Origin of the sequence: Gulosibacter sp. 10 (genome assembly GCF_900163695.1) — a bacterium.
Taxonomy (GTDB): domain Bacteria; phylum Actinomycetota; class Actinomycetes; order Actinomycetales; family Microbacteriaceae; genus Gulosibacter.
In genome coordinates, this window is record NZ_FUIC01000033.1 from 1 (window position 1) to 101,383 (window position 101,383).

Annotated in this window: 91 protein-coding genes, 1 tRNA gene and 1 riboswitch; of the genes, 27 read left to right on the forward strand and 65 right to left on the reverse strand. The window is 70.9% G+C overall.

Annotation, left to right across the window (positions count from 1 at the left end; all coding sequences use genetic code 11):
- The first annotated feature begins 306 nt into the window (after positions 1-306).
- Positions 307-723, forward strand: coding sequence for a VOC family protein (locus FM112_RS12055; RefSeq protein ID WP_087007877.1), 417 nt, complete (start codon positions 307-309; stop codon positions 721-723).
- Positions 724-741: 18 nt separating this feature from the next.
- Here FM112_RS12055 and FM112_RS12060 read toward each other — a convergent pair whose 3' ends face one another.
- The 5 genes from FM112_RS12060 to FM112_RS12080 all read right to left on the reverse strand — a co-directional run bounded on the left by FM112_RS12060 (position 742) and on the right by FM112_RS12080 (position 5,747).
- Positions 742-1,485 (reverse strand): hypothetical protein, encoded by a 744-nt coding sequence (locus tag FM112_RS12060; protein WP_087007879.1) that lies wholly within the window; start codon positions 1,483-1,485, stop codon positions 742-744.
- The gene (locus FM112_RS12065; protein ID WP_140400675.1) at positions 1,478-2,590 is read right to left on the reverse strand and encodes a DUF1266 domain-containing protein; all 1,113 of its coding nucleotides are present in this window, start codon (positions 2,588-2,590) and stop codon (positions 1,478-1,480) included. Before FM112_RS12065 ends, FM112_RS12060 begins: the two co-directional genes overlap by 8 nt.
- Before the next feature lie 172 nt (positions 2,591-2,762).
- Positions 2,763-3,797, reverse strand: a complete 1,035-nt coding sequence (locus tag FM112_RS12070) for an NAD(P)-dependent alcohol dehydrogenase (RefSeq protein ID WP_087007884.1) — start codon at positions 3,795-3,797, stop codon at positions 2,763-2,765.
- A 363-nt stretch (positions 3,798-4,160) separates the two neighbouring features.
- Entirely contained in the window at positions 4,161-4,871 is a 711-nt protein-coding gene (locus FM112_RS12075) for a type 1 glutamine amidotransferase domain-containing protein (RefSeq protein ID WP_087007886.1), read from the reverse strand.
- A gap of 165 nt (positions 4,872-5,036) precedes the next feature.
- Positions 5,037-5,747 carry a hypothetical protein gene (locus FM112_RS12080; RefSeq protein ID WP_140400676.1) on the reverse strand — a complete coding sequence of 237 codons (711 nt, stop codon included), beginning with the start codon at positions 5,745-5,747 and terminating at the stop codon, positions 5,037-5,039.
- A 244-nt stretch (positions 5,748-5,991) separates the two neighbouring features.
- Between FM112_RS12080 and FM112_RS12085 the strand changes: the two genes are divergently transcribed.
- The 4 genes from FM112_RS12085 (at position 5,992) to FM112_RS12100 (ending at position 9,282) form a co-directional block, all read left to right on the forward strand.
- A complete protein-coding gene (locus FM112_RS12085; RefSeq protein WP_087007891.1) occupies positions 5,992-6,213 on the forward strand; it encodes a hypothetical protein in 222 nt (73 codons plus the stop codon).
- Between the two features lie 190 nt (positions 6,214-6,403).
- Entirely contained in the window at positions 6,404-7,066 is a 663-nt protein-coding gene (locus FM112_RS12090; RefSeq protein ID WP_087007893.1) for a hypothetical protein, read from the forward strand.
- A gap of 192 nt (positions 7,067-7,258) precedes the next feature.
- On the forward strand, positions 7,259-8,749 hold the full coding sequence (locus tag FM112_RS12095; protein WP_087007895.1) for a deoxyguanosinetriphosphate triphosphohydrolase family protein: 1,491 nt from the start codon (positions 7,259-7,261) through the stop codon (positions 8,747-8,749).
- Between the two features lie 59 nt (positions 8,750-8,808).
- Entirely contained in the window at positions 8,809-9,282 is a 474-nt protein-coding gene (locus FM112_RS12100; protein ID WP_087007897.1) for an ASCH domain-containing protein, read from the forward strand.
- A 78-nt stretch (positions 9,283-9,360) separates the two neighbouring features.
- Here FM112_RS12100 and FM112_RS12105 read toward each other — a convergent pair whose 3' ends face one another.
- Genes FM112_RS12105 through FM112_RS12125 form a run of 5 tightly spaced genes read right to left on the reverse strand, consistent with a single transcriptional unit; the run spans position 9,361 to position 13,122 of the window.
- Entirely contained in the window at positions 9,361-9,867 is a 507-nt protein-coding gene (locus tag FM112_RS12105; protein ID WP_087007900.1) for a hypothetical protein, read from the reverse strand.
- Positions 9,860-11,053, reverse strand: coding sequence for a hypothetical protein (locus FM112_RS12110; protein WP_087007902.1), 1,194 nt, complete (start codon positions 11,051-11,053; stop codon positions 9,860-9,862). Before FM112_RS12110 ends, FM112_RS12105 begins: the two co-directional genes overlap by 8 nt.
- Positions 11,054-11,062: 9 nt before the next feature.
- On the reverse strand, positions 11,063-11,494 hold the full coding sequence (locus FM112_RS12115; protein ID WP_087007904.1) for a hypothetical protein: 432 nt from the start codon (positions 11,492-11,494) through the stop codon (positions 11,063-11,065).
- Positions 11,491-12,738 carry an SPFH domain-containing protein gene (locus FM112_RS12120; protein ID WP_087007906.1) on the reverse strand — a complete coding sequence of 416 codons (1,248 nt, stop codon included), beginning with the start codon at positions 12,736-12,738 and terminating at the stop codon, positions 11,491-11,493. Before FM112_RS12120 ends, FM112_RS12115 begins: the two co-directional genes overlap by 4 nt.
- Before the next feature lie 12 nt (positions 12,739-12,750).
- A complete protein-coding gene (locus tag FM112_RS12125) occupies positions 12,751-13,122 on the reverse strand; it encodes a hypothetical protein (RefSeq protein ID WP_087007908.1) in 372 nt (123 codons plus the stop codon).
- A gap of 314 nt (positions 13,123-13,436) precedes the next feature.
- On the opposite strand from FM112_RS12125, the gene FM112_RS12130 reads away from it, so the two are divergent.
- Positions 13,437-14,489: a hypothetical protein gene (locus FM112_RS12130; RefSeq protein WP_087007910.1), complete on the forward strand. Its 1,053-nt coding sequence runs from the start codon at positions 13,437-13,439 to the stop codon at positions 14,487-14,489.
- Between the two features lie 144 nt (positions 14,490-14,633).
- Here the strand turns inward: FM112_RS12130 and FM112_RS12135 are convergent, their stop codons facing one another.
- The 6 genes from FM112_RS12135 to FM112_RS12160 all read right to left on the reverse strand — a co-directional run bounded on the left by FM112_RS12135 (position 14,634) and on the right by FM112_RS12160 (position 21,442).
- Positions 14,634-15,668, reverse strand: a complete 1,035-nt coding sequence (locus tag FM112_RS12135) for an LLM class flavin-dependent oxidoreductase (protein WP_217874551.1) — start codon at positions 15,666-15,668, stop codon at positions 14,634-14,636.
- A 138-nt stretch (positions 15,669-15,806) separates the two neighbouring features.
- On the reverse strand, positions 15,807-17,369 hold the full coding sequence (locus FM112_RS12140) for an amidohydrolase (RefSeq protein WP_087007914.1): 1,563 nt from the start codon (positions 17,367-17,369) through the stop codon (positions 15,807-15,809).
- A 26-nt stretch (positions 17,370-17,395) separates the two neighbouring features.
- The gene (locus tag FM112_RS12145; RefSeq protein WP_087007916.1) at positions 17,396-17,731 is read right to left on the reverse strand and encodes a cupin domain-containing protein; all 336 of its coding nucleotides are present in this window, start codon (positions 17,729-17,731) and stop codon (positions 17,396-17,398) included.
- 9 nt (positions 17,732-17,740) lie between these two features.
- Entirely contained in the window at positions 17,741-19,201 is a 1,461-nt protein-coding gene (locus FM112_RS12150) for an APC family permease (RefSeq protein WP_087007919.1), read from the reverse strand.
- A complete protein-coding gene (locus tag FM112_RS12155; protein ID WP_087007921.1) occupies positions 19,198-20,514 on the reverse strand; it encodes an NAD(P)/FAD-dependent oxidoreductase in 1,317 nt (438 codons plus the stop codon). The genes FM112_RS12150 and FM112_RS12155 overlap by 4 nt, the downstream gene beginning before the upstream one ends.
- A 127-nt stretch (positions 20,515-20,641) precedes the next feature.
- Positions 20,642-21,442, reverse strand: coding sequence for a MoaF C-terminal domain-containing protein (locus FM112_RS12160; RefSeq protein ID WP_140400677.1), 801 nt, complete (start codon positions 21,440-21,442; stop codon positions 20,642-20,644).
- 170 nt (positions 21,443-21,612) lie between these two features.
- On the opposite strand from FM112_RS12160, the gene FM112_RS12165 reads away from it, so the two are divergent.
- Positions 21,613-22,182 carry a TetR/AcrR family transcriptional regulator gene (locus FM112_RS12165; protein ID WP_254910481.1) on the forward strand — a complete coding sequence of 190 codons (570 nt, stop codon included), beginning with the start codon at positions 21,613-21,615 and terminating at the stop codon, positions 22,180-22,182.
- A 93-nt stretch (positions 22,183-22,275) separates the two neighbouring features.
- Here the strand turns inward: FM112_RS12165 and FM112_RS12170 are convergent, their stop codons facing one another.
- From FM112_RS12170 to FM112_RS12195, 6 genes are all read right to left on the reverse strand, one after another.
- A complete protein-coding gene (locus FM112_RS12170) occupies positions 22,276-22,656 on the reverse strand; it encodes a metal-sensitive transcriptional regulator (protein ID WP_303394036.1) in 381 nt (126 codons plus the stop codon).
- On the reverse strand, positions 22,656-24,233 hold the full coding sequence (locus FM112_RS12175) for a methyltransferase (protein WP_254910482.1): 1,578 nt from the start codon (positions 24,231-24,233) through the stop codon (positions 22,656-22,658). The genes FM112_RS12170 and FM112_RS12175 overlap by 1 nt, the downstream gene beginning before the upstream one ends.
- A 257-nt stretch (positions 24,234-24,490) precedes the next feature.
- Positions 24,491-25,864 carry an NAD-dependent succinate-semialdehyde dehydrogenase gene (locus FM112_RS12180; protein WP_087007928.1) on the reverse strand — a complete coding sequence of 458 codons (1,374 nt, stop codon included), beginning with the start codon at positions 25,862-25,864 and terminating at the stop codon, positions 24,491-24,493.
- A 28-nt stretch (positions 25,865-25,892) separates the two neighbouring features.
- Complete coding sequence (locus FM112_RS12185) at positions 25,893-27,128, reverse strand: M20 family metallo-hydrolase (protein ID WP_087007930.1); 1,236 nt, start codon at positions 27,126-27,128, stop codon at positions 25,893-25,895.
- Positions 27,129-27,163: 35 nt separating this feature from the next.
- Positions 27,164-28,816 (reverse strand): amidohydrolase, encoded by a 1,653-nt coding sequence (locus FM112_RS12190; RefSeq protein ID WP_087007932.1) that lies wholly within the window; start codon positions 28,814-28,816, stop codon positions 27,164-27,166.
- Positions 28,817-28,826: 10 nt separating this feature from the next.
- Complete coding sequence (locus FM112_RS12195) at positions 28,827-30,461, reverse strand: thiamine pyrophosphate-dependent enzyme (protein WP_087007934.1); 1,635 nt, start codon at positions 30,459-30,461, stop codon at positions 28,827-28,829.
- A gap of 168 nt (positions 30,462-30,629) precedes the next feature.
- Between FM112_RS12195 and FM112_RS12200 the strand changes: the two genes are divergently transcribed.
- Positions 30,630-31,811 carry a CdaR family transcriptional regulator gene (locus FM112_RS12200; protein WP_087007936.1) on the forward strand — a complete coding sequence of 394 codons (1,182 nt, stop codon included), beginning with the start codon at positions 30,630-30,632 and terminating at the stop codon, positions 31,809-31,811.
- Positions 31,812-31,886: 75 nt separating this feature from the next.
- Here the strand turns inward: FM112_RS12200 and FM112_RS12205 are convergent, their stop codons facing one another.
- Entirely contained in the window at positions 31,887-32,837 is a 951-nt protein-coding gene (locus tag FM112_RS12205; RefSeq protein ID WP_087007938.1) for a C-terminal binding protein, read from the reverse strand.
- A 282-nt stretch (positions 32,838-33,119) separates the two neighbouring features.
- Here FM112_RS12205 and FM112_RS12210 point away from each other — a divergent pair, with 282 nt between their 5' ends.
- Positions 33,120-34,409 carry an MFS transporter gene (locus FM112_RS12210; RefSeq protein ID WP_254910483.1) on the forward strand — a complete coding sequence of 430 codons (1,290 nt, stop codon included), beginning with the start codon at positions 33,120-33,122 and terminating at the stop codon, positions 34,407-34,409.
- Positions 34,410-34,665: 256 nt separating this feature from the next.
- Here FM112_RS12210 and FM112_RS12215 read toward each other — a convergent pair whose 3' ends face one another.
- On the reverse strand, positions 34,666-35,679 hold the full coding sequence (locus tag FM112_RS12215) for an LLM class flavin-dependent oxidoreductase (RefSeq protein WP_087007942.1): 1,014 nt from the start codon (positions 35,677-35,679) through the stop codon (positions 34,666-34,668).
- A 140-nt stretch (positions 35,680-35,819) separates the two neighbouring features.
- Between FM112_RS12215 and FM112_RS12220 the strand changes: the two genes are divergently transcribed.
- The 4 genes from FM112_RS12220 to FM112_RS12235 are packed head-to-tail and all read left to right on the forward strand — an operon-like array spanning position 35,820 to position 39,236.
- The gene (locus tag FM112_RS12220) at positions 35,820-36,908 is read left to right on the forward strand and encodes a serine protease (protein WP_140400678.1); all 1,089 of its coding nucleotides are present in this window, start codon (positions 35,820-35,822) and stop codon (positions 36,906-36,908) included.
- Complete coding sequence (locus FM112_RS12225) at positions 36,908-37,822, forward strand: hypothetical protein (RefSeq protein WP_087007947.1); 915 nt, start codon at positions 36,908-36,910, stop codon at positions 37,820-37,822. Before FM112_RS12220 ends, FM112_RS12225 begins: the two co-directional genes overlap by 1 nt.
- A 21-nt stretch (positions 37,823-37,843) precedes the next feature.
- A complete protein-coding gene (locus tag FM112_RS12230) occupies positions 37,844-38,929 on the forward strand; it encodes a DUF4333 domain-containing protein (protein WP_087007949.1) in 1,086 nt (361 codons plus the stop codon).
- Positions 38,930-38,945: 16 nt separating this feature from the next.
- A complete protein-coding gene (locus FM112_RS12235; RefSeq protein WP_087008060.1) occupies positions 38,946-39,236 on the forward strand; it encodes a cupin domain-containing protein in 291 nt (96 codons plus the stop codon).
- Positions 39,237-39,369: 133 nt separating this feature from the next.
- Here the strand turns inward: FM112_RS12235 and FM112_RS12240 are convergent, their stop codons facing one another.
- Positions 39,370-40,470: a VIT1/CCC1 transporter family protein gene (locus FM112_RS12240; RefSeq protein WP_087007952.1), complete on the reverse strand. Its 1,101-nt coding sequence runs from the start codon at positions 40,468-40,470 to the stop codon at positions 39,370-39,372.
- A gap of 258 nt (positions 40,471-40,728) precedes the next feature.
- On the opposite strand from FM112_RS12240, the gene FM112_RS12245 reads away from it, so the two are divergent.
- Positions 40,729-41,715 (forward strand): sugar phosphate isomerase/epimerase, encoded by a 987-nt coding sequence (locus FM112_RS12245; RefSeq protein WP_087007954.1) that lies wholly within the window; start codon positions 40,729-40,731, stop codon positions 41,713-41,715.
- On the opposite strand, the gene FM112_RS12250 is transcribed toward FM112_RS12245, so the two are convergent.
- Both FM112_RS12250 and dcd read right to left on the reverse strand, forming a co-directional pair.
- On the reverse strand, positions 41,712-42,773 hold the full coding sequence (locus FM112_RS12250) for a serine hydrolase (RefSeq protein WP_087007956.1): 1,062 nt from the start codon (positions 42,771-42,773) through the stop codon (positions 41,712-41,714). The genes FM112_RS12245 and FM112_RS12250 overlap by 4 nt on opposite strands.
- Before the next feature lie 42 nt (positions 42,774-42,815).
- The gene (gene dcd / locus FM112_RS12255) at positions 42,816-43,421 is read right to left on the reverse strand and encodes a dCTP deaminase (protein WP_087007958.1); all 606 of its coding nucleotides are present in this window, start codon (positions 43,419-43,421) and stop codon (positions 42,816-42,818) included.
- Positions 43,422-43,494: 73 nt separating this feature from the next.
- Between dcd and FM112_RS12260 the strand changes: the two genes are divergently transcribed.
- The 3 genes from FM112_RS12260 (at position 43,495) to FM112_RS12270 (ending at position 45,994) form a co-directional block, all read left to right on the forward strand.
- Positions 43,495-43,568 (forward strand) — tRNA-Gly (locus FM112_RS12260).
- 448 nt (positions 43,569-44,016) lie between these two features.
- On the forward strand, positions 44,017-44,952 hold the full coding sequence (locus tag FM112_RS12265) for an aldo/keto reductase (RefSeq protein WP_087007960.1): 936 nt from the start codon (positions 44,017-44,019) through the stop codon (positions 44,950-44,952).
- Positions 44,953-45,061: 109 nt separating this feature from the next.
- Complete coding sequence (locus FM112_RS12270; protein WP_087007962.1) at positions 45,062-45,994, forward strand: aldo/keto reductase; 933 nt, start codon at positions 45,062-45,064, stop codon at positions 45,992-45,994.
- Positions 45,995-46,082: 88 nt separating this feature from the next.
- On the opposite strand, the gene FM112_RS12275 is transcribed toward FM112_RS12270, so the two are convergent.
- Positions 46,083-46,919: a methylenetetrahydrofolate reductase gene (locus tag FM112_RS12275; protein ID WP_087007964.1), complete on the reverse strand. Its 837-nt coding sequence runs from the start codon at positions 46,917-46,919 to the stop codon at positions 46,083-46,085.
- Between the two features lie 265 nt (positions 46,920-47,184).
- Between FM112_RS12275 and FM112_RS12280 the strand changes: the two genes are divergently transcribed.
- Genes FM112_RS12280 through FM112_RS12290 form a run of 3 tightly spaced genes read left to right on the forward strand, consistent with a single transcriptional unit; the run spans position 47,185 to position 50,658 of the window.
- Positions 47,185-48,702, forward strand: coding sequence for a sugar ABC transporter ATP-binding protein (locus FM112_RS12280; protein WP_087007966.1), 1,518 nt, complete (start codon positions 47,185-47,187; stop codon positions 48,700-48,702).
- Positions 48,683-49,663, forward strand: coding sequence for an ABC transporter permease (locus FM112_RS12285; protein WP_087007968.1), 981 nt, complete (start codon positions 48,683-48,685; stop codon positions 49,661-49,663). Before FM112_RS12280 ends, FM112_RS12285 begins: the two co-directional genes overlap by 20 nt.
- A gap of 50 nt (positions 49,664-49,713) precedes the next feature.
- Positions 49,714-50,658, forward strand: coding sequence for a sugar ABC transporter substrate-binding protein (locus FM112_RS12290; protein ID WP_087007970.1), 945 nt, complete (start codon positions 49,714-49,716; stop codon positions 50,656-50,658).
- Between the two features lie 806 nt (positions 50,659-51,464).
- Here FM112_RS12290 and FM112_RS12295 read toward each other — a convergent pair.
- The 10 genes from FM112_RS12295 to FM112_RS12340 all read right to left on the reverse strand — a co-directional run bounded on the left by FM112_RS12295 (position 51,465) and on the right by FM112_RS12340 (position 63,726).
- The gene (locus tag FM112_RS12295; RefSeq protein WP_087007972.1) at positions 51,465-52,766 is read right to left on the reverse strand and encodes an LLM class flavin-dependent oxidoreductase; all 1,302 of its coding nucleotides are present in this window, start codon (positions 52,764-52,766) and stop codon (positions 51,465-51,467) included.
- Between the two features lie 5 nt (positions 52,767-52,771).
- Positions 52,772-53,572 carry a 3-oxoacyl-ACP reductase gene (locus FM112_RS12300; RefSeq protein ID WP_087007974.1) on the reverse strand — a complete coding sequence of 267 codons (801 nt, stop codon included), beginning with the start codon at positions 53,570-53,572 and terminating at the stop codon, positions 52,772-52,774.
- A gap of 58 nt (positions 53,573-53,630) precedes the next feature.
- Positions 53,631-53,727, reverse strand: a riboswitch (TPP riboswitch).
- Positions 53,728-54,577: 850 nt separating this feature from the next.
- Positions 54,578-55,582, reverse strand: coding sequence for a Gfo/Idh/MocA family oxidoreductase (locus FM112_RS12305; protein WP_087007976.1), 1,005 nt, complete (start codon positions 55,580-55,582; stop codon positions 54,578-54,580).
- Between the two features lie 239 nt (positions 55,583-55,821).
- The gene (locus tag FM112_RS12310) at positions 55,822-56,787 is read right to left on the reverse strand and encodes a sugar ABC transporter substrate-binding protein (RefSeq protein WP_087007978.1); all 966 of its coding nucleotides are present in this window, start codon (positions 56,785-56,787) and stop codon (positions 55,822-55,824) included.
- Between the two features lie 5 nt (positions 56,788-56,792).
- Positions 56,793-57,578 (reverse strand): ATP-binding cassette domain-containing protein, encoded by a 786-nt coding sequence (locus tag FM112_RS12315; RefSeq protein ID WP_087007980.1) that lies wholly within the window; start codon positions 57,576-57,578, stop codon positions 56,793-56,795.
- 1 nt (position 57,579) lies between these two features.
- Complete coding sequence (locus tag FM112_RS12320) at positions 57,580-58,641, reverse strand: ABC transporter permease (RefSeq protein WP_176386811.1); 1,062 nt, start codon at positions 58,639-58,641, stop codon at positions 57,580-57,582.
- Between the two features lie 561 nt (positions 58,642-59,202).
- A complete protein-coding gene (locus FM112_RS12325; protein WP_087007985.1) occupies positions 59,203-59,706 on the reverse strand; it encodes a ferritin in 504 nt (167 codons plus the stop codon).
- Positions 59,707-59,757: 51 nt separating this feature from the next.
- Positions 59,758-61,215, reverse strand: a complete 1,458-nt coding sequence (locus FM112_RS12330) for a sugar porter family MFS transporter (protein WP_087008062.1) — start codon at positions 61,213-61,215, stop codon at positions 59,758-59,760.
- A gap of 371 nt (positions 61,216-61,586) precedes the next feature.
- Positions 61,587-62,750: a Gfo/Idh/MocA family protein gene (locus tag FM112_RS12335; RefSeq protein ID WP_087007987.1), complete on the reverse strand. Its 1,164-nt coding sequence runs from the start codon at positions 62,748-62,750 to the stop codon at positions 61,587-61,589.
- A gap of 52 nt (positions 62,751-62,802) precedes the next feature.
- The gene (locus FM112_RS12340) at positions 62,803-63,726 is read right to left on the reverse strand and encodes a sugar phosphate isomerase/epimerase (protein ID WP_087007989.1); all 924 of its coding nucleotides are present in this window, start codon (positions 63,724-63,726) and stop codon (positions 62,803-62,805) included.
- 116 nt (positions 63,727-63,842) lie between these two features.
- Here FM112_RS12340 and FM112_RS12345 point away from each other — a divergent pair, with 116 nt between their 5' ends.
- On the forward strand, positions 63,843-64,850 hold the full coding sequence (locus tag FM112_RS12345) for a LacI family DNA-binding transcriptional regulator (protein WP_254910484.1): 1,008 nt from the start codon (positions 63,843-63,845) through the stop codon (positions 64,848-64,850).
- 474 nt (positions 64,851-65,324) lie between these two features.
- On the opposite strand, the gene FM112_RS12350 is transcribed toward FM112_RS12345, so the two are convergent.
- From FM112_RS12350 to FM112_RS12390, 9 genes are all read right to left on the reverse strand, one after another.
- Positions 65,325-66,410, reverse strand: coding sequence for an HTTM domain-containing protein (locus tag FM112_RS12350; protein ID WP_087007991.1), 1,086 nt, complete (start codon positions 66,408-66,410; stop codon positions 65,325-65,327).
- Positions 66,407-67,168: a DUF5819 family protein gene (locus tag FM112_RS12355; RefSeq protein ID WP_087007993.1), complete on the reverse strand. Its 762-nt coding sequence runs from the start codon at positions 67,166-67,168 to the stop codon at positions 66,407-66,409. The genes FM112_RS12350 and FM112_RS12355 overlap by 4 nt, the downstream gene beginning before the upstream one ends.
- A 124-nt stretch (positions 67,169-67,292) precedes the next feature.
- On the reverse strand, positions 67,293-70,712 hold the full coding sequence (locus FM112_RS12360) for a choice-of-anchor G family protein (RefSeq protein WP_254910485.1): 3,420 nt from the start codon (positions 70,710-70,712) through the stop codon (positions 67,293-67,295).
- Between the two features lie 435 nt (positions 70,713-71,147).
- Positions 71,148-72,605, reverse strand: coding sequence for an NAD(P)/FAD-dependent oxidoreductase (locus FM112_RS12365; RefSeq protein WP_087007998.1), 1,458 nt, complete (start codon positions 72,603-72,605; stop codon positions 71,148-71,150).
- 18 nt (positions 72,606-72,623) lie between these two features.
- Positions 72,624-73,313, reverse strand: a complete 690-nt coding sequence (locus FM112_RS12370) for a YitT family protein (RefSeq protein ID WP_087008000.1) — start codon at positions 73,311-73,313, stop codon at positions 72,624-72,626.
- Entirely contained in the window at positions 73,314-74,018 is a 705-nt protein-coding gene (locus FM112_RS12375) for a YitT family protein (RefSeq protein WP_087008002.1), read from the reverse strand.
- Complete coding sequence (locus FM112_RS12380) at positions 74,015-75,172, reverse strand: FAD-dependent oxidoreductase (RefSeq protein ID WP_087008004.1); 1,158 nt, start codon at positions 75,170-75,172, stop codon at positions 74,015-74,017. Before FM112_RS12380 ends, FM112_RS12375 begins: the two co-directional genes overlap by 4 nt.
- Positions 75,173-75,282: 110 nt before the next feature.
- On the reverse strand, positions 75,283-75,828 hold the full coding sequence (locus FM112_RS12385) for a YceI family protein (RefSeq protein WP_087008006.1): 546 nt from the start codon (positions 75,826-75,828) through the stop codon (positions 75,283-75,285).
- Between the two features lie 165 nt (positions 75,829-75,993).
- Positions 75,994-76,539, reverse strand: coding sequence for a YceI family protein (locus FM112_RS12390; RefSeq protein WP_087008008.1), 546 nt, complete (start codon positions 76,537-76,539; stop codon positions 75,994-75,996).
- A gap of 127 nt (positions 76,540-76,666) precedes the next feature.
- Here FM112_RS12390 and FM112_RS12395 point away from each other — a divergent pair, with 127 nt between their 5' ends.
- From FM112_RS12395 to FM112_RS12415, 5 genes are all read left to right on the forward strand, one after another.
- A complete protein-coding gene (locus FM112_RS12395) occupies positions 76,667-78,505 on the forward strand; it encodes an alpha/beta-hydrolase family protein (RefSeq protein ID WP_176386813.1) in 1,839 nt (612 codons plus the stop codon).
- Positions 78,506-78,612: 107 nt separating this feature from the next.
- A complete protein-coding gene (locus FM112_RS12400) occupies positions 78,613-79,653 on the forward strand; it encodes an iron chelate uptake ABC transporter family permease subunit (RefSeq protein ID WP_087008012.1) in 1,041 nt (346 codons plus the stop codon).
- Positions 79,650-80,708 (forward strand): iron chelate uptake ABC transporter family permease subunit, encoded by a 1,059-nt coding sequence (locus FM112_RS12405; protein ID WP_140400680.1) that lies wholly within the window; start codon positions 79,650-79,652, stop codon positions 80,706-80,708. The genes FM112_RS12400 and FM112_RS12405 overlap by 4 nt, the downstream gene beginning before the upstream one ends.
- Complete coding sequence (locus tag FM112_RS12410) at positions 80,705-81,502, forward strand: ABC transporter ATP-binding protein (protein WP_087008014.1); 798 nt, start codon at positions 80,705-80,707, stop codon at positions 81,500-81,502. Before FM112_RS12405 ends, FM112_RS12410 begins: the two co-directional genes overlap by 4 nt.
- A 22-nt stretch (positions 81,503-81,524) precedes the next feature.
- Positions 81,525-82,529, forward strand: a complete 1,005-nt coding sequence (locus FM112_RS12415) for an ABC transporter substrate-binding protein (protein WP_087008016.1) — start codon at positions 81,525-81,527, stop codon at positions 82,527-82,529.
- A gap of 230 nt (positions 82,530-82,759) precedes the next feature.
- Here FM112_RS12415 and FM112_RS17710 read toward each other — a convergent pair whose 3' ends face one another.
- The 18 genes from FM112_RS17710 to FM112_RS12505 form a co-directional block, all read right to left on the reverse strand.
- Complete coding sequence (locus FM112_RS17710) at positions 82,760-83,320, reverse strand: nucleotidyl transferase AbiEii/AbiGii toxin family protein (protein ID WP_369678172.1); 561 nt, start codon at positions 83,318-83,320, stop codon at positions 82,760-82,762.
- Between the two features lie 265 nt (positions 83,321-83,585).
- The gene (locus FM112_RS12425) at positions 83,586-84,128 is read right to left on the reverse strand and encodes a type IV toxin-antitoxin system AbiEi family antitoxin domain-containing protein (RefSeq protein WP_087008019.1); all 543 of its coding nucleotides are present in this window, start codon (positions 84,126-84,128) and stop codon (positions 83,586-83,588) included.
- Between the two features lie 260 nt (positions 84,129-84,388).
- Positions 84,389-84,919, reverse strand: a complete 531-nt coding sequence (locus FM112_RS12430; RefSeq protein WP_087008021.1) for a GNAT family N-acetyltransferase — start codon at positions 84,917-84,919, stop codon at positions 84,389-84,391.
- Positions 84,920-85,315: 396 nt separating this feature from the next.
- Positions 85,316-86,617 carry an ATP-dependent RecD-like DNA helicase gene (locus tag FM112_RS12435; RefSeq protein WP_087008023.1) on the reverse strand — a complete coding sequence of 434 codons (1,302 nt, stop codon included), beginning with the start codon at positions 86,615-86,617 and terminating at the stop codon, positions 85,316-85,318.
- Positions 86,614-88,863 carry a cytochrome c oxidase assembly protein gene (locus tag FM112_RS12440; RefSeq protein WP_087008025.1) on the reverse strand — a complete coding sequence of 750 codons (2,250 nt, stop codon included), beginning with the start codon at positions 88,861-88,863 and terminating at the stop codon, positions 86,614-86,616. The genes FM112_RS12435 and FM112_RS12440 overlap by 4 nt, the downstream gene beginning before the upstream one ends.
- Positions 88,864-88,944: 81 nt before the next feature.
- Entirely contained in the window at positions 88,945-89,235 is a 291-nt protein-coding gene (locus tag FM112_RS12445; protein ID WP_087008027.1) for an HU family DNA-binding protein, read from the reverse strand.
- Between the two features lie 1,274 nt (positions 89,236-90,509).
- Positions 90,510-90,815 carry a 30S ribosomal protein S14 gene (rpsN, locus tag FM112_RS12450; RefSeq protein ID WP_087008030.1) on the reverse strand — a complete coding sequence of 102 codons (306 nt, stop codon included), beginning with the start codon at positions 90,813-90,815 and terminating at the stop codon, positions 90,510-90,512.
- 3 nt (positions 90,816-90,818) lie between these two features.
- The gene (gene rpmG / locus FM112_RS12455) at positions 90,819-90,989 is read right to left on the reverse strand and encodes a 50S ribosomal protein L33 (RefSeq protein WP_026937797.1); all 171 of its coding nucleotides are present in this window, start codon (positions 90,987-90,989) and stop codon (positions 90,819-90,821) included.
- Positions 90,989-91,225, reverse strand: a complete 237-nt coding sequence (rpmB, locus tag FM112_RS12460; RefSeq protein WP_087008032.1) for a 50S ribosomal protein L28 — start codon at positions 91,223-91,225, stop codon at positions 90,989-90,991. Before rpmB ends, rpmG begins: the two co-directional genes overlap by 1 nt.
- Before the next feature lie 282 nt (positions 91,226-91,507).
- Entirely contained in the window at positions 91,508-91,918 is a 411-nt protein-coding gene (locus FM112_RS12465; protein WP_087008034.1) for a Fur family transcriptional regulator, read from the reverse strand.
- A 9-nt stretch (positions 91,919-91,927) separates the two neighbouring features.
- Positions 91,928-92,806 carry a metal ABC transporter permease gene (locus tag FM112_RS12470; protein WP_087008036.1) on the reverse strand — a complete coding sequence of 293 codons (879 nt, stop codon included), beginning with the start codon at positions 92,804-92,806 and terminating at the stop codon, positions 91,928-91,930.
- On the reverse strand, positions 92,803-93,840 hold the full coding sequence (locus FM112_RS12475; RefSeq protein WP_087008038.1) for a metal ABC transporter permease: 1,038 nt from the start codon (positions 93,838-93,840) through the stop codon (positions 92,803-92,805). The genes FM112_RS12470 and FM112_RS12475 overlap by 4 nt, the downstream gene beginning before the upstream one ends.
- Positions 93,837-94,679 (reverse strand): metal ABC transporter ATP-binding protein, encoded by an 843-nt coding sequence (locus tag FM112_RS12480; protein WP_087008040.1) that lies wholly within the window; start codon positions 94,677-94,679, stop codon positions 93,837-93,839. The genes FM112_RS12475 and FM112_RS12480 overlap by 4 nt, the downstream gene beginning before the upstream one ends.
- 3 nt (positions 94,680-94,682) lie before the next feature.
- Entirely contained in the window at positions 94,683-95,738 is a 1,056-nt protein-coding gene (locus FM112_RS12485; protein WP_087008042.1) for a metal ABC transporter substrate-binding protein, read from the reverse strand.
- A 365-nt stretch (positions 95,739-96,103) separates the two neighbouring features.
- Positions 96,104-97,504, reverse strand: coding sequence for a dihydrolipoamide acetyltransferase family protein (locus FM112_RS12490; RefSeq protein ID WP_087008044.1), 1,401 nt, complete (start codon positions 97,502-97,504; stop codon positions 96,104-96,106).
- 5 nt (positions 97,505-97,509) lie between these two features.
- On the reverse strand, positions 97,510-98,493 hold the full coding sequence (locus FM112_RS12495) for an alpha-ketoacid dehydrogenase subunit beta (RefSeq protein ID WP_087008046.1): 984 nt from the start codon (positions 98,491-98,493) through the stop codon (positions 97,510-97,512).
- Entirely contained in the window at positions 98,490-99,605 is a 1,116-nt protein-coding gene (locus tag FM112_RS12500; protein WP_087008048.1) for a thiamine pyrophosphate-dependent dehydrogenase E1 component subunit alpha, read from the reverse strand. The genes FM112_RS12495 and FM112_RS12500 overlap by 4 nt, the downstream gene beginning before the upstream one ends.
- Before the next feature lie 162 nt (positions 99,606-99,767).
- Complete coding sequence (locus FM112_RS12505; protein WP_087008050.1) at positions 99,768-100,865, reverse strand: histidinol-phosphate transaminase; 1,098 nt, start codon at positions 100,863-100,865, stop codon at positions 99,768-99,770.
- A 47-nt stretch (positions 100,866-100,912) separates the two neighbouring features.
- On the opposite strand from FM112_RS12505, the gene FM112_RS12510 reads away from it, so the two are divergent.
- Positions 100,913-101,320, forward strand: coding sequence for a phage holin family protein (locus FM112_RS12510; protein WP_087008052.1), 408 nt, complete (start codon positions 100,913-100,915; stop codon positions 101,318-101,320).
- Positions 101,321-101,383 lie beyond the last annotated feature (63 nt).

Consider the following 101,383-nt stretch of genomic DNA (forward strand, 5'->3'; position numbering starts at 1 on the left):
GGCGGGGCCGACGTGGGGCCGGCGTGGGGCCGGGGCGTGGCCTTCGGGGACAGGCTCGTCGGGCAGGGACGGGCTCGCGGGCGGAGGCGAGTGCGTCGAACGGGTACGAGTACGGGTGCGGCCGCACGAACACGGGTTCCGCGCCCCGGCGCGACGGCCCGTAGCCGGTCCGAGTGCACGGATGCGTCGAAGTTCGCGGTTATGGGCCGCGCATAACCGCGAACTTCGACGCATCCGTGCCGCGGCTCCCACGGCGCTTCCCGGCGCACCGGCTACGATCGCCGCATTCGGACCGAGAGGATCCCCATGACCGCATACACCGGCCCGGTGGTCGGCACCGTCGTCTGCCTGCCTGCGAAGGACCTCGACAGGGCGCTGGACTTCTACGCGAGCGTGTTCGCGCTGCCCGCGCTCGAGGCGGAGGGCGAAATGGTCGTCGTCGAGCTGCCGAACCTCTCGCTGTTCCTCATCGCGGAAGAGGAGTTCGCGTCCTACAGCGGCAGGGTCGGCCGCGGCGTGCAGTACCCCTCCGCCGGCACCGGCGTGATCCTCAGCTGCGCGGTCGAGTCGCGCGAGGCGCTCAACGCGATGCTCGACGCCGCTGCGGCGCACGGCGGCGCGGTTCCGAATCCACCCGCGGCGGACGAGGAGCTGAACCTCTACCTCGGCTACTTCTTCGACCCCGACGGGCATCACTGGGAGCTCGCGGTCTCCGAGCGGTAGGACCGCGGCGGTCCGCCCTCAGCGCCAGGTGCCCTCCTGCCAGGGCCATCCCGGTTCCGCAAGCAGCGAGAGTTCGCCCCGGAGACTGCCGAACTCGCATTGGAGCAGCGCCGCGTACTTCTGCCAGCTCCCGCACTCCGCCTCCCTCAACGGCTGAGCGGCCTGCTGCGTGAGCCTGCGCGCCTCGTTCTCCGACGCGTGCCCCGCCGCGCATCCCAGGCGGATCCAGAAAGCCAGCCGGGCGACCGCGGCGGCGAGCTCCTCCTCGCCCTCCGCCGCGGCGAGGTCCTCCCGCCCGTCCTCGAGGGCGCTGCGCCAAGCCGGCTCGCGCAGCGCGCCGAGGTCGCGGAGCAGCTGGTCGATCTTGCGATGCCAGCGGTCATCGGCGGTATCCGGCGCGAGCGCCCAGCGGCCGTGATCGAGGTGATGCCGCTCGACCTCCACCGCCGCAAGACCGAGCAGCCACGCGTCGGTTCGCTGACGGGGCCGGGACGGGCCCTCGAGGCCGCGCAGATCGGCCGGGGTGAATCCCGAGCCGCCCGTGCTCCGCACTCCGGCGCCGTTCCCGGCGCGCCCCGCTTCGGACGAGCCGGCCGCACGCTCAGACGAAGCGCCGGATGCCCCGCGCTTCCGGCGCCTGTCCATCCACACCGCCGCCCCGGCGATGACGAACACCACCGCCACGAGCCACCACGGCATGCCGTCGCTCTGCGTCCCCCGGCCGGGAATGAAGATGAACCCCGGGATCGGAGCCTCAACCACCGGCGGGCTCCGCCCTTCGGCGGCCCCAGAAGGATTCGGCCCGGCGCAGCAGCGGCGCTCCCGGCTCCAGGAGCTCCTCCGCCTCGAGCGCATCGCGGAAACGCCCCTGCGCGGGCGGCACCGGCATATCCCACGGCACGTCGTGCCAGGGCGACATGGCCAGCACCAGCGCCTGCTGCCTGGCCATGTCCAGCACATCCGTCTCGCGCTCCTGCTCGCCTCCGACCGAGTGCCAGTACCACCGGGCCACGCGGAAATGCTCGCCGACCTCGGGCCAGCTTCCGTAGCAGGCCCGCATCTCGTCGACCTGCTCGAGCAGGAAGTCCATCCCCTCCTCCACCGTGAGGTAGCCGGCCGCAGTGCCGGCGCGCACGAGCATCGCGAACCGGACGAGATCCCAGGCGGTGAAGTCCACGCGCATGATCCCCCGGTCGTCGGCCCTGGCGCGACGGAACCGCCACAGCCGCTCGGCGGCCTCCTCATCGCCGGCCCGCGCCTCGAGCATCGCCTCGACCGCGAAGGCTTCCCCCTCGTCGAGCGCCGCCGCGTTCTCGCGCTCGAGGTTGAACGGCACGCGATGCCCGGCGACATGGAGCCAGTGCAACTGCTCGAGGAGCGCGTGCCGGGTTCGGATGCCCCAGTCGCGGATCAGCATCCGCCGGGTCCAGTCGCCGTCGACGCCGGGGAGCCGATCCCAGATGGCCTGATGCCAGAACGCGAACGGCAGCGCGAGCGCCAGCGGCCAATGCCGCGGCTCGGCCTCGAAATCCTCCGGGCGATCCCAGCGCTCCTCCGGACGGTCCCAGCGGAACCTCCACGCGTCGTTGATGATCCGCCGCTCCTCGGGCGTCGCGATCTCCCACCAGTAGTCGGTCTCGACAAGCCCCTTCCCGAGCGCCATCTGCGCGTCGCGCTCCGCGTCGGAAGCCGCGGCTTCCGCGGCCTGCGCTTCGCGCCGCGCCTCCGCCTCCGCGCGCCCGACCGCCTCGGCTTCGGCGCGCTGCCGCCTCCGCCGCAATCGCGGCAGGTAGCCGTAGAGGAAGAACAGCAGCGCGAGGATGAGCACCCCGAACACCGCGAGCAGAGAGAACTCCTCCGGGCTCATGCCGAATATCACCGCGGTACCTCGCCGTCGTCACCCGCATTCCTGCGCCTCACCATAGCAATGGGGAGGGCGCCGGACGGAGGTGGGATTCGCGATGGGGCGGGGCTTTGAAGGCCCGGGCTCATGGAACGGGCCGCCGCGGGGCCGCGGCGGCCCGTTCACCGATCGAGTGCTACGGGGCGACGACCGCGCGGCCTCGCACCGTCCCCTCGTGCAGGCGGGCGTAGGCCTCGGGCGCCTCGTCGATGGAGTAGCGCTCGACGTGCACGCCGATGGAGCCGTTGCGGGCGAGGTCGAGCACCTCCATCAGCTCCGAGCGCGAGCCCCAGTACGGCGCGCGCACCGAGGCGCCGAAGGGGGTCGAGAAGAAGCCCGTGGCCAGGATGCCGCCGCCGATGCCGACGATCTGGATGTCCCCATCCACCGCGACGACCTGGCGCGCGATGTCGATCGTGGGCTGGACGCCGGCGAAGTCGAAGACCGCGTCGGCGCCCCGGCCGCCCGTCAGCTCGCGGATGCGCTCGACCGCGTGCTCGTCGGAGGCGACGACGTGGTGCGCGCCGACCTCCTTGGCGAGTTCGAGCTTCTCCTCGCTCACGTCGACGGCGATGACGGTCGCGCCCGAGACGGCGCGGATGATCTGCACGCCGACGTGGCCGAGGCCGCCCACGCCGATCACGACGGCGACGGCGCCCGCGTGCAGGTGCTCCTTCGCGGAGACGATGGCGTGGTACGGGGTGAGGCCCGCATCGGTGAGCGACACGACCTCGACCGGGTCGAGGTCGCCGAGCGGCACCAGGTGGCGCTTGTCGTCCACGATCACGTATTCGGCCATGGCGCCCGGCGCGCCGAGCCCCGGAGGGGTGATGCCGAGATCGGCCGCGTCCGGGCAGTAGTTCTCCTTGCCCTGCGCGCAGGCGTGGCAGACGCCGCACCCCCACGGCCCGTAGATGGCGTAGGAGCCGCCGAGCTCGATGCCCTCGACGCCCTCGCCGAGCTTGTCGACGACGCCGGCGCCCTCGTGGCCGAGGGTGAGGGGGAGTCCGTAGGTGTACTGCTCGGCGGGCAGGCCCATGACGAACCAGTCCGAGTGGCAGAGCCCCGCCGCCGTGACCTTGAGCCGGATCTGCCCGGGGCCGGGCTCCGGGGTGTCGACCTCGACGACCTCGGGCCCCTTGCCGATTTCGCGATACTGAACCGCCTTCATGATGCTCCCTTCGCAGAACTGTCCGCGCCGATGCGGCGCGCTCCCAGTCTCTCGCGCGCCGGGGCGTCGTTCGCGTGAAAGGCACGTGAATTCTCGGGCGGGATGCCGTTCCGGGGTCGCCGGTTCGAGAGCCGCCGATTCGGGAGCTGCCGGTTCGGGGTCGCCGGTTCGGGAGCCCCCGATTCGGGAGCCGCCGGTTCGGAGTCGCCGATTCGGGGCGGATAGCCGGGCCGAGGGATATCGCGGGGCCGCCCCGCTATCCGCCCCAGGCGCGTCCCCGGGGCGAGCACGCGGTGCCCGCGATCGGCGTCACCGCGATCGTCCGCCCCGGTCGCATCCCGGAGCGAGGCACCGGGGCGCGGGCTACGGCTCCCGTCGCGCGGGCATCGCGTCGAGCAGCGTGGCGACGCTCTCGGCGGTCGCCTTCGCGGAGCCGGGGTTCTGGCCGGTGATGAGGGTGCCGTCGACCACGACGTTCGAGACGAACGGGACCAACGCCTTCTCGTAGCGCGCGCCGCGCCGCTGCGCGTCGGCCTCCGCGTTGTAGGGCACGAGTCTATCGACGCCCGCCAGCCGCTCCTCCAGCCAAGAGAAGCCGGTCATCCGCCGCCCGTCGATGAGGAAGGAGCCGTCGGAGAGGCGGACGTCGAGCAGGCCGCAGTACCCGTGGCAGACGGAGGAGACGATGCGGCCGCCCTCGAACAGGTCGCGGGCGATGCGCTGCAGCCCCTCGCTCTCGCGGAAGTCGTACATGACGGCGTGGCCGCCCGTGAAGTAGACGGCGTCGAAGTCGGCCGCGTCGATCTCCTCGGGATGCAGGGTGCGCTCGAGCAGCGCCATCCTCGCGGGATCCGAGTGCCACGCCTTGGCGCTCGCGTCGTAGTTGGGGAACTTCAACGAGCGCGGTTCGAGCGGGGCGCCGCCGCCCTCGGGGCTGACGATGACCTGCTCGAAGCCGTGCTCCTCGAACACCTCCCACGCGTGGGTGAGCTCCGAGAGCCACAGCCCGGTGGGATGCTCGGAGTCGCCGTAGCGGTCGACATTGGTGACGACGTGCAGGATGCGCTTGGACATGCGAGCCTCTTCCTGATCGGGTGGGTGCTGACCGGCCGCTCGGAACCGTGCACCGCGGGTTGCGACCCGCGAGGCGCGCTCCGATGCCGATGGGCGGTACCGTACGCGTCGGTGCTGGATTTCCGGCGGCCGGCGGCTGTCGACTGGCTGTCCGGGGGCGCCCTGCTACGAAGCTCCCAAACCGGGATTGGCAGCCATGAGGGTTTCGATGGTGTCGGCGATCATTTCGTCCGACCCGTGGACGAGTGCGATCCACACGTTGTCGAGAAATGCATAAACGATGGTCGCGGTGTCGTGCACACCGCCGGGTACTTCGTACTCGAATACGGGAACGCCGTTCAGCGAGGTCTCTGTAAGACCGTCATCCCCACGCAAGCCGTTGATCAGTGCGTGCAGTCCCTCGTCGTCGAGTTCCACCACCCATTGCCACGTAACGAATTCCCAGCCGTATCCCCAGCTGCAGCCGTGCACGCTCTGAGCATCGTCCATCGCACTGCTCGCGACCGGCCCGGCAAGGTTGTAGAACACCTCTGTGTCCACCTCGGTCACGGATTCCTCGATCGTGAGTTCACCGTGACCGGGATAGTTCTCCACCCAGTCCTCTGCTGCTTGGTACAGACCGGGGTTCAGCTGCTCGCAGCCCGGCACGACCAAGGGCTCCGGCTCCCCTGAGCTTTCAGTCTCTACTGCCTCGACCTCCGACGGCGCCGTCTCCTCGGCATCCGAGCTGGAAGGCTCCTGTCCCGTGGCTGCCCCGGCGTCAGCCTGCCCGGCCGGCGGGTCCGCCGATCCCGGACCGCCGGCGCATCCTGCCAGTGCAAGCACCAGCGCCGCCGCGACGAACACGCCTCCGTACCGGTTCTTCCGAATACCCACCCGAATCAGCTCCTCGACGCAGTCTGAAAATCACGCTTCTGCGATTAGATCACGCCCGGGCATCCCTGCTTTGCATCAGATGCGTCGCAGTTCGTCGTCATGCCCGGTACATAACAGCGAACTGCGACGCATCTGCGAAAGCAGCTGCGCGAGTGAGGCCCAGTGCGCCGCAGTGCGCTCCCGCCCCGGGCTCAGCGGAGCGCACTACCCTTGGCGCGAAAATCGACGGCTGGAGGGGCTCCGCATGGCGACGCAGCGATCGAGACGACCACCCCGGCGCGGAATCGCGCCCGGACTGGCGCTGTTCATCGCCCTCGGGTTCACCGCGATCGCGATATGGGCTGCAGCCGCCGGCCAGCTGAAACTCTCCATCAGCCAGTTGATCCTGGCACTCGTGTGGTTCATATGGTTCTTCGTCGAGCTCCACCGCAAGCGGCAGGGGCCGGCGGATCCGCAGGCGCACTGACTCCGAGCAGGCGACGATCCCCGGAGCCTCGCGCGAGGGCACCGCTCGGGCGCACGATGCGGGGCTTCAGCCAGACCGTGCCCCTGTCGCATTCGTTCCACTCGACGCGAGCGATCTTGCCACCGGTTCGGGCCGACTGGAGCTTCCTCGTCCGTGAGGGTTCCGAGCTTGTCTCACTAGGGTGGCGGGCATGTTCTCGAACGGGAAGAGACGACGGCGCGCCAAGAAGGTCGGCCCCGGCGACGGGCATCCGCTCCAGCGGTTCCGCTGGTGGCAGCCGTTCTCCCGGTCGCTCCTCCACCTTCGGCTCGTCGAGGAGGACGGACGGCGGCGCATCTGGTCGGTCGACGTTCGGCACGGCGGAGATTCGGAGGGCAACGTCAAGGCGCAGCTCTACCGGGACGGCATCCACCACGCCACGTCGAAGCTCCCGGCGGCCTTCCCCGTCCCGGGCGGCACCATCGAGGTGGAGACGAGCAGCTACGGGCTCAAGCGCTGCCACTTCGTGACCGCAGACGGGGCCGAACATCAGCTCTCCCCGGACCGCGCCTCCGCCGAGGGACGGCGCGCGTGGCTCGACCGCGAGCACCGCGGCCTCAGCAGGCTCATCGGCGCCGTGTCCATCGCGATCCTCCTCGTCTCCCTCGTGCTCGGAATCCCGCAGATCGTGGAGCAGATCACCCGCATCCCCTGGGTCGCGGAGCACATCGGCACCTTCACCTCGCCCATCCACCTGCCCGCGGCGTTCAACGTCTCGCTCATCATCGCCTCCCTCCTCGCGAGCACCGAGCGGGCGCTCCGGCTGCGCAACAACTGGCTCCTCGACGGCGGTCTGTTCGACGGCGAGGAGTAGCTCCGGGGCAGGCGCGAGCCCGGACGCATCAGATGCGTCGCAATCTGCGGTTATGCGCGACTCATAACCGCGAACTGCGACGCATCTGTGCGGACCCGTAGCCCGGCAGCCGGGCCCGTGCGAGCGGCCACGCGGACGGCCCGGCCCGTCCGAAGCGCTCGCGCCCGCGCCCGATCTGCCACACTGATCCCCATGACTGCCGCCGACCCGCGCACCGCCCGCGTCGTCCCCGAGGCGCTCGACGAGTTCCAACAGGCCGAGCGCCATCCGGAGTACCGCGTCGACGTGGAGCGCATCCGCTTCTCCCCATACTTCTCGCGCCTGTCCTCCGTGACGCAGGTCATCTCGCCCACCGGCGCGGGCCTCGCCGTGCACAACCGGCTCACGCACAGCGTGAAGGTCGCGGCCGTCGCGCGCGCCATCGCCGTCCAGCTCGAGGCCGCGCAGGACGACTCGGGCCGGCTCGTCCGCGAGCTCGGCGGCTGCCACCCGGTCGTCGTACAGGCCGCCGCGAGCGCCCACGACCTCGGGCATCCCCCGTTCGGGCACCTCGGCGAGCAGACCCTCGACCGGGTCGCCCGCGAGCAGTTCGGCCTGGTGGACGGCTTCGAGGGCAACGCGCAGACGTTCCGCATCATGACGCGGCTCGACGAGCACGATAAGCCCGGCATCGGCCTCAACCTCACGGCCGCGGTGCGCGCCGCGGTGCTGAAGTACCCGTGGCTGCGCGGCGAGGGCGGCGGCCGGCGCGGCGGATCCCGCAAGTTCTCGGCGTACGCGATCGATCTCGACGCGATGCACGACGCGCTGGCCGCGTATCCGCGCATCGATCCCGGCCAGCAGACGGTCGAGTGCTCGGTGATGGACATCGCCGACGACATCGCCTATTCGATGCACGACCTCGACGACTTCTACCGGACCGGGCTGCTGGATCAGACGATCATCGCCGCGGAGTTCCACGCGTGGAAGCGGGACCTCGCCGACCTCCGCCGGGCGGACGAGGCCGAGCTCGCCGCGGGGCAGCGGACGCCGGGGCGCTCGCTCGAGCTGCTGTGGCGCCGCCTCGCCTCGCGGGATCCCTGGATCGCCGACGCGGATGCGTTCGCGCAGGCCGTGCAGAAGGTGGCCCGGGAGGTGATCGACGGCCTGCTCGCCGTGCCGTTCGACGGATCGCTCGCGGCGGAGCGCGGCCTCGCGTCGTTCACCTCCGAGTGGATCCGGCACCTGCAGCGCTCGATCGTCGTGCACGCGGAGCCGGAGCTGCGCTCGGGGCACGTGAGCCTCGACCGGCAGGCATGGCACGAGGTCGCCGTGCTGAAGTTCCTGCACGAGCGGTTCATCCTCGACCGTCCCGACCTCGCGGTGTATCAGCGCGGCCAGGCGAGCCTGCTCGAGCGGCTCGTGATGGGCTTCGCCGCGTGGCTGGAGGATCCGGACGACGCGCGGCGCGCCCCGCGCCGCCTCGTCGACTTCGTCGAGCTCGCGACGGAGGACTCGCTGCGGCTGCGGGAGGAGCATCCCGAGCTCGCGGGCGAGCGGGACGGCCCCGAGCTGCGCCGGCGGGCCGCGGGGCGGGGCATCATCGACTACGTCGCCGGGCTGAGCGACACGCAGGCGATCTCGCTCGACGCGCTGCTCTCGGGCCGCACGGAGCGGCTGTGGGATGCGGGGCAGGGGCTCTAGCGGCGGCTCGGCGCGCGGGCGGATTGCGCCCGCGGCCCGTCCCGCCGGAGAATCGTCGCATGGATGATCCCGCCCCGCTCGAGGACTTCTGGTGCCGGGCGCGCGCCGAGGCCCCGGACCTTCCCGAAGCCCTGCCCGAGGCGTGGGCGTTCGGCGCGACCCCGGAGCATGCGGATGCGCTGCTGGAGCTCGTGCTCGACGGCGTCAAGACGGGGACGGCGTCTTCGCTGCGGGACTACGAGGAGACCGGCGAGCCGCTGCCCGAGGCGGGCGAGCCGAGCATCATCCTCGACGGACGGGGCGCGCCGCGCGCGGTGATCGAGACGCAGGAGGTCCGCATCGTGCCCTTCGACGAGGTCGACGCCGAGCACGCCAGCGCGGAGGGCGAGGGCGACCGCTCGCCGGCCTACTGGCGCGAGTCGCACGAGCGCTTCTGGCGCCGGTACTCCGAGAGCCCGCGCGGCTTCGACTCCCGCATGCCTGTGATCTGCGAGCGGTTCCGGCTCGTCTATCCGCGGCCCGCCGAATCCTGAGCCGGAACCGGCTGGGGCCTCCGCAAGAGCCCCGGAGCGAGGCGGATGCGGAGCGCCTCGCACCGGTGCAGGCGCGCCTCAGCCGACGAACCGCTCCAGACGTCCGGCCTCATCGAGGTTTCCCGCCGCCGTGAGCTCTTCCCAGAGCGCGCGCTCCTGCGCCCAGCCGTGCCGGTCGTCGACATCGCAGCGGATCGGGAGGGCGTGCTCGACGTAGCTGATGTTGCCGCCGCACCGCGGGCAGGTGAACCGATGGGTGACCAGCGCGCGCCGCTTCCCCTCGACCTCGTCGACGGCCTCCTCGACACGCGCATCCGCCGCGCGCGCGAGATCGAGCGTCGCCGAGGCTCCGACGGCCGGACGCCGTGCCGCCACGGACCGGAAGCTCAGCAGCGCGAGCATCAGCAGCAGCGCGATCGGCACGCCGTAGACGATGACGCGCAGCACGTCGGCCGCGCCATCGCCGAAGAACAGCCTGGCGATCGCCGTGTCGCTCATCACGGGCACCAGCGCGAAGAAGATCACGAACCCGATGACGAGCACCACCGCGAGGGGGCCCGAGAGGTTCCGGAAGAGCTTAGACATGGACGGCCCTCACACTCATGCTCATATCGACGGGACGGCCGCAGGATTCGCAGTCGCGCGCCTCCTGCAGCTCGAGCACCGCCGGCGTCCCGCAGCTCTCGCACACCGCGAACGCGTGCGTGCCGTGCACGGCGCGCGCCAGGCGCTTCCGGAACAGGGCGTCGACCGCCTCATCGGCCCTCGCGTGCATCTGGTGCCGCACCACCGCGTAGTTCGACAGGGGGACGAGCACCGCGAGCGCCACCGCGATCCAGAGGAAGACGCCGAGATAGGGCAGCCACTGCGCCGCGAACACCCGCGAGCCGAAGAGGAACCCGATCACGACCGAGGCGACGTACCCGACCGCGCTCAGCACGACGGCGAAGACGACGAAGAGGAACATGTTCGTCTCGTTGCCGGCGGACTGCGCGTAGACCCGCTTCCAGCGGTCGTCCGGCATGTAGACCGCGACGATCGCGCCCAGCCCCACCAGCAGGGGCACGGCCCACCCGTCCGTGCTGAACGTCGCGAACCACGTCGCGGCGACCAGGAAGATGATGGTCCAGACCCGCCAGGCGAGCACGAGGGAGTCGCCGAGGCCGGGATGGCTGTAGTCCTCGTAATACGGCCGCCACCGCTCGTACAGGGACACCTTCTTCGTGAACCGCTCCGCCGAGCGCCGCATCGCGGCCGCGCTCCGCCCCGAGTGGCGGGCATCCCCGCGTCCCCCGGTCGCCTCGAGCGCGAGCACGTCCTGCGTGTACTCGACCCCGTCGGCGCCGGTCCCGATGCCCGCGCGGTCGAAGTCGCGGATGCCGAGGATCCGGCTGACGTAGACCGAATCGACCTCGCCGAGCTTGCGCCGGACCAGCTCCGCGATGCGCCAGCGCTCGAGCCCCCGGGCCGCGGCGTAGACGAGCACGGCCGTCGCCAGGGTTGCGAGCAGATACACGACCGTCGACGGCGTGGCACCCGCGGCGATCTGGACGATCGAGTCGAGCGCCGCCTCGCAGGCGGGATCGGACTCCGACGCGACGCAGGCGTCGAACACCGACCGGTCGAAGGACACGAATCCGAGGAACATCCCCGTCGCGCCGAGCAGACCCATGAAGTCGCCCCCGAGCAGGCTCAGGAACGCGAGCAGGACGAGGTACGCGGCCATGAGGACGATGACCGCCGCCGACCATATCCGCAGCAGGGTGTACATCGCGCCGCCCTACGCCTTCCCGCCCGAGGCCCTGAAGGGGGCCCGCGGATCCGCCGCCCGGGCCTCCTCCGCCAGCCGCGCCTGCTTCGTCTCCGCATGGTTCGCCGCGAGCGAGAGGAGCAGCAGCACGACCGCCGCGGCCCAGGCGAGGACGAGCAGGACGATCTGCCAGACCCCGAGCAGACCGCCGACGAGCAGCACGACGAGGCTGATGACGAGCGGCGCGACCGCGCCGAGCACCGCCGGGATGAAGTTGTTCGCGTCGCCCGTCCGGGTCTCCATGAAGACGAGCAGCAGCACGGCCGCGTAGATCTCCGCGATCACGAGTCCCGCGAGCGCGCCGATGAACGCGCCCGGGGCATCCGGGACGAGCAGGAGCGCGACCGCGACGGTCGCGCCGACGACGACCAGGGCGCAGGCGGCGAGCAGGACCTTCCTCACTGCGCACCTCCGCACATCGGGCAGAACCTCGCCGCCGCGACGATCTGCTCGCCGCAGTGCATGCAGAACTTCGGCGCCGCCGCGGGCTCCTCGTCATCGGCGCCCCGATCGGGTCGCGCCGGCTCCTCGGGCTCGGAGGTCCGCCCCGGCGCCGTCGCGGTCGCGCCGAGGTCGTTGGCCACGAAGAGCCCGGTGGTCGGCGGAGGCGGGACGTCGGGCTGCTGCTCCCGCGAGGCCTGCACGTCCTCGGCGCTCTGCACGAACATCCCGCCCATCACGTTGCCCATCTGCGATCCCATCGCCAGGCCCACGCCCGCGGACATGAAGTCGCCGCCCACGCCGGTGTTGCCGGCCCCGCTCTGCAGCACGTCGAACTGGCGCTCCTCCTGGAAGGTGAAGCCCTGCGCCTGCCTGCTCGCGGCGGTTCCGAACCCGGTCTGCTCGATGCCGAAGCGCTCCGCCTCGGCGGCGCGCAGCTTCTCGTACTTCTCGATGTCGGCCTCGGTCAGGCGGCCCCACCACGAGGCGAACTGCTCGACCGACCGCTCATCGCCCTCGAGGGCGCGGATCTGGAAGCTCCGCAGCTCCATGCCGTACCGGTCGAGCTCGGGGGCGATGTGGACGGCGAGGTACTCCGAGAGCTGCGGCAGCTGGGCGTAGTGGTCGCCGTAGTTCACCTGGCGCAGCACCTGCGCCAGCCCGCCCTGGATCCTCGTGAGCACCGAGTCGACCAGGAACCGCTGCATGCCGCGCTGGGTGACGCTCCGCTCATCCCCGTACTGCTCGCGCAGCTCCTGGATGAACTGCCAGAGCAGCTCGGTGCCGTCCTCGCCCTCCGCGTCGAGCTGCGGCGCCAGCTTCACCTGGACGTTGCCGTTCGCCGCGATGCGGGCGGTCGTCTTGAACGCGTCGAAGTAGTTGAGGTTGATGGAGATGCGATTGGGCGTGCCCCAGTTGAGGTTGCGCAGGCCGGTCGAGACGAACCAGATCTCGCCGCTCGACGGCACCTCGCCGCTGTGGAACCGCGAGACGACCCACGACAGGCCCTGCGTGTAGTTGCCGTCGATCCGGTGCTTGCCGGGCCCCATCGCCTTGACGATGACGCCGTTCGACACCCAGAACGCGATCTGGTTGGGGCCGACCACCACGGTGGTGTTCTTCTTGACGTTCGCGTTGTGATAGCGCCACGCGAAGGCATCGGACGAGCCCTCGAACTTCACCACCTCGAAGAGGTTGAACACCATGCGATTCCCTTTCTATTCCGGAGTCTCGTAGCCGAGCTCGACGAGCAGCTCCTGCACGTGCGGCTCGTCGAGGGCGATGTCGTTGCGCCATCCCTCGTCGAGTTCGCTCGCGACGATGTGCCGCAGCGCGAACTCCTCCTCGGTGACCTCGCGGGTCCAATCCGTTCCGCCCGTGGCCGTGCTCAGGTAGTAGGTGCCGTCGTCGCAGCTGGATCCCACGAACCGGATCTCGCCGCCCGGCCCCTCGACCCGCACCGGATCGCACGCCACGTCGGCGTCCTGCTTCGGATGCCAGCGCTCGGCGCCGACCAGGCTGAGGAAGCCGACCACCGAGAGCACGAGCAGCGCGATCGTGAACCCGGTTCTCATGAGCCAGAGGAGCATGCTGCCTTCGTGTCCTTCGCTGTCGTGGTGGTCGAGCCGCCGGGCATCGGCGCTGCGCCGAGCGCGACCGCCGGGATGCCGGCCCTCGCGATCGCGCGCCCGGTCGTGCTCGGCGGGGCTCCTGGGCGCGGACCCGGGCTTCGGCTTCAAACGTATGCATCGGCAGGCCGCCCGACCGCGGAAACGGCCAACTCTGAACGACTCTGAACGATCCGAACGGCCTTCGTATACTCTTGGATCCGCGCAATGACGGGCTTCTCGGTCGATTGACACCCGAGAGCCCCACGAGGATTCCGGGCACAGGAGGACGGCCGATGGAGGGCTTCGATACGGCATCGGAGGCGACGCGGGAGCCCCTGGATCGCTTCGCGCTGGACCTGCAGCGGCTCCGCGAGCTGCGGGGGGTCTCCTACACCGACCTCGCGGCCCGGGTATCCGAGCTGCGGACCGCGCGCGGCCTCCACGAGGCCGCGGCGCGCACGCCCCGATCCACGGTCTACAACTGCTTCCGCACCGGCCGTGCGCGCATCGACACGGGCCTCCTCCGAGACATCGCGCTCGCCCTGACCCGCGACGAGGCGGAGGCCGAAGGCTGGGTCGCCCGCTACCTCGAGGCCCGCGAGCAGTCCGAGGCGCTGCGGCGGACGGCCGCGAACGCAGCGCCGGCCGGGGCCCCGGCCGAGCCGGGCCCCGCGCCGGCGGCCTCCGATCAGCCGCGACCGGCGAGGCTCTCCTGGAGGGTCGTGGTGCTGACGATCCTCGCCGGCGTGCTCATCAACCGCCTCGGCATGGAGCTGAACACCCACTTCGGGTTCTCGCTGTTCCTCGACATGATCGGCACCTGCATCGCGGCCATCGTCCTCGGCCCCTGGCACGGCGTCGCCGTCGCCGTGCTCTACCAGGGCATCGCGCTCCTCGGCCACTTCGACGCGGGGGCGCTCTTCGGCCTCGTGAACATCACCGGCGCCCTCGTGTGGGGCTACGGCGTCCGCCGTTTCAAGATGGGCGGCGACTTCTCCCGCTTCGCACTCCTCGGCCTCGCCGCGGCCATCGCCTGCTCCGCCGTGGGAGTGCCCATCAACATGCTCCTCTCCGCCGGCGGGGCGTGGTCCGGGCTGGACGCCTCCGTCCAGTCCCTGGAGTCCATGGGCGTCTCCTTCACCGCGGCGATCCTCTCCGCGAACATCACCGCCTCCATCATCGACAAGCTCCTCGCGGGCTTCATCGCCCTGGTGGTCTTCGTCCTCCTCCACCGCCGCTACGGCTTCCCCGCCGCGCACATGCCCCTCGTGGAGCATCTGGGGATCCTGCGGGTCCCGGGAATGCCGTCGAGTCATCGGCCGAAGACCTTCCGACCGGCGTCCTGACGACCCGGGCGGCGCCGCCGCGGAGAAGGCCTGGCGGAAGCCCGTCGCGCGGTGGTGTGCGACGGGCTTCCGTCATCCGCCCGGCGTGCGTGGGCGGCGCGCCGGGAGCGCGAGACCAGTGACCGGTCTTTTCGACGGGAGCGCCTACTTCCACCCGAGCGCCGGGGCGACGTGGGTGAGGATCGCGTCGAGCACGTGGGCGTTGTAGTCCACGCCGAGCTGGTTCGGCACCGTGAGCAGCAGCGTGTCGGCGGCCTGGACGGCCTCGTCGCGGCGCAGCTGGGCGATCAGCTCCTCCGGCTCCGCGGCGTAGGAGCGCCCGAACACCGAGCGGGTGTCGTCGATGATGCCGAACTGGTCGGCGGCATCGCCGCTGCCGAGGAAGTAGCGGCGGTCCATATCGTTCACGATCGCGAAGATCGAGCGCGACACCGAGACGCGCGGCTCGAAGCCGTGGTCCTGCTCCGCCCACTCCTCGCGGAACGCCTCGATCTGCTTGCGCTGCTGCACGTGGAACGGCTCGCCGGACTCGTCGTCCTTGAGCGTCGAGGACATGAGGTTCATGCCCTGCTGGGCGGCCCAGCGCGCGGTCGCGTTCGACCCGGCGCCCCACCAGATCCGCTCGCGCAGCCCTTCCGAGTGCGGCTCGAGGCGGAGCAGCCCGGGCGGGTTGGGGAACATCGGCCGCGGATTCGGCTGCGCGAAGCCCGTGCCCTCGAGCAGCTCGAGAGCGACCTCGGTGTGCCTTCGGGCCATATCGGCCGGGGTCTCGCCCTCGGCCGGCTCGTAGCCGAAGTAGCGCCAGCCGTCGACGACCTGCTCGGGCGAGCCGCGGCTGATGCCGAGCTGCAGCCGCCCGCCCGAGATGAGGTCGGCCGCGCCCGCATCCTCGACGAAGCTCAGAGGATTGACGTAGCGCATGTCGATGACGCCCGTGCCGATCTCGATGCGGCTCGTGCGCGCACCCACCGCCGCGAGGAGCGGGAAGGGCGAGCCGAGCTGACGCGCGAAATGGTGCACGCGGAAGTAGGCGCCGTCCGCGCCGAGCTCCTCGGCCGCGACCGCGAGATCGATGCTCTGCTGCAGCACGTCGGCCGCCGTGCGCGTGGCGGAGGTGGGATGCGGCGACCAGTGGCCGAACGACAGGAAGCCGATGGATTTACTTGAATTCACATAGATCTCAACCGGTTGCGATGGGAGAGTATTCCTCGGACTCGGCGGTCGTGTCAGAAGTATGCCGGCTACCGCCGGTGCTGCACGCTCGGCGCGCAGCACCGGCGGTAGCCGGCATAGTTTTGGACGGCACGGCCGGGCAGGCTACGCCGAGTAGACCGTCCTGCCGCCGACCACCGTCTCGAGCACCTCGGTCGCCCCGATCTCGTCCTCCGCGACGGCGAACAGATCGCGATCGAGCACGACGAAGTCGGCCCGCTTCCCGGCTTCCAACGTGCCCCGCTCGTGCAGCCTTCCCACGGCCTCGGCCCCGACACGCGTCACCGCCTGCAGCGCCGCGTGGAGATCGATCGGATGCGTCGCGTGCTGCAGTGCGCCCTGGATGCCGGGGAACAGGTTCGGGTCGCTGGTGATGATCCAGTCCGAGCCGATGGTCATCCGCACGTCGTGATCGCGCATGGCTGCGAACCGGAAACCCGCCCCCAGGCCGTACTCCGGGATGTGCCACAGCGCGGGGGACATCTCCGCCGTCACGTCGAGCGAGGAGAACCGGCCGTAGTCGCGTTCGGAGACGAATCCCGCGTGAGCGACCTCATGCCTGACGCCCGGGCCGTTCTCCTCGCGGACCCTCTCCACTGCGTTCAGGCAGGTCCGCACGGCGCCCTCGCCCGCGCAGTGCACCTTCACCGTGAGCCCCTCGGCATCGAACCTGCCGATCGCCTCCGCGAGCTCGTCCTCGGCGACCAGCAGCCACGACCCGTCCACCTCCCGCCCGTCCTCCGAGAGCGTCGCGTGGGTGGGGACCGGCGGCAGCGGCGCCCCGTCGATCCAGATCTTCACGAACCGGGTGTCGACATGCTCGCTCGCCCAACGGTCCCGCTGCGCGATCGCCTCCTCGAGCTCATCCGGGCGCGCCATCCCGAATGCCTCGTTGCGCCAGACGAGATGCGCGGCCACGTTGAGATGCAACCGACCCGTCTCGTCCAGCGCCCGATAGGCCTCGAGCACGGGCCGGGCGGCCGAGGCCTCCTGAACCGAGGTGATGCCGTGGCTGTGGCACACGCCCACCGCCCATTCGAGGGCGTCCCGGTAGACCTGCGGCGGATAGTGGGGAATCGAGCGGAGCACGGGCCACGTCGCCTCCTCGATCAGCTCGCCGGTGAGCGCGCCCTCCTCATCCCTCCGGTACAGGCCGCCGTGGCCGTACTCGTCCCCCTCGTCGATGCCCGCGCGCTCGAGCGCCCTCGAGTTCACCACCCCGTGATGGATCGAGTAGTCGTAGAGGTAGACGGGGACGTCCGGGAAGGCCTCGTCCAGCTGCCTCCTCCCGAGCCGTTCCCGGCCCGGCGGCGCGGGGAACACCTCGCCGCCGACCACCCACTCGCAGCACCCGGCGCCCCGCCGTCCGGCGGCGTGCTCCTCGCGCAGTTCGCGCACGATCTCCGCGGCAGACGCACCGGGCGTCAGCCGCTGCTCGAACCGGTGCTTCACCCCGCTGGAGACCAGATGGGTATGCGCGTCGTGCAGCCCGGGCATCACCATGCGGCCCGCCAGGTCGATCGTCTCGGCGGATCCGCCGGCCCGCTCACGGGCTTCCGCCGAATCGCCGACGAATGCGATCCTGGCCCCGTCGATCACCATCGCCTCGGCGAAGGGCCGCGCGGGGTCCGCGGTGTAGATGGTGCCGTTCCTGTACAGCGTCGTCATCGCGCTCTCCTCAGCCGCAGCCGGGCTCAGCTGTACACGAAGAACTCGACGACGGGCTCGAGCACGGTCCACCGGGCGCGGGCGCCGTCGTTGAACGAGGCGCTGGATCCCGCCGTGAGCGTGAACGCCTCGCCGCCCTCCGGCTCGATGCGGATCGCTCCTTCGAGGATCAGCACGGTCTCGTCGCCGTGGGACACGAGGTCGAACGGCTCGGGCGCCTGGTCGGGCGTGACTTTCCAGAATCCGCAGCTCAGGCCCTCGCGGCCTCCGTCGCCCGGGCGGCGGATCCACTGCACCGTGCCGAGCTCGAACGGCTCGTGCTTCGCGTCGTCCCTCGAGCCGTGCGTGATGTATCCGGTCATGATCGTTCCTTACTGCTTCGTGATGGACTCGGACGAGTCCTGGACATGGATGGGATGGGTGTCGAAATCGATCCGACGGGATCGACGAGCGGCGATCGCCCCGAGCGCCGCGGCGATCGGCAGGCCGAGCAGCAGCCATTTGGCCGTTTCGCCGCCGCCGAGCAGCAGGGCGTCGTAGTTGGCGATCGAGAAGATGAGCATGACGACCACGAGCACCAGTGCGATCGCGGGGGCGACGATGGTCGCGAGCAGCCCGTCGCGATGCGTGCGCATCCGTCGCGCGAAGAACACCAGCACCGAGATCGAGGCGACCGCCATGATGAGGATGAAGCCGACCGTGCCGAGCGCCACGGACCAGGCGTAGACGTGCACCATGGGATCGGCGCCCAGCGCGAAGAACACGGCGATCAGGGCGGCGACGATGACGCCGTTGGCGAGCGCCGCGCGAGCGGGCGCCTGCCGCCTGGTCACCGCGGAGAGCGCGGTCGGCAGGATGCGCGCCCGGGCCAGGGCGAAGGCGTACCGCGCGAACATGTTCGACATGCCGAGCAGCATGGCGATGAAGCTCGTCACGACCATCACTTGCATCGCGAGGTCGAGCCAGGGGCCCACGTGCTCGGCGGCCAGTGCGAACATGATCCCCGACAGGTCGTCGGCCGCAGCCTGCTGCACCGCGTCCGGCCCGACCGCCATGCTGACGGCCCAGGTCGCGATCCCGTAGAACAGGGCGATGAATCCGATGACGAAGTACAGCGCCAGCGGGATGGTCCGACGCGGGTTCCTCGCCTCCTCGGCGAATACCGTGGTCGCCTCGAAGGTCGTGAAGCACGTCGCCACGAAGAGGATCGCGACCCCCATGCCCGGCTGCGCGAAGACCGTCGGGCTGAAGCTCTCGAACGACGGCGACTCCACGCCCCCGACGAGGATCCCGCCGACGAGCACCAGGACGATGAGCACCTCGAGCGAGAGGATGACGCCGAGGACGCGCAGGCTCATATCGACGCCGCGCATGGCGAGCACCGTAGTCGCCGCGATGAAGACGAGCGCCCAGGCCCAGACCGGGATGTCGACGCCCAGGTACGTCGCGGCGAGCTGATTCGCGAAGACGCCGAACTGCGCCCAGAATCCCACCTGCAGGGCGATATAGGTGAGGATCACGATCCCCGCCGTCGCCCCCGCCGACCGAGCGCCCAGACCGCGCTCGATATAGGCGACGAATCCTGCGGCGCTGTTCACATGCCGGCTCATCCGCAGATAGCCGACGGCGAATATCGCGACGACCGCCGCGACCAGCAGGTAGACGAGCGGGACTCCGGGGCCGATCAGCGAGAAGATGACGGGCCCCGCGCCCACGAACGCCGCCATCGGCGCCGCGGCCGCGAGTACGAAGAAGGCCACGCCGATCGGACCGAGGCTGCCCGCCTTGAGCCGGCCCGCATCCGCCGCGGCCCTATCCTCCGCGGCGCTCATGAGCGCGCCGTTTCGTTCAGGATTCGACGCGACTGCTGGGTCGCGCTCTCGATCGCGCCGTCGATGAAGCCTCCCCAGCCGAGCGCGTAATCCGCGCCGGCGAACCGCAGCCGCTCCGTCCCCTCCACGAAGGCCGGGAAGGATTCGGCGAAGTGGCCGGCGGCATGCATCGGCCAGGTCTCCCCCGCGAACTCGTCCGCGACCCAGTCATGGGCCGTCACCGCCTCCACCTCGGCGTCGGGAAGGATCCGCCGTACGGCGGCGGCGACATCGTCGGGGTCCGTCGCGTCCAGCGCCGCGGCGTCGGACCCGAATCCGATGACGACGATCCCGTCCTCGACCGGGTACTCCCCCTGCAGGAAGTTGAGCGGCCAGTCGGCCTCCCCGAGCGCCATGAACGGCTCGGACTCGCCCCTGATCTTGAACCAGACCTTCGTACCGAGGCCGACCTGGCCGCGCTCGATCGCCGCGGTCATCGGCTCGCCGAGCTCCGGGGAGAACCGGATGCCGCCCAGCACCTGCAACGGCGCGGTCACGAGCACCCGATCGGCTCGATGGGTTCCCGCATCGGTGCGGACGGACGCGCCCCGCTCGGTCGTGTCGATGCCGCGCACCCGCTCGCCGAAGCGGAACTCGGCGCCGCGCCCGACGGCATCCGCGTAGAGCGCGTCGGCGAGCGCCTTCGTGCCGCCGGCGATCTTGTACGTCGCGCAGGCCTCCCACATCACGGCCCAGTCGCCGTTCGTCGCGGCGAGCCAGCGCAACGCCTGCGTATACGCCGCCCGATCGGTCCTGCCGTTGAAGTTGAGCGTCCAGAACGTGCGCAAGAGCTCGCGCTGCGCGGGCGGCAGGTCGAGCTCCGCGATGCGGTCGTCCACCGTGAGGGCGTCGAGCTCCCTCGCCTCCGGGTTCGCGAACGGCTCGAACGCGCGCGGAAAATACCGACGCGTGTCGGCGGCGAATGCCGAGCACCCGGGATCCATCGCCCGGATCAGCGCGTCGAGATCGCCCTCGCGGCGTTCGCCGTCCTCGAACCAGATCGCGCGATCGAAGTCGGGGCTCTTGACCGTGCCGATGCCGTAATGGTTGAGCTCGCGCCACACGTAGGGCTGCGTCCAGTGCACCCACGTGCCGCCGAGCTCCAGCCCCAGGCCGAGCCGCTCCTCGTACCAGGTCCGCCCGCCGATCCGTTCGCGCCCCTCGACCACCAGGACGCGCTGTCCGCCGTCGGCGAGATCCCGCGCGGCCGTGAGCCCCGCGAATCCCGCGCCGACGATCACGGTGTCGAACTGTTCTTCCGTTGGTTCCTTCATTGGCTCTCTCCGTTGAGATCACGCCCGGCCTTCCCGAGCATTCCGATACGAATCGCCCTGACCAAAATTGAGCGATTGCTGAGTTTTATGCGGACAACAACCCGTTGCCCCGACGAGCCCGATGCCCCTACCGCTCCGGGTATCGGGTGTCGCCGAGGATCGTGAACTCGCTGTCGAACGGGATGTGCACCGCGTCGAGCGTGGGACCGTCCCAGCAGAACATGCGACCGACCGAACGTCCGGCCGCCAGATCGATCGCGACGATCGACTCGACCGGCATCACCGTTTCACTCCAATGCAGCAGGACCAGGTCGTCGGCGATCCGCCACACCCGCACCGGATCGGCATCGGCGAGCCCCGCCTCCGCACCGCGGATGCAGTGCCATACGAACGTCCCCCTGTTGAGATAGATGTGCTCGTAGTGCTCCGTCGGGCTGTAGCGGTAGTAGATCCGCTTGCCGACGAGCTCGTCCGTGCGCTCCCAGGGCTCGGCCGTCTCCGCCGCGGCGATTCGCCCCGACCGCGCACCCGTCCGCATCCGAACCGCGCCGTCGCGATCCGCGAACGCGGATTCGGCCTCGAAGACACGGTTTCCGTCGAAGTCCACGATGAGCGTGAAATCGACCGCCCGCACCGCCTCGCCCACGCGGAAGTCGACGAAGAAGATCCCGGGGCGCAGTGCTACCGCTCGATACGGCACGGCCCCGGCCGCATCATCCGATGCCGGTTCGCGTCGCACTTCACCCGCCCCGAATGCATAGCACACCACGTCGCCCTCGTACTCGATCTCGAGAGCCCTCCCCTCGAGCCTCGAGCTCGCAGCCAGGCTCGGCTCGCCGAACCCGGACAGCATCGCGGTCACATCCGGCCATTCCTCGACGGGCACGTACTCCTGCTCCGCCGGCGCTGGTGTCGATGGCTGATCCACCACAGCGCACCCCTCTCCACATCGAGACGTCAACGGCGCCGCGCCTCGCAACGATGCTGGAGCGACACCAAACTAAGCACTTGCTCAGTTCATGATCGACAGTAAGCACTCGTCGAGCCGGTGTCAAGAGCGATTGCGCGACCCGGCGAGACGGAACCTAGGATCGTCGTGTGAAGGACAGCACGAAGCGCCGCGACTACGGGACCGGCAAGGAAGCCCTGCTGCGCGCGACGGTGCACGTCGTGGCGGCCAAGGGACTGCGCGGCATGACGTTTCGCGCCGTGGCAGAAGAAGCCGGCGTGAACAATACGCTGATCGCCCACCATTTCGGCACCCGGGATAAATTGCTTGCCGCGGCACTCGAATGGAGCGGCCGGCAGTCGATCGCTGCGGCGGATCTCAGCGAATATGCAAGCGACAGCGATTCGTACATCCAGGCGCTGCTCGAGAACATCCTCACCACCCGGAGCTCCGAGATCTTCCAATACGAGATGATCCTCGAAGCCACTCGGCGGCCGGAGCTCCAACCCGCCGTCCAGGCGCTGTACCGCCGATACGTCGCCGCGCTCGTCCCAGGCCTCGCCCCGGCCGGACTCGTCACCGACAGCAGCCTCGGCCGCGCCGTGTTCGCCGCCCTCGACGGGCTGATGCTGCAGTACCTCAGTGCGGCGATCACCGCCGAGGAGCTGATCGACGCGCTTCGCTCGCTCCGAGCCGTGCTTCCGTCCGGGCCGAGATAATGCCGGCAGCCGCCTCGGCCGCGCACCCGGTGCGCGACAAGGGCGGCAGGCGGCTCAACGCCGGGCGGCTCCGCCGAAACCGGGGCTCGGCCGCTACTTCAGCATCCGACGCACGACGTCGGTGACCTCCTGGATCTTCGTGGCCGACACCTCGCTGTCGCCCGCCGCGGCCGCATCGGCCACGCAGTGGCCCAGGTGATCCTCGAGCAGGATGAGCGCCACCCGGTCCAGCGCGGCCTTCGCCGCGGAGATCTGCGTGATGACGTCGATGCAGTACGCGTCCTCGTCCACCATCCGCTCGAGGCCGCGCACCTGGCCCTCGATGCGCCGCAGCCGGTTCTTCAACGGCTGCACGTGCTCGCGATAGCCGTGCTGGTGGCAGGCCGCGCCCTCGGCCGAGCCGTCCTCGGGCTCGAGCGGCACGGGCTCGGCCCGGTCCTGCGGGGGCATCGGGAAATCGGGTTGCATCGTCATCACATCCACCTCGGAATAAGCACGCCGAACGACACGAGGTCGCGCACATCGCGCATCACGCTCGCGATGAGCGCCTCCTGCTCGACCTCGAGCAGCGCGGAGAGCGCCGCGATGATCTGCCGGCCGGTGAGTTCACCATCGCACACCGAGACGAAGGAGGCGAGCTCCGTGGTCTCGGGGAAGGTGCGGCGGAACCCGCCGCCCTGCCGCAGCAGCATCGCCTTGGGGTCGGGATCGCCGGGGATCGTCCAGCGCTCGTCGGTCACGTCGGGCGCCACCACGAAGGTCTCGTCGGCGAGGTCCTCGTCCGAGCGCTCGCGCAGCCAGTCGTCCGCGGTGAAGGCGTCGCGGATGCGCGCCCCGAGCGGCTGCTCGAGGTGGTGCTCGAGCAGCTCGAAGCGCCGCACCGGCTGCGCGCCCTCGGGCGCGCGGTGCAGGAAGAGCGTCCCCATGCCGACCGAGTCGACGCCCCGGCCCTCGAAATCGCGCAGGTACCGGCCGAACTGCTCGCGCCAGGACTCGAGCTCGCGGTTCTCCGCCGCGTCCTTGAGCCACATGTCCGCGTACTCGATGGGCGTCGCGCGCTCGCGCTGCACCACCCACAGGTCCGTGTCCGCCCCGGGCCAGGACTCGATCCGCGAGTGCCAGGTGTCGTCCCGCTCGTGGATCTCCCAGTTGCCGAGCATCACGGCGATGCCGTCCTCGGCGAGATGCGCGCCGAGCCCGCGCAGCAGCGCCTCGACGAGCTCGTCGCTCGGCCGCCCGCCGTCGCGATACGTGTACTGCTCGCTCGCGCCCTCGCCGTCGCGGCGCGGGGTGATCACGAACGGCGGATTCGAGACCACGAGGTCGAACCGCTCGCCCTCGACCGGCTCGAGCAGGTCGCCGATGCGCAGCGAGACGCGCTCCTCGGGATGCTCCGGGTCGACGCCGAGCGCCTCGGCGTTGAGCAGCAGGTTGAAGCGGGCGAAGGCGACGGCCCGCTCCGAGATGTCGGTGGCGACCACGTGCCCCACGTGGCGGAGCAGGTGCATGGTCTGCACGCCCATCCCCACGCCGAGGTCGAGCGCCCGCGCGGCCTCGTCGCGCGGCGTCAGCTGCGCCAGGTTCGTCGTCGCCGGGCCGATGCCCACGACGTGATCGCGGCGCAGCGGCCGGTCCGTCGGCACCTGCAGGCCGCCGAGATCGCTCGCGACCCACAGGTCGATCGTGCCGGACTCCTCCGCGATCGCGTAGGGGCGGATATCCACGCGGGCGCGGACCTCCCCGTCCCGGCTGCGCGGCTCCAGCAGGCCCGCCGCGATCTGCTCGTCGACCTCGGGCACGAGCGCCGCATCCACCGGCTCCGCGAGCAGGTAGACCCGGACGAGCGCCGCGAGCGGGCCGCTCTCGATCCGGTCGAGCACGAATTGCGCGGGCGCGAACAGGTCGCGGTGCAGCGCCTCGGCGGCCTCGGCCCCGAGCAGCCGCTCGACCCCGTCCACCGTGTAATCGGCGTCGGCGAGCGCGGCGCGGATGCGGCCGAGCCGCCGGGCGTCGGAGGAGTCGGGGGCGTCGTTCGGGTCGTCGAAAATCACGGCTCCATTCTCTCGCACGCGGGCCGCCTCGGGGAGGTTTCCGACGGAGGACGTCCTCGCGCGGGCCCGCATGCGACAGATACGTCGCAGTTCGCGGTTATGCACGGTGCATAACCGCAGACTGCGACGCATCTGCGCCAACGCCGTACCGGGCACAGCGCCAACCGCCGTGCAAGCACAGTGCCAACGCTGCGCCGGCGCAGGGCCGGCGCAGGGCCGGCGCGGGGCCGGACGCATCCGCGCGAGCGGACGCCCCGCTACCGGTCCTTCCAGCGGAGGAGCTTGAGGTTCGCGAACTCGAGGATGCCGAGCGGCCCGAGCTCGCGGCCGATGCCCGAGTTCTTGACCCCGCCGAAGGGGAGGTCGGGCTCGGAGGCGCCGTTCGTGTTGATGTAGACCATGCCGGCCTCGAGGCGGTCGGCCACGCGCTCCGCCTGCTCGGGATCGCTCGAGATCACCACCGAGCCGAGGCCGAAGGGCGTGTCGTTCGCCAGCCGCACCGCCTCGTCCTCGCCGGCCACCCGGTAGATCGAGGACACGGGCCCGAAGGCCTCCTCCCGGTACAGCCGCATCTCGGGCGTGATGCCCGCGAGCACCACGGGCGACATCCACGCCCCGGGGCGGTCCTCCGCGCCGCCCTCGACGAGGACCTCGGCGCCCTTGCCCACCGCGTCGTCGACGAGCGCGACGAGGTCGCCGACCGCGGCCTCCGAGGCGAGCGGGCCGACGGCGGTCCTCTCGTCCATCGGGTCGCCCATCGCGGCCTTCCGCACCCGCTCGGCGTAGCGCTCGACGAAGGCGTCGTAGAGCTCGTCGACCACGATGATGCGCTTGGCCGCGTTGCAGGCCTGGCCGACGTTCCCCATCCGCTGGATGAAGGCGATCTTCACGGCGCGGTCGAGGTCATCCGTGGAGAGCACGATGAGCGGGTCGGAGCCGCCGAGCTCGAGCACGCACTTCTTGAGGTGTCGGCCCGCCTGCTCCCCCACCACGCGTCCCGCGCGCTCGGAGCCCGTGAGCGAGACGCCCTGCACGCGCGGGTCGGCGATGATCGTCGACACCTGCTCGTTGCTCGCGAAGAGGTTGGCGTACGCGCCCGCGGGCAGCCCCGCCTCCGCGAACAGCTCGGCGATGGCGCGCGCCGAGCCCGGCGTGCTCGGGGCGTGCTTGAGCAGGATGGTGTTGCCCAGCAGCAGGTTCGGGGCCGCGAATCGGGCCACCTGGTAGAAGGGGTAGTTCCACGGCATGATGCCGAGGAGCGCGCCCACCGGGGCGGTGCGCACCACGGCGCGCCCGCCCGAGGCGACGTCGAGCGGCCGGTCCGCGAGCAGCGCGGCCGCGTTGTCAGCGTAGTACCGGTAGATGGCCGCCGAGATCGAGATCTCGCCCTCGGCCTCGCGCACGGGCTTGCCCATCTCGCGCGTGATGATCTCGGCGAGCTCGCGCCGGCGCGATTCGTACAGCTCGGCCGTGCGGCGCACCGCGGCGATGCGCTCCTCGAGCGGGGTGCGGCGCCATTCGCCGTAGGCGGCGTGGGCCGCGCCGATCGCCTCGGCCACCTCGGCGTCGGTCGCGGGCTCGAAGGTCTCGAGCACCTCGGCAGTCGCGGGGTTGGTGATTGCGTAGGTCATCCTCGTCCTTTCGTGCGGGTCGGCCGGGTCACTCGGCGTACGCGTATTCGCCCCGCACGACGCGGCGGAGCACCTCGGTGAGCAGGTCGACCCCGGCGGTCATGTCCTCGTCGCGCGTGAGCTCCCGCTCGTTGTGCGAGATGCCCTCCACGCTGGGGACGAACAGCATGATCGTAGGGACGACGTCCTTCATGTTCGTCGAGTCGTGGCCGGCGACGGTGCGCACGACCCGGCTGCTCAGCCCGAGCGACTCCGCGGCGGCCCGGGCGAGCTCCACGCCGCGCCCGTCGTACTCCTGCGCGGTCCAGGAGTGCTCGGCCCCGCGCTCGATCTCGACGCGCGCCCGGTCGGCGGCCTCGCGGATGCGCTCCTCGAACGCGGCGACCGCGGCCTCGAGCCGCTCGGCGCCGGTGGCCCGGATGTCGACGAGCATCCGCACCTCGCTCGCGACGACCACGGGGGAGTTCGGGTAGACGTATAGCTCGCCGCAGGAGGTGACGACGGTACCGGACTCGTCGGTGAAGCGGTCCGCGACGTCGCGGGCCGAGCTGATGAGCAGCGCGGCGCCGAGCATCGCGTCCCGGCGGTCGGCGATCATGGTCGAGCCGGTGTGCGCCTGCTCGCCCTTGACCGTGAACTCGTACTTGTGCGCGCCCCACGTGGACTCCACGAGGCCGATCTGCGCGCCCGAGTCCTCGAGCGAGCGCCCCTGCTCGACGTGGATCTCCACGTAGGCGGCCACCTCGAGTGCGAAGTCGCCGATGGTGCCGATGCCCTCGAGCGCCTCGCGCACCGAGACGCCGTCGGGGTCGGTGGTCTCGAGCACGGCCTCGGCGGCCAGCTTGCCGGTGAACACCGAGCTGCCCATCATCGAGGGCTTGAACCGCGAGCCCTCCTCGTTGAACCAGTTGATCACCGCGATGTTGTACTTGGCTCCCTCGAGCCCGGCGAGGCGGGCGGCGGCGTGCGCCCCCGCGAGCACGCCGTAGGCCCCGTCGAAGCGGCCGGCGGTCGGCTGCGAGTCGAGGTGGGAGCCCACGGCCACCCACGGCGCGCCGGGCGCGAGCTCGAGCAGGGCGAACTGGTTGCCCACCTCGTCGTAGCGGACCTCGAAGCCGTGCGACTCGACCACCCCGCGGAACCAGTGGCGGTTCTGCCCGTCGGCGACCGTCGCCGCCTGCCGGTCGACGCCGCCGCCCGCGGTCGCGCCGATCTCGCTCATCGAGCGGAAGTGCTCGAGAAATGCCTGTCCGTCCAAAGTCATGTGTCCGTCCTCAGTATCCGTGTGTCCGCGCGCGATCAGCCGCGCGCGTCGTAAGTCGCGTCGCCGCCCATGAAGGTCGCCTCGATGCGGAGCTCGCCGAGATGCTCCGCCTTGAGCGGCGACCGGTCGAGCACGACGAAGTCGGCCAGCTTGCCCGGCGAGAGGGTGCCCCGGTCGGCGAGCTGGCCGGTGGCCCGGGCGCCCCACTCGGTGTAGAGGCGCAGCGCCTCCTCGCGGGTGAAGCCCTCGCCCTCGCCGATCACGCTGCCGTCGTCCGCGATCCGCTCGACCGCGGCCTGCATGGCGTCGCGGACGTTGTTGTCCACGACCGGGCTGTCGCTCGAGCCGGCGACGACGACGCCGGCCTCCGCGAGCCGCTTCCCCCGGTAGAGCAGCGCGCGGCGCCCCTCGCCGACCCGCTCCACCATCCGCGAGCCGAAGGTGCGGATGAATCCGTGCTGCGGGGTCACGGCGATGCGGAGCCGCGCGGCCCGCTCGATCTGGTCGGGGCGGGCGATGCCGAAGTGCTCGACGCGGTTCGGCGCGTGCTCGCCCGCGACCGGCGTCGGCATGCCGTACGCCTCCTGGCACTCCTCGATGAGGTCGAGCGCGAGGTCGATCGCGGCGTCGCCGATCGCGTGCACGGCGATGCGCCATCCCGCGCGGTAGACGGCGCGGACCTGCTCGCGCAGCTCCTCGGGCGAGGCCTGCAGGTAGCCGAGGTTGTGCTCGTGCCCGCAGAAGGATTCGGTGACGGCCGCGGTGGCGCCCAGCAGCGAGCCGTCGGTGAACACCTTGACGGGGCCGAGCGAGAGCCGGGCGTCGCCGAATCCGGTCCGGACGCCCAGCGTGAAGCCCGCGCCGCTCCCCTCCCCCGCGAAGTCCTCCGCGTTGCCGGAGATCGGCTGCACCGCGTCGATCGCGGGCATGAGCTGGGCCCGCGCGTGCAGCCGCCCCTGCTCCTTCGCGGCCTGGTAGGCGGCGATCTCGACGGGCGAGTGCCCGATCCAGCCGCCGCCGACGCCCGCCTCCGCGAAGCTCGTGATGCCCTGCTCCGCGTACTTCGCGGTGGCGGTGTCGAGCGCGGCGACGATCCGCTCCTGCGAGTACGGCACGAGGAGCGCCTGCAGCAGCGACTGCGCGGTCTCCTCGACGAGGCCCGTGTACCGGCCGGCGGCGTCCCTGACGAGCGCGCCGCCCTCCGGATCGCGGTAGTCCTCCGCGAACGCCCCGATGCGGCGCAGCGTGGCCGTGTTCGTGAGCGCCGAGTGGCCGGACTCGTTGCGGATGTACATGGGCCGCGAGCCGGTGATCTCGTCCACCGTCGCGAGATCGGGGATCGCGCCGCCGTGATGGCGCTCGTTGAAGCCGATGCCGTAGACCCACTCGTCCTCGTCGAGCTTCGCGACCTCCGCGCGCAGCACGTCGTAGAACTCCTCGAGCCCGCGCGCCGCGGCGACCGGGGCGCCGTTGAGCCCCAGCCCCCACCAGGTGGTGTGGCAGTGGGCGTCGATGAAGCCGGGCACGATCGTGCGGCCCGGGAAGGATTCGGTGCTGCGCGCCTCGAGGCCGTCGACGTGCTCGTCGAAGCCGACGATGCGGCCGCCGAGCACGCCCATGCGCCGGGCCTCCGGACGCTCGGGGTCCAGGGTGAGGATGCGGTCGGCGGTGATGAGCAGGTCGAGCATGACCGCCTCCCTAGTAGCCGGCGCCGCTGGGCGACGGGGTGGCCGGGTCGATCACGAGGTGGAGCAGCGCCGGGCCGTCGAACTCGAGCAGCTCGGCGATCGTCTCGGCGATGCGCTCGTTCGAGTCGAGCCGGGCGCCGCGACCGCCGAAGGTCTCGACCCAGGCGGCGAAGTCGGGGTTCACGAGACCCGTGCCGGACGGCCGGCCCGGGTACCAGCGCTCCTGGTGCTCGACGATCGTGGCGAACTTCGCGTTGTCCACGACCACGAACAGGGCGCGACCTCCCTGCGCGACCAGCGTCGCGACCTCCTGGCCGTTCATGAAGAAGTCGCCGTCGCCGCAGATGGCCACCGCGCGGCGGTCGGGGAAGACGAGCGCGCCGGCCACGGCGGCGGGCACGGCCATGCCCATCGCGCCGTTGCGGGAGGCGACGAGGCTGTTGGGCCGGTTGTGGGTGAGCTGCCGGTGGCCCCAGATCGTGGCGTTGCCGGCGCCGTAGGTGACGACGCGGTCCTCGCCGAGCCGACGCTCGAGCTCGTCGAACACGAGCTCGAGGTCCACCCCCGTGCGCACCGGCTCGTGCTCCGAGACCGCCGCGAACCGCTCCTGGCTCGCGCGCAGCGCCTCGACGCGGTCGGCGCTGCGGGCGCCGCGGAGATCGCCGAGTCCCTCGAGCGCCTCGACGAGGTTCGCCGGGGTCGAGGCGATGTGCTGGTCCACACGGCCCGAGTGCTGCAGCAGCTGCGCGTCCGTGGAGACGAGCACGGTCTCGGCCCGCAGCCCGGCCGTGTAGCCCTCGCTCATGACGTCGCCGCGCACGGCGCCGACGCCGATGAACAGGTCGGCCTCCTCGAGCGCCGCCACGATGCTGTCGCGGCGGCCGTATCCGGGCCAGCCGATGTAGGCGGGGTGGTCGTTCGGCACCGCGTCGTAGTTGCGCCAGTCGGCGGCCACGGGGATGCGCTGCTCGAGCGCCCAGTCGGCCAGGCGCCGGCCGGCGCCGCCGAAGAACGCGTCGCCCCCGGCGAGCAGGAAGGGCCGCTCCGCGGCGAGGATGCGGCGCCGCAGGCCCTCGAGGTCGGCGCTGCTCGGCGCCGGGGCCGCCACGGCCCGCGGCGCGGGGGCGGGCGCCTCGCTGAGCTCGCGCAGCAGGTCCTCGGGCAGCCCCACCACGACGGGGCCGGGGCGGCCCGAGACCGCGATGTGCATCGCCTCGGCGACGATCTCGCCCGCCTGGTCGGCGGCCTCCACCGTGAGCACCCGCTTGGCCGTCGAGCCGAACCAGCTGTCGATGCTGAACTCCTGGAAGGACTCCCGGCGGCGGTCGTCCACGGGCACGAGCCCGACGAAGCACACGAGCGGCGTGGCGTCCTGGTAGGCGCAGTGCGCGGCGATGAAGAAGTTCGCGGCGCCGGGCCCGCGGGTCACCATCGCGATGCCTGGGCGGCCCGTGAGGCGGCCCTCCGCGAGCGCCATGAAGCCGGCGCCGCCCTCCTGGCGGCACACCACGTTCTCGATCGCCGAGTCGTACAGCCCGTCGAGCACGTCGAGGAAGCTCTCGCCGGGCACCGAGTACACCCGCGGCACGCCGTGCGCGGCGAGCGTCTCGACGATGAGGTGGCCGACCGAACGGGACTGGGGCATGGTGTCTTCCTCTCAACACGGCTTGGGGATCCCGGATGCGGGATCGGCCGGCTCCGGCGCCGGCACACTGCCACCTTGCCAGTTGAGTTTGCACAATGCACGGGGCATACGCCCCCGAAAATCGCTACGGTATTGGGTATCTGCACATCCTGATGCCGGAGGTCCGCCGTGCCCGATCTGCCCGACCCATCCGAGTCCGCCGCGGGGGCCGCGCTGTCGAGCCGGCCGCTGGACGGCGACCGCGAGCGCTGGCTCGCGCTGCTCGACCTCCTCGACCTCGAGCGCCTGCGCGACGACTTCCTCCGCCGGCTCGACGACGTCGAGGAGTACCGCGACGGCAAGGTCGAGCGCCGGGCGCTCGCCGAGGCCGCGGAGTCCTCCTTCCGCGGCCTCATCGGCCGGATGCGCGAGGACACGGCGGAGGCCCTGGAGTCGGCCGCCTTCGCCCTCGGCACCTCGCGCGCCCGCGCCGGGGTCTCGCGGGAGGCGCTCATGACGGCGATCCGGCTCGACTACCTCGTGCTGTGGAACGCACTCGTCTCGGTCGCGAGCGCCGACGACGCGCCGCTGCTGCTGCGGCACGCCGACTACGTGTGGCAGATCGTGGACGAGTACGCGCGCCGGGCCCAGGACGGCTATCTCGTCGAGCGCGAGATGCTCACCGACGAGCGACAGCTCACGCAGCGCGCGCTCATCTCCGAGCTCGTCGACGCCAGCCGGCCGAACCGCGAGCGCACGGTCGAGATCGCCGAGGCGCTCGGGATGCCGATGGACGCCCGCTACGTGATCCTCGCGGCGGAGGGCAAGGAGGCGACCACCCTGCGCCGCCTGCTGACCGGCAACAAGCGGGTCGGCGGGTCGGTGATCTCGTTCTACCGCGGCGGCACGCTGCTCGTGCTCACCACCGCGGCGACCTGGTACTCGCGACCCGCCCTGCAGGCGATCCGCGAGGGCACCTTCGGCGGGGCGGTGGCCGTGGACGGCTTCGCCGAGGTGTGGTCCGGCGCGCGCCTCGCGACGGAACTGGCGGGCCTGCCGCCCCGCGACGAGGTCAAGCGCCGGCGGTTCGACGACTGGCCGCGGCTCGTCCGCAAGTCCCTCTCCGACACGCATCTCGACCTCATCCTGAGCATCGAGGCGGGGCTGGCGGAGTGCACCCCGGCGGAGCGCGAGGCCCTCGAGCAGTCGATCCGCGCCTACCTCGACACCGGCAGCGTCCACGCGGCGGCCGCGCGCATGTTCTGCCACCGCAACACGATGACGAACCGGATGCGCCGGTTCACCGAGCTCACGGGCATCGACGTGACGGTGCCGGTCGCGGCCGCGCGCGTGGTGCTCGCCTGGGCGTAGGCCCGCGCGAGCGGCCGCGCCTCTATTTGGGCTTCTGCACAATTCCGACGGCAGGAGGGCGCGGCCCGCGGGCGCTCAGTTGACGAGCGTGTGCGGCCGCTCGCCCGCGAGCACGAGGCACACGTTCTCGGCGGGGATCAGGAAGTACTTGCGCACCGTGGTCGCGCTGCGGAACGCGGCGTGCGGCGTCACCATGGCCCGCGGATGCCGCACGAGCCGGTTGCCGGGCAGCGCAGGCTCGGTCTCGAGCACGTCGAGGAAGGCGCCGCGGACGCGGCCGGCGTCGAGCGCATCCGCGAGCGCGTCCTCGTCGATGAGCTCGCCGCGCGCGACGTTCGCCACGTAGGCGCCCTCGGGGAGCTTCGCGAGGTTCTCCCTGCCGAGGAAGCCGCGCGTCTGCTCGGTGAGCAGCGAGTGCAGGCTGAGCACGTCCGACTGCGCGAGCAGCGCGTCTGTGGAGTCGACGCGCTCGACGCCCTCCTGCCACGCGTCCTCCGGGACGAAGGGGTCGTAGGCGATCACGCGGCCGAAGAACGGCCGGGCGCGCTCGGCCACGGCGCGCGCGATGCGGCCGAAGCTGAACAGGCCGAGGGCGAGCTCGCTCACCCGCGGCGGCATGGGGAGCGCGGAGTAGTCCCAGCCGCCGGCCTCCACCTGCTCGGCGGAGGGGCGCAGCTCGCGCAGCATGCCGAGGATGCCCGCGACCGCGTGCGTGGAGACCTCCTCCGTGGCCTCGGGCGGCATGTTGCAGACGTCGATGCCGCGGCTGCGGGCGGCCTCGATGTCGATCTTGTTGTAGCCCACCGCGGCGGTCGCGATCACCCGGAGGTTCGGGAGCGCGGCCAGCGTCTCGGCGCTGAGCTCGATGAAGCTCGCGATGATCGCGTCGCACTCGGGCGTCCGCTCGACGATCCGCGCGGGATCGAGGGTGTCGAGCAGCACGACCTCGTGGCCCTGCCCCTCGAGATAGGCGACCGCCTCGGTCGGGTCGAGGGTTCCCCAATCGGTGATCGTGATCGCTGCCATACCGGCTCCTTCGCATTCGGCTGTCGGGTGGGATCCGCCGTTCGAGCCTCGCACAGCCTCCGGTGTGCATGTGCACACGGTTGCTCGAAAGGTGCGCGACAGTTGCCTAGTGCCTCGTGCCCGCCGAGCTGGGAGCCTCGATTACGGACATGCGCGACAGCTTGCGCAACGCGGAGCTCGACGACGAGCAGACTGAAGAAGGAGGCCGAACTCGATATGAGCTCGAAGCCACACGAGAATCCTCAGCCGAAAGGCTCTCAGGCGGACCTCGAAACCGCCACGGTGAATCAGATCACGCCTCGCGATGCGAAGCGCGCCGCCTACGGCGCCCTCGTCGGCAACGTGCTGGAGTGGTACGACTACTTCCTGTTCAACACCGCCGCCGCGCTGGTGTTCAACGTGCAGTACTTCGTGAGCGAGAACGCCGCGACCGCGTCGATGGCGGCGTTCGCCACCCTCGCGGTCGGCTTCCTCGTGCGGCCGCTCGGCGGCCTGTTCTTCGGCTGGCTGGGCGACAAGGTGGGCCGCAAGGCCGTCCTCATGATCACCGTCGTCGGCATCGGCGCGGCCACCGGCATCATCGGCGTCCTGCCCAACTACGCCTCGATCGGCATCTGGGCGCCGATCTTCCTCGTGGTGCTGCGCCTGTTCCAGGGCGTGTTCATCGGCGGCGAGTGGTCGGGCGCGATGACCCTCGCGGTCGAGAACGCGCCGCTGAAGATGCGCGCCCGCATGGCCGCGCTGCCGCAGCTCGGCTCGCCCATCGCGACGATCCTCTCCTCGGGCGGGTTCTTCCTGCTCGCCCTCTACCTCAGCACCGACAACTTCGACTCCTGGGGCTGGCGCATCCCGTTCCTCGCCGCCATCCCGCTGCTGCTCGTCGCGCTGTGGCTGCGGGCCAAGCTCAGCGAGTCGCCGGTGTTCACCGAGCTCAAGGAGAGCGGGGAGCAGGAGAAGGCGCCCCTCTCCGCGGTCTTCAAGACCTCGTGGCGCCAGCTGCTCATCGGCATCGGCGCGGCCCTGCTCGGCACCGCCGGGTTCTACATCGTCACCACCTTCGTCATGAACTACGGCACCCGCGTGCTCGGCATCGACCGCGACATGATCCTCATGGCCACGCTGATCGGCGCGGTCTTCCAGCTCGCCTCGGTGCTCCACGCCGGACGGCTCGCCTCGCGGTTCGGCGCCTCGCGCGTCATCATCTGGGCCGGCATCGCGACCGCCGTGGCCGCGTTCCCCTGCTTCCTGCTCATCCAGACCACGAGCATCCCGCTGGTGACGATCGGTGTCGTCATCGGCGTCTCGCTGCTCACCTACTCCTTCGCCGCCGCGGGGCCGATCCTCACGGGCCTCTTCCCCGCCTCGGTGCGGCTCTCGGGCGTCTCGGTCACCTACAACGGCACCCAGGTGATCGCGGGGCTCACCCCGCTCATCGCCACGGCGCTCGTGACGGCCTCGGGCGACGCCTGGTGGCCCGCCGCGGTCATGCTGATCCTGTTCGCCCTGATCAGCGTGCTCGGCGCCGTGCTGGCCCCGAAGCGGAGCCAGCAGTACGAGGGCTACACCCACTGATCCCGAGCCCGGCTCGACCGAGGCGTCGCGGCCTGCGGCGATGACCCGTGCATCGCCGCAGGCCGCGACGCGTCTATGGCCGGGCCGGGACCCTGTGGCGGGCGCGGCGCCGCAGATGCGTCGCAGTTCGCGGTTCTAGGCCGTGCATAACCGCGAACTGCGACGCATCTGCGAGGGGCGAACCGGTCGTCAGGGGCTCAGGGCCGGGTGGTCCCAGCATCCGGTCCCGGGCGGCAGTCGGCAGTCGGCAGTCGGCTCAGGAGAGCTCGAGCGCCTCCGCGATCTCCGTGATGGAGCGGATGCGGGTGGCGACGTCGTGCCCGTTCGCCTGCAGCATGATCTCGTCGGCGCCGGTCTGATCGCGCAGGGCCCGGATGCCGTTGGCCACGAGCTGGATGGGGCCGACGTGCTGGCTGCCGCTCGACCGGTGCCAGATCTCGGTGGCCTCGACGCGCTCGGCGAACTCGCGCGCCTCCTCCGGCGACTTCAGCCGCCCGAGCTTGCCCGCCATCAGCTCGTAGCGGTTCACCCGGGTCGGCAGGTCGAGGGCGCGGGCCTCCTCGAGGCTGTCGGCGACGAGCACCGTGGCCGACACCATCGCGCGCGGCTTGTCGAGCACCGGCGAGGGCGTGAAGTGCTCGCGGTAGTGCTGCAGCGCTCCCACCGCGTTCTGCCCCATCGCGAAGTGGTTCGCGTACGAGAACGGCAGGCCCAGCAGCCCGGCGAGCTCGGCCGAGTAGAGGCTCGAGCCGAGCAGCCAGATCTCGGGCCGGTGCTCGAGGTCCGCGGCGGCCTTGAGCTTCTCGAAGATCCCCGCATCCACCTGCTCGCGCACGTCGCCCAGGTACCCGGCGAGCTCGATCACGTCCGAGGGATAGCGGTCGACCGCCTCGCGCGACATGTCGCGGCGCAGCGCCCGGGCCGTGATCGGGTCGGTGCCCGGCGCGCGGCCGAGGCCGACGTCCACGCGGCCGGGGAACATGCCCTCGAGCAGCGCGAACTGCTCGGCCACGATGAGCGGCGAGTGGTTCGGCAGCATCACGCCGCCGGAGCCGAGGCGGATGCGCTCGGTGGCCGTGCCGAGGTTCGCGAGCACCACGGCGGGCGAGGTCGAGGCGATGGCCTCGGTGTTGTGATGCTCGGCCACCCAGTAGCGGTGGTAGCCGAGCCGGTCCGCGGCGGCGATGAACTCGCGGGCCGAGGCGAGCGCCTCGGGCACGCGCTGGTCCGACGCGACGGGGATGAGGTCGAGCACCGAAATCTTCGTCATGTCCCGGATCAACGGGCGGGCCCGGGGTTTCATTCCTGCCGCCCCGCGTGTCGCAGTGCGCCTCCGACCACCGGACGACGTCAAATGCAGGCAGAATACGAGAGACTTGAGGCACCTCGCACCTGCCCGAAGGGATCCCGATGCCACACCCACGCCACCGACTGCGCCGTTCGGGAGCGTTCCTCGCCACGGTGGCGGCGGCCGTCGCGCTCACCGGGTGCGCGACCTCGAACGTCGAGGGCGTCCCGTCGGCGGACGGCTACGCGCCCTACCTCCCCGAGGTCTACAGCGCCGACTCCGGGCTGCGGGAGGACTTCGAGTCGACCCCGCAGGAGTCGCACGACTTCTGGTCCGACCCCGACAAGCTCGAGGATGCCGAGGGCATGGAGTTCGAGCAGCCCGACAACAGCCTGCCCCCCGGCCCGGGCGATCCGGCCACGGGCGCGTACCTGCCCGCGACCGCCTCGATGCCCTCGAGCCCGCAGGGCTACGGCACCGTCTCGGAGGCCGAGGTGTTCGATCGGGAGGGGCTGGGCGCGTCGACGTTCGGCCGCCTCTACTTCACGTTCGACGGGGTGGATCTCAACGTGTGCTCGGCCACGGTCGTCAACTCGACCTCGGGCAGCATCGTCGCGACCGCCGCGCACTGCGTCGTGAGCACCGACGGGCAGGGCACGCTCGCCGACAAGGTGATCTTCGTGCCCGGCGACCGCAACGACATGCAGGAGGCGCCCTACGGCTCGTGGGCCGCCGTCTCGGTGTCGGTGCCGCAGGAGTTCGTCGACAAGGCCATCACCGACGAGCAGGGATACCTGCAGAGCGATGAGGGCTGGAACTACGACTTCGCCTTCATCAAGATGGAGGAGCAGAACGGGCAGACGATCCAGGAGGTCACGGGCGGCCAGGGCATCGCCTTCGGCGTCCCCGTCGAGACGCTCACGCAGATCGGCTACCCGACGGCGCCGCCCTACGACGGCCGCGAGGAGTACATGTGCGCCTCCACCTCGTTCCGGTCCAACTGGCAGGGCGGCTACACGCACGACTGCACGATGACGCAGGGCGCCTCGGGCGGCGGCTGGCTCGCCGACTACGACTCGGCCTCCGGCACCGGCTACCTCGTGGGCGTGACCTCCACGATCACGGCGGGGCAGAACGGCGGCCAGGACACCAATACGCCGGTGCTCGGGCAGACCGCGCTCAACCTCTACGAGGAGCTCGACGGCCAGTGATGCGATCCACGACACGATCCCGCACGCGGCGCGCCCTCGGCGCGGCCGCCCTGCTCGCGCTCGGCCTCACCGGCTGCGCGCCCCTCGGCGTCGGCGAGCCGATCAGCCCCTGGGTGGTCGCCCATCACGACGAGAAGGCGGAGTTCCACCTCGGCGCCGGCGACGCCCTGCTCAACCTCGACTCGACCTCCGGCGTCTCGCAGCTGCAGGAGTTCCAGGCCGTCGGCTATCTGCACCTCGAGGGCACGAGCGTGCGGCTGCACATGGAGTACGAGACCTCGGTGAGCGGCGAAAGCTACGTCTCCCGGCTCATCACCGATCAGGACGGCTACTCCTTCGACCAGTCGCACGAGGCCGGGTCCAGCGAGACCTACTACCTCCTCGGCGACGCGCTCAAGGAGCAGGCCTCCGACGGCAAGAGCTGGGTGGTGATGCCCGTCGCCGACCTGCAGCGGCAGAGCGACCCGGAGCGGAACTGCCAGCTCTTCGCGGTCTCCTACATGTGCGCGCTCATCGGCGCCTGGAACACGACCCAGGACGAGCTCGACGCGGTGCCCGTGCAGCTCTCGCGCTCCGAGTCGGGCAGCCAGCACTTCTCGACCGCGGTGTCGGTGACCTCGCTCGTCGCGGCCGGCCTGGGGCTCGACGAGGGCGACCTGCGCGGCTTCGACAGCGAGACCGTGGTGCCCATGCACCTGTGGGTCAACGCCGACGGGCTCGTGAACAAGATCGAGGTGAACGGCGTCGTGGAGGGCGAGAACGGCGAGCAGCTCTCGCTGCAGATCGGCTTCGAGATCACGAGCCTCGAGGCCTCGGGCGACATGCAGCCCGTGAGCCGATCAGATATTCCGAGGAACGATCTCTACCAGATCACCTCGGAGGCACAGCTCGAAGAATTTCTGTCCAAGCTCTAGGCGAGCGGCGAGGAAGCGACCATGACACACCACACGTTCGGCGGGGATGACGAACGCCGCGAGCAGCGGCCGGAGGGCCACGAGGCGCAGGATGCCGCGGGGCCGGACGCCGCGGGGCAGACTCCGGGAGCGCAGGCCCCGGGAGCGCAGACGCCGGGAGCGCACGGCGCGGCGACCCCGGAATCGGCGGCGCGGGATTCGACGGCGGGGGACTCGGCGGCGCGGGACTCCTCGGCCGAAGGCGGGATGCCCAGTCTGCCCCCGCTGGCTGCGCAGCGCGGGGACGCGGGCGCCCGACCGGGTGCGGATCCTGGCCGCGAGGCGCCCCGATCGACGGGTTCGGCCTCGGGCTGGAACGGCCCGGGGAACTCCGGGCAGGGCTCGGCGTCCCGCCCGGCCGGGCCCGGCGGCGCGAGCGGATCGGGCGCACCGGGGCAGCAGCCCTTCGGGGTGCCGCCGCGCAGCGCGGCGCCCCGGCACGGGGGCGCGGCGCAGGGGCCTTCGGCGCCCGGCGGATCAGTGCCCGGCGGATCGGCGCCCGACGGATCGGCGCCCGGCAGAACGCCGTCGGGCCACGACGGCGCCTACGGCCGCCCGCGGCCCTCGACTCCGCACGGCGCGCCCCAGCACGGCGCTCCTCAGCACGGCTCCCCCCAGCATTCGCAGTTCGGCAGCGCGACCGCGGCGTTCGGCGCGCCGGGCAGGACGCCGGGCCACACGCCCGGGCCCGGCTCCGCATCCGCGCATCCGACGAGCCCCGCGACGAAGCAGGACGCCCGCACCGGCCGCGGCGCCCGCGCCACCGTCGTGCTGCTCTCGCTGCTGCTGCCGATCGGCATCGCCGCCGGCCTCGTGGCCGGCTACCTGTACGCCGACCGCTTCCAGAGCTACGACACCGCCGCCGTGGAGCGCGAGGTCGTCTCCGTGCTGCGCGACGACTACGGCCTCAGCGACCTCCAGGAGGTGAACTGCCCCGACTGGGTCAAGGTCGAGCAGGGCACGTCCTTCCAGTGCGAGTTCGAGTACGCGGGCGCGACGCAGACCGTGACGGTCACCCAGGGATCGCAGTCGGGCCAGCTCGTCGTGGGCGCCCCGGACGGGCAGTAGCGGCATGGCGGACGCGATGACGCCCGGGTCCCGCGGCGATGTGCAGCTCGAGGACGATCGGTTCCGGGTGACGAGGTGGACGATCGAGCCGGGCGGCGCCATCCCCATGCACCGCCACGAGCACGACTACGTGGTGGTGCCGCTCGTCACCGGCACGATGCACGTGCTGCAGGCCGACGGCGGGGAGTTCGCGGCCGAGCTCGAGTGCGGCGAGAGCTATACGCGCTCGGCCGGCGCCGAGCATCGCATCGAGAACCGCGACGGGGACGCCGACGTGGTGTTCGTCGAGGTGGAGCGCCTGAGCTGACGGGCGCCCTCGCACAGATGCGTCGCAGAATGCTGTTCCGGACCCGCCGAAACCGCAGATTGCGACGCATCTGTGCGCCGAGGCCGCAGCCGCCGGGGCCGCATCCGATGCCGGCGAGACCCCGCGGCGGGCGTCAGCCGACTACCCCGCCGAACGCGAGGCCGAGCAGGTAGGTGGCCGCGGCGGCCCCGAAGCCGATGAGCAGCTGCCGCAGGGCGCGCTTCCACGGCGGCGCGCCCGAGAGCACGCCCACGATGCCGCCGGTGATGACGAGGGCGACGCCGACGATCGCCGCCGCGAGGATCGTCGCCGCGAGGCCGTGCATCCCGAAGAGCCACGGCAGCACGGGGATCAGCGCGCCGGTGGCGAAGAACATGAAGCTCGAGGAGGCCGCTCCCCAGGGGGTGCCGAGCTCCTCGTGATCGGCCTCGACCGCGGGGTCGGGGCCGGTCGGCACGGAGCCGGTCGACCGGTTCGCCGCGGCGAGGGCGGCCGCCGCCTTCGCCGTCGCCTCCTCCTCGTCCATCCCCCGCGCCCGGTAGACGAGCGCGAGCTCGTTCTCGTCGACGTCGAGGGCCGGGAGCTTCTCGTGCGTGTCGGGGTTGGGGGTGGATGCGTCGAGCAGCTCGCGCTGCGAGCTCACCGACACGTACTCGCCCGCACCCATCGACAGTGCGCCCGCCAGCAGGCCCGAGATGCCCGTGGCGAGCACGACGCCCGCGGGAACGCCCGTGGCCCCCACGCCGAGCACGAGCGCGAGGTTCGAGACGAGACCGTCGTTGGCACCGAACACCGCCGCGCGGAAGGTGCCGCTCATCCTCGCCCGCGAGCGCGTGGCGAGCGAGCGCACCACCTCCTCGTGCACCCGCTCGTCCGCCTCCATCTGGTCCGTGGCGTCCGGGTCCTCGGCGTAGGGCGTGCGCGACTCGAAGTTCTGCATGAGCGCGAGGGCGAAGACCGAGCCGAAGTGCCTCGCGAAGCGGCCCAGCACGCGGGTATGCAGGTCGGCCCGCACCTCCTTCTCCGCGAGGGGCCCGAGCTTCTGCACCCAGTGCTCCTCGTGGCGCCGCTCGGACTCGGCGAGCCCCAGGAGGATCGCCCGCTCCTCGCCCTCGCGCTTGGCGGCGAGGATGCGATAGGTCTCGCCCTCGACGCGCTCGTTCGCGAGGTAGCGGCGCCACCGGCGCACGTCCTTCGGAGAGGGGTCCGGGCGGTGTTCGATGCGGTTCGGCACGGTGTCTGCTCCTCGGTTCGGCCACCCGCCAGCCTACCGACGCCCCGGGCGGAGCTGAAGGGCGACGGATGCGGGTGTTCCCGGGCCGCATCGCCGTACGCTGGTCTCGGCAGTCGCTGCGCTCGGGAAGAGGCTGGAGGCCCGGCCTCCGCCGCGCAGCGCCTGCGCGGCGTGCGGACGTTCGAAGAGGAGCGTCAGAGCGAGCGCGCTTGCTACGCGCCCGGCCGCGCCCATCCACGACGAACACGGAGGAGACCAATGCGAATCGGCCTGTACATGGTGGCCCTGCACGACAGGAGCCTGCCCGACGCGCTCGACGCCATGCGGGCGTGGGGCATCGAGACCGCGGAGATCGCCGCCGGCGGCTTCGTGCCCACCCCGCACTGCGACGCCGCGCGGCTGCTCGAGGACCCCGACCGGCGCGCGGCGTGGCTCGCCGAGTTCTCCGATCGCGGCATCGAGCTGACCACCCTGAACGTGAACGGCAACCCGCTGCATCCGCGGCCCGAGGTCGCCGAGAAGCACTCGGCGGACATCTACCGCGCGATCGAGCTCGCGCCGCTCGTGGGCGTCGACCGCATCATCGTGATGCCCGGCGCGCCCGGCAGCGACCCCGCCGCGAGCCTCACGAGCTGGAACGTGGCGCCCTGGGAGACGGGGCTGCTCGACGCCCGCGAGTACCAGTGGTCGGTGGCCGTGCCCTTCTGGCGCGAGGTCGCCGCCTTCGCGGCGGAGCGAGGGGTGCGGGCCTGCGTCGAGGCGCATCCCCACACCGTGGTCTACAACACCGACACCCTGCTGCGGCTCTTCGAGCGCGTCGGGGCGGAGAACCTCGGCGCGAACCTCGACCCGAGCCACCTGTTCTGGCAGGGCATCGATCCGATCCGGGCCGTGGAGCGGCTGAGCGGCAGGGTCTGGGCGGCCACGGCCAAGGACACCGTCGTCGACGCCGAGGCCGTGGCGCTGCACGGCCTGCTCGACGACCGCTTCTCCCGCGTCGAGCGGGATCCGTACCAGCTGGGCGGCGGCTTCACCGTGACCAGCCCTCCCGCGGATGCGCCCTGGAAGTTCACGACGCCCGGCAAGGGGCACGACGCGGCGTGGTGGGGCCGGTTCGTCCGCGCGCTCGAGGCCGCGGGGTACTCGGACACCATCGCCGTCGAGTACGAGGACTGGGACACCCCCGTCGACGAATCGGTGCCCCTCGCCGTCCGCACCCTCTCCGAGGCCGGGGCCGGACGCTAGCCGTGCGCCCCTCGACCGGCTCCGTCCACGGCTTCGAAGGCCGCGTCCTCGATGGCCATGAGGCGGAGCCGGTTGACCGGGAACGGCTCGACGATCGCCGAGAGGTACACGAACGTGAGCTCGCGCTCCGGATCGGTCCACGCGATCGACACGTTCGAGCCGTTGTGCCCGAAGGTGCTCGGGGAGGACCGGCGGCCGAGGGCCGAGGCGCCGAGCGGACCGGATCCGGGGTGGCCGAGCTGCACCCCGTTGCCCCACCAGACCCTCGAGCCGGCGAAGCGGTCGAACTCGCCGTCGTTGCTCGGCTCCCGCATCGCCCGCACCGACCCGGCCGAGAGGCCGATCGCCGCGCCTCCCCCGCGCAGCGCCTCGAGCAGCCGGGCGAGATCGCCCGCGCGGGTCGAGACCCCGCCCGCGGGGATGACCGCCTCGCGGACCCGGCGCCGGTTCAGCACCGCGGCCACCGCCGCCGAGCCCGGATCGCGCCCGATGAAGGGCACGGCGCGCCAGCGCTCCTCGGCGGGCAGCCCCAGGAAGGTGCCCTCGGCGCCGATCGGGTCGAGGATGCGCTCGCGCAGCAGGCCGGGGAGGGCGCGCCCGGCCGCCCGCTGCGCGGCCTCGCCGAGGATGAACCCCCACGCGAGCCACTCGTAGGCGGGCGCCTCGGCGGCGCCCGGCCTGGGCGCGGCGCGGGCGATCCGGTCGGTGGCCCGGCCCCAGTCCGCCATCGCCGCGACCTCGGCCAGCGTGCCGCCCACCCGCGGCAGCCCCGAGCGGTGGCGCAGCACGTCGCGGATCGTGATGCCCTGCTTGCCCGCCCGCGCGAACTCGGGCCAGTACGCCGCCACCGGCTCGTCGACGTCGAGCGCGCCGTCCTCGTGCAGCGCCCAGACCAGCGTCGCGATGGCGATCTTGGAGACCGAGAACGGCCAGAAGGACGCCTCCGGCCCCACGCGGATGCGCTCGTCGACCTCGAGCCGGCCGCGGTGCAGGATGCGCAGGTGCGCCGGCCCGCCGCGCCGGCGGGCGAGCTCCACGGCCCGGGAGAAATCGGTCATCGTCCCGGCCTCATCCCCCTGCGCCCGGCTGCGGCGCGCCCCTCAAGCGCCCCGCGAGCCCGCGTCGACGCCCGAGACGTCCGCGACCGAGAAGTTCTTCCACGAGCGCGAGGCGGTCGGGCCGCGCTGCCCGCGATAGCGCGACTGGTACTTCGCGGAGCCGTAGGCGTGCTCGACGTCCGAGGTGAGCCGGAAGAAGCACAGCTGGCCGATCTTCATCCCCGGCCAGAGCTTGATCGGCAGCGTCGCGACGTTCGAGAGCTCGAGCGTGACGTGCCCCTGGAAGCCCGGATCGATGAATCCCGCCGTCGAATGCGTGAGCAGCCCGAGGCGGCCGAGCGAGGACTTGCCCTCGAGGCGCGCCGCGACGTCGGTGCCGAGCGTGACCTGCTCGAAGGTCGAGGCGAGCACGAACTCGCCCGGGTGCAGGATGAACGCCTGATCGGCCTCGACCTCGAGGAGGTGGGTCAGCTCCGGCTGCTCCTCCCGCGGGTCGATCGAGGGATAGCGGTGGTTGTCGAAGAGGCGGAAGTAGCGGTCGAGCCGCACGTCCACGCTCGCCGGCTGCACGAGATCGGGGTCCCAGGGGTCCAGTCCGATGCGCCCGGAATCGATTCCCGCGCGAATGTCCCGATCGCTGAAGAGCATGCATCCACCTCGAATTGTCGCGTACACCAGAGCACTTGCTACACTAGCGTTCTGCGTTCCTCAAGAGCGCTTCGGGGCTGTAGTTCAATGGTAGAACTTCTGCTTCCCAAGCAGACAGCGCGGGTTCGATTCCCGTCAGCCCCTCCACCTCCTCCGCTCGCCGGAGCGCGCCTCGGCCGCGCTCCGCGGCACTCGACGACGGCTGGCCTTTGCAGAGTTCGGGACAGAACAGCGTTCCTCCCGACGGTCGGCCCTTGCATACCGAGGGCCGGGCGTCGTCGTGTCTCCCCGATACCGCTATCTCCCGCCTACGAGCAGTGGGGCTTCCCCCACTCGTCAGGACGAGCGGGATGTGAGGCTCCTGCGGATGTGAGGGAGATGCAGGGATTGCGACCGGCTTTCCCGGCGTTTCGCTCACATCCGCAGCAGTGGCGCGCGTTTCGCTCACATCCACAGGAATAGTGCGCGTGTGGCTCATATCCGCGAGCGCCGCAGGCTCGGCCCGCACAGCGCCTTCACGGTTCGCCCAACCGCAGCGCGGCTAATGTACTGACATGCGCGCGCAACGCCGTCTGCGAGGCGAAGGAGCACATCCATGACGCAATACCGCGAACTCGGCGGCACCGGCCTGACCGTGTCCACCGTGTCGTTCGGCACCGGCTCGCTCGGCGAGCTCTTCGGCCCGCTCGACGATGCCGACGCCCTGCGCCTCGTCGACGAGGTGATCGACTCGGGCATCAACTTCATCGACACCTCGCCCTACTACGGCTCCGCCGAGGAGCGGCTCGGCAAGGCCCTCACCCCCGCCAAGCGCGAGCAGGTCCTGATCGGCACCAAGACCGGCCGCTTCGGCCGCGACGACTTCGACTTCTCCCCGGCGCGCATCCGCAGCAGCCTCGAGCGCAGCCTGCGCCTGCTCGGCACCGACCACGTGGACGTCTTCCAGCTCCACGACGTCGAGTACGTCGATCTCGACCCGGTCTTCGAGGACGGCGTCGCGGAACTGCACGCGCTCAAGGACGAGGGCAAGGCGCGCTGCATCGGCATGTCCGGCTATCCGCTCAAGACCTTCGCCCGCGCCTACGAGCGGACCGGCATCGACGTCAGCCTCACCTACGCGAAGAGCACGCTGCTCGACAGCTCGCTCGACGAGGTCCTCGCGCCCATCGCCGAGCGCAACGGCGTGGCGCTCATCAACGCCGCCGCCGTCTCGCTCGGGCTGCTCACGCCCGGCGGCTCGAACATGGTCGGCGAACACCCGGCGACGCCGCCGATCCGCCGCGCGGCCGCCGCCATGATCGCGCTCGCCGAGAAGCGCGGCGCCGACATCGCCTTCCTCGCCAACCAGTTCTCGATTCAGCGCACCCGCGCGGCGACCACCGTGGTGGGCACGGGCAGGTCGCGGCACCTGCAGTCCGCACTGCGCGCCGCCGAGACGCCCATCGACGAGCAGCTGCTCGCCGACATCCTCGCACTGCGGCCCGCCCCGGACGAGCGGCAGTGGCGCAGCGGGCTGCCCGAGAACAACTAGCCGGATCGCTCGAACGGCGCAGAGCCGGAACACGCCCGCGCCGTCGAACACCTCGGAGTCGACCCCGGCTCCGCATCACCTCGACACCCCGACGAAGGAGTCGCACCACATGCAGTTCAGAACGCTCGGAGAGACCGGGCTGACCATTTCCACCGTGTCGTTCGGCACCTCGCCGCTCGGAGAGCTCTTCGGCCCGCTCGACGAGTCCGACGCGATCCGCCTCATCGACGAGGTCATCGACAGCGAGATCAACTTCATCGACACCTCCCCCTACTACGGCAACGCGGAGGAGCGGCTCGGCAAGGCGCTCACCCCCGCCAAGCGGGACGGGATCATCCTCGGCACCAAGGCCGGCCGCTACGGCTTCGACGACTTCGACTTCTCCCCCTCGCGCATCCGCCGCAGCATGGAGGAGAGCCTGCGCACGCTCGGGACCGACTACGTGGACGTCTTCCAGCTGCACGACATCGACTTCGTGGACATCGGCCCCGTCCTCACCGAGGGTTTCGCCGAGCTGCAGCGGCTCAAGGACGAGGGCAAGTGCCGCTTCATCGGCATGACCGGCTACCCCATCAACACGTTCAGGAGGGTCATCGAGGAGACCGACGTGGACGTCGTGCTCACCTTCGGCAAGTCGACACTGCTCGACAGCTCGCTCGACGAGCAGCTCGCCCCCGTCGCGGAGACGCACGGGGTGGGCCTGATGAACGCCGCGGCGGTCGCCCTCGGCCTGCTGACGCCGGGCGGATCGACCGTGAAGATCGAGCACCCCGCGCCCGAGGCGGTGCAGCGCAGCGCGCAGGCGATGAAGGAGCTCGCCGTCGAGAAGGGCATCGACATCGCGTTCCTCGCCAACCAGTTCGCCATCCAACGGACCAGGGCGGCGACCACCGTGATCGGCTCGCGGAAGTCGAAGCACCTGCAGTCGGCGATCCGCGCGGCGGACGAGCCCATCGACGAGGAGCTGCTCGCCGAATTCCTCGCCCTCCGCGCGCCGGCCGACCGGCGCCAGTGGGACCTCGGCCTCCCCGAGAACCGGTAGGCGCCACGCCCCGGATGCGTCGAAGTCTGCGGTTCTGACCCGTTCAGAACCGCAGACTTCGACGCATCTGTGCTGAAAGCGCCCCGCGCTATCCCGCGTCCCGCGCCCAGGCGGCCGTGCCCGCGAGCGACCCGAAGGTGTAGAAGTGCACCGCGATGTCGCCGAGGCCGGGCTCGGCCGCCAGCGCGCGCAGGAAGCGATCCGGGCCGGCCGTACCCATCAGGCCCGTGAGCGAGAACCCGTACTTGCGCACGATGCCCGCGCTCGAGCCCACGCCGAAGCGGGACGCGTACCGCAGCAGCCGCTTGACGCCCACCGGCCCCGGCGTGCCGATGCGGATCGGCCCCTCGTAGCCGAGCTCGCGCACCGAGCGCACCCATCGCGCCACCGCCTCCGCGTCGAAGGAGAACTGCGTGGCCACCACCGCCTCGAGGCCCAGCCCGCGGATCGCCGCGAGCTTGCCGAGCAGCGCCTCCCGCAGCGCGTCGGCGCCGATGCCGGGATGCCCCTCGGGGTAGCCCGCGATGCCGACCTCGCGCACGCCGTACTCCGCCAGCGGCTCGGCGGCGATGAGCGAGTGCGCGTCGGCGTACGGCCCGAGCGGCGTCGCGGGATCCCCGCCGACCAGGAACAGCCGCTCCGACAGCCCCTCGCGCTGCAGCGCCGCGAGCGCCCCGCGGTACTCGTCCCGGGAGCGCAGGCGCCGGGCCGCGAGGTGCGGGACGGGCGCGAATCCCGCCTCGCGGATGGCCCGAGCCGTCCGCAGTCGCAGCTCGGGCTCCTCGCTGCCGAGGAAGGTGACGTTGATGCGCGAGCCCGCGGGGATGGCCGCGCGGGCCTCCCCGATCGAGTCGAGATCCCTGCCCGTGATCTCGAGCGAGTAGTCGTGCAGCAGCGCCGCGAGGCGCGCTTCCTCCTGCGTCACGGTTCTCCGCTTCCCCTCTCGGCGCACTGTACCGGTCCAATCCCCGCGGGCAGTTGGCGGGAACCCTTTGACAGGTCATTCTCAGGCGCATACTATGAACACGCTGTCCGGGTAGTAAGACATCACGCAGTGCAGCACGCAGTGTCTTCCATCCTCACGAGGGATCGAACGTCCGACCGCACCACCAGCCATATTCCACTTCCGCGCAAGGCTGCGCCGAAAGGAAACCCATGCGCGACGTCAGTCCGCGAACGGAAATACCCGCATGACCGCGCCGATTCTGCAATTCGAAGCTATCACGAAGCGCTTTCCCGGCGTCCGCGTGCTCGACGGGGTCTCCTTCGACCTCCACCCCGGCGAGGTCCACGCCCTCATGGGCGAGAACGGCGCGGGCAAGTCCACGCTCATGAAGATCCTCATGGGGATCTACCGCCCCGACTCGGGCCGCATCCTCATCGAGGGCGAGCCGGTCGAGATCACCGGACCGAGCGACGCGCTCTCGCGCGGCGTCGCGATGATCCACCAGGAGCTCAACCCGGTGCTCGACATGACCGTGGCCGAGAACCTCTACCTGGGCCGCGAGCTGCGCAACAAGCTGGGCCTCGCGGATGCGCGGGCCATGCGCGCCGCCACCCGAGAGCTCCTCGAGCGCCTCGAGATCCCCGTGGCAGCCGACCGGCTCATGCGCACCCTCTCCGTCGCCCAGATGCAGCTCGTCGAGATCGCCAAGGCCATCGCGTTCGAGAGCAAGGTCATCGTCATGGACGAGCCCACCTCGGCCATCACCGAGGCCGACGTGGAGATCCTCTTCCGCCACATCGGGCGGCTGCGCGAATCCGGCGTCGCGATCATCTACATCTCGCACAAGATGGAGGAGATCTTCCGCATCTCCGACACCATCTCGGTGCTCCGCGACGGCGCGCTCATCAGCACCGCGCCCGCCTCCGAGCTCGACGAGGCCACGCTCATCCGCGACATGGTGGGCCGCAGCCTCGACGAGAACTTCCCCAAGCGCGAGGTCGAGATCGGCGAGCCCGTGCTCGAGATCGACCACTGGTCGAGCCCGCCCATGGTCCAGGACGTGAGCATCTCGCTCCGCAAGGGCGAGGTGCTCGGCATCGGCGGCCTCGTGGGCGCGGGCCGCAGCGAGTTCGTCGAGTCGTTCTTCGGCATCCGCCCCGGCGGCTCGGACTCGCCCGTGCTCCTCAACGGCGAGCCGGTGAGGATCAAGCGGCCCCAGGATGCGATCAGGCGCGGCATCGCCCTGGTCACCGAGGACCGCAAGGTCACGGGCCTCAACCTCGAGGGCTCGGTTGCCGAGAACATCTCGCTCGTGAACCTCAAGCAGCTGTTCCCGTCCACCATCCTCCGCCAGCGCACCGAGGCGAGGATCGCGGACGACTACATCGACCGCCTGCGCATCCGCACGCCGAACTCGCGGCAGCTCGTGTCGCGCCTCTCCGGCGGCAACCAGCAGAAGGTCGTGCTCTCCAAGTGGCTGCTCACCGAGCCGCAGATCATCATCTTCGACGACCCCACGCGCGGCATCGACATCGGCGCCAAGCGCGACATCTACACCCTCATCGGCGACCTGGTCGAGAAGGGCTGCTCGGTCATCCTCATCTCCTCGGAGATGACCGAGCTCATGGGCCTGAGCGACCGCATCCACGTGTTCGCCGAAGGCCGCATCACCGGCACCCTCGAACGGCCGGAATTCGACCAGGAGCGCATCCTCGAGCTCGCCTCACAATTCGGAGACAACAATGACGACGGCACCCACTAAGTCCACTTCCGCGACAGGGCGGTTCTCGAACTCGACGCTGCTCAAGGATGCGGGCCTGCTCATCATCTTCGCAGTGCTCGTGATCGGCCTCACGATCGCGTCGCCGAACAACTCCTTCCTGAGCCTGAACAACATCTTCCTCATCCTCGTGCAGACCGCCGTGAACGGCATCCTCGCGATGGGCATGATGTACGTGATCATCTCGGGCCACATCGACCTCTCGGTCGGCTCGACCGTGGGCCTCGCCGGCGTGGCCGCGGCGATGTTCGCGCACCCGGGCGAGTACCCGCTGTTCGTGCCCCTCCTCGTCGGCGTCGCCGTCGGCGTGGTCGTGGGCCTCATCAACGGCGTCGGCGTGGCGTACGGGGCGATCCCGTCGTTCATCATCACGCTCGGCACCCTCACCGCCGTGCGCGGCGTCGCGCTCATCGTCTCGGGCGGCGCGCCCGTCTCGAACCTGAGCCCCGAGTTCCAGTCGCTCGCCTCCGGCCGCCTCTTCGGCATCCCGACGCTCGCGATCTACTTCATCATCATCGCCGTCGTCGCGGCCTTCGTGCTGCGCAAGACCATCTTCGGCCGCCGCATCTACGCGCTCGGCGGCAACCCGCAGGCCGCGGCCGTGTCGGGCATCAACGTCAAGCGCCTCACCGTCGCGCCCTTCGTGATCGCCGGCACCCTCGCGGGCATCTGCGGCGTGCTGCTCGCCTCGCGCACCTTCACCGGCTCCCCCACCGCGGGCGCCTCCTACGAGCTCGACGCGATCGCGGCCGTGGTCATCGGCGGCGTGAGCATGGCCGGCGGCCGGGGCAAGGCCTTCGGCGTCGTCATCGGCGCGCTCATGATCGCGGTGATCGCGAACGGCCTCGACATCCTCGGCATCGACTCCAACGCCCAGCAGATCATCAAGGGCGCCATCATCGTGCTCGCCGTCCTCATCGATGTGAAGACCCGGCGCGACTGACGCCCCCAACCTCATCCCACAACCCCACCCCTCCCCGAAAGGAACCCACCATGGCCAAGAAACGCACCAAGTTCGCGATCGTCGCGGCGACGGCGGCGCTGCTGCTCACCGGTTGCGCCAACGACGGCGGCACCGAGGGCGGCGACGGCGAAGGCGGCACGATCGCCCTCATCATGAGCCACATGTCCAACTCGTTCGTGACCACCGTCGCCTCGGCCGCCGAGGCCAAGGGCGAGGAGCTCGGCTACGAGGTCACCGTCTTCGACAGCGAGCAGGACGCGGCCACCCAGGTCAGCCAGATCGAGCAGGCGATCACGCAGGGCTACGACGGCATCCTCGTCGAGCCCGTCTCGACCGACGGCGTCGTGCCCGGCCTCATCGCGGCGAACGACGCCGAGGTGCCCATCGCGACCATCGTGCAGCAGGCGTCCCAGCAGGACCTCGCGGCGGCCTACATCGGCGGCAACGAGACCGAGGCCGGCGCGCTGCAGATGGAGCAGGCCATCGAGGCCATCGGCGGCGAGGGCTCCATCGCCGTGCTCTACGGCCCGATGGGCAGCGACGCGCAGATCGCGCGCAACAACGGCTACGAGAGCGTGCTCGCGGAGTACCCGGACGTCGAGGTCGTGTTCGACCAGTCGGCGAACTGGGTCACCGCCGAGGCGCTCAACCTCGTCGAGAATTGGCTCTCGACCGGCACCGAGTTCGACGCCGTCGTGTCGCAGAACGACGCGATGGGCGTGGGCGCCGTGCAGGCCATCGAGAACGCCGGCCAGGGCGACTCGATCCAGGTGTTCGGCATCGACGCCACCGAGGACGGCATCGCCTCGATCGAGGCCGACGGCCTCGACGGCACCGTCTCGCAGGACACCCCCGGCATCGGCGAGCTCGGCGTCGAGACGATGGTGCAGATCATCAACGGCGAAGAGGTCGAGGCCGAGGTCCTGACCGAGGCGCAGTGGATCACCAAGGACAACCTCTCCGACCTGGAGTAGTCCCCCGCTCAGCAGGCGCCCGCCTCCCGATGCTCGGGAGGCGGGCGCCTGTGTTTCCCCGGCCCGTGCGGGGCGGGCGGTGCGGGCGGGGCGGTTCAGGCAGGGATACGCGGTTCGGACGGGATGCGCGGACACCGCGGGGCACGGTCCGGACGGGATGCGCGCTCCGAGCAGGGCGTGCAGACGCCGCGGGACGCGGTTCGGACGGGGCGCGCGGGCACCTCGGCGCCCAGTCCGAGCGGGTTCGCGCTCCGCGCCGGGCGCGCGGATACCGCGGAGCGCGGCTGTTCCTTCACTGACAGGCCTCTGCGGATATTGGGATCCTGCGCGTTCGGAGCCCCGGTGATGCGACTTCGGCGGATGCGAGACCTTTGCGGATGTGAGACTTTTGCGGATGTGAGGCAAACGCGGGGATAGACGGCGGAGAACCCGACATTCGCCTCACATCCGCGAGCACAGTGCGGATAACTCTCCTATCCGCGAGTGCAACGGGCGTTTCCCTCATATCGCGGAGAGAGAGCGAACGCCGGAATCGGGCGGCGGGCGCCCGCGCTGCCGGGCGGCGAGCGGCGAGCGGCAGCCCGTCCCGCAGAGGAGGCTCTTCCGCAGGGCGGTGTCCGTCCGGCGGGACGACGTGCCCCACCGGACCGGATCCGCCCCAGGGGACGATGTGCCCCCGGACGACGTACCCCGGGACGACGCCGTTCCGGGGCGGCATCGTTCCGGGACGGCGCCGTTCCGGGGCGGCATCATTCCGAGTCGAAGCCACCCGCGTCAAAACCGCCCCGCGTCGAAACCGCCGAAGCTCAGGGCCGCGGGAGCCCCAGCCGTTCGCGGAACATCTCGCGCTCGCCGTACTCGCGGCGGAACAGCCCCCGCCGCTGCAGGACGGGCACGACCTGCTCGACGAAGTCCTCGAGCGATCCCGGCAGCAGCGGCGGCATGAGGTTGAAGCCGTCGGCGGCCCCCGCCTCGACCCAGCGCTGCATCTCGTCGGCGATCCCCTCGGGCGTGCCGATCATCGTGGCGTGCCCGCCGCCCGCGGCGAGCCGGCCCAGCACCTGCCGCACCGTGGGCCGGACCCCGTCGACGGTGTCGACCTCGATCATCCGCAGAATGGTGCGGTAGCGGCCCTGCGGCCCGGTGAACTCGGAGGCGGGCGGCAGCTCGGGCATCGGCGCGTCCACATCCCAGCCCGAGGCGTCCTGCTCGATGAACAGCCCCAGCTGCGCGAGCGAGTGCTCGACCGGCAGCAGCGCGTCGAGCGCGGCCTTCTTGCGCCGCGCCTCTTCCTCGGTCGAGCCCACGTAGGCGACGAGGCCCGGCAGGATCGCGACCGAGGACGCGTCCCGTCCCGCCTCGGCGATGCGCCGCTTCACGTCGCCGGAGTACTCGCGCCCCGCCTCGATGTCGAAGGCGACGGCGTAGATCGCCTCGGCCCAGCGCGCCGCGAGCGCACGGCCCGTCTCGGACGCGCCGGCCTGGAACAGCACCGGGCGCCCCTGCGGCGGCCTGGGGACGGTGAGCGGCCCGTCGATGCGGAAGTGCTCGCCGGCGTGATCGATGCGGTGCACCTTCGCCGGATCGGCGTAGATGCCCGCCCGGTCGCCGACGATGGCGTCATCCTCCCAGCTGTCCCAGAGCCGTATGAGCGTTTCGATGAACTCGTCGGCGCGCGCGTACCGCTCCGCGTGCGCGGGCATCCGCTCGAGCGAGTGGTTGCGCGCCTCCGCATCCCACATCGAGGTGACGATGTTCGCGCCGATCCTGCCCCGGGACAGGTGGTCGAGCGAGGCGAGGTGGCGCGCCGCGTGGAAGGGCGTGAAGAAGGTCGAGGAGACGGTGGTGACGAGGCCGATGCGCTCGGTGCGCGCGGCCACGGCCGCCAGCGCGGTGATGGGCTCGACCGACCATCCCGGCGCCTGATCGACCTCGCGCGCCGAATGCCCGTCGGCGAAGAAGATCGCGTCGAGCCTCCCCCGCTCGCTCAGCAGCGCCAGGTCCTCGTAGTAGTCGATGCTCGTGAGCCGTTCGAGCTGCGAGTCGGGGTGGCGCCAGGCCGCCGAGTGATGCCCGCAGCCGTAGACGAAGAGGTTGAGGTGCATCATCCCGCTCAGTCCATCACCAGGCCGCCGTCGACCACGAGATTCTGGCCGGTGACCGCGCGGGCCCACGGGCTCGCGAAGAACAGCGCGGCGTCGGCGAACTCCTCGGGCGTGGTGACGCGGCGCAGCGGGGTGCCCTGGGCGATGAAGTCGAACACCTCCTCGGGCGTCGCGGCGGATGCGTCGGTGGTGCGCAGCAGGCCGCCCGAGAGCATGTTCACGGTGACGTTGCTCGGCCCCAGGTCGTGCGCGAGGGTGCGGGTGAGCGAGAGCAGCGCCGCCTTGGAGGCCGTGTAGTCGTGGTACGGCACGACGGGGTGCTGGAAGAGGTTGGTGCCGATGTTGATGACGCGCCCCTCCCCCGCCTCCTCGAAGCCCGGCAGTGCGCGCTGGGTGGTGTGCAGAGCCGCCCTGACGCTGCCCTCGAACTGCTGCTCGAACCGCTCCCAGCCGATCTCGTGCGCCTTCGGGCGGGCGTCGCCGTCGAAGGAGAACGAAGCGAGGGCGTTGTTCACCACGACGGTGATCGGGCCGCCGAGCGCCGCCTCGGCCGCGGTGAACAGCCCGTCCACCTGGTCCTGGTCGGTGACGTCGGCGCGCAGGGCGACCGCCGAATCCGGGCGCCGCGCGTTGAGCTCGGCGACGAGCTCCTCGGCGGCCGCCTCGCTCGTGAGGTAGTCGACGGCGACGGCGGCGCCCTCGCGCGCGAAGGCGCGGCTCAGCGCCCTGCCGAGGCCGCGGGCCCCTCCGGTCACCAGCACGCGTCGGCCGGCCAGGGCGGTGGATTCGGTGTCGAGGTGGGTGGTCATGATCTGCCTTTCGTCGGGCGACGAAAGAGATGTCTTCCGGATGCGCCCGACGCACCGCGCCGTTCACCGCAGACAATCCCTTCGCCAGTACTAACTGGATCAGGTTCAACGGGTGCGATCTCAGCCGCGCGAACGCGGCGCCCCGTGCCTTGGCCTCCGACCCTAGCAAACGGATGCGACGGGGCGGGCGCGGCCTGCGCGGCCTGCGCGGCCTGCGTCGTCTGCGCGCCCCGGCGCGGTCTGCAGGTCTGCACTTCCTGCGCCTCTGCGTCACTGCTCGGCCTGCGCCCTCATTGCGCCGAATAGCCGAGCGGCGGCTGCATCCTCGATGGCCGCGCCATACGACCCATGGACGCAGCAGACACAATCAGCCGACCCCACCGCATCCCACACCGTCACGCCGACCTACCTCGATGCGCCGAATAGCCGGGCGACGGCCACCCAGGCGACGGCCCCGCCATGTGACACATGGGCGCAACAGGACGAACACCGCGCCCCGCCCACCGGCACCAGAACCGCATCCCCCGATGCGCCAAATAGCCGGGCGACGGCCGCATCCTCGATGGCCACGCCATACGACCCATGGACGCAGCAGGCACAATCAGCCGACCCCACCCCTACGCATCGCGCACGATCCCGCCAACATGCCCCCGATGGGACAAATAGCCGGGCGACAACCGCACCCTCGACGGCCCCGCTATCTGACACATGGGCACAACAGGGCGAGCACCGCGCCTCACCACCGGCACCAGAACCGCATCCTCGTTGCGTCACATGGCCGAGCTGCGACCGCACCATCGATGGCCCCGCTATCTGACACATGGGCGCAACAAGGCGGGCGCCGCGCCCCACCCACCGGCACCAGAACCGCATCCCCCGATGGGACAAATAGCCGGGCGACGGCCACCCAGGCGACGGCGCCGCTATACGACCCACGCACGCAGCAGGCGCGGCCGCCGGGTCGACGGCCGCGCCATGCGACGCGAAGCGGTACCGCCCGGTGCCTCAGCCCGGGTACTCGATGCGCTCGGCGCGCCCCGAGGCCAGCGAGCGGGTGGCCGCCTCCGCGACGGCCTGCGCCTTGAGGCCGTCGCGCAGGGTGACCGGCATGACGCTGCTGCCCGCCTCGAGCGCGCGCACGAAGGCGTCGAGCGAGGCCGCATAGGTGGGCTGCACGCGCTCGAACCAGCCCGCGTGGAGGCCGTTCGACACGGCGCGGTCGCCGACGAGCCGGGTGACGTTGCCGGCGCGCATCCGTCCCGACTCCGCCAGGCCCTTCGAGCCGAGCACCTCGATGCGCTCGTCGTAGCCGTAGGCGGTCTCGCGCACGCTGTCGATCTGCACGAGCCCGCCGCCGGGGAGGCGGAGCGTCGCCACGGAGGTGTCGACGTCGCCGATCTCGCCCACGCGCGGGTCGGTCGCGACCGCGCCCATCACCTGCACCTCCACCGGATCGACCCCGAGGATCCACCGCGCGAGGTCGAAGAAGTGGACGGTCTGGTCGCGCATCTGCCCGCCCGAGACCTCGAGGTAGGCGATCGGCGGCAGCGAGGGGCCGCGGGAGGTCATCTGCACGAGCGAGGGCGTGCCGAGCTCGCCCGTGCGCACGAGGCGCTGCAGCTCCGCGTGGTCGCGGTCGAAGCGGCGGTTGAAGTCCACCATCGCGGGGATGCCGGCGGCCTCGACGTACTCGACGATCTCGACGGCGCGGTCCAGGGCGGCGTCGATGGGCTTCTCGACGAAGGCCGCGATGCCGGCATCCGCGGCCCGGCGCAGGTGCTCGGCGTGCGTGTCGGTGGAGGAGGCGATCACGACCGCGTCGATCTCGGCCGGGTCGAAGGCCCGGTCCACGTCGGCGACGGCCTCCGCACCATGCTCGGCGGCGAGCGCACCCGCGCGGTCCGGATCGACGTCGTAGACGAGCCGGAAGTCGATGCCTGCGTTCGCGGCGAGGCTCGCGGCGTGGACGGAGCCGATGAAGCCGGCGCCGATGAGGGCGAAGCGTTGCATTCCTTTTCCCCTTTGTAAGGACTTTTGTCCGCTCAGCCTAGTGGTCGTGCACTGCGGATGCGTCGCAGTCCGCGGTTATGCAGAAGCCATAACCGCGAACTGCGACGCATCCGTCGAGGGTACGGGTCCGACCCGCCCTCCACGTCCGAGCCGAGCTGTTCAATCGGTCTCGAACGGCCCGGGCCGCCGCCGGCGAGCAGCCTCCGGTCGACGGGCAGGGCGCGCCCGAGGAGCACCCGTTATTCGAGGCTCTCGCGATACTCGGCCGCGTTCTCGTCCGTCACGAGGGTCGCGTCCACCGAGATCTCGCGGTCGAAGGTCTCCCCCGCCGCGATCTGGGTCGCGACCTCGATGGCCTGGTAGCCCATCTCGCGCGCTCCCTGCGCCATCGTCGCATCCAGCTCGCCGGCCTCGATCGAATCGATCGCGTCGGAGTCGCCGTTCACGCCGACGATGAGGAAATCGTCGACGTCGAGGCCGGCGCCCTTGATCGCCTCGATGGCGCCGAGCGCCATATCGTCGTTCGCGGCGAAGATCACGCTGATTTCCGGGTTCGCCTGCAAGGCGTCCGCGGTGACGGAGCGCCCCTCGGCGCGGTCGGAGTTGGCGGGCAGGTCGGAGACGACCTCGAGGCCCGAGCCCTCCCACGCCTCGATCGCCCCGTCGATCCGATCGTCGGTGCTCGGGTTGCCCGGCACGCCGCGGATGGTGAGCACCTCGCCCTCGCCGGCCTCCTCGAGGATCCACTCGCCGGCCTGCTGGCCGAGCTCGTAGTTGTTCGTCCCGATGAAGGTCTCGGCGCCGTCCCAGCCCTCGATGTCGGTGTCGAGCAGCACGACCGGCACGCCGCTGTCCACCGCGCTCTGCAGCACGGGCTGCAGCTGCTCGGCCTGCGTGGGCGCGACCACCAGGACATCCGGGTCGTGGAGCAGGTCCGCCTGGATGCGGTCGATCTGCTCCTGCACCGCGGTCTCCGCCGAGGCGCCGCCGACCGTCGTGCTGGTCCCGAATTCCTCGGCCGCGTCCTCGACGCCTCGCTGGACGACCTGCCAGTAGGGCGCCGTGGTGGTCTTCAGCACCACCGGGATGACCAGCTGATCGCCGTCGCCCCCGCCACCGCCGCCGGTCTCCCCCGAGCATCCCGTGAGGGCGAGCAGACCCGCCGCCACCAACCCGGTTATCCGGGTGCTTCTCTTGAATCCCATGGTTCCTATACCTCCTGCTTCGTTGCACCGACGATGAGGGAGACCATCTCCGCCATCGTCTCCTCGGTCGGCTCGAGCTGGCCGACCACCCCTCCCTGCCGCATGATGACAGCCCGATCGCACACCTCGACCACGTGATCCATGTTGTGCGAGATCAAGATCACCGAGATGTCGTACTTTTCGGGAAGCTCTTTGATCGTGTTCAGGACATTCCGCGTCTCCCGGAGCCCGAGCGCCGCGGTGGGCTCGTCCAGGATCAGCACCTTGCTCGCGAACGCCACCGCCCGGGCCACCGCCACGGCCTGCCGCTGCCCGCCCGACATCAGCCCTACCGATGCGGAGAAACTGGGCAGGTGCACCTGCAGCGTCTCGAGCCGCCGTCGGGCGTCCTTCTCCATCGCCTTGCGGTCCAGCCACCCCAGCGCCCGGAATCTCCTCGGCCTGGTCAATTCATTGCCGAGATAGAGATTGTTCACGATGCCGAGATTGTCGAAAAGCGCGAGGTCCTGATAGACCGCCTCGATTCCGTATTCCCTGGCATCGGTGGGCGATTTGAAATGCACGGGCTTGCCGTCGATCAGCATCTCGCCGCTCGTGAGCTGATGCACGCCCGTGATCGCCTTGATCAGCGTGGATTTTCCGGCGCCGTTGTCGCCGAGCAATCCGAGCACCTGACGATGGCCGAGTTCGAGATTCACTCCGTTCAGCGCCCGCACCGGGCCGAAGAGCTTCGTGGCATTGCGGATTTCGAGCACCGGTGCCGATTCGGAAGAACGCTGCGCATCCGACATCTCAGGCCTCCTTCTCTTGGGCGATCGCTTCCCGGGGTTCCGGTTGCGCCTCGCCGGTCTTCGATTCCTCCGTGCGGGCCGATTTCAGCCGGTTCTCCAACCGCTGGCGCACGACGTCGAGCTCGACGGCCAGGACGACCACGGTGCCCAGCGCCACGTACTGCCAGGAGGGGTTCACGTTGAGCAGGTTGAGCCCGTTCTGGATCACGCCGAGGATCAGGGCCCCGACCATCGCGCCGAACACCGTGCCCCGGCCGCCGAAGAAGCTCGCGCCGCCGATGATCACGGCGGCGATGGCCGAGAGCTCGAGCAGCATTCCCGCCGTGGGATAGGCCGAGTTCGTCTGCCCGGAGACCACCAGCCCCGCCACGCCCGCGAAGAACCCGCTCATCACGTAGACCGAGATGAGCACGCGGTCGACCGGGATGCCGACGCGCTTGGCGCCCTCCTTGTTCGCGCCGACCGCGTAGATCCACTGGCCCCAGGTGATCCTCGTGAGCAGGATGTGGACGAGCACCGCGAGCACGAGCACGAGGATGACGGCCACCGGCACTCCGAGGATGCGCTTCGAGCCCAGCGCCTGGATCGCGACCGGCATGCCGGTGATCGGGCTCCCGTCCGAGATGAGCAGCGCCGCGCCGCGCGCGACCATCATCATCGCGAGCGTGGCCAGGAACGGATGCGGCAGCTTGCCCTTCACGAAGAGCGTGCCGCTGATCGCCCCCGCCAACGCGCCGCCGAGCACCATCGTCGGGATGATCAGCCAGCCGTCCACGATCCCCGTGTGCCTCACCCAGAGCGCCCCGAGGATACTCGAGAAGGCGATGACCGAGCCGACCGAGAGGTCGATGCCCGCCGTGATGATGACGAGCAGCTGCCCGAGCGCCAGCAGCGCGACCACCGAGGATTCGAGGCCGATGTTCCCCAGGTTCCTCCCCGAGAGGAATACCGGCGTGAGCAGGCTCAGCACGATCACCAGGACCAGCAGCATGAGCGCCGGCCCCATGCGCACCGCCGTGAGCGCGAGTGTAAGTCGTTGACTACCTTTTTGCGGTTGGGTCATCCTGTTCCGCCTCCTTGCGGTCATCACCCCGGCGCATCATTGCGCCGTTATCCATTCAGCCGTCCGGTCAGATCGGAATTCCGAAACGCACTGCAGATGAATGCGGTCAGGAAAGGTCTGCTCCGCGATCGACTTCGATACGCGAATCGATATCGCCGGTCATCAGACATGGGACGCGATAGGGAAAGCTCTCGCGAATGCTTTCGCCGAGCTCGCAGTATTTCTGCATCCGTCCCGGATGCCATCGACCGAATTCTGTATCAACTAGAGCGGTCTAGTAGATAGTAGCTCTCGCACGGTCGACTTTTCAAGACCCAGCATCGGGTACGGCGAACGAGTTCCCCGTGGGGCCGTTCGGGCACGGCGTTCGCCCCTCCCGGAGCGTGCGGGGCCGGGCGTCGGCGAAGCCGATGCCCGGCCGGCGCAGAGACCCTCCTGCCCCGCTTCATCGCGGAGGGGCGCGTGCTCGTCGTCGAGCCCTCTCACGCAGATGCGCCGCAGTCGGTCGTTATCGAGACGCCATAACGACCGGCTGCGGCGCATCCGTGAAGGGCTCGGGGTCTAGTCCTCGCCCTCCTCGCGCGAGCCGAGCTGCTTGTCGATCTCGAGCAGGCCCGAGCCGTCGCCGGCGAGCAGCTCGATGCGGCCGATGATCTCGCTCACGGTCGACTCCTCCTCGACCTGCTCGTCGAGGAACCAGTGCAGCAGCGGACGCGAGTCGATGTCGCCGACCTTGTCGGCCACCCGGTACAGGTTGCGGATGGACTCCGACACCTTCTCCTCGTGCGCGAGCGAGGCCTTGAAGGCGTCGAGCGCGTTGTCCACGGTGCTCCCCGAGAGCTCGATGGTCTTCAGCACGGGGTGGGCGTCGCGGTCGAGCAGGTACTGCGTGAACTTCTGCGCGTGCTCGACCTCCTCCTCGGCCTGGGCGAGGAACCACTTGGCGATGCCGCTGAGGTCGATCGCCTCCATGTCGACGGCGAGCTGCCGGTAGACGAGCGAGGCGGTGTACTCGAGCGTGATCTGGTCGTTGATGGCGTCGGCGTATTCCTGAGCGATTTTCATAAGGGCAACCTAACTTCCTTCGCTCGGGATTCCCAGTGCCGCGCCCGAGTATTACCTCGCGCGGCGCTTCTCCCCGCGCTGCGTGTAGATCGCGCCGGTGGTCACGTCCTCCTCGATCGCCTCGAGGGTGCGCCCCCTCGTCTCGGGAAGGCATTTGACCACGAAGATCAGCGCGAGCAGGTTGAGCGCCCCCAGCATCAGGAACGAGCCGGTGATGCCGACCATGTCCACGACGGACGGGAAGAACAGCCCGAGCAGCGCGTTCGCGATCCACATGAAGAACACCGAGATGCCGATGCCGAGCCCGCGCATGTGCAGCGGGAAGATCTCGGAGAGGATCACCCACGTGGCGACGTTGAGGAAGGTCTGCATCGAGCCGACGAAGGCCACGACGAGCACGAGGATGACGTACGGGCGCAGCGGGTCGCCGACCGGGAACATCACCGAGGCCATGCCGATGAGCACGTGGCAGACCGTGGTCAGCGTGTACCCGAGGATGAACGTGGTGCGCCGGTTGATCCGCTCCATGTTGTAGATGGCGATCACGCTGCCGATCACGCCGATCGCACCCGGCACGACGTTCGCGATGAGCGCGGCGCTCTCGTCGAAGCCGGCCTCGACGAGCACCGTCTGCCCGTAGTAGACGATCGTGTTGATGCCGGTCAGCTGCTGGAACACGGCGACGCCGGTGCCCACGAGCAGGATGCGCAGGAGCCACTTGTTGCGCAGCACCTCGCCGAGGCGGAGGCGCTTCTGCGTCGACGCCTCGCGCGCCCGCGTTGCGACCTCGGCGATCTCGGCCTCGGCGCGCTCGCCGGAGCGCACGGTCTTCATGATGACGAGCGCCTCCTCCTCGCGCCCCTTCGACACGAGCCAGCGGGGCGACTCGGGCATGCGCAGCATGCCGAAGAACAGCGCGATCGCGGGGATGGCGCAGACGGCGAGCATGATGCGCCAGACGCCGTCGAGGTGGCCCCATACGTTGCCGATGATGGCGTTGACGACGAACGCGAGGAAGGCGCCGAGCGCGATCATCACCTCGTTCCTGCCCGAGAGGGATCCGCGGATCTCGAACGGCGCGAGCTCGGCGAGGTAGACGGGGACGACGGTGGATGCGCCGCCGACCGCGATGCCGAGGATGACGCGGCCGACGACCATGACGGCGAAGTTCGGCGCGAACACGCAGAGCGCCGTGCCCAGGAGGAAGCCGAGCGCGAGGGCGACGATCGAGGGCTTGCGGCCCCACGCGTCGCTGAGCCGCCCGCCGAAGACCGCGCCGACCGCGGCGCCGAACAGCAGCGAGGAGGTGACGACGCCCTCGGTGAGCGGCGTGAGCCCGAGCTCGACGGTCATGGGGCGCAGCGCGCCGTTGATCACGCCGGTGTCGTAGCCGAAGAGCAGGCCGCCGATCGTGGCGACGAACGCGACGACGGTGAGCCGCCGGGTATGCGGCCCCTTGGTGAGTGCGGGCAGCCCGACCCCTTCGGTGGGCTGAGGTGTTGCTGACATGGTGACTTCCTTGTCGAAGAGGGGGTGGATGGGTGGGCCCGAGGTGCGCTCGGGGCCGGAGCCCGCGCGCTGGGCGCGGCGTTCGGGCGCGCCGAACGTCGGGAGGATCCCGGCGGACCCGAGCCGCGCCCGGGCGATTCGGCCGCGGCGGGATGCGCGCCCGGTCCAGGCGCGCGCGGTTCCGGGACGCATGGTCCGGCTCGCATGGTCCCGGCGCGCACGGTTCTGGAACGCACGGTCCCGGTGCGCACGGCTCCGGTGCGCAGAGACAAGCGCACACCGACACGGCGCGGATGCACCGGCACAGCACGGATGCGCCGGCGCCGTATGGGCGTCGCGCGGGGTGTCCGGGCCCCGCGCGACGCGTCTGATCAGATGGAGACTCGGGCGCCCGTGCGGCTCGACTCGAGCGCCGCGCCGACGACCTGCATCATCGCGGTCGCCTTGCCGAAGTCGGTGTCCATCTGCGCACCGGTGCCGACGCAGCGGAGGAACTCCTGGATCTCCGCGGTGAACGCCTCGGCGTATCCGGTGCCGACGCCGCCGCCGGGCATGGCCGCGACGTCCTTGAAATAGGGGTGCTCGGGGCCGGTGAAGATGCGGCGCGGCCCGTTGTACGGGGCGTCGGTGAGTCCTGCCTCGAACACGGTGAACTCGCCGGCCGAGATCGAGTCGAAGGAGGCGTGCCCCTTCGTGCCGAAGACCTCGACGCCGAGCGCGTTGGGCACGCCCTGCGCGATGCGGCTGAGCTCGATGTGGCCGACGGCGCCTGATTCGAATCCGACCGAGAGCAGCGCGATGTCGTCGTTCGTGACCGGCCCGTGCTCGGCCGAGGCGGATGCGCCGTGGCCGATCGCGCCCGCCGCGGGCTTCGGCCGCTCGCCGATCACGGTGCGCAGCGTGGCGTTGTCGACCCGGTCGATGGCGCCCGCGACGAACTGCACCGCGTCGATCGCGTGCGAGCCGATGTCGAGCACGGCCCCGCCGCCCGACTGCTCCTGCGAGTACCGCCACGAGAGCGCCCCGGCCGGGTCCGCCGCGTAGTCGGCGTAGTACCAGCCGCGCACGGTGTGCACGTCCCCGATCCGCCCGTCCGCGACGGCCTGCGCGAGCGCCGCGAGGCCGGGCAGCCGGCGGAACGAGAAGCCGACGCCGGTCACCGCCGCCGACTCCTCGGCCAGCGCCTGCAGCGCGGAGGCCTCCGCGACGGTGCGGCCGATCGGCTTCTCGGCGAAGACGTGCTTGCCCGAGCGGAGCACCTTCGGCAGTACGTCGACGTGCAGGAAGTTGGGCAGCGCCACGCTGATGGCGTCGATGTCCTCGCGCTCGAGCAGCGCGTCGATGTCGCCGGAGGCGCGCGCGAAGCCGTAGCGCGCGGCCACGGATTCGGCGAGCGGGACGTTGGGGTCGACGATGCTGTCGAGCTCGACGGCGATCGACGACGACACGGCCATCGAGGCGGTGCGGTAGCCGAACGCGTGGGCCTGGCCGGCCATGCCTGCGCCGATGACGGCGACTCGGATCGGGGTGGTCATGTGCTCTCCTTCGAGGGTCTGGTCATGGTGGGTCCGCGAGGTGCGGGCGTGCTCAGCGCAGCCGCACCGGGGCGCCGCAGGTCTCGATGTACTCGCGCGTGCGGCGGGCGATCTCGAGCGGCTGCGAGAAGTCGGCGAGGGGGTACATGTCCTGCTCGACGACGGCGAAGATTCCGGGGTTCGCCGCGGCGGCCTCGCGCAGGATGGCGCCGTATTCGGGCACGCCGAGGGGCGGCTCGATCATGACGCCCCGCTTGACGGCCTCGGCGAAGGGGATGTCGTTCTTCAGCACGTCGGCGAGGAGGTCGGGCTCGACCTGCTTGAGGTGGAGGTAGCCGATCCGGGAGGGGAACTCGCGGATCACGCGCTCGTTGTCGCCGAAGTAGTAGGCGAGGTGGCCGGTGTCGAGGCACAGGTTCACGTACCGCTCGTCCGTGCCCTCGAGCAGGCGGACGACCTCGCGGTAGGAGCCGATGGGGCTCTCGGCGTGGGAGTGGAACTGCTGGTGCATCCCCAGCTCCTCCTCGAGCCGGCGGCCGAGCTCGTCGTGGCCGGCGAGGAACGCCGCCCACTCGTCCGGGGCGAAGGCCCGCTCGCCGGCCACCGCGCCGTCCTCGCCGCGCTCCCACAGCTCCGGGATCACGATCACGTGCTCGGCGCCGAGCGCCCTGACGAGCTCGGCGACCTCCCGCACGCTCGCCCAGGCCTCCTCGAGGGCGTCGGGACCGCGGTGCAGGCCGGTGAAGACGGTGCCCGCCGTGAGCTGCAGCTCGTACCGCGAGAACTGCTCGCGGAGCGCGCCCGCGTCGGTGCCGAGGTAGCCGTACGGGCCGAGCTCGGTCCAGCGGTAGCCGGCCTCGCGCACCTCGCGGAGGTACTGCTCGGGCGCGGGCTGCGCGGCGTCGACGGGGTTCCAGACGCCCCAGGAGTCGGGGGCGATGCCGACGCGAGGCGCGGCGTCGTTGCCAGTGGTCATGTGCATCCTTGCTCAGTCAGGCGTGTCGAGTCGATATCCGAGCGTTTCTAGAGCGCTCTAGTTTCAATCTAGAGCGCTCTAGCCAATACTGTCAAGTACCGGAACGAGAGGCGGAGATGGCGCGCACCACCATGGAGGACATCGCCCGCGCGGCAGGCGTGTCGCGCGCGCTCGTCTCGATCGCCTATCGCAACGCGGAGGGCGTCAGCGCCGCCACGCGCGAGCACATCCTCACCATCGGCGAAGAGCTCGGCTACGTGCACAACCGCGTGGCCGCGAATCTCGCCACCCGCGGCTCGCGATCGATCGGCGTCTACCTGCAGGATCTCCACAACGAGTTCTTCGCCGACGTCTACGACGGCATCCGCGAGGTGGCCGAGGACCACGACCGCGAGCTCGTGCTCGCCATCGGCCGGCGTGAACGCGACAGCGACGCGGCGCCCCTCACCACGCTCCAGGGCGCCCGGGTCGGCGTCATCGTCGCCGCCGGCCTGCGCCTCTCCGATGAGACCGCGCTGCTGCACAACCGGCGCGTGCCGCTCGTGAGCCTCGCCCGCGACATCCCCGGCATCGACAGCGTGTACTCCGACAACCGCCGCGGCGCCGAGCTCGCCACGTCGCACCTGCTCGAGCTCGGCCATCGCCGGATCGCCTTCTTCGCGAATCCCCCGAGCGACGGCTATCTCGACCGCGCGCGGGGCTACGAGGCGAGGATGCTCGAGGCCGGCCTCGATCCGCGCACGATCGAGACGAGCTATTCGCGCGGCGAGGTGGCCGCGATCGCGGGCGACGTGCTCGCGGCGGCGGACGCCCCCACCGCTGTCTTCGCGCACAACGACCGCGCCGCCCTGGGCGTGCTGGACGCCATCGCGGCGGCCGGCCTCGCGCCGGGGCGGGACGTGTCGGTCATCGGCTACGACAACAGCTCGGCCGGCAGCGCACCCGGCACCGATCTCACGAGCGTCGACCTGCACGGCGTCGAGCTCGGCAGGCAGGCGACCGAACTCGCCCTGCGGCGGCACAGCCGCCCCGACCTGGAGCGGCAGTTCGTCCGCATGCAGCCCACGCTCGTCGTGCGCTCCACCACCGGCCCCGCGCCGCACGGCCTCCCCCGGCACGTATAGCCACCCCTGCCGGCCGATCGCCCACGGCCGGCCCCGCGCGGTACCGGAGCGCTCCCGCCCCGGTCGGCAGCATCCATCCCGGTGCGCGTTCCCGGATGAGACGGATAGCGGGACGGACGCCGCTACCTCGACGCCCCCGCCATTCACCCCATTCGGGCATCCTGCGACGCCGCAACTCACCTCGGTCACCCGGCGCGCGCTCCCGGATGGGATGGATAGCGGGGCGGACGTCGCCACCTCGATGACCCGGCTATTCACCCCGTTCCGGCACCCGGCGAAGCCGCGGCTCACCCGGCACGCACCTATCTCCCGGACAACGCCCATCCCAGATGGGACGCATAGCCGAGCGAACGCGGATACCGCGACAGCCCGGCTATTCACCCCGTTCCGGGACACCACGGCACCGCGGCGCCGCAGCCGGAAAACGGACGAGGGCCCGCACGACCGACGACGCGCGGGCCCTCCGCCCCGGAGCTAGGCGGGCACCTTCTGCCGCGCCCGCTGCGAAGCCCCGAGGAACCGGTCCCGCAATCCGCCAGCCATCGCCTTCCAGGTGCGGTCGCGCACGAAGATCGAGTCGATCGCGATCATCGCGAGCGAGAACCACGGCAGGCCCATCAGCACGGCGATCGCGATGTGGAACGACAGGATGGTCGCGAGCCCGATGATGCGGGTGAAGCGCGTGAGCAGCATGAACGGGAACGCGAGCTGCATGATGATCGAGCCCCACGTGGCCGCCGTGACCATCGGCCCCCACGTGGTGGCGAGCTCCGAGAGCCAGGGCCAGGTGCCGAAGCGGTCGGTCATGAGCGGATTGTACACCGCGTAGCCGCCGGACCAGGGGTCGCCGCCGGCCTTGTACAGCGCGCCCGAGACGTACACGAACGAGACCTGCGCCGTGAGGATCACGAGCACGAGGTTGTGCGCCGCGTTCTTGATCTGGGTCCACGAGGAGGCGGGATCCTCGACGATGCCCTTCTTCGCGCGGCGGCGGGCGTCGAGCGACCAGCGGCCGGCGCAGTCCGCGAACAGCATGAAGAGCAGCGCGATGCGGAACATGTTGTCGCCCTGGTCGCCGAGCATGTCGTTCGCCTCGATGAAGCTCACCCAGAGGATGAGGAACAGCGGGTGGACGATGCGCGTGCGCCAGCCGATCATGAAGCAGACCGCGAGGGCGAGCAGCACGAGGTAGAGCGCCGTGTAGGCGAAGTCGTTGTCCATCACCTGGTGGAAGGAGCTGAACAGCCAGATCTTCGGGAACTCGCTCTTCGGCTCCACCCCCTCGCCGTTCCACAGCGAGCCGCTGCCGAAGGCGTAGAGGCGGGTGCGGTAGTTCGAGACGAGCAGGCCCACGGCGGCGAAGCCGATGAGGATGCGCGTCACGGCGAGGCCGTACGTGGCCTTCTTGCTGTCGCAGAGCCAGTTCTCGACGATCGTGTAGCCGGTGCCGATGAGCCGGCCCGCGCCGCGGACGAGCGAGACGACGCCGTCGCCGATGAAGATGCCGATCGCCGCGAGGAAGCGGCGCAGCGAGGTGCCGAGGGAGGTCTTGTCGCTCATCGGTCCATCCCCTCGTAGACGCGCAGGAAGGTCTCGCGGAAGGCCTCGGAGCTCTGCCCCGGGTTCTCGGTCAGCCCGCGCCAGCCGGTGCTCACGATCTGCTGCGGGGGCTGCTCGGCGTCGGGGTCGTTGCGCTGGGCGAAGGGGACGACGTTCTGGCGGCTCGACTGGTACTGCACGCGCACGACGTCGTCGCCCCACACGGCGAGCGCCACCTGGGTGGCGTAGGCGGCGGCCGTGTGCTCCTGCACCATGTAGTCGTCGACGAGCTCCTCCTCGCCGTAGCTGGCCATCTTGTCGCGGAGGCGCTGCTCCCAGTCGCCCTCGAAGTAGTTGAGTCCGGCGATCACCTGGTGATCGGCGGTGAGCGAGTCGAACCCGCCCTTGTGCTGGCTCGCCACCTGCGCGGCCTGGATGCCGGCGCGGGGCGGGAAGAGGTTGTTCTGGATCATCGACAGCTCGACGGCCGTGGCGTCGACCCATTCGGTCTCGACGAGCTCGCCATCGCCCTCATCGATCACGGCGCGCACCTCGAACTTGTAGCTGCCGTTGATCGGCTCCGGCGCGAACACGCTCCACGACTGGCCGAACATCGGCAGCATGTACGCCTGCAGCACCGGCTGCGTGGGGATCTCGCGCATCGGGGAGTAGGGCGCGATCCAGAGGAACGACGCGAAGACATGCCACAGGGTGAAGAGGCTCAGGAATGCGAGGACGCCTCTGACGAGCGGCGACCGTTTCTTTTTCGTCTTGTCCATGAGGGGTGGGGCTTTCAGCAGTACCCGTCGGAGCGGCGGGGATGACGCGGGAAGGATGCGCGAGCACAGTTGGGCGGGCAACACACTTTCGTGCGCTGCCCGCCCACTGTATTAGCGGGAGCTACTAGCTGTTGCGGCTAGCGGCTGCACGCTTGGTGTAGAAGGTAGCAGCGCCACCAGCCAGCAGCAGCAGGGCTGCGATCACCATGAGTGCGATCGGCAGGTCGCCACCGGTCTTCGCCAGGTCGTCCGAACCGTTCGCGTCCGAGCTCGCGCCGGCCGAGGCCGATGCGCTGCCCTTGTCGTCCGACTTGGCGTCGTCGCCCGCAGCAGCTGCGGAAGCCGAGGCCTCGTCGTTCGCCGAGGCGGAGGCCTCGTTGTCGCCCTCGATGTCGGCCGAGGCCTCGTCGTCACCCTCGACCGCGGCGGCCGAGTCCTGCTCGCCCTCGGGGTCGGCCTGGGCCTCGCCCTCGGGGTCGGTCTGAGCGTCACCCTCGGGGTCGGCCTGAGCCTCGCCCTCGGGGTCGGCCTGCGCGTCGCCGTTCACGTCCGCGGCGGCCTCCGAGGAAGCGTCGGCCGAGGCCGTGGTCTGCGCGGCAGCCTGCGAAGCAGCGGCGGCGTTCGGGTCGGCCGAAGCCGAGCCGTCGGCATCCTGCGCCGAGTCCGCGGTCGCGTCCGACGAAGCCTGCGCAGCGGCCTGAGCCGCGGCGTTGGTCTCCGAGGTGGCGTCCTGCGAAGCGGTGGACGAGGCGTCCTCGTTGGCAGCGGATTCGGCGGCGGCCGAGGCGTCGGCGTTCGCCGCAGCCGAAGCCGTGGTGTTCGCGTCCTCATCGGCGGCAGCCTGCGCGGCAGCCTGCGCCGAGGCGTTCGACTCGTCGTCCGCGTTGGCCGAAGCCGAAGCGGAGGCCGAGGCGTTCACGTTCGAGTCCGCCGAGGTGCTCGCGTCCTGGTCGCCCTCGGGGTCGGCCGAGACGTCGCCCTCGGGGTCGGCCTGGGCCTCGCCCTCCGGGTCGGTCTGAGCGTCGCCCTCGGGGTCCGCCTGCACGTCGCCCTCCGGGTCGGCCTGGGCGTCGCCGTCGACGTTCGCAGCGGCCTCGGCCGAAGCGTCGTTCGAGGAGTCCTCGTTTGCGGCTGCCTGCGCAGCAGCGGCGGCGTTCGCGTCGGCAGCGGCCGTGTTGTCCGCTGCGGCGTCCGAGTCGGCCTCGGAGTTCGCGGCGGCGGTCGCAGCGGCCTGGGCGGCGGCGTTGGTCTCCGAGGTGGCGTCCTCGGAGGCGTTCGACGAGGCGTCCTCGTTGGCGGCGGCCTGCGCGGCGGCCTCGGCCGTCGCGTCGGCAGCGGCCGAAGCCTCGTTCGTGGCGTCCGCGTTCGCAGCGGCCTGCGCGGCGGCCTGGGCCGAGGCGTTCGACTCGTCGTCCGCGTTGGCCGAAGCCGAAGCGGAGGCCGAGGCGTTCACGTTCGAGTCCGCCGAGGTGCTCGCGTCCTGGTCGCCCTCGGGGTCGGCCGAGACGTCACCCTCGGGGTCCGACGAGACGTCGCCCTCCGGGTCGGTCTGAGCGTCGCCCTCGGGGTCGGCAGCGGCGTCGGCATCCGCAGCGGCAGCAGCGGAGGCGTCGGCCGAAGCCGTGGTCTCAGCCGCGGCCTGCGAGGCGGCAGCCGCGTTCGCGTCGGCGGCGGCGGAGCTGTCGGCGTCCTGCGCCGAGTCGACGGTCGAGTCGGCCGAAGCCTGCGCGGCGGCCTGCGAAGCGGCGTTCACGTCCGAGGATGTGTCGGCCGAGGCGGTCGTGGAGGCGTCCTCGTTCGCGGCGGATTCAGCGGCGGCCGAGGCGTCGGCGTTCGCCGCGGCCGAAGCCGTGGTGTTCGCGTCCTCATCGGCGGCGGCCTGCGCGGCAGCCTGCGCCGAGGCGTTCGACTCGTCATCCGCGTTGGCCGAAGCCGACGCCGACGCCGAGGCGTTCACGTTCGAGTCGTCGTCGTCCTGCGCGAGCGAACGGACGCTCGAGCTGGCGAGATCGACGTTGAGGATGCCCTCGCCGGCGCCGCCCGCGCTCGGGAGCACGGTGACCGAGAGCGCCGAGACGGTGAAGGCCTCGTTGCCCGAGATGTGCGCGACGGAGCCGCGCTCGGTGGGCTGGTCGTTGATGTTGATCAGCACGGCCTCGGCCAGCACCTGCGAGAGGATCGGGTCGAGGGTGTCGAGCAGCGGGCCGGTGACCTCGCTCACGATGCCCTGGAGGGCGTCGGAGTCGAGGATGTCCTCGAGCACGGCGCCGACCAGCGGGCCGGTCACGGTGCCGATGGCGCCGACCACGGCGTTGAGCACCGGGGTGAGGATGCCGCCGACGGGGATGATGCCCAGCAGGTTCAGGTCGGACTCGATGGTGGGGTCGCCCGCACCCTCCATGCCCGCGAACTGCGCGAGCGAGCCGCGGATCTCGAGACCGCCCTCGACCACCGAGGGGAGGCCGATGACGGGGAGCAGCTCGACGGCCAGGTCGGCGTCGATGACCACCTCGAGGCTGCGGAGCGTGTCGTCGAGGATCGTCGACACCTTGCCCGTGATGCTGCCGAGCGCGCCCGAGATGCCGTCGAGGATCGCCGCGATGACGTCCGCCGAGAGCAGGTTGGTGTTCGCGGGCAGGCTGTTGAGGTCGCCGCCGTTCTGGGCCGCGACGATCGCAGCCAGGTCGACCTCGATGAGGCCGGTGCCGAGGTCGATCGACACGAAGCCGTTCGGGTCGGCGAGCGGCTCGGCGATGAGCTGCGTCTCGAGCGTCTCGCCGATCGTGTCGAGACCGTTGATCGCCACGGTGGCCTCGTTGACGGTGATGCCGCCGAGCAGCGGGAGGTTGATCGCGCTGAGCGCGTCGCTGACCACGCCGAGGAGGTCGTTGAGCGCGCCGCCCTCGCCGACGAGGCCGTCGAGCAGGCCGGTCGCGTTGGTGACCACGGGGCCGACGACGTCGCCCGCGAGTCCGCCGACGAGCGGGCTCTGGAGCGTGAGGCCGGCGCCGGCGATGGCGTACTCGGAGTCGATGACGCCGTTGGTCGCGGTCGCCTGCGAGGCGACGGCGCCGAGCTCGATCGCGGCCTGGCTGAGGACCTGATCGGTCAGGCCGTCGATGCCGAGCTGGGCGAACAGCGTGGTCAGGTCGATCTGAGCGGGCTCGTAGCCGTCCGCCCAGCCGGGCGAGAGGTCGAGCGCGCCATCCGCGCCGACGACGCCGGTCGCCGCGTGGGCGTTGTACGCGTCGGGAGCGGAGCTGTAGCTGTTCAGCGTGCCGAGGTCGCCGAGGTGGAGCAGGCCGCCCTCGCCGGGCTGGCTGACCAGCGGGACGTTGAGGCCCGGGATCTCGAGGCCGAGCAGGTCGAGCGCCTCGAGATCGATGGTGGCGCGGTCGGTGTCAGGGCTGCTCGGCGAGGCCGAGTTCGTGTAGCCGAGGTCCGCGACCTGGAGCAGGTCGCTGAAGAGGTCGCTCTGGATGAGCTCGCCCTGGGCCTCCGAGTCATCGCTCGGAGCGGCCGAGGCGCCCGCCATGGGCGCCATCACGACGGCGGCTGTAGCAAGGGCCGCTACGGGCCCTCCCACCTTCCCCCATCGTTTCCGGGATACCGGAACGTTCATATTTCCTCCTTGGGCAGAGGCTCGCGCCCCTGTTGCCAATGTGTTCACTCATGAGTCGAGAGGAAGCCCTCTCGCGGCGACGCGCGCACCCCACCACTGGAACTTCCACACAGCCGGTCCGGTTGCACTCCCTACGAGCGACCGGCCCGTGATGCTGCCTGAAAATTTCCTCAGTAAATGCTCACGTCATATAGAAGTGTGGTGGATCCACGCATTTTTTGCCACCGAGTTTGCAAAAGATTTCCTCGGCACCCCACCCGTGGCCCCACCCCTGCGGGAACGATCCCTCGCCTCGGTCCCACAAATGGTGCGCGACGCCGTCCAGACGTTCGGCATCGCTGCAGCTTTGCGCGGGATTCAGGACAGATCGACGTCTTCCGCACGAACTCCGAACACCTCGGAAAGTGCGAGCTTCGCGGCGTGCCAGCCGCTCAGGCCGTGCACGCCCGGGCCGGGCGGCGTCGAGGAGGACGCCAGATATAGCCCGGGAGTCGGCGTTTTCCACGGTGCATGCGAAAGCGTCGGTCTCGCGAGCAGCTGCGAGAGCCGCACCCCTCCTGCCGCGATATCGCCGCCGAGATAGTTCGGGTTGTACTGTCCCAGCGCCGAAGCCGTTACCACGTTGACCGCGATTATGCGATCTCGTACGCAAGGTGCGAATCGCTCGATCTGCGCGATCACCCGCTCGCGGATATCGAGCGTCGAGCCGTTCGGCACGTGCGTGTAGCTCCACACCGCGTGCAGCCCCTCCGGGTTCCGCGTCGGATCGAACTCGTCCGGCTGCGCGAGCAGCACATAGGGCCGGTCCGGGTGCCGCCCCCGCCGCACCTCGTTCTCGGCGAACGCGATCTGCGCCCGCGTGCCGCCGAGGTGCACGGTGGGCGTCCGGGCGAGGCGCGGATCGGCCCACGGGATGGGCCCGTCGAGCACGAGGTCGACCTTCGCGGCCGCGTCCCCCGGGCGGAAGCGGCGGAGCCGGCGCACGTACTCGGCGGGCAGCTCGGGCGCCGCGATCCGCGCGAGGTCCCGGGCCGAGGTGTCGAAGACCTTGACCGCGAAATCGGACAGCTCGCGCACATCCCCCACCCGCACGCCCGTCTCGATGCGACCGCCGTGGGCGAGCACATCGTCCGCGAGGGCCTGCGCGATGCGCTGCGACCCGCCGATCGGCACCGGCCATCCGGCCGCGTGCCCCGCGGCGGAGAGCACGAGGCCCACCGCGCCCGTCGAGAGCGCCGGCATCGCGCCGATGCTGTGCGCCGCCACCCCCGAGATCATCGCGGGCGCCGCCTCCTCGCGGAACCGCAGGTTCCACGCCGGCGACCCCTGCTCGAGCGTGCGGAGCCCCATCGCGGCGGCGGCGAGCGGATCGCGCGGCACGCGGAGCATGCTGCCGCCGAGGGCGAAGTCGAGCACGCCCTCGAGGCGGTGGAGCAGCGGCCGGAAGAACCGTCGATAAGCCGCGCCGTCGCGGCCGAGCTCGGCCGCCGTCCGATCGAGGTCGCGATAGGCCATGGCCGCGGGGGCGCCGTCGAGCGGATGCCCGTAGGAGGCCTCGGGCACGGCGAACTCGACCTTCTCGGCGAGTCGGAAGCGCCGGAAGAACTCCGAGGCGAAGGCCATCGGGTGAATCGCGGAGCACACGTCGTGCAGCACGCCGGGCATGGCGGTCTCGGCCGTGCGCGTGCCCCCGCCGATCGTGTCGTGCGCCTCGAGCACGGTGACCGGCACGCCCGCGCGCGCGAGCGTCACCGCCGCCGCGAGCCCGTTTGGCCCCGACCCGACCACGACCGCACGGTCGCCCTTCGATACCATCGCATCCCCCTCAGCGGCTCAATCCTCGCAGATGCGCCGCCGCCCGCCCTCCGGCCCGCCTCGCGAGCGCAACCGCGCCCAGGCCCACCGGCAGGCCTTCACCGTGAGACCCACCAGGAACACCGCCGCGACCGTGCCCTCGCGGACGCCCTCCAGGCGCCCGTAGAGGAGGAGGGAGCAGAGCACGGCCACCGCCACGATCACCAGGTCGTTGAGGATCTTGATGGTGCTGAACTCGCGGCCGGTCACCTGCGCGATCGCCGCTACGAGCCCTTCGGGCGCGAGGTAGATCGCCTTGGCGCTCACCTGGATCCACACCCCGACGCCGAGCAGCGCGGAGCCGCCGAGCGAGAGCGCGAGCTGCGCGGGATAGCCGCTCGGCTCGAGGTCGCGGAGGATCCAGAGCGAGAGATCGCACGCGGCGCCGAAGGCGAAGGCGGCGCCCACCTGCAGCACCTGCAGGGGCGGGAAGCGGCGCCGCAGGATGAGGATCTGGGCGAGCAGCATGAGGATGTTCAGCATCGCGGTGAGCATGCCGATCGTGAACGGCAGGGCGGGCTCGAGCGCCACCGGAAGGCTCGAGACGGGCGTCGTCCCGAGCAGGGCGCGCACCGTCATCGCCGTGCCCATCGACATGACGAAGACGCCGAGGAGGAACTGCGCGGTGCGGAGCAGGATGTCGGCCGGGCCGCCGATGCGGGCGGCCACCTACGCGGCCGTCCCGCCGGCCGGGCCCGCGCGCCCCGCGTCGCCCTCGCGGGGGCGCGACAGCACTGCGGGCCAGGGCACGAACCGGTGCAGCAGCCGCACGACGTAGCCGACGAGCACGGCCGCGACGATCGTGCCCTCGCGCACCCCGTGCAGGCCGCCCAGCAGCACGAGCGAGAGCAGCACCGCGAGCAGCACGAGCGCGGAATCGGTGAGCATCTTGACCGTGCTGAACTGCCGCCCCGTCACCCGGGCCACGGCCACGGCGAAGCCGTCGCCCGACAGCGTCAGCACGCGCGGCGTCACCTGCAGCCACACGCCGACGCCGACCACGAGCGAGCCGAGGAGGGAGAGCCCCAGCTGCGCGGGATACGCCACCGGCTCGATCCCCCGCAGCAGCCAGACGGAGAGGTCGCAGGCCGCCCCGAACGCGAAGGCGGCGGGCAGCTGCAGCAGCTGGACGGGCTCGAAGCGCCGCCGCAGCACCGCGATCTGCGCGAGCAGCAGCACGAGGTTGAGCCCGATCGTGTAGACGCCGAGGGAGGGCGGCGTCGCGTAGGAGAGCACGAGCGGCACCGCGCTGATCGGCGTCGTGCCGATGAGCGCGTGCACCGAGAGCGAGACGCCGATGGACATCACGGCGAGACCGAGGAGGAACGTGCAGTAGCGCAGGAGCAGGCTGCCGCGGCGCCGGGCGGGCGTCACGTCCGCAGCCCCGGGCGGGAGAGCGAGAACGCCTCCGGCCCCGGCCCGCCCTCGGCGAGGTCGGCGCCGATCCGCCCGATCAGCGGCGCGAACTTGAAGCCCTCCCCCGCGAAGCCGGCGAGCACCACCACCGGGCCCACCCGGTCGAGGATGAACAGGCCGTCCGGCGCGGTGGTGTAGGTGCACGCGACCGCCTCGACGCGCGAGGCGTCCACGCCCGGCAGCCAGTCCTCCGCGTAGCGGCGCAGGTGGTCCACGACGCGCTCGTCGACCAGGAACTCCCGCGTCGCCGGATCCGTCTCGGCGCCGACCGCGTGCCAGCCCGCCTTGACGCCCTCGCCGGGGGTCAGCATGCCGTAGAGCACGGGATGCCAGTAGTCCTCGCGGTAGCGCGGATCCTCGAGCCCGGCCCAGTGGTTGAAGCTCGGCCAGTCGAGCCCCGCGTCGTAGCGGGGGAAGTGCACCGGGTTCTCCTCGGTGACGCGCAGCCGCGGCAGGCCGATGTGCTTGCCGAGCGCCGCGGCGGTCCAGGCGCCGGCCGCGACCACGAGGGTGCGGGCGCGGACCCGCTCGCGGGCGCCGGTGCCCGCCGATTCGAGCACGACCTCGGCGCCCTCGTCCTCGACGCGCTCGATCTCGGCGCGCACGCCGAGCCGGATCTCCGCACCGCGGCGCACCGCCGATTCCGCGAGCGCGAGCAGCGTCTCGTCGGCCCGGATGCCGCCGGCCTCGGGCGTGTGGAGCACCGTGCCGTCGAAGCGGATGCCCGGCCACCGGCGCTCGGCCTCGTCGGCGCCGAGCACCTCGATGCCCAGGTCGCGCCCGGCCAGGCCGGACTCGCGCATCCTGCGCACGACGAGCTCGGCGGGCAGGCCGGCGCCGTGGCTGACGATGCCGGTGCCGGGCAGCAGCGTGCGGCCGGATTCGGCCTCGAGCTCCCGATAGGCGTCGAACGCGGGGCGCAGCAGGCCCAGGTGCGGCTCGTGGGGGAAGTGCGGGTTGAAGTTGCGCCGGCCGCCGTGGCTCGCCCCCGCGAGGCCGCCGATGCCGTCCTGCTCGACCACGAGCACCTCGCGGCCTCGCCGGGCGAGGCGCCAGGCGGTTGCGAGCCCCATCGCGCCGCCGCCGACCACCAGCACATCGAGATTCGCCATGCGAGCACTCTACGCCCGGAGGAGCACGGCGGAGCGCCCCGCGGGCGGGGGCGCGCCCCGCCCGCGAGCGCGGGTTGCGCCGCGCCCGGCGGTCGGGGTGGCGCGGGCGCTCAGGCCTGCAGCGCGGCCTGGCCGTCGATGAGGATGCGCACCTCGTCGCCGAGCGCGAGGCCGCCGGCCTCGGTGGGCGCGTTGCCGCTGACGCCGAACTCCTTGCGGCTGATCTTCGTCTCGGCCTCGAAGCCGGCCTTGGTGTTGCCGAAGCCGTCGACCGTGACGCCGCCGAACTCGACCTCGAGCTCGACCTCCTTCGTGACGCCGCGCATCGTGAAGTCGCCGAGCACGACGATGCCGCCGTCGTCCACCCGCACCGACTTCGAGACGAAGGCGATCTGCGGGTAGCGGTCGGCGGCGAAGTAGTCGGAGTTGCGCAGGTGCTCGTCGCGCTGGGCCTGCTTGGTGGTGATCGAGGCGACGTCGACGGTCGCGCTCACGGTCGTGTCCTCGAGCTGCTCGCCGACCTGGATGGTGCCCTCGAACCGTTCGAAGGCGCCGCGCACCTTCGAGATAGCGAGGTGGCGGATGACGAACGCGACCTCGCTGTGGGCGGGGTCGATGGTCCAGGTACCGGGCTGCAGGCCTTCGATTGCGGTCATTCGGGCTCCTTCGGGGCTTGGCGAAAGCCCTCACGCTACTGCCCGCCGCGAGGGCGCTGCAACGCCTCGGGGCGGTTCCCGCCCGCAAGGCCGCACCTGCCCGCGCGAGGCGGAGCCGGTGCGGGACGCCCGGGGCACGAGCGCACTCGTGCCCCGGGCCGCCGCCTACGCCTGGAAGGCCGCCTGGCCGTCGATCGTGATGCGCACCTCGTCGCCGAGCGTGAGCCCGCCGGCCTCGGTGGGCGCGTTCCAGCTGACGCCGAACTCCTTGCGGTTGATCTTGGCCTCGGCCTCGAACCCGGCCTTGGTGTTGCCGAAGCCGTCGACCGTGACGCCGCCGAACTCGACCTCGAACTCGACCTCCTTGGTGACGCCGCGCAGCGTCAGGTCGCCGAGCACCCGGATCTCCTCGCCCTCGACGCGGATCGACTTCGAGACGAAGGTCATCTGCGGGTGCTCGGGGGCCGCGAAGAAGTCGGAGGTGCGCAGGTGCTCGTCGCGCTGCTCCTGGTTCGTGTTCACGGAGGCGACCTCCACGGCCGCCTCGACCGCGGAGTCCTCGAGGCGCTCGCCGACGGTGATGGTGCCCTCGAAGCGCTCGAACTTGCCCCGCACCTTCGAGATCGCCATGTGACGGACGACGAAGCCGACCTCCGTGTGGGTGGGGTCGATCGTCCAGGTGCCGGGCTTGAGCCCGTCGATTGCGGTCATGCGAATTCCTTCCGTGCTGTGGCGTATGTGCCCGACCAAACATAATCCGATTCCATGAAAATGCAAGTAAATTTCCCGTGAAGTCGCCGCACCCCGGCCCCGCCCGGCACCCTGGATAATGGAGGTCATGTTCCGTCGACGCAAGCATCGCCCGCAGGGCCGCCGTCGACGGCAGCGGCCCGTGTGGCGGGAGGGCGCCCTCCGCGCGGCCTCAGCGGCTCGCAGGGCCTCGGCCCCGACGAGCGGGAAGACCGTTCGGACCTCCTCGGGCCGCGAGGAGCTCGTGGCGGCCCTGCTGCCCAACTGGTGGGGCGTGGTCGGCGGCCAGGTGGCCTCGTGGATCGCGCTCGGCCCGAGCTTCCTGCCCCGCACGTGGTGGATGACCGCCGCGAGCGTCGGCCTCTCGCAGCTCTACGGCTACGCCCTCGGCGTCGGGGCGCGCAGCCTCCGCTCGGGCGCCATCGCCCTCCTGCGGCCGCGCATCCGCCCGGGCGGGACGCTCACTGCCCTGGGCCGCGGCCTGGCCCGGCTCACCGGCGCATGGCAGATCCTGCTGCTCAGCACGATGGTGCTCGGCACCAGCGCGGCGCTCGTGACGTCGATGAACCGGCAGCGGGAGATCGCGCGGCTCGTGGACGTGGAGCCCCCGACCGCCAGGGTGCAGCTCGCCGGCATGGCCGCCGGCACGGGCGGGGTGCTCGCGGCGATCCTCGCCGTCCGCCTCTTCCGCCTCCAATCCTGGGGCACCCGCGAGCTGCTGCGCCGCTTCCTGCCCGCCGTGGCGGTCCCCTTCTCGGGCACCGCGATCACGCTCGCCCTCACCTACTTCTTCAACCGCTCGATCGTGTGGGACCGCCTGCTCCAGCGCATCCACGACGCCGCCGAGCGGAACAACCTGCGCCCGCTGCCCGGCCGCGCGCAGCCCGTGCAGCCCGAGCGCTCGGGCTCCCCCGAGTCCTTCGAGCCCTTCAACACCGTCGGGCGCCACGGCAAGGCCGTCGTCTCCGACGGTCCGCGCGCGCTCGACATCGCCGCGTTCTGGGGCGAGCCGGCGCTCGAGCCCGTGCGCGCCTACGTGGGCCTGCGCCCCACCGTGACGATCGAGGAGGCCGCGGCCCGGGCGGTGCGCGAGCTGCGCCGCGCGGGCGGCTTCGAGCGCTCGCACCTGTGCATCTACATCGGCACCGGCACCGGCTGGCTCAACGACTGGTCCATGGCGGCGATGGAGTTCCTCACCAGGGGCGACTGCGCGATGGTCTCGCTGCAGTACACCGTGCTGCCCAGCGCCTTCGCGATGATCCTCGACCGCAACTCCCCGCAGCAGACCGGCAGGGCGCTCTACCGGGCCGTCGCGGAGGAGCTCGAGCGGATGCCCGCCGAGCGGCGGCCTCGGCTCTACGTCTCCGGCGAGTCGCTCGGGGCGTTCGGAGGGCTCAGCGAGTTCCGGGACGCCCGGGACATGGCCGAGCGGCTCGACGGCGCCGTCTGGGCGGGCTCCCCGCAGTTCTCCCCGGTCTGGCAGGAGCTCACCGAGGGGCGCGCCCCCGGGTCCTCCTTCGTGCGGCCGCGGGTCGGCGACGGCTCGACCTTCCGGTTCTCGAACGGCCTCGGCGACCTCGACCGCGGCTCCGACGGCGCCGACTACGCGCCGTGGGGCCCCCGGCGCTTCGTGTTCATGCAGCATCCCAGCGACCCGATCGTCTGGTGGTCCCCCTCGCTCATCTGGCGCGAGCCGGCGTGGATGACCGAGCCGCTCGGCCACGACGTCACCCCCGAGATCAGGTGGTGGCCGTGGGTCACGTTCTGGCAGATCGCCGCGGACATGCCGATGTCGATCAAGACCCGCGGCGGGCACGCCCACCGGTACTACGAGGAGTACGTGCAGGCCTGGTCGGAGGTGCTCGGCGCGCCCGTCGACGCGCCCCGCCTCATCCGCGCGATCAGGCCGCTCGTGCACCCGCACTGATCGGCGCGGCGGAGGCGCGGGGAGCCCGCGCGAATCGGGGGATTCCATGGCTGCGAACTTAGGTTAGGGTTGCCTAAAACATTCGTATTCATGGTTCTGGAGCCGCCTTGCCGCCATCCCTCCGCGCCGCGGACGCACCGAGCATCGCGCCGGCGAGCACCCCGCGCCGCCTCGCGACGATCGTCGTGGGCCTCGCGCTGCTGGCGCTCCTCGCGGTCGCGAGCCTCTTCATCGGCTCGGGCGACATCCCGCCCGCCGAGGCCTGGCGGCTGCTGCTCGAGGGCGACGGCAGCTCGAACGCGGTCATCGTGCGCGAATACCGCGTGCCGCGCACCCTCCTCGCGATCGTCGTCGGCATCGCGCTCGGGCTCTCGGGCGCGATCATCCAGGCCATCACGCGCAATCCGCTCGCCGATCCGGGCATCCTCGGCGTCAACGCGGGGGCCTACACCGCCGTGGTGCTCGCCGCAGCCTTCCTCGGTTCCTCGCTCACCGGCGCGCACGTGGCGTTCTCGCTCGCCGGCGCGCTGCTGGCCTCCCTCGTCGTCTACGGGATCGGCACGACCGGCCCCGCCGCCGGCACGCCCACCAAGCTCGTCCTCACGGGCACGGCGTTCGGGGCCGTGCTCACGGGCATCAGCTTCGCGGTGACGCTCACGCGGCCGGAGGTCTTCGACCGCGTGCGCTTCTGGGCCGCCGGCTCGCTGCAGAACCGGCAGTTCGACACGCTCTGGGCCGTGCTGCCCTTCATCATCGCGGGCGTCGCGCTCGCCCTGCTGCTGCCCCGGGCGCTCAACGCGCTCGCCCTCGGCGACGACGTGGCCGTCGCGCTCGGCTCGCGCCCCGCGCTCACGAAGCTCGTCGGCGTGGCCGCCGTGACCCTGCTCTGCGGCGCCGCGACCGCGGCGGCGGGGCCGATCGCCTTCGTGGGGCTCATGATCCCGCACGCGCTGCGCAGCCTCGTCGGCCCCGACCAGCGGTGGATCGTGCCCCTGAGCCTCCTCGCCGCGCCGATCCTCATGCTCGCCGCCGACCTCCTCGGACGCGTGGCCGTGTCGAGCGAGCTGCCCGCGGGCGTGGTCACCGCGTTCCTCGGCGCGCCCGTGCTCATCGCCCTCACCCGCCGGAAGGGGGCGCGCGGCCTGTGACCGAGACCAAGACGCCCAGCTGGCCGTCGGCCGTCCGACCGCTCCGGCTCGGCCGCTTCAGCGCCCGCATCGAGATCCGCGCCGTGTGCTGGACCGCCGCGGCCGCCATCGCCGCCATCGCGCTCGGGCTCTACGCCGTCACGGTGGGCAGCTCCACGCTGGGGCTCCCCGACCTCCTCGACGCCCTCCTGGGCCGCGCCGACGAGCGCGCGACCCGCACCCTGCTGGGATGGCGCATGCCGCGCGTCGTCTTCGCCCTGCTCGCCGGCGCCGCGCTGGCGGTCTCGGGGGCCGTGTTCCAGTCGATCACCCGCAACCCCCTGGGCAGCCCCGACATCATCGGCTTCTCGACGGGCGCGTACACCGGCGCGCTCATCGTCTCGATCTTCGCCGCGGGCAGCGCCCTCGGCACCTCGATCGGCGCGCTCGTCGGCGGCATCCTCACCGGCGTCGCCGTCTACCTGCTCGCCTACTCGCGCGGGGTGAGCGGCATGCGCATCATCGTCGTGGGCATCGGCGTGAGCCTGTTCCTCGGGGCCTTCAACACGTGGCTGCTCACCACGCTCAAGGTCGAGCAGGCCATCTCGGCCGCGAGCTGGGGCGCCGGCGATCTCGACGACATCGGCTGGATCCACACCGTGCCGCTCCTCATCGGGGTGTGCATCGGTGTCCCCGTGCTGCTGTGGCTCTCGGCCGACATGCGGATGCTCGAGATGGGCGACGACTCGGGCCGCGGCCTCGGCGTGCGCGCCGAGCCGGTGCGCATGTGGCTGCTGCTCACCGCGATCGCGCTCGTGGCCCTCGTCACCGCCGCCGCGGGGCCGATCGCCTTCGTGGCGCTCGCCGCCCCGCAGCTCGCGATGCGGATCACCGGCACCGCCGGGGTGCGCATCCTGCCCTCCGCCGCCTTCGGCGCGCTGCTGCTCGTCGCATCCGACCTCGTCGCCCGCACGATCATCGCGCCCGAGCGGCTCCCCGTCGGCGTCGTGACCCTCTGCGTCGGCGGCGCCTATCTCGTCTGGCTGCTCGCCTCGTTCGGAAGGAAGACCCGATGACCGCACGGCTCGCCGCGCAAGACCTCAGCACCGGCTACGGGGAGCGCCGGATCATCGAGTCGCTCGACCTCGAGATCCCCGACGGCGGGTTCACCGCCATCATCGGCCCCAACGGCTGCGGCAAATCCACCCTGCTCCGCTCCCTCGCCCGGCTCATCCCGCCCGCCTCCGGCAGCGTGCTGCTCGACGGCGCGAGCATCGCGACCGTCAAGGCCAAGGAGCTCGCGCGGCAGGTGGGCCTGCTGCCGCAGAGCTCGATCGCGCCCGAGGGCATCACGGTGATCGACCTCGTGACCCGAGGCCGGCACCCCCACCAGGGCATGCTGCGGCGCTGGAGCACGCAGGACGAGGACGCCGTGCGGGAGGCGCTCGCGCGCACGCGGCTCACCGAGTTCTCGACCCGCGTGGTCGACGAGCTCTCGGGCGGCCAGCGGCAGCGCGTGTGGATCGCCATGGCGCTGGCCCAGGACACGCCCATCCTGCTGCTCGACGAGCCCACCACCTATCTCGACATCTCGCACCAGATCGACGTGCTCGACCTGTGCTCCGGCCTCCAGCGGGAGGGGCGCACCCTCGTCGCCGTGCTGCACGACCTCAACCAGGCGGCGCGCTACGCGACGCACCTCGTGGCGGTGAAGGAGGGGCGCATCGTCGCCCGCGGCGAACCGCACGAGGTCGTGACCGCCGAGCTGCTCGACGAGGTGTTCGGCGTCGCCGCCCGCGTCGTGGAGGACCCGGAGACGGGCGGGCCGCTCATCGTGCCCCGGGCGCCGGGACATTCGACGAACCGATGACATCCATCCAGGAAAGGCAATCATGACACGCATGCGAACCGCTCTCGCGAGTTGCGGCATCCTCGCGCTCGCCCTCACCGGCTGCGCCGCGGGGTCCGACGACGACGCCGGCACCGGCGAAGGCGAGGGCCTGCTCGGCACCGTCCCCGACACGCTCTACGGCCCCGTGGAGGTGCCCGAGCCCGAGGACGGCGAGCTCACCGTCGTCGCGCTCGGCTGGTCGGACGCCGAGGTGGCCCTCGCGCTCGGCGTCACCCCCGTGGGCGTCTCCGACTGGCTCGGCTTCGGCGCCGACGCGTCCGGCGTGGGCCCGTGGGCCCAGGAGGCTGTCGGCGACGCCGAGATCACCGTGTTCGAGCAGCCCTTCGGAGGCTACGACTACGAGGCCATCCAGGAGCTCGAGCCCGATGTGATCCTCAACACCCGCTCCGCCGCCGACGAGGAGCAGTTCCAGCGCCTCGACGAGATCGCGCCCACCGTGTTCGCCCCCGAGGGCACCGCCGACTTCGGCACGGCCTGGGACGTGCAGGTCGCGCAGGTGGCCGCCGCCCTGGGCCTCGAGGAGGAGGGCGCGGCGGTCATCGCTGAGGTCGAGCAGGAGATCGAGGACGTCGCCGCCGCGCACCCCGAGTTCGAGGGGATCACCGCGGTGACCGGCACGAAGTTCGGCGACGCGTACGGCGCCTATGTGGCGGGCGACTTCCGCTGGGATCTCATGGAGTCGCTCGGCTTCGAGCAGAACCCGCCGGTGCTCGACCTCGAGGCCAGCGGCTTCTACGTCGAGCTCTCGGCCGAGCAGATCGGCGCGCTCGACGCCGAGGCGGCCGTGTTCTTCCCGATCGGCTACACGCTGGACGAGATGAAGGCCGACCCGCTCGTCGGCTCGCTCGACGTGGTGCAGGAGGACCGCACCGTCTGGCTCGAGGAGGGCGCCGAGCTCACGCAGGCCTTCAGCGCCGCGAGCCCGCTGTCGATCCCGATCGTGGTGAGCGGCCTCGCCGACCAGCTCTCGGAGATCGTCGGCTAGCCCCGATCGCGCCGTCGCGGGGCCGTGGCTCGCCGAGCCGCGGCCCCGCGGCGGTTCCCCCTCCTGCTCCCGGGGGCTCTCCCGAAGGCCGTCCGGATGCCGGGGCCCGCACCGCGGAGGTGACGCGGATTTGAAAGATACGCAGGATCCCGCCGCGCAGGTGCGGCATAGGCAGTACCCCGCAGGGGAGCAAAAGTAGTCGCGTCTTGAACGGCTAGATTCTGCGGTTCTCAGCCTATCGATGCCGCGATGCGCGTGACGAACTGGTTGCCCCAGGCGGCTGCCTGTTCAACACTTTGGAGGACGTCGAGACCTTCAGCGGCTTCGGCATAGAGCGTGTCCCAGCGGATGCCGGGCGTGATGGTAGGTGGCCACGCCTGCTGCCGCCGGTAGTCGAAGAGCCTGACGCAGGTCGCAGCCACCTGCGCATAGTCGAGTTCCTCAGCCTTTTCGAGGAGTTGGAGGTCAACGAGATCGCGTGCCCGTTCGCTTCCCACCGCCGAGACAGCGTGGAGCTTCTGTGCGATCTGATGATCGGAACGCATGACCGGCACGGGATTGGGGGCTCGAGTCCGACCTCCGTGAAAAGTGCGGCGAGGTCGGCGGCGAGCTTGTACTCTGGTCCGTCTGCATCCCCGATCTCGTTGTGCCCCAGCTCGAACTTCACCGTGCACCACGATCTGCCTCGGTAGTCGAGCTTCACTTCGAAAGGCTGCATCACGTACGCCGTGGGCACGGCCGGTGGGCGAGGCGCTGCCTTCTCGATCAGCCTTCCGGAGAAGCCTGCCCACCCGGAGGCTAACGACTCCTCGAAGTCAGAGCGGAATCCGGCGAGCGGCCGGACTCGTGCCGCGTCGAGGTCTTGGGTGAAGCGTGTCCCGCGCCCGTAGCGCAGCGCCATCGCGCTACCGCCCTTGATCGCACCTTCGGGGAGCATCTGGCCGACAACGACCAGCGCCATCCCGATCCGGCGGCGCAGCGCCAGTTCTTCGCTACCCTCCAGATTGCGAATGCGCTGTTCCAGCGAGCGCACGCTCGTCGGCGGGCTGGCGTAGCTCACGACTGAAGTCCCTTCTCCACCCGCTGCCACTCGCTGGTGGTCAACAGCCCTTCGCTGCGCGCCTGCTTGGCCGCGTCCACGAGGCGCTCCATCTCGATGCGGCCGCGGCACTCGAGGATGGCATCAGCGACCGGTTGCGCCGCCAGCCCTTCGTAGAACGTCGTCCGCGTCTCGCCTTTGACATGAGTCAACTCAACGGTCGGCGGCAGTCGAGGGCGAGTACGGCGGCGGACGGCAACCTTGACCCGCCGAGGGTTCACATCGGCGAGACCGAACAACGCAAGCACCGATTCACCGTGCAGGTAGGCCCCTTCTCCCGCCCGCAGGAGTGCTTCGGCGAACTGGTCGTAGCTTGTCGGCGGGATGTCCGGCACGCGGTAGAGTCCGTACGCGATGTTCTTCAAGCCGCCCCGTGCGGCCAGCTTCGGCAGCTCGACGGCTGGCACCCCAGCCTCGACAGCTTCCCTCGTCGTGACGTAGCCGAAGTGATCGAGCGCGATCTCACGCACGATCTCTCGGTATGTCACCTTGGCAGTCATGTCACAACTATACCGAAAGCGGTAGTGTTGTGACGAACATCAGTGGGCGGTCGATCCGAACCAGATCGAGTTGAGAACCCCGTGGGGTCATGAAAGTAGTTACGTCCTGATCCCTGAGTTCGTGCGGCTCTAAGGCACAACGAGGCTGTGAGGCCAAAGCAGAGTCGGTTCAGCCGTATCGAGTGGCATATGGTCGGAGACTCGACCCCCCGGGTCTCCCCCACTCTCCGGATTCCGGTGCAAGACCGGACTACGAATGGCTAGAGCACGTACTCGAACAGGTGAAACTGGTTGAGGTCGGTGCCGTCATAGGTGACCGTGTGGCAGCCGAGATCGGTGAAGCCGTACCGTTCGTAGAGTTTCCGGGCGGGAATGTTCTCGACGTAGGTATCCAGACGCACGGCTCGGCAGCCTTGTTCGCGGGCAACCTCGAGCGTGGCATCCACGAGGAACCGCGAGACTCCCTTGCCAAGGTGGTCAGGAGCAACGCCGAGGGCATGCACGACGAGCACTTCCTCGGAGTTAGCGTCAATCGCCCACGCAGCGTCCTGGTAGGCGTCCACGGCGTCATGGTTGAGCACGACGACTCCCGCGATGTTCTCGTCCTCGTCCAGCGCAAGGTGGAGTTCCTCGGCCTCGACCCACGAGGCGACCTCTTCCGGGGTCGGGTGGTTCTCGGTGTGCCAGTGCGGATAGTCCACGGTCTCGGCCAGATGGTCGGTGATCTGCTGGTACGCCTGCTGCGCGGGAGCGGTGTCACTTGCCGCTGCGCGTCGGAAGGTCAAGGTCAAGGTCGGTCAGTTCCTTCGGGTCGGGCCTATGGCGCGACCATCACTGCCAGGGCACTGCCGTTCTGGGAGCGCGGAGCGTGGTCGCGTTCCAGGGCAAGACTCTACGCCTCCGATGCTCCCGGCCAACGGCGCGCGCACCAGGTTACGCAGAGAGGAGAAGCCCGCCGAGGATGTAAGACATATGCAGCATCCCCCCGGATGTGAGAGATACGCAGTACCCTGCCGAGAATGTGAGGCATACGCAGCACCCCGCCGCGAATGGGAGGCATACGCAGGGAAACCGCCGCACATTCCCGGCAAACGCCTCACATCCGCGGAAGCAACGCATCTCCCTCGCATCCGACAAGCCGCGACCCGTGCACGACAGCGGCCGCAACGCGCATCCCGCGGAGGCGCTCAGGACTGCAGGGCCGCGGCGGCGCGCTGCGCCTCCGCCACCTCGTGCATGAAGCGCATCACGTCCTCGTCCACGAAGATGTCGCGCGGCTGCAGCGGCCGAGAGAGGTAGAGCCCCTCGAGCGAGCGGATGCGCGAGAGCGCCACGTAGGTCTGCCCCGGCGAGAAGGCGCGCGCCCCCAGGTCGACCACCGCGCGGTCGTAGGTCTTGCCCTGCGACTTGTGGATGGTGACCGCCCAGGCGAGCCGCAGCGGGAACTGGTGGAACTCGCCCACGACCTCGCGCGTGAGCTCCTTCGTCACGGGGTCGTACTCGTACTTGAGCTTCTCCCACGCGATCGGCTCGACCTCGAACTCCTCGTCGTCGATCTCGACGTGCACCGTCTTGTCGATACGCGAGACCACGCCGACCGAGCCGTTGACCCAGCGGTTGTCCGTGTCGTTGCGCAGGAACATCACCTGCGCCCCCACCTTGAGCTCGAGCTCCTCGTCCGCCGGGAACGTGCGGGCGTTGCCGAAGTCGCCCATCACCTCGGCCGCCGCGGTCATCGACCGCCCCGGCAGCCGGTCGAGCTCGCGCGCGTTGATGCGCGAGACCGTGGCGTTCTTCGAGGCGAGCGTGATGATCCCGTCGTGCGGCGCCGGACGGGCGCCCACCTCGTTGAGCCGGTTCGCCATCGGCTCGGTGACCTTGCCGTAGCGCACCGCCGTGAGCAGCGAGCGGAACTCGTCGTCGTGCTGCCGGTGGATCTCGCGCAGGGTGTGGATGCGCAGCTCGGCCTCGCGCCACACGTGGGCGTCGAAGAACCACATCGAGCGGTAGTTGTCCTTCATCCACGCCCGCTCCTGCGGATCGGAGGGCGGCACGGGCGCGAGCTGGAACGGGTCGCCGAACATCACGACCTGCACGCCGCCGAACGCCTCCGCCTTGCGCTGCCGCGCCTGCCGCAGCGACCGGTCGATCGCGTCGAGCAGGTCGGCCGACACCATCGAGATCTCGTCGATCACGAGCGTGTCGATCGTGTTGAGCAGCTTCTTGACCTCGCGGTTCTGCTCGATCGGCTGATTGCCGATGATGCCGATCGGCAGCTTGAAGAGCGAGTGGATGGTCTGGCCGCCCACGTTCAGCGCGGCCACGCCCGTGGGGGCGCAGATGACGAGCTGCTTGCCCGTGTGCCACGAGAGGTGGTTGAGCAGCGTCGACTTGCCGGTGCCGGCCCGGCCGGTCACGAACAGGTGCTCGCGGGTGTGCTCGATCGCGTCGAACACCCCCTGCTGCTCGGGTGTGAGCTCCAGCGTCATCGCTCCTCGCCCCTTTCCTCGGCAGCGTCTCGTCGTTCTTCCGCGCTCGGCGCGGAGGATCCTGCGGCGCCCGCGCGGGGCGTCGCGGCCTCCGCCTGCCCGCCCCCGCGCCCGGCGGCGCGCTCCGAGGCCCGGTCGCGCTCCGCGAGCGCCCGGAGCCGCTCGTTGTAGGCGCGCAGCTCGGCGTCCGCATCCCGCTTGGCGCGGCGGTCCTCGCGCTTGGCGCGCTTCTCGTCGCTCTTCGCCCACTGCATCCCGACCAGCACGGCCAGGATGACCGTGGGGAACTCGCCGAGCCCCCACGCCACCGCGCCGCCGAGCTGCTGGTCGTCGAGCGCGGTCGCCGGGCCCCAATCGCGGCCCGTGGCACCGTACCACTCCGCGACGAGGAGCCCCGTGCCGGTCATCACCCCGAGACCGAAGAAGGCGTGGAAGGTCATCACGAGGATGAGGCCGATGAGGCGCGCGGGGTAGGGCGCCCGGGTGCGCGAGGGGTCGTCGCCGATGAGCGACTCGATGAAGAGGTATCCGACGATGAGGAAGTGCGCGATCATCCACATGTGGCCCACGTGGTCGTAGGTGGCCCAGCGGAAGAGCGGCGTGAAGTAGAACAGCAGCAGCGCGAGGGCGAAGTTGACCCCCGCGACGATCGGATGCGAGAAGAACAGCGCCCAGCGCGAGTGCACGAGGTGCAGCACCCACTCGCGCGTGCCCATCGACCCGTCGTCGCGCGGCTTGACGGCGCGCAGCAGCAGGGTCATCGGCGCCCCGAGCACGAGGAAGATCGGGATGATCATCGAGAGGATCATGTGCTCGGTCATGTGGAAGCTGAACATGAAGCGGCCGTAGACGAGCAGCGCGCCGTTGACGTTGTACAGCAGGATGAGGATGCCGAGCGCGAACGCCGCGATGCGCCACCAGGGCCAGCGGTCGCCGCGGCGGCGGAGGCGGACGACGCCGAGGAAGTAGAACGCGAGGCCGAGGAGGGACAGCGTCGTCCAGATCGGGTCGAGCTGCCATTCGGTGAGCAGCCTCGAGGGCTCGAAGGGCGGGGGCAGCGCCTCCCCCGAGAGCAGCTGCGCGGGCGTCGGCTCCGCGAGCTCCTCCGCGGTGATCTGCGGCTGCGGGCTCGGCGTGCGTCCGAGGGCCGCGGCCGCGCCCGCGACGGCGCCCATCACGAGCAGCTCGAGGCCGAGCAGCCAGGCCAGCGGCCGCGAGCCCGTCTCGCCGGCGTCGATGTTGGCGCGCATCCGGTCGATGAAGAAGCGGCGCTGCAGCACGCCGAAGCCTGCGAGCACGACCAGCAGCAGCGCCTTCAGCAGGGCGATGTGCCCGTAGCCGGTCGTGAACAGGCGCCCCCAGTCGCCGATGTTCACCCACGAGGCGACGAGGCCGCTCGCGCCGGTCACGATGCAGGCGATGAGCGCGAGCTGCGAATAGCGCTCCACGAGCGGCAGCCGGCGGCGGGGTGCGGCGCCGATCGCGAGGATGGAGACCACGACGAGGCCGCCGAGCCACACCGCGGCGCCGGTGAGGTGCAGCGTGATGCCGCCGACGGCCGTGGTGTGCAGCTCGGCGCCCGCGGCGTGGCCCATGGATGCGATGGGCCACAGCGTGAGCAGCGCGAAGGCCGTGGTCAGCGCGGTGCCCCAGCGGGAGCGGGCCGCGAAGACGAAGGTGGACAGCAGCGCGGCCATGACGATGGCCATGAGCCACAGCTGTCCCACCTCGAGGCTCGTGAGGTAGAACCACATGCCCTGGCCGAAGTCCGCGTCGAAGGAGAACTGCACGCCCGAGATGTCGAGGTAGGTGAGCAGCGCGGCGGCGACGGTGGAGACCGTCCACGCCGCGGCGCCGCCCTGCGCGAGGCTCATCGCGCGCTCGAACTCGGGCTCCTTGCGGCTGCATGCCCAGATGGCGACGACGAGGCCGCCCACCGCCATCGCGGCGGAGAGGTTGTAGGCGAGCCGGGATACGGGCAGCCCCCAGCGCACGACGGGGCCGGGGTCGCCCACCGCGAGCGGCGCGGAGCCGCCGCCGTAGGCGAGGGCCGCGAGCATCACGAGCAGCGCGACGAGGGCGAGGCCGGCAGGCCCCCAGGCGATGATCCGCTTCGTGCGATCGCTCCAGCCGGCGTCGGCGATGCGCTCGAGCCGCGCCGCGCCGGGGCCCTTCCTAGTGCCCTTGACCGCCGTGGTGCCGAGTCGCTCGGTGGCCGATGCAGGGCCCGGTTCGGACAAGTTCATGGTCGTTCCAGGGTACCCCGCGGCAGACGCGAACGGGCCATCCCGCATCCCGCGGAATGGCCCGTCGACGTTCGCGAAGAACTACTTCACGGCGTTCTTGAGCTTCGAGCCGGCCGAGATCTTGACGCCCTTCGAAGCGGGGATCTCGATCTCCTCACCGGTGCGGGGGTTGCGGCCGACGCGAGCGGCGCGCTCCGTCTGCTCAACCGAGAACCAGCCGGGGATGGTGACCTTGACGCCCTTGGCGGCGTTGGTCGCGAGCTGCTGGAACAGGGCGTCGAGCACGCCGTTCACGGTCGCCTGGCTCTGACCGGTCTCAGCGGCGATCGACGCGACGAGTTCGGTCTTGTTCACGGTGTTGTTGTCTGCCATGCGTGCCCTCCTCAGGACGCTGTACTCGCGAGTCGCGAGCACGGAGATTTACAGTTTCGGTCGCTCCGCTCGGCTCTTGGCCGACGGGCAACGTCGCCAAACTAGCACCAACCGCCTGCGATCCTTGCAAATATGCGGCATCTGGAGGAAAAACGACGGCTTTCCCAGCCTCCGCGACGGTTGCCGGCGGGGCCGGCGGCCCGCGCCGAGCGGCACGGACGTGCAGAACGGGTGCCGCGGTCGAGGCACGGAATACGCGTGCCGGAGGGGGTGCCGGACACCGGGTTCGCGTACCGGACGCGAGGCGTGCGTACCGGACGCGGGGACGCGAGTACCAGGCACGGAAAGGCGCGCGTACCGGACACAGGAAGGCGGCCTACCGGACACGAGAAGGCGCGCGTACCGCGGATGTGAGACGAATGCAGACTACGCGGCAGTCATACCCAGCATTTGCCTCACATCCGCAAGAGGAAGCCCCATACCCCTCACATCCGCAAGAGAAAGCCCCATATCCCTCACATCCGCAAGACGCAAATACAGGAGCCGGGCACGGGAACGCGCGTACCGGACACGGAAAGGCGCACATACCGCGGATGTGAGACGAATGCAGACTACGCGGCAGTCATACCCAGCATTTGCCTCACATCCGCAAGAGGAAGCCCCATACCCCTCACATCCGCAAGAAAAAGCCCCATATCCCTCACATCCGCAAGACGCAAATACAGGAGCCGGGCACGGGAACGCGCGTACCGGACACGGAAAGGCGCACATACCGCGGATGTGAGACGAATGCAGACTACGCGGCGGCCATACCCAGCATTTGCCTCACATCCGCAAGAGGAAGCCCCATATCCCTCACATCATCGGGAGGAAGCCCCATATCCCTCACATCAGCGGGAGGAAGCCCCATATCCCTCACATCTGCAAGAGGAAGCTGCGCATCCCTCACATCCGCGGAACGCGAAGACGGGAGCCGCGGCGCAGGGACGCGGATGCAGGGGCACTGACACAGAGACGTGAATACATGGGCTCGGGCCGAGGGATGCGGGCGGAGGCGCGCGCGGATGCGCCCGCAGGAGCTCCTCGCCGGGGCCGCCCCTGGAAACGACGAACGGCGAGCACCTGAGGTACTCGCCGTTCTCGTGCGGGGCACGGCCCCGGCACGCCGCTCCGCGCGGATGCGGAGCGCTCCGGAGCCGTCCGCCCGGCCCTGCGGGCCCGTGGCCGGCTCGGCCCCGCGGGGCGACGGCCGGTTCAGCCCTGCGGGCCGGTGGCTACCAGCTCGACTTGGTGATGCCGGGCAGCTCGCCGCGGTGCGCCATCTCGCGGAAGCGCACACGCGAGATGCCGTACTTCGAGAGCACGCCGCGGGGGCGGCCGTCGATGGCGTCGCGGCTGCGGACGCGGACGGGCGAAGCGTCACGGGGAAGCTTCTGGAGTGCCACGCGGGCCTCCTCGCGCGACTCGTCGGTCCCGTTCGGGTCGATGAGCTGCTTCTTCAGCTGCAGGCGGCGCTCGGCGTAGCGGGCGACGATCTCCTTGCGCTGCTCGTTCTTTGCGATCTTGCTCTTCTTCGCCATGTCTTAGCGCTCCTCGCGGAATTCGACGTGCTTGCGGATTACCGGGTCGTACTTCTTGAGCACGAGGCGGTCCGGCGTGTTCCGGCGGTTCTTCTTGGTGACGTAGGTGAACCCGGTGCCCGCGGTGGAGCGGAGCTTGATGATCGGGCGAACGTCCTGGCTCTTCTTGGCCATTAGAGCTTCACACCCTTCTTCTGCAGGTCAGCGACGACGGCGTCGATGCCACGGGCGTCGATCACCTTGATGCCCTTGGCCGAGACGTTGAGCGTCACGGTCTTCTTGAGCGAGGGAACGTAGAACTTCTTCTTCTGGATGTTCGGGTCGAAGCGACGCTTGGTCCGTCGGTTCGAGTGCGAAACATTGTGACCGAACCCGGGAGTGGTTCCGGTCACCTGGCATACTGCTGCCACGGTGTCTCCTTCAATACCGCAGCACCCGTGAGAGTGCTGCCCAAGATCTCTTGCCTGCGCCGAGGTCCGCGGGATTGCGGTTCGTGCGCGGTGTCGTCCGGAGGGAGCCCCGAACGCACCAGCTGAATAGCTTACGCAGTGCGGCGACCCCGCACAAGAGCGGATTCCGGGCGTGTCGCGCCGGGCGGAGCGGATGCCGCGGGATCGGGCGACGCGACCGTGAAGCTCGCCGTCGCGGGCCCGGCGGATGCCGCGGGCCGTGGAAGCGGGTCGGCCGGCGGCTCAGGCCGCCGAGCACTCTCGGCAGAGGCCGAAGAGGTCGAGCGTGTGGCTGATGTCCGTGTAGCCGTGCTGCGAGGAGACGCGCTCCGCCCACTGCTCGACCACCGGGTCGGTGATCTCCTCGGTCGCGCCGCAGCGGCGGCACACCAGGTGGTGATGGTGGTCCTCGGTGCGGCAGTACCGGTAGTGCTCGCCGTCGGCGTTGCGCATGGTGTCGGCCTCGCCCTGCTCCGCGAGGTTCGCGAGGCTGCGGTAGACCGTCGCGAGGCCGATGCGCTGATCCGCGTCCTCGAGGATGCGGTGGAGCTCCTGCGCCGTCACGAACCCCTCGTGCTCGCGCAGCGCCTCGCGCACGGCTTCCCGCTGCCACGTGTTGCGGCGCTGCGGGGCCGAGCTGCGGGTTTCCTTCATGCGGCAAGACTACCCGCGGACCGCCTCCGATGGTTGCGTGTTCGCTCGGGGCTCGACGCCCGACTCGGCGTCGCGGCGGCCTGCCCCGGCCCGGCCGCGGAGGCCCTTCGCCGCGCGCGACCAGAGCAGGGCGAGGACGAATACGCCCGTGGCCGCTAGCGCCATCGAGCCGCCGGCCGCGATGTTCCACCAGCGCGAGGCGTAGAGGCCGAAGACGGCCGCGAGGATGCCCAGGCTCATCGCGAGGGGCACGAGCAGCTGGATGCGACCGGTGAGCAGGCGCGCGGCCGCGGCGGGCGCCGCGATCATCGCGATCGCGAGCACGGAGCCGATCGCCGGCATCGTGGCGACCACGGTGCCGGTGATGAGCAGGAGGGTGAGGACCTCCATCCTCGCCTCGCGGAAGCCCGCGGCCTCGAAGCCGGCGCGGTCGAAGGTCGAGAAGAGCATCTGCTTCCAGAGCAGCCCGATCGCGATGATCGCGATGACGAGCATCCCGGCGATGATCGCGACGTTCGCGGGCGAGATGCCGAGGATCATGCCCGTGAGGAACGAGTCGACCCGGGTCTGCAGCTGCGGGTTGAGCGAGTGCAGGAAGGTGCCGAGCGCGTAGCCGAAGGACAGCACGATGCCGGCGGCGACCTGTCGGCCCTGCCGGCGGATGCGGCCCAGCACGAGCATGAGCGCGACGAGCAGCAGGCCCATGGCGGCCGCGCCCACGACGATGTTGAGGCCGAGCAGCGCGGCGGCCACGCCGCCCGGGAAGGTCGCGTGCGTGAGGGCCACCGTGAAGAACGCGCGCTGTCGCAGCACGACGATCGATCCGACGAGCCCCGCGAGCGCGCCGACGAGCACTCCGGCCAGGAGCGCCATCGAGAAGACGGTCATGCGCGCGCCCCTTCCGTGCCGGCCGCCGCGTCGGGCGCTCCGGCGACGGGTGCGCCCGCCCCGGGCGATCCCGCATCCGCTTCGGATGCCTCTGCCGCCGCGCCGGTCGCGGCGTCGCGCACGGCGAGGCGATCCGCGAGCTCCGGCCCGGTGAGCGGCGCGAATCCGCCGCGCGTCCGCCGCCGGACCAGGGTCGTGAGCGCGCTGATGCCGGCGACCACGAGGTAGATCGCGACGAGGCACAGCACCAGCACGCCCGAGGGGGAGATCGCGAGGGAGGCGTCCACGGCGAGCCAGTAGCCGCCGACGAGTCCCGCGACGCTGCCGAGCAGCGCCGTGACGAAGGCGATGGCGAGGATCGCGGAGAGCCGGCGCGAGAGCAGCCTGCCCACCGCGGCGGGGACGATGAGCAGGGCGAGCACGAGCAGGTTGCCGACCGCGCGGGAGGCCGCGACCACGACGAGCGCGATCGCGAGGTTGAGGGCGAGCTCGTACGCGAACACCCGCATGGCGGAGGCCTCGGCGCCGCGCCGGTCGAAGGAGATGAACACCTGCTCCTTCCACGTGAACACGACGAGCAGCGCCGCGATGCCGCCGAGCACCGCGATGACGAGGACATCGCCCGTGCCGATCGTGAGGAGCTGGCCGAACAGCAGCTGCTCGACCCCGGTGGAGTAGGTCGTGGTGCGCGAGACGATCACGATGCCCAGCGCGAAGCAGCCCGCGAGGAGCACGGCCGTGCTCGCATCCGTGCCGGCGCCGCGGTTCGTCGCGATCGTGAGCAGCACGGTCGCGACGAGCGCCGCGATGATGGCGCCCACGTAGATCGTCTCGCCCCCGCCGAGCGCGAGGCCGATCACGACGCCGGGGAAGACGGCGTGCACGAGCCCGTCGGAGACGAACTCGAGGTCGCGCAGGTTGAGCGCGACGCCGACGAGCGCGGCGCAGGCCGCGAGCAGGCCGAGCGCGATCGCCGCCTGCTGCATGAAGGGCGCGCCGAACATCACGTCGATGCCCGTGAGGGTGGCGTTCACAGGCCGGACCTCTCGGGGGTCGGCAGCGGATGCGGATGCGCCACGAGGTCGTCGTGCGTGTCGAAGTGGCCCGCGGACTCGCCGAAGGTCTCGGCGACGTGCTCGGGCGTGAGCGTCTCGTGGATGGGCCCGAAGGCGATCTGGCGCCGGTTGATGAGGAGCACGTGCGAGCAGACCTGGTGCGCGAGCTCGAGGTCGTGGGTGGAGACGACGATGCCCACGCCCTCCTCGCGGAGCTCTCGGAGCGTCCGCATGAGCGCCTGCCGGCTCGTCGTGTCGAGCCCGTTGAAGGGCTCGTCGAGCAGGAGCATCCGCGGCTGGGTCACGAGCGCGCGTGCGAGCAGGCCGCGCTGCTGCTGGCCGCCCGAGAGGTCGCCGAAGCGGCGGTGGGCCCGGTCGGCGAGGTCGACTCGCTCGAGGGCCGCATCCACCGCCTCGCGGTCGGCGCGGCCGGGCCAGCGCAGCGGGCCGAGTCGCCGGTAGCGGCCCATCATCACCACCTGCCGCAGCGAGACGGGGAACTCGGGGTCGATCTCATCCGTCTGCGGCATGTAGCCGATCTCCCGGGCGGCCCGGCGCGGCGAGCCGCCGAGCACGCGCTCGGCGCCGGCGATCGGCCGGACGAGGCCGAGCAGGCTCTTGAGCGTGGTCGACTTGCCGGATGCGTTGGGGCCCACGAGCGCGAGCGCCTCGCCCTCGCGCACGGCGAGATCGAGGCCCGTCGCGGCCGGCGTGCGGCCGTCGTAGCTGAGCGTGACGTCGCGGAGCTCGGCGAGCACGGCCGGCTGCCCGGACTCCCGCTCGCGCGCCTCCCGCCCGTCGGATGCGGCCTGCGCCATCGCCTAGGCCCCCTGCAGGTCGGCGGGCACCTCGGTCGCGCTGCCGCCCCAGGAGTCGAGGAGCTGCGTGGTGTTGTGGATGGTGGCCTGGATGTAGGTGGCGCCGGTCGAGCCCTCCTCGCCGAGCGCGTCGGTGTAGAGGGCGTCCTCGCCCGAGTAGACCTTGACGCCGGCCTCGTTCGCGATGGATTCGGCCGTCGCCGGGTTGAGCTGGGTCTCGGTGAAGACGGCCTGCACGCCCGATTCCTCGATGTTCTTGACGAGCAGGTTGATCTCCGCGGCCGAGGGCTCGGCGTTGTCGTCCCAGCTGGGCATGACCGAGCCCACGAAGGTGATGCCGTATTCGACCTCGTAGTAGGTCAGCGCGTTGTGGTTCGTCACCAGAAGGCGCTCGTCCTCGGGAATCGTATCGATGTTGGCGGCGATCCACTCGTGCAGCTCGTCGAGCTTGCCCGTGTAGGCGGCGCCGTTCTCCTCGTAGGTGCCGGCCCGCTCGGAGTCCGCGGCGGCGAGCTCGTCGACGACGGTCTCGACCATCGTCGCGGCCACCAAGGGGCTCGTCCAGATGTGCGGGTTCGCCTCGCCGTGATCGTGCGCCTCGGCGCTTTCCTCCTCGGCGGTCTCGCCCTCGTGGCCGTGACCCTCCTCGCCGTGCTCGTGGTCGTCGCCGCCCTCGATGATCTCGGCGGGGTCGATGTTCGTGGAGGCATCGATGCGCACGCCGTCGAAGCCGGAGGAGTCGAGCACTTCGTCGAGCCAGGGCTCCTCGAGGCCCATGCCGTTGAAGATGACGACGTCGGCATTGCGGATCGTCTCGAGGTCGGCGGCGTTCGCCTCGAAGTGATGAGCGGAGCCGTTGGGCTTGAGCAGGCCGGTGATCTCGGCCTCGGTGCCCTCGGTGATGTTCTCCGCGAAGTCGGTGAGCTGCGTCGTGGTGGTCACGATCTGCAGGCCGTCGGATGCGTCGAAGCCTCCGCCGGCGCCGGTGCATCCGGCGAGTCCGATGGTCGCGGCGATGGCGGATGCGCCGCCGATGATGATCCGCGTGAGCTTGCGCACGGCGTTCCTTACTAGTCGGAAGATCGATGGAGCCGCGGCGCCCCTCCCGAACTCGAGCGCCAGCCAACTAACGATAACCGTTCTCAGAACATCGGCGCAAACATTCCGCCGAGGGCGAAGCCGGGCGGCTGTCCTCGTGCACAGCGTCGAGCCGCTCCAGCACGGAGCCCAGCAGCGCCGACAGCGTCAGTTGGTGCATAGACGATCACCGTGCAGCGGCAACGCGTGCCGGGCGGCGGAAGTGGCGAAGGCGAGCCGATGCCCCTAGTAGGTCCGGCCGTCTCCACCACCGCGAGCGCCTCAGCAGAGGCCGTTGCCGTCGCCCCGCGAACGGTACCGCAGAACGATCTCCCCGGGTATCACCGCTAGTCGAGCAGCAGCGCGGGCTCCTCGACGATGCGCGCCACGTCCGCGAGGAAGCGCGAGGCCACGTCGCCGTCCACGAGGCGGTGGTCGAAGGATGCCGCGAGCGTCGTCACCTGGCGCACATGCACCTCGTCGTTGACGACCCACGGCTTGGGCCGCACCGTGCCGAAGGCGAGGATGCCAACCTCGTTCGGCATGAGCACGGGCGTGCCCGAGTCCATGCCGAAGACGCCGATGTTCGTGATCGTGAACGTGCCGGCCTGCTGGTCCGCGGGCGGGGTCTTCCCCTCGCGCGCCGTGATCGTGAGCTGCTCGAGCGCTCCCGCGAGCTCCCGCATGCTCATGTCCTGCGCGTCCTTGATGTTCGGCACGAGCAGGCCGCGCGGCGTGGCGGCCGCGATGCCGAGGTTCACGTAGTGCTTGATGGTGTACTCCGCGTCGGTCCACGTCGCGTTCACCGTCGGGTTGCGGCGGATGGCCCACACCACGGCCTTGGCGACCAGCAGCAGGGGCGAGACCTTGACGCCCGCGAAGTCGGGCGAGTTCTTAAGCCGTTTGACGTACTCCATGGTGCGCGTCGCGTCCACGTCGACGAACAGGCTCACGTGCGGCGCCGTGAACATCGACTTCACCATGTTCTGCGCGATCTGCTTGCGCACGCCCTTGACCGGGTGGCGCTCCTCGCGCTCGGCGCCGGGGGCCGGGGTCTCGAGGTTCGTGAACAGCTTGGCCTGCTCGGCGTGGCGGATCACGTCGTCGCGGGTGATCTCGCCGGCGAGCCCGGTGCCCTGCACGGCCGCGAGGTCCACCTCGAGGTCGCGCGCGAGCTTGCGGATCGGCGGCTTCGCGACGATCGGATAGGCGGATGCGGCGGGCACGGATGCCGGGCGGGCGGGCTTGGCCTGCCCCGCGACGCCGGCCGCCTCGCGCTCGCCCGCGGTCGCGGGCTTCGTGCGCCCGGCGACGGTGCGGCGGCGGCCCGAGCGGCGCGAGGACGCGCTGGGGGCGGCGCCGTAGCCGACGAGGTTCGCGCCGCCGTCGGTGTCCACGGTGCTCTGCGCGTCGCGCTCCGCCTCGGCGAACTCCTCCGAGGTGCGGCCGGGGTGGCCGTCGCCGTCCGGGTCCTCGGGGTCGTCGATGACCTCGGCGCCGGGCGAATCGGCCGTCTCGACGGTGAGCAGCGCGGAGCCGACCTCGACCGTCTCGCCCTCGCCCGCGAGCAGCTCGTGGATGGTGCCCTCGAACGGGCTCGGCAGCTCGACGAGCGATTTGGCGGTCTCGATCTCGACGAGGACGTCGTTGACCTCGACCGCGTCTCCGGGCTTCACGCGCCACTGCACGATGTCGGCTTCGGTCAGACCTTCTCCCACATCGGGGAGCGGGAACTCAATGGCCATCAGGACTCCTAGTAGTCGAGCGTGCGGTCGATCGCGTCGAGCACGCGGTCCACATCGGGCAGGTATTGCGTCTCGAGCCGGGCGGGCGGGAACGGCACGTCGTACGCGCTCGCCCGCAGCACCGGCGCCTCGAGGCTGTAGAAGCAGCGCTCCGCGATCCGCGCGGCGATCTCGCTCGCGAGCGAGATGTTGCCGGGGGCCTCCTGCGCCACGACCGCGCGGCCGGTCTTGCGCACCGATTCGAAGATGGGCTCGTAGTTCACGGGGGCGACGCCGCGCAGGTCGAGCACCTCGACCGAGACGCCCTCCTCCTCGGCGAGCTGCGCCGCCTGCAGATTCATCGTGGTCTGGGCGCCGAAGCCGATGAGCGTCACGTGCTCGCCCTCGCGCGCCACGCGGGTCTCCCCCATGTCGGCGCTCGGCGCGGCCGTGTCGACCTCGCCCTTGGGCCAGTAGCGGCTCTTCGGCTCGAGGTAGACGACCGGGTCGTCGCTCTCGATGGCCTGCTGCAGCATCCAGTAGGCGTCGTTGGGGTTCGAGGGCGACACCACGCGCAGGCCCGGCGTGTGCGCGAAGTAGGTCTCGGGGCTCTCCTGGTGGTGCTCGATCGCACCCACGTGGCCGCCGTAGGGGATGCGGATCACGACCGGCAGCCTGACCGCCCCGTGGGTGCGCGCGTGGAACTTCGCGAGCTGCGAGGTGATCTGGTCGAAGGCCGGATACACGAAGCCGTCGAACTGGATCTCGCAGACCGGCCGGTAGCCGCGCATCGCGAGGCCGATCGCCATGCCCAGGATGCCGGACTCGGCCAGCGGGGTGTCGAAGACGCGGTGCTCGCCGAAGTCGCGCTTGAGGTGCTCCGTCACGCGGAAGACGCCGCCGAGGGTGCCGATGTCCTCGCCGAGCAGCAGCACCTTGTCGTTCTTCTCCATCGCGGCGCGCAGACCGGCGTTGATCGCCTTCGCGAGCGGCATCGTCTGGCGGTCGTTCATGCGTCCTCCTCGAGCGAGGCCTCGAAGTCGAGGAAGGCGAGGCGCTGCTCCTCGATGAGCTCGTGCGCCTCCGCGTAGGGATGCGTGAATATGTCGATCGGATCGGGGTCGGGCAGCGCGAGCGCGCGGCGGCGGATGTCGGCCGCGTAGTCCTTCGCCTCGGCCTCGATGTCCTCGAAGAAGGAGCCCTCGTCGCCCTGGTCGCGCAGGTAGCGCTCGAGCCGCTGGAGCGGGTCGCGGTCGCGCCAGTACTGCTCCTCGTCGCTCGTGCGGTACTTCGTGGGGTCGTCGCTCGTGGTGTGCGCGCCCATGCGGTAGGTCAGGGCCTCGATGAATCGCGGGCCGCCGCCGGCGCGGGCCTCGTCGAGGAACTGGCCCGAGACCGCCCAGCTCGCCATGACGTCGTTGCCGTCGATCTGCACCGTGGGGATGCCGAAGCCGTCGGCGCGGCGGTAGAGGGGCACGGGCGACTGCCGGCTGACGGGCACGGAGATGGCCCACTGGTTGTTCTGCAGGAAGAAGACCTCGGGGGCGTTGTAGCTCTTCGCGAAGACGAGCGCCTCGTTGAGGTCGCCCTGGCTGGTGGCGCCGTCGCCGAAGTAGACGATCGTCGCCTCGTCCTCCTCCGGGCCCGCGGCGCCCACCTTGCCGTCGAGCAGCTGGCCGACGGCGTAGCCGGTCGCGTGCAGCGTCTGCGAGGCGATCACGAGCACGTAGTTGCGGAAGTTGCGCTCCTGGGCGGGGTCCCAGCCGCTGTTCGTGACGCCGCGCAGCAGGGCGAGGATGCGCACGAGGTCGAGCCCGCGCGCGAAGGCCACGCCGTGCTCTCGGTAGGAGGGGAAGATCGCGTCCTGCTCGCGCGCCGCGAGCCCGGAGCCGACCTGCGCCGCCTCCTGCCCCTCGGCGGGCACGTAGAGCGCGAGCTGCCCCTGCCGCTGCAGGTTCGTGCCCTCGCGGTCGAATGCGCGCACGAGGCGCATCTGCCGGTACGCCGTGCGCCAGAGCTCGTCATCGGCGCCGCGGACGCGGTCGACGAACGGCTCGAACGCCGGGGTGGGCGCGAGCTTTCCCTCGGGCGTCAGGATCGACGCGAAGTCTTCGGTTGCAGTCACTCGGGCGACACCTTCCAGGGGTTTGTTACAACTTGCCCAGTCTAGGGCGTGAGCGCGGGACGGCCTGCGGTTTTCCTCCAGCGGCACGGGGGCTTTCCTTGTGAGGTCCCACAATTTCTCGCCGGCGCTCGCCGTCTCCGAACCCTTCCCGCGGCAACGCGCTCACTCCTCGCCGGGCTCGGAGCGCAGGTACGGATACCGTTCGATGGCGCGCCAGCAGGCCGCGAGCAGCGGCGTCACCGACTCCTCCTCGGCGATGGTGACGCGGATGCCGTCGCCGGGGAACGCGCGGGCCACGATGCCGCCCTCGCGCAGGATCGCGTCGACGCCCTCGGTCTGCTCGCCGCAGGGCAGCCACACGAAGTTCGCCTGGGTCTCGGGCACGTCCCAGCCCTGATCGATGAGCGCGCGGCGCACCTCGTCGCGCCGCGCGGTGATCTCGTTCACCCGGGTGCGCACGGCCTCGGGCTCCCGCATGACCGCGAGCGCGGCGGCCTGCGCCTGCGCCGAGATGAGGAAGGGGATGGCGGTGGTCGTGAAGGCCCCGAGGATGCCCGGGTGGCCGAGCATGTAGCCCACGCGCATGCCGGCGAGCCCGTAGGCCTTCGAGAAGGTGCGGGCGATCACGAGGTTCGGGTGCTCGGCGAGGATGCGCGTCGCGTTGAGCGCGCCGGGGTCGGTGACGAACTCGATGTAGGCCTCGTCGGCGATGACGAGCAGGTCCTCGGGCACGCGATCGATGAAGCGCTCGAACTCCTCCTGGCCGACCGCCGGGCCGGTGGGGTTGTTGGGGCTGCAGACGATGACGAGCCGGGTGCGGTCGGTGATCGCGTCGAGGATGGCGTCGAGGTCGAGCGAGCCGTCGGCGCGGATGGGGACCCGCACGCTCGTGGCGCCGGCGACGGTGACCATGCCGGGGTACGCCTCGAAGGACCGCCACGGGTAGATCACCTCGTCGCCGGGGCCCGCGGCCGCGGCGACGGCCTGGTAGAGGAGCGATACGGAGCCGGCGCCGACGAGCACGTTCTCGGCGGCGAGGTCGTAGTGCTCGGCGAGGGCCTCGCGCACGGCGCCGGCGGATGCGTCGGGGTAGCGCTGCATGCCGTCGACCCGCTGCGCGGCCTCGAGCACGCTCTTCAGGGGCGGGAAGGGGACCTCGTTCGAGGAGAGCTTGAAGGACTTCGCGGGAGCGGGCTTTCCCTGCTGATACGCGCGCTGCGCGAGGATCTCGGGACGGAGCTTCACCGGTGCGTCTGCCATGGGCAAAGTCTACGGTGCCTTTCATCGAGCCGCGCAAGAATGGGCAGATGCGCTTCCTCGCCTCGACCATCCTGAACGCGGTCGCCCTGTGGCTGACCACCCTCATCCTCGGCGCCGGCATGACCGTGACCGCCTACGAGGGCACCGACCTCGCCCTCGTGGTCACGTACCTGCTGCTCGCGCTCGTCTGGGGCCTGATCAACTCGGTGATCGGCAAGATCGTCCACGTCATCTCGATCCCGCTCTACTGCCTGACGCTGGGGCTGTTCGCGCTGATCGTGAACGGCTTCCTGTTCTGGCTCGTGACCTGGGTGAGCGGCATCCTCGGCTTCGGCCTCACCGTCGAGGGCTTCGGCTGGGCCATCGGCGGCGCGCTGCTCATGGGCCTGTTCTCGGCCATCCTCAACGGCATCTTCGGCACCCGCCGCCCGCGCGAGCCGCGCCGGGAGGACTAGGCGCTAGGTGTACCCGGTCAGGAGGTTGGTCGTACTCGGCTGGTCGGTGGGTTACCGCCGAGG

What these genes read in the sequence shown, in the direction of transcription:
- FM112_RS12055 (WP_087007877.1), top strand. Translation starts at nt 307, where the DNA reads ATGACCGCATACACCGGCCCGGTGGTCGGCACCGTCGTCTGCCTGCCT.
- FM112_RS12065 (WP_140400675.1), bottom strand. Translation starts at nt 2,590, where the DNA reads ATGAGCCCGGAGGAGTTCTCTCTGCTCGCGGTGTTCGGGGTGCTCATC.
- FM112_RS12070 (WP_087007884.1), bottom strand. Translation starts at nt 3,797, where the DNA reads ATGAAGGCGGTTCAGTATCGCGAAATCGGCAAGGGGCCCGAGGTCGTC.
- FM112_RS12075 (WP_087007886.1), bottom strand. Translation starts at nt 4,871, where the DNA reads ATGTCCAAGCGCATCCTGCACGTCGTCACCAATGTCGACCGCTACGGC.
- FM112_RS12085 (WP_087007891.1), top strand. Translation starts at nt 5,992, where the DNA reads ATGGCGACGCAGCGATCGAGACGACCACCCCGGCGCGGAATCGCGCCC.
- FM112_RS12090 (WP_087007893.1), top strand. Translation starts at nt 6,404, where the DNA reads ATGTTCTCGAACGGGAAGAGACGACGGCGCGCCAAGAAGGTCGGCCCC.
- FM112_RS12095 (WP_087007895.1), top strand. Translation starts at nt 7,259, where the DNA reads ATGACTGCCGCCGACCCGCGCACCGCCCGCGTCGTCCCCGAGGCGCTC.
- FM112_RS12100 (WP_087007897.1), top strand. Translation starts at nt 8,809, where the DNA reads ATGGATGATCCCGCCCCGCTCGAGGACTTCTGGTGCCGGGCGCGCGCC.
- FM112_RS12105 (WP_087007900.1), bottom strand. Translation starts at nt 9,867, where the DNA reads ATGTCTAAGCTCTTCCGGAACCTCTCGGGCCCCCTCGCGGTGGTGCTC.
- FM112_RS12110 (WP_087007902.1), bottom strand. Translation starts at nt 11,053, where the DNA reads ATGTACACCCTGCTGCGGATATGGTCGGCGGCGGTCATCGTCCTCATG.
- FM112_RS12120 (WP_087007906.1), bottom strand. Translation starts at nt 12,738, where the DNA reads ATGGTGTTCAACCTCTTCGAGGTGGTGAAGTTCGAGGGCTCGTCCGAT.
- FM112_RS12125 (WP_087007908.1), bottom strand. Translation starts at nt 13,122, where the DNA reads ATGCTCCTCTGGCTCATGAGAACCGGGTTCACGATCGCGCTGCTCGTG.
- FM112_RS12130 (WP_087007910.1), top strand. Translation starts at nt 13,437, where the DNA reads ATGGAGGGCTTCGATACGGCATCGGAGGCGACGCGGGAGCCCCTGGAT.
- FM112_RS12140 (WP_087007914.1), bottom strand. Translation starts at nt 17,369, where the DNA reads ATGACGACGCTGTACAGGAACGGCACCATCTACACCGCGGACCCCGCG.
- FM112_RS12145 (WP_087007916.1), bottom strand. Translation starts at nt 17,731, where the DNA reads ATGACCGGATACATCACGCACGGCTCGAGGGACGACGCGAAGCACGAG.
- FM112_RS12150 (WP_087007919.1), bottom strand. Translation starts at nt 19,201, where the DNA reads ATGAGCGCCGCGGAGGATAGGGCCGCGGCGGATGCGGGCCGGCTCAAG.
- FM112_RS12155 (WP_087007921.1), bottom strand. Translation starts at nt 20,514, where the DNA reads ATGAAGGAACCAACGGAAGAACAGTTCGACACCGTGATCGTCGGCGCG.
- FM112_RS12170 (WP_303394036.1), bottom strand. Translation starts at nt 22,656, where the DNA reads ATGACGATGCAACCCGATTTCCCGATGCCCCCGCAGGACCGGGCCGAG.
- FM112_RS12180 (WP_087007928.1), bottom strand. Translation starts at nt 25,864, where the DNA reads ATGACCTACGCAATCACCAACCCCGCGACTGCCGAGGTGCTCGAGACC.
- FM112_RS12185 (WP_087007930.1), bottom strand. Translation starts at nt 27,128, where the DNA reads ATGACTTTGGACGGACAGGCATTTCTCGAGCACTTCCGCTCGATGAGC.
- FM112_RS12190 (WP_087007932.1), bottom strand. Translation starts at nt 28,816, where the DNA reads ATGCTCGACCTGCTCATCACCGCCGACCGCATCCTCACCCTGGACCCC.
- FM112_RS12195 (WP_087007934.1), bottom strand. Translation starts at nt 30,461, where the DNA reads ATGCCCCAGTCCCGTTCGGTCGGCCACCTCATCGTCGAGACGCTCGCC.
- FM112_RS12205 (WP_087007938.1), bottom strand. Translation starts at nt 32,837, where the DNA reads ATGGCAGCGATCACGATCACCGATTGGGGAACCCTCGACCCGACCGAG.
- FM112_RS12215 (WP_087007942.1), bottom strand. Translation starts at nt 35,679, where the DNA reads ATGACGAAGATTTCGGTGCTCGACCTCATCCCCGTCGCGTCGGACCAG.
- FM112_RS12220 (WP_140400678.1), top strand. Translation starts at nt 35,820, where the DNA reads ATGCCACACCCACGCCACCGACTGCGCCGTTCGGGAGCGTTCCTCGCC.
- FM112_RS12225 (WP_087007947.1), top strand. Translation starts at nt 36,908, where the DNA reads ATGCGATCCACGACACGATCCCGCACGCGGCGCGCCCTCGGCGCGGCC.
- FM112_RS12230 (WP_087007949.1), top strand. Translation starts at nt 37,844, where the DNA reads ATGACACACCACACGTTCGGCGGGGATGACGAACGCCGCGAGCAGCGG.
- FM112_RS12235 (WP_087008060.1), top strand. Translation starts at nt 38,946, where the DNA reads ATGACGCCCGGGTCCCGCGGCGATGTGCAGCTCGAGGACGATCGGTTC.
- FM112_RS12245 (WP_087007954.1), top strand. Translation starts at nt 40,729, where the DNA reads ATGCGAATCGGCCTGTACATGGTGGCCCTGCACGACAGGAGCCTGCCC.
- FM112_RS12250 (WP_087007956.1), bottom strand. Translation starts at nt 42,773, where the DNA reads ATGACCGATTTCTCCCGGGCCGTGGAGCTCGCCCGCCGGCGCGGCGGG.
- dcd (WP_087007958.1), bottom strand. Translation starts at nt 43,421, where the DNA reads ATGCTCTTCAGCGATCGGGACATTCGCGCGGGAATCGATTCCGGGCGC.
- FM112_RS12265 (WP_087007960.1), top strand. Translation starts at nt 44,017, where the DNA reads ATGACGCAATACCGCGAACTCGGCGGCACCGGCCTGACCGTGTCCACC.
- FM112_RS12270 (WP_087007962.1), top strand. Translation starts at nt 45,062, where the DNA reads ATGCAGTTCAGAACGCTCGGAGAGACCGGGCTGACCATTTCCACCGTG.
- FM112_RS12280 (WP_087007966.1), top strand. Translation starts at nt 47,185, where the DNA reads ATGACCGCGCCGATTCTGCAATTCGAAGCTATCACGAAGCGCTTTCCC.
- FM112_RS12285 (WP_087007968.1), top strand. Translation starts at nt 48,683, where the DNA reads ATGACGACGGCACCCACTAAGTCCACTTCCGCGACAGGGCGGTTCTCG.
- FM112_RS12290 (WP_087007970.1), top strand. Translation starts at nt 49,714, where the DNA reads ATGGCCAAGAAACGCACCAAGTTCGCGATCGTCGCGGCGACGGCGGCG.
- FM112_RS12295 (WP_087007972.1), bottom strand. Translation starts at nt 52,766, where the DNA reads ATGATGCACCTCAACCTCTTCGTCTACGGCTGCGGGCATCACTCGGCG.
- FM112_RS12300 (WP_087007974.1), bottom strand. Translation starts at nt 53,572, where the DNA reads ATGACCACCCACCTCGACACCGAATCCACCGCCCTGGCCGGCCGACGC.
- FM112_RS12305 (WP_087007976.1), bottom strand. Translation starts at nt 55,582, where the DNA reads ATGCAACGCTTCGCCCTCATCGGCGCCGGCTTCATCGGCTCCGTCCAC.
- FM112_RS12310 (WP_087007978.1), bottom strand. Translation starts at nt 56,787, where the DNA reads ATGGGATTCAAGAGAAGCACCCGGATAACCGGGTTGGTGGCGGCGGGT.
- FM112_RS12315 (WP_087007980.1), bottom strand. Translation starts at nt 57,578, where the DNA reads ATGTCGGATGCGCAGCGTTCTTCCGAATCGGCACCGGTGCTCGAAATC.
- FM112_RS12320 (WP_176386811.1), bottom strand. Translation starts at nt 58,641, where the DNA reads ATGACCCAACCGCAAAAAGGTAGTCAACGACTTACACTCGCGCTCACG.
- FM112_RS12325 (WP_087007985.1), bottom strand. Translation starts at nt 59,706, where the DNA reads ATGAAAATCGCTCAGGAATACGCCGACGCCATCAACGACCAGATCACG.
- FM112_RS12330 (WP_087008062.1), bottom strand. Translation starts at nt 61,215, where the DNA reads ATGTCAGCAACACCTCAGCCCACCGAAGGGGTCGGGCTGCCCGCACTC.
- FM112_RS12335 (WP_087007987.1), bottom strand. Translation starts at nt 62,750, where the DNA reads ATGACCACCCCGATCCGAGTCGCCGTCATCGGCGCAGGCATGGCCGGC.
- FM112_RS12340 (WP_087007989.1), bottom strand. Translation starts at nt 63,726, where the DNA reads ATGACCACTGGCAACGACGCCGCGCCTCGCGTCGGCATCGCCCCCGAC.
- FM112_RS12345 (WP_254910484.1), top strand. Translation starts at nt 63,843, where the DNA reads ATGGCGCGCACCACCATGGAGGACATCGCCCGCGCGGCAGGCGTGTCG.
- FM112_RS12350 (WP_087007991.1), bottom strand. Translation starts at nt 66,410, where the DNA reads ATGAGCGACAAGACCTCCCTCGGCACCTCGCTGCGCCGCTTCCTCGCG.
- FM112_RS12355 (WP_087007993.1), bottom strand. Translation starts at nt 67,168, where the DNA reads ATGGACAAGACGAAAAAGAAACGGTCGCCGCTCGTCAGAGGCGTCCTC.
- FM112_RS12360 (WP_254910485.1), bottom strand. Translation starts at nt 70,712, where the DNA reads ATGGCGCCCATGGCGGGCGCCTCGGCCGCTCCGAGCGATGACTCGGAG.
- FM112_RS12365 (WP_087007998.1), bottom strand. Translation starts at nt 72,605, where the DNA reads ATGGTATCGAAGGGCGACCGTGCGGTCGTGGTCGGGTCGGGGCCAAAC.
- FM112_RS12380 (WP_087008004.1), bottom strand. Translation starts at nt 75,172, where the DNA reads ATGGCGAATCTCGATGTGCTGGTGGTCGGCGGCGGCGCGATGGGGCTC.
- FM112_RS12385 (WP_087008006.1), bottom strand. Translation starts at nt 75,828, where the DNA reads ATGACCGCAATCGAAGGCCTGCAGCCCGGTACCTGGACCATCGACCCC.
- FM112_RS12390 (WP_087008008.1), bottom strand. Translation starts at nt 76,539, where the DNA reads ATGACCGCAATCGACGGGCTCAAGCCCGGCACCTGGACGATCGACCCC.
- FM112_RS12395 (WP_176386813.1), top strand. Translation starts at nt 76,667, where the DNA reads ATGTTCCGTCGACGCAAGCATCGCCCGCAGGGCCGCCGTCGACGGCAG.
- FM112_RS12410 (WP_087008014.1), top strand. Translation starts at nt 80,705, where the DNA reads ATGACCGCACGGCTCGCCGCGCAAGACCTCAGCACCGGCTACGGGGAG.
- FM112_RS12415 (WP_087008016.1), top strand. Translation starts at nt 81,525, where the DNA reads ATGACACGCATGCGAACCGCTCTCGCGAGTTGCGGCATCCTCGCGCTC.
- FM112_RS12425 (WP_087008019.1), bottom strand. Translation starts at nt 84,128, where the DNA reads ATGACTGCCAAGGTGACATACCGAGAGATCGTGCGTGAGATCGCGCTC.
- FM112_RS12435 (WP_087008023.1), bottom strand. Translation starts at nt 86,617, where the DNA reads ATGACGCTGGAGCTCACACCCGAGCAGCAGGGGGTGTTCGACGCGATC.
- FM112_RS12440 (WP_087008025.1), bottom strand. Translation starts at nt 88,863, where the DNA reads ATGAACTTGTCCGAACCGGGCCCTGCATCGGCCACCGAGCGACTCGGC.
- FM112_RS12445 (WP_087008027.1), bottom strand. Translation starts at nt 89,235, where the DNA reads ATGGCAGACAACAACACCGTGAACAAGACCGAACTCGTCGCGTCGATC.
- rpsN (WP_087008030.1), bottom strand. Translation starts at nt 90,815, where the DNA reads ATGGCGAAGAAGAGCAAGATCGCAAAGAACGAGCAGCGCAAGGAGATC.
- rpmG (WP_026937797.1), bottom strand. Translation starts at nt 90,989, where the DNA reads ATGGCCAAGAAGAGCCAGGACGTTCGCCCGATCATCAAGCTCCGCTCC.
- FM112_RS12465 (WP_087008034.1), bottom strand. Translation starts at nt 91,918, where the DNA reads ATGAAGGAAACCCGCAGCTCGGCCCCGCAGCGCCGCAACACGTGGCAG.
- FM112_RS12470 (WP_087008036.1), bottom strand. Translation starts at nt 92,806, where the DNA reads ATGACCGTCTTCTCGATGGCGCTCCTGGCCGGAGTGCTCGTCGGCGCG.
- FM112_RS12480 (WP_087008040.1), bottom strand. Translation starts at nt 94,679, where the DNA reads ATGGCGCAGGCCGCATCCGACGGGCGGGAGGCGCGCGAGCGGGAGTCC.
- FM112_RS12495 (WP_087008046.1), bottom strand. Translation starts at nt 98,493, where the DNA reads ATGAACGACCGCCAGACGATGCCGCTCGCGAAGGCGATCAACGCCGGT.
- FM112_RS12505 (WP_087008050.1), bottom strand. Translation starts at nt 100,865, where the DNA reads ATGGCAGACGCACCGGTGAAGCTCCGTCCCGAGATCCTCGCGCAGCGC.
- FM112_RS12510 (WP_087008052.1), top strand. Translation starts at nt 100,913, where the DNA reads ATGCGCTTCCTCGCCTCGACCATCCTGAACGCGGTCGCCCTGTGGCTG.